This is a genomic window from Klebsiella ornithinolytica (genome assembly GCF_030505655.1).
Classification (GTDB): Bacteria; Pseudomonadota; Gammaproteobacteria; order Enterobacterales; family Enterobacteriaceae; genus Klebsiella; species Klebsiella ornithinolytica.
Genome location: NZ_CP130153.1, coordinates 1,541,456 through 1,656,798 on the forward strand (window position 1 = coordinate 1,541,456; position 115,343 = coordinate 1,656,798).

The 115,343-nt window shown below is 56.5% G+C and carries 93 protein-coding genes, 1 tRNA gene and 1 pseudogene (2 of these 95 running past the window's edge); 52 read left to right on the top strand and 43 right to left on the bottom strand.

All coding sequences use genetic code 11. The annotated features are described in order from the left end of the window. The 6 genes from Q1L34_RS07335 to yfaU form a co-directional block, all read left to right on the top strand. Nucleotides 1-261, top strand: the 3' portion of a protein-coding gene (locus Q1L34_RS07335; RefSeq protein ID WP_015583809.1) for a YfaZ family outer membrane protein. Its footprint begins 282 nt before the window's first position; the window shows 261 of its 543 coding nt (coding positions 283-543); its start codon lies off the left edge, out of view; it ends in the stop codon at nucleotides 259-261. A gap of 103 nt (nucleotides 262-364) precedes the next feature. Further along, on the top strand, nucleotides 365-1,561 hold the full coding sequence (locus tag Q1L34_RS07340; protein WP_015583810.1) for a nicotinamide mononucleotide deamidase-related protein YfaY: 1,197 nt from the start codon (nucleotides 365-367) through the stop codon (nucleotides 1,559-1,561). Between the two features lie 204 nt (nucleotides 1,562-1,765). After that, a complete protein-coding gene (locus Q1L34_RS07345; RefSeq protein WP_015583811.1) occupies nucleotides 1,766-2,548 on the top strand; it encodes an IclR family transcriptional regulator in 783 nt (260 codons plus the stop codon). A gap of 13 nt (nucleotides 2,549-2,561) precedes the next feature. After that, a complete protein-coding gene (gene rhmD / locus Q1L34_RS07350; RefSeq protein ID WP_015583812.1) occupies nucleotides 2,562-3,767 on the top strand; it encodes an L-rhamnonate dehydratase in 1,206 nt (401 codons plus the stop codon). Nucleotides 3,768-3,819: 52 nt separating this feature from the next. Continuing rightward, nucleotides 3,820-5,109: an MFS transporter gene (locus Q1L34_RS07355; RefSeq protein WP_015583813.1), complete on the top strand. Its 1,290-nt coding sequence runs from the start codon at nucleotides 3,820-3,822 to the stop codon at nucleotides 5,107-5,109. A gap of 14 nt (nucleotides 5,110-5,123) precedes the next feature. After that, the gene (yfaU, locus tag Q1L34_RS07360; RefSeq protein WP_015583814.1) at nucleotides 5,124-5,927 is read left to right on the top strand and encodes a 2-keto-3-deoxy-L-rhamnonate aldolase; all 804 of its coding nucleotides are present in this window, start codon (nucleotides 5,124-5,126) and stop codon (nucleotides 5,925-5,927) included. A gap of 240 nt (nucleotides 5,928-6,167) precedes the next feature. On the opposite strand, the gene glpC is transcribed toward yfaU, so the two are convergent. Genes glpC through glpA form a run of 3 tightly spaced genes read right to left on the bottom strand, consistent with a single transcriptional unit; the run spans nucleotide 6,168 to nucleotide 10,214 of the window. Next, nucleotides 6,168-7,346: an anaerobic glycerol-3-phosphate dehydrogenase subunit GlpC gene (gene glpC, locus Q1L34_RS07365; protein WP_015583815.1), complete on the bottom strand. Its 1,179-nt coding sequence runs from the start codon at nucleotides 7,344-7,346 to the stop codon at nucleotides 6,168-6,170. Continuing rightward, complete coding sequence (gene glpB / locus Q1L34_RS07370) at nucleotides 7,343-8,602, bottom strand: glycerol-3-phosphate dehydrogenase subunit GlpB (RefSeq protein ID WP_015583816.1); 1,260 nt, start codon at nucleotides 8,600-8,602, stop codon at nucleotides 7,343-7,345. The genes glpC and glpB overlap by 4 nt, the downstream gene beginning before the upstream one ends. Further along, on the bottom strand, nucleotides 8,592-10,214 hold the full coding sequence (gene glpA / locus Q1L34_RS07375; RefSeq protein WP_327204428.1) for an anaerobic glycerol-3-phosphate dehydrogenase subunit A: 1,623 nt from the start codon (nucleotides 10,212-10,214) through the stop codon (nucleotides 8,592-8,594). The genes glpB and glpA overlap by 11 nt, the downstream gene beginning before the upstream one ends. A 270-nt stretch (nucleotides 10,215-10,484) precedes the next feature. Here glpA and glpT point away from each other — a divergent pair, with 270 nt between their 5' ends. Both glpT and glpQ read left to right on the top strand, forming a co-directional pair. Beyond that, nucleotides 10,485-11,831 carry a glycerol-3-phosphate transporter gene (gene glpT, locus Q1L34_RS07380; protein ID WP_004864901.1) on the top strand — a complete coding sequence of 449 codons (1,347 nt, stop codon included), beginning with the start codon at nucleotides 10,485-10,487 and terminating at the stop codon, nucleotides 11,829-11,831. 9 nt (nucleotides 11,832-11,840) lie between these two features. Next, on the top strand, nucleotides 11,841-12,911 hold the full coding sequence (gene glpQ / locus Q1L34_RS07385; protein WP_219173507.1) for a glycerophosphodiester phosphodiesterase: 1,071 nt from the start codon (nucleotides 11,841-11,843) through the stop codon (nucleotides 12,909-12,911). Nucleotides 12,912-12,988: 77 nt separating this feature from the next. On the opposite strand, the gene yfaE is transcribed toward glpQ, so the two are convergent. The 4 genes from yfaE to ubiG form a co-directional block, all read right to left on the bottom strand. Continuing rightward, nucleotides 12,989-13,243 carry a class I ribonucleotide reductase maintenance protein YfaE gene (gene yfaE / locus Q1L34_RS07390; RefSeq protein ID WP_004201692.1) on the bottom strand — a complete coding sequence of 85 codons (255 nt, stop codon included), beginning with the start codon at nucleotides 13,241-13,243 and terminating at the stop codon, nucleotides 12,989-12,991. Next, nucleotides 13,243-14,373 (bottom strand): class Ia ribonucleoside-diphosphate reductase subunit beta, encoded by a 1,131-nt coding sequence (gene nrdB, locus Q1L34_RS07395; RefSeq protein WP_015583818.1) that lies wholly within the window; start codon nucleotides 14,371-14,373, stop codon nucleotides 13,243-13,245. Before nrdB ends, yfaE begins: the two co-directional genes overlap by 1 nt. A gap of 103 nt (nucleotides 14,374-14,476) precedes the next feature. Beyond that, a complete protein-coding gene (gene nrdA / locus Q1L34_RS07400) occupies nucleotides 14,477-16,762 on the bottom strand; it encodes a class 1a ribonucleoside-diphosphate reductase subunit alpha (protein ID WP_004864894.1) in 2,286 nt (761 codons plus the stop codon). Nucleotides 16,763-17,118: 356 nt separating this feature from the next. Further along, nucleotides 17,119-17,847 (bottom strand): bifunctional 2-polyprenyl-6-hydroxyphenol methylase/3-demethylubiquinol 3-O-methyltransferase UbiG, encoded by a 729-nt coding sequence (ubiG, locus tag Q1L34_RS07405; protein WP_327204429.1) that lies wholly within the window; start codon nucleotides 17,845-17,847, stop codon nucleotides 17,119-17,121. A 234-nt stretch (nucleotides 17,848-18,081) separates the two neighbouring features. Between ubiG and gyrA the strand changes: the two genes are divergently transcribed. Together gyrA and rcsC are read left to right on the top strand one after the other, a co-directional pair. Then, on the top strand, nucleotides 18,082-20,721 hold the full coding sequence (gene gyrA, locus Q1L34_RS07410) for a DNA topoisomerase (ATP-hydrolyzing) subunit A (protein WP_088911884.1): 2,640 nt from the start codon (nucleotides 18,082-18,084) through the stop codon (nucleotides 20,719-20,721). A gap of 167 nt (nucleotides 20,722-20,888) precedes the next feature. Then, nucleotides 20,889-23,744, top strand: a complete 2,856-nt coding sequence (rcsC, locus tag Q1L34_RS07415; RefSeq protein WP_182952288.1) for a two-component system sensor histidine kinase RcsC — start codon at nucleotides 20,889-20,891, stop codon at nucleotides 23,742-23,744. Nucleotides 23,745-23,807: 63 nt separating this feature from the next. On the opposite strand, the gene rcsB is transcribed toward rcsC, so the two are convergent. Together rcsB and rcsD are read right to left on the bottom strand one after the other, a co-directional pair. Further along, entirely contained in the window at nucleotides 23,808-24,458 is a 651-nt protein-coding gene (rcsB, locus tag Q1L34_RS07420) for a response regulator transcription factor RcsB (protein WP_002913007.1), read from the bottom strand. A 16-nt stretch (nucleotides 24,459-24,474) separates the two neighbouring features. Next, nucleotides 24,475-27,132: a phosphotransferase RcsD gene (rcsD, locus tag Q1L34_RS07425; RefSeq protein WP_327204430.1), complete on the bottom strand. Its 2,658-nt coding sequence runs from the start codon at nucleotides 27,130-27,132 to the stop codon at nucleotides 24,475-24,477. Between the two features lie 774 nt (nucleotides 27,133-27,906). Between rcsD and ompK36 the strand changes: the two genes are divergently transcribed. The 6 genes from ompK36 to mgtE all read left to right on the top strand — a co-directional run bounded on the left by ompK36 (nucleotide 27,907) and on the right by mgtE (nucleotide 35,237). After that, on the top strand, nucleotides 27,907-28,998 hold the full coding sequence (gene ompK36, locus Q1L34_RS07430; RefSeq protein ID WP_162660933.1) for a porin OmpK36: 1,092 nt from the start codon (nucleotides 27,907-27,909) through the stop codon (nucleotides 28,996-28,998). 102 nt (nucleotides 28,999-29,100) lie between these two features. Next, nucleotides 29,101-30,153 (top strand): FAD:protein FMN transferase ApbE, encoded by a 1,053-nt coding sequence (gene apbE / locus Q1L34_RS07435; RefSeq protein WP_015583821.1) that lies wholly within the window; start codon nucleotides 29,101-29,103, stop codon nucleotides 30,151-30,153. A 72-nt stretch (nucleotides 30,154-30,225) separates the two neighbouring features. Next, the gene (gene ada / locus Q1L34_RS07440; RefSeq protein WP_152308950.1) at nucleotides 30,226-31,290 is read left to right on the top strand and encodes a bifunctional DNA-binding transcriptional regulator/O6-methylguanine-DNA methyltransferase Ada; all 1,065 of its coding nucleotides are present in this window, start codon (nucleotides 30,226-30,228) and stop codon (nucleotides 31,288-31,290) included. After that, entirely contained in the window at nucleotides 31,290-31,946 is a 657-nt protein-coding gene (alkB, locus tag Q1L34_RS07445; RefSeq protein ID WP_015583823.1) for a DNA oxidative demethylase AlkB, read from the top strand. Before ada ends, alkB begins: the two co-directional genes overlap by 1 nt. A gap of 68 nt (nucleotides 31,947-32,014) precedes the next feature. Next, nucleotides 32,015-33,658: a multidrug ABC transporter permease/ATP-binding protein gene (locus Q1L34_RS07450; RefSeq protein ID WP_004864873.1), complete on the top strand. Its 1,644-nt coding sequence runs from the start codon at nucleotides 32,015-32,017 to the stop codon at nucleotides 33,656-33,658. Between the two features lie 142 nt (nucleotides 33,659-33,800). Further along, complete coding sequence (gene mgtE, locus Q1L34_RS07455) at nucleotides 33,801-35,237, top strand: magnesium transporter (RefSeq protein ID WP_004864871.1); 1,437 nt, start codon at nucleotides 33,801-33,803, stop codon at nucleotides 35,235-35,237. Here mgtE and Q1L34_RS07460 read toward each other — a convergent pair. After that, nucleotides 35,200-36,447: a SulP family inorganic anion transporter gene (locus Q1L34_RS07460; protein WP_327204431.1), complete on the bottom strand. Its 1,248-nt coding sequence runs from the start codon at nucleotides 36,445-36,447 to the stop codon at nucleotides 35,200-35,202. The genes mgtE and Q1L34_RS07460 overlap by 38 nt on opposite strands. A 274-nt stretch (nucleotides 36,448-36,721) precedes the next feature. Between Q1L34_RS07460 and mqo the strand changes: the two genes are divergently transcribed. Continuing rightward, nucleotides 36,722-38,353, top strand: a complete 1,632-nt coding sequence (gene mqo / locus Q1L34_RS07465) for a malate dehydrogenase (quinone) (RefSeq protein WP_015583824.1) — start codon at nucleotides 36,722-36,724, stop codon at nucleotides 38,351-38,353. A gap of 52 nt (nucleotides 38,354-38,405) precedes the next feature. On the opposite strand, the gene eco is transcribed toward mqo, so the two are convergent. The 5 genes from eco to Q1L34_RS07490 all read right to left on the bottom strand — a co-directional run bounded on the left by eco (nucleotide 38,406) and on the right by Q1L34_RS07490 (nucleotide 42,755). After that, nucleotides 38,406-38,897: a serine protease inhibitor ecotin gene (eco, locus tag Q1L34_RS07470; RefSeq protein WP_004864866.1), complete on the bottom strand. Its 492-nt coding sequence runs from the start codon at nucleotides 38,895-38,897 to the stop codon at nucleotides 38,406-38,408. Between the two features lie 354 nt (nucleotides 38,898-39,251). Continuing rightward, nucleotides 39,252-40,361 carry an AI-2E family transporter gene (locus Q1L34_RS07475; RefSeq protein WP_004864864.1) on the bottom strand — a complete coding sequence of 370 codons (1,110 nt, stop codon included), beginning with the start codon at nucleotides 40,359-40,361 and terminating at the stop codon, nucleotides 39,252-39,254. A 232-nt stretch (nucleotides 40,362-40,593) separates the two neighbouring features. Further along, nucleotides 40,594-40,670 (bottom strand) — tRNA-Pro (locus Q1L34_RS07480). 77 nt (nucleotides 40,671-40,747) lie between these two features. After that, nucleotides 40,748-42,508 carry an LPS biosynthesis-modulating metalloenzyme YejM gene (gene yejM, locus Q1L34_RS07485; RefSeq protein ID WP_137056001.1) on the bottom strand — a complete coding sequence of 587 codons (1,761 nt, stop codon included), beginning with the start codon at nucleotides 42,506-42,508 and terminating at the stop codon, nucleotides 40,748-40,750. Between the two features lie 19 nt (nucleotides 42,509-42,527). Then, entirely contained in the window at nucleotides 42,528-42,755 is a 228-nt protein-coding gene (locus tag Q1L34_RS07490) for a YejL family protein (protein WP_015583825.1), read from the bottom strand. Nucleotides 42,756-42,944: 189 nt separating this feature from the next. On the opposite strand from Q1L34_RS07490, the gene yejK reads away from it, so the two are divergent. Then, nucleotides 42,945-43,952, top strand: coding sequence for a nucleoid-associated protein YejK (gene yejK, locus Q1L34_RS07495; RefSeq protein WP_004864857.1), 1,008 nt, complete (start codon nucleotides 42,945-42,947; stop codon nucleotides 43,950-43,952). A 48-nt stretch (nucleotides 43,953-44,000) separates the two neighbouring features. Here the strand turns inward: yejK and Q1L34_RS07500 are convergent, their stop codons facing one another. Further along, on the bottom strand, nucleotides 44,001-44,765 hold the full coding sequence (locus tag Q1L34_RS07500; RefSeq protein ID WP_327204432.1) for a DeoR/GlpR family DNA-binding transcription regulator: 765 nt from the start codon (nucleotides 44,763-44,765) through the stop codon (nucleotides 44,001-44,003). Nucleotides 44,766-44,846: 81 nt separating this feature from the next. Between Q1L34_RS07500 and Q1L34_RS07505 the strand changes: the two genes are divergently transcribed. After that, complete coding sequence (locus Q1L34_RS07505) at nucleotides 44,847-45,467, top strand: NUDIX hydrolase (protein WP_327204433.1); 621 nt, start codon at nucleotides 44,847-44,849, stop codon at nucleotides 45,465-45,467. Here the strand turns inward: Q1L34_RS07505 and Q1L34_RS07510 are convergent. Continuing rightward, nucleotides 45,464-46,777 carry a serine hydrolase domain-containing protein gene (locus Q1L34_RS07510; protein WP_327204434.1) on the bottom strand — a complete coding sequence of 438 codons (1,314 nt, stop codon included), beginning with the start codon at nucleotides 46,775-46,777 and terminating at the stop codon, nucleotides 45,464-45,466. The genes Q1L34_RS07505 and Q1L34_RS07510 overlap by 4 nt on opposite strands. A 105-nt stretch (nucleotides 46,778-46,882) precedes the next feature. Between Q1L34_RS07510 and Q1L34_RS07515 the strand changes: the two genes are divergently transcribed. Then, nucleotides 46,883-47,773, top strand: a complete 891-nt coding sequence (locus Q1L34_RS07515; RefSeq protein WP_327204435.1) for a LysR family transcriptional regulator — start codon at nucleotides 46,883-46,885, stop codon at nucleotides 47,771-47,773. Between the two features lie 56 nt (nucleotides 47,774-47,829). Here Q1L34_RS07515 and rplY read toward each other — a convergent pair whose 3' ends face one another. Beyond that, complete coding sequence (rplY, locus tag Q1L34_RS07520; protein WP_004864846.1) at nucleotides 47,830-48,114, bottom strand: 50S ribosomal protein L25; 285 nt, start codon at nucleotides 48,112-48,114, stop codon at nucleotides 47,830-47,832. Between the two features lie 137 nt (nucleotides 48,115-48,251). Further along, on the bottom strand, nucleotides 48,252-50,009 hold the full coding sequence (radD, locus tag Q1L34_RS07525; RefSeq protein WP_032717968.1) for a DNA repair helicase RadD: 1,758 nt from the start codon (nucleotides 50,007-50,009) through the stop codon (nucleotides 48,252-48,254). A 147-nt stretch (nucleotides 50,010-50,156) separates the two neighbouring features. Between radD and rsuA the strand changes: the two genes are divergently transcribed. The 3 genes from rsuA (at nucleotide 50,157) to Q1L34_RS07540 (ending at nucleotide 52,747) form a co-directional block, all read left to right on the top strand. Continuing rightward, on the top strand, nucleotides 50,157-50,876 hold the full coding sequence (gene rsuA / locus Q1L34_RS07530) for a 16S rRNA pseudouridine(516) synthase RsuA (protein WP_004864842.1): 720 nt from the start codon (nucleotides 50,157-50,159) through the stop codon (nucleotides 50,874-50,876). Further along, nucleotides 50,873-52,069, top strand: a complete 1,197-nt coding sequence (locus tag Q1L34_RS07535; RefSeq protein WP_004864839.1) for a Bcr/CflA family multidrug efflux MFS transporter — start codon at nucleotides 50,873-50,875, stop codon at nucleotides 52,067-52,069. Before rsuA ends, Q1L34_RS07535 begins: the two co-directional genes overlap by 4 nt. 333 nt (nucleotides 52,070-52,402) lie before the next feature. Next, nucleotides 52,403-52,747 (top strand): YejG family protein, encoded by a 345-nt coding sequence (locus Q1L34_RS07540; protein WP_004864837.1) that lies wholly within the window; start codon nucleotides 52,403-52,405, stop codon nucleotides 52,745-52,747. 3 nt (nucleotides 52,748-52,750) lie between these two features. On the opposite strand, the gene yejF is transcribed toward Q1L34_RS07540, so the two are convergent. The 9 genes from yejF to Q1L34_RS07585 form a co-directional block, all read right to left on the bottom strand. Continuing rightward, entirely contained in the window at nucleotides 52,751-54,340 is a 1,590-nt protein-coding gene (yejF, locus tag Q1L34_RS07545; RefSeq protein WP_064359082.1) for a microcin C ABC transporter ATP-binding protein YejF, read from the bottom strand. A gap of 1 nt (nucleotide 54,341) precedes the next feature. Further along, nucleotides 54,342-55,367, bottom strand: a complete 1,026-nt coding sequence (locus tag Q1L34_RS07550) for a microcin C ABC transporter permease (protein ID WP_327204436.1) — start codon at nucleotides 55,365-55,367, stop codon at nucleotides 54,342-54,344. Continuing rightward, on the bottom strand, nucleotides 55,367-56,461 hold the full coding sequence (locus Q1L34_RS07555; protein WP_004864831.1) for a microcin C ABC transporter permease YejB: 1,095 nt from the start codon (nucleotides 56,459-56,461) through the stop codon (nucleotides 55,367-55,369). The genes Q1L34_RS07550 and Q1L34_RS07555 overlap by 1 nt, the downstream gene beginning before the upstream one ends. Before the next feature lie 9 nt (nucleotides 56,462-56,470). Next, on the bottom strand, nucleotides 56,471-58,282 hold the full coding sequence (locus Q1L34_RS07560) for an extracellular solute-binding protein (RefSeq protein WP_044349586.1): 1,812 nt from the start codon (nucleotides 58,280-58,282) through the stop codon (nucleotides 56,471-56,473). 43 nt (nucleotides 58,283-58,325) lie between these two features. Continuing rightward, nucleotides 58,326-59,888, bottom strand: coding sequence for a cyclic di-GMP phosphodiesterase (locus Q1L34_RS07565; protein ID WP_004864826.1), 1,563 nt, complete (start codon nucleotides 59,886-59,888; stop codon nucleotides 58,326-58,328). 187 nt (nucleotides 59,889-60,075) lie between these two features. Continuing rightward, entirely contained in the window at nucleotides 60,076-60,648 is a 573-nt protein-coding gene (mepS, locus tag Q1L34_RS07570; protein ID WP_004864824.1) for a bifunctional murein DD-endopeptidase/murein LD-carboxypeptidase, read from the bottom strand. 425 nt (nucleotides 60,649-61,073) lie between these two features. Beyond that, complete coding sequence (locus tag Q1L34_RS07575; RefSeq protein ID WP_004864822.1) at nucleotides 61,074-61,781, bottom strand: phosphatase PAP2 family protein; 708 nt, start codon at nucleotides 61,779-61,781, stop codon at nucleotides 61,074-61,076. Between the two features lie 42 nt (nucleotides 61,782-61,823). Next, nucleotides 61,824-62,801 carry a CobW family GTP-binding protein gene (locus Q1L34_RS07580; protein WP_015583833.1) on the bottom strand — a complete coding sequence of 326 codons (978 nt, stop codon included), beginning with the start codon at nucleotides 62,799-62,801 and terminating at the stop codon, nucleotides 61,824-61,826. 121 nt (nucleotides 62,802-62,922) lie between these two features. Continuing rightward, the gene (locus Q1L34_RS07585; RefSeq protein ID WP_004864819.1) at nucleotides 62,923-64,389 is read right to left on the bottom strand and encodes a mannitol dehydrogenase family protein; all 1,467 of its coding nucleotides are present in this window, start codon (nucleotides 64,387-64,389) and stop codon (nucleotides 62,923-62,925) included. A gap of 206 nt (nucleotides 64,390-64,595) precedes the next feature. Between Q1L34_RS07585 and uxuA the strand changes: the two genes are divergently transcribed. After that, nucleotides 64,596-65,786 carry a mannonate dehydratase gene (uxuA, locus tag Q1L34_RS07590; RefSeq protein ID WP_004864817.1) on the top strand — a complete coding sequence of 397 codons (1,191 nt, stop codon included), beginning with the start codon at nucleotides 64,596-64,598 and terminating at the stop codon, nucleotides 65,784-65,786. Nucleotides 65,787-66,330: 544 nt separating this feature from the next. On the opposite strand, the gene yeiP is transcribed toward uxuA, so the two are convergent. Beyond that, the gene (gene yeiP / locus Q1L34_RS07595) at nucleotides 66,331-66,903 is read right to left on the bottom strand and encodes an elongation factor P-like protein YeiP (RefSeq protein WP_004864815.1); all 573 of its coding nucleotides are present in this window, start codon (nucleotides 66,901-66,903) and stop codon (nucleotides 66,331-66,333) included. A gap of 149 nt (nucleotides 66,904-67,052) precedes the next feature. Here yeiP and Q1L34_RS07600 point away from each other — a divergent pair, with 149 nt between their 5' ends. After that, nucleotides 67,053-67,307 (top strand): YkgJ family cysteine cluster protein, encoded by a 255-nt coding sequence (locus tag Q1L34_RS07600; protein WP_015583834.1) that lies wholly within the window; start codon nucleotides 67,053-67,055, stop codon nucleotides 67,305-67,307. Here the strand turns inward: Q1L34_RS07600 and setB are convergent. Then, a complete protein-coding gene (gene setB / locus Q1L34_RS07605; RefSeq protein ID WP_327204437.1) occupies nucleotides 67,304-68,485 on the bottom strand; it encodes a sugar efflux transporter SetB in 1,182 nt (393 codons plus the stop codon). The genes Q1L34_RS07600 and setB overlap by 4 nt on opposite strands. Before the next feature lie 331 nt (nucleotides 68,486-68,816). Here setB and fruB point away from each other — a divergent pair, with 331 nt between their 5' ends. The 3 genes from fruB to fruA are packed head-to-tail and all read left to right on the top strand — an operon-like array spanning nucleotide 68,817 to nucleotide 72,594. Beyond that, complete coding sequence (gene fruB, locus Q1L34_RS07610) at nucleotides 68,817-69,947, top strand: fused PTS fructose transporter subunit IIA/HPr protein (protein ID WP_015583837.1); 1,131 nt, start codon at nucleotides 68,817-68,819, stop codon at nucleotides 69,945-69,947. Then, nucleotides 69,948-70,886 carry a 1-phosphofructokinase gene (fruK, locus tag Q1L34_RS07615; RefSeq protein WP_004864796.1) on the top strand — a complete coding sequence of 313 codons (939 nt, stop codon included), beginning with the start codon at nucleotides 69,948-69,950 and terminating at the stop codon, nucleotides 70,884-70,886. Between the two features lie 16 nt (nucleotides 70,887-70,902). Continuing rightward, nucleotides 70,903-72,594 (top strand): PTS fructose transporter subunit IIBC, encoded by a 1,692-nt coding sequence (gene fruA, locus Q1L34_RS07620; RefSeq protein WP_004864795.1) that lies wholly within the window; start codon nucleotides 70,903-70,905, stop codon nucleotides 72,592-72,594. Between the two features lie 115 nt (nucleotides 72,595-72,709). Here fruA and nfo read toward each other — a convergent pair whose 3' ends face one another. Further along, the gene (gene nfo, locus Q1L34_RS07625) at nucleotides 72,710-73,567 is read right to left on the bottom strand and encodes a deoxyribonuclease IV (RefSeq protein ID WP_004864792.1); all 858 of its coding nucleotides are present in this window, start codon (nucleotides 73,565-73,567) and stop codon (nucleotides 72,710-72,712) included. A 93-nt stretch (nucleotides 73,568-73,660) separates the two neighbouring features. Beyond that, nucleotides 73,661-74,710, bottom strand: a complete 1,050-nt coding sequence (locus tag Q1L34_RS07630; RefSeq protein ID WP_004864791.1) for a YeiH family protein — start codon at nucleotides 74,708-74,710, stop codon at nucleotides 73,661-73,663. Between the two features lie 371 nt (nucleotides 74,711-75,081). Between Q1L34_RS07630 and yieE the strand changes: the two genes are divergently transcribed. From yieE to Q1L34_RS07655, 5 genes are all read left to right on the top strand, one after another. Continuing rightward, entirely contained in the window at nucleotides 75,082-75,948 is an 867-nt protein-coding gene (gene yieE / locus Q1L34_RS07635; RefSeq protein ID WP_004864789.1) for a DNA-binding transcriptional regulator YeiE, read from the top strand. 191 nt (nucleotides 75,949-76,139) lie between these two features. Next, nucleotides 76,140-77,609 carry an amino acid permease gene (locus Q1L34_RS07640; RefSeq protein WP_032686702.1) on the top strand — a complete coding sequence of 490 codons (1,470 nt, stop codon included), beginning with the start codon at nucleotides 76,140-76,142 and terminating at the stop codon, nucleotides 77,607-77,609. Nucleotides 77,610-77,667: 58 nt separating this feature from the next. After that, nucleotides 77,668-77,934 carry a hypothetical protein gene (locus Q1L34_RS07645; RefSeq protein WP_004864783.1) on the top strand — a complete coding sequence of 89 codons (267 nt, stop codon included), beginning with the start codon at nucleotides 77,668-77,670 and terminating at the stop codon, nucleotides 77,932-77,934. Next, nucleotides 77,922-79,895, top strand: coding sequence for a catecholate siderophore receptor CirA (gene cirA, locus Q1L34_RS07650; protein WP_015583841.1), 1,974 nt, complete (start codon nucleotides 77,922-77,924; stop codon nucleotides 79,893-79,895). The genes Q1L34_RS07645 and cirA overlap by 13 nt, the downstream gene beginning before the upstream one ends. Before the next feature lie 425 nt (nucleotides 79,896-80,320). Next, nucleotides 80,321-81,844 (top strand): EAL domain-containing protein, encoded by a 1,524-nt coding sequence (locus tag Q1L34_RS07655; RefSeq protein ID WP_004864779.1) that lies wholly within the window; start codon nucleotides 80,321-80,323, stop codon nucleotides 81,842-81,844. A 75-nt stretch (nucleotides 81,845-81,919) separates the two neighbouring features. Here the strand turns inward: Q1L34_RS07655 and fghA are convergent, their stop codons facing one another. Then, the gene (fghA, locus tag Q1L34_RS07660) at nucleotides 81,920-82,756 is read right to left on the bottom strand and encodes an S-formylglutathione hydrolase (RefSeq protein WP_327204438.1); all 837 of its coding nucleotides are present in this window, start codon (nucleotides 82,754-82,756) and stop codon (nucleotides 81,920-81,922) included. A 360-nt stretch (nucleotides 82,757-83,116) separates the two neighbouring features. On the opposite strand from fghA, the gene folE reads away from it, so the two are divergent. From folE to mglC, 6 genes are all read left to right on the top strand, one after another. Next, nucleotides 83,117-83,785, top strand: coding sequence for a GTP cyclohydrolase I FolE (gene folE, locus Q1L34_RS07665; protein WP_004864775.1), 669 nt, complete (start codon nucleotides 83,117-83,119; stop codon nucleotides 83,783-83,785). Nucleotides 83,786-83,802: 17 nt separating this feature from the next. Continuing rightward, complete coding sequence (gene yeiB, locus Q1L34_RS07670; RefSeq protein WP_004864773.1) at nucleotides 83,803-84,960, top strand: DUF418 domain-containing protein YeiB; 1,158 nt, start codon at nucleotides 83,803-83,805, stop codon at nucleotides 84,958-84,960. Between the two features lie 155 nt (nucleotides 84,961-85,115). Then, nucleotides 85,116-86,138: an HTH-type transcriptional regulator GalS gene (gene galS, locus Q1L34_RS07675; RefSeq protein ID WP_004864771.1), complete on the top strand. Its 1,023-nt coding sequence runs from the start codon at nucleotides 85,116-85,118 to the stop codon at nucleotides 86,136-86,138. A gap of 293 nt (nucleotides 86,139-86,431) precedes the next feature. Further along, nucleotides 86,432-87,430: a galactose/glucose ABC transporter substrate-binding protein MglB gene (mglB, locus tag Q1L34_RS07680; protein WP_032717956.1), complete on the top strand. Its 999-nt coding sequence runs from the start codon at nucleotides 86,432-86,434 to the stop codon at nucleotides 87,428-87,430. A 176-nt stretch (nucleotides 87,431-87,606) separates the two neighbouring features. Then, nucleotides 87,607-89,127: a galactose/methyl galactoside ABC transporter ATP-binding protein MglA gene (gene mglA, locus Q1L34_RS07685; protein ID WP_004864767.1), complete on the top strand. Its 1,521-nt coding sequence runs from the start codon at nucleotides 87,607-87,609 to the stop codon at nucleotides 89,125-89,127. A 15-nt stretch (nucleotides 89,128-89,142) separates the two neighbouring features. After that, nucleotides 89,143-90,153: a galactose/methyl galactoside ABC transporter permease MglC gene (gene mglC / locus Q1L34_RS07690; protein ID WP_004864765.1), complete on the top strand. Its 1,011-nt coding sequence runs from the start codon at nucleotides 89,143-89,145 to the stop codon at nucleotides 90,151-90,153. 239 nt (nucleotides 90,154-90,392) lie between these two features. Here the strand turns inward: mglC and sanA are convergent, their stop codons facing one another. From sanA to Q1L34_RS07710, 4 genes are all read right to left on the bottom strand, one after another. Next, nucleotides 90,393-91,106, bottom strand: a complete 714-nt coding sequence (gene sanA, locus Q1L34_RS07695) for an outer membrane permeability protein SanA (RefSeq protein WP_004864763.1) — start codon at nucleotides 91,104-91,106, stop codon at nucleotides 90,393-90,395. Between the two features lie 126 nt (nucleotides 91,107-91,232). Next, the gene (cdd, locus tag Q1L34_RS07700) at nucleotides 91,233-92,117 is read right to left on the bottom strand and encodes a cytidine deaminase (protein ID WP_327204439.1); all 885 of its coding nucleotides are present in this window, start codon (nucleotides 92,115-92,117) and stop codon (nucleotides 91,233-91,235) included. 127 nt (nucleotides 92,118-92,244) lie between these two features. Further along, a complete protein-coding gene (locus Q1L34_RS07705) occupies nucleotides 92,245-92,940 on the bottom strand; it encodes a CidB/LrgB family autolysis modulator (RefSeq protein ID WP_004864760.1) in 696 nt (231 codons plus the stop codon). Further along, on the bottom strand, nucleotides 92,930-93,337 hold the full coding sequence (locus Q1L34_RS07710; RefSeq protein ID WP_004864758.1) for a CidA/LrgA family protein: 408 nt from the start codon (nucleotides 93,335-93,337) through the stop codon (nucleotides 92,930-92,932). Before Q1L34_RS07710 ends, Q1L34_RS07705 begins: the two co-directional genes overlap by 11 nt. A gap of 370 nt (nucleotides 93,338-93,707) precedes the next feature. On the opposite strand from Q1L34_RS07710, the gene dusC reads away from it, so the two are divergent. From dusC to Q1L34_RS07735, 5 genes and pseudogenes are all read left to right on the top strand, one after another. Then, nucleotides 93,708-94,640: a tRNA dihydrouridine(16) synthase DusC gene (gene dusC / locus Q1L34_RS07715; RefSeq protein ID WP_004864755.1), complete on the top strand. Its 933-nt coding sequence runs from the start codon at nucleotides 93,708-93,710 to the stop codon at nucleotides 94,638-94,640. Nucleotides 94,641-94,992: 352 nt separating this feature from the next. Beyond that, the gene (locus tag Q1L34_RS07720; RefSeq protein ID WP_015583844.1) at nucleotides 94,993-96,357 is read left to right on the top strand and encodes a carbohydrate porin; all 1,365 of its coding nucleotides are present in this window, start codon (nucleotides 94,993-94,995) and stop codon (nucleotides 96,355-96,357) included. Between the two features lie 176 nt (nucleotides 96,358-96,533). Beyond that, nucleotides 96,534-97,367, top strand: coding sequence for a transcriptional antiterminator BglG (gene bglG, locus Q1L34_RS07725; protein WP_004864750.1), 834 nt, complete (start codon nucleotides 96,534-96,536; stop codon nucleotides 97,365-97,367). A 31-nt stretch (nucleotides 97,368-97,398) separates the two neighbouring features. Further along, nucleotides 97,399-99,368: pseudogene (gene bglF / locus Q1L34_RS07730) on the top strand (PTS beta-glucoside transporter subunit IIABC). Nucleotides 99,369-99,383: 15 nt separating this feature from the next. Continuing rightward, the gene (locus Q1L34_RS07735; RefSeq protein ID WP_004864744.1) at nucleotides 99,384-100,778 is read left to right on the top strand and encodes a glycoside hydrolase family 1 protein; all 1,395 of its coding nucleotides are present in this window, start codon (nucleotides 99,384-99,386) and stop codon (nucleotides 100,776-100,778) included. A 123-nt stretch (nucleotides 100,779-100,901) separates the two neighbouring features. Here Q1L34_RS07735 and Q1L34_RS07740 read toward each other — a convergent pair whose 3' ends face one another. Then, entirely contained in the window at nucleotides 100,902-101,636 is a 735-nt protein-coding gene (locus Q1L34_RS07740) for a class I SAM-dependent methyltransferase (RefSeq protein WP_032717953.1), read from the bottom strand. Nucleotides 101,637-101,759: 123 nt separating this feature from the next. On the opposite strand from Q1L34_RS07740, the gene mdtQ reads away from it, so the two are divergent. Beyond that, nucleotides 101,760-103,205 carry a multidrug resistance outer membrane protein MdtQ gene (mdtQ, locus tag Q1L34_RS07745; RefSeq protein WP_142631420.1) on the top strand — a complete coding sequence of 482 codons (1,446 nt, stop codon included), beginning with the start codon at nucleotides 101,760-101,762 and terminating at the stop codon, nucleotides 103,203-103,205. A 63-nt stretch (nucleotides 103,206-103,268) separates the two neighbouring features. Here mdtQ and Q1L34_RS07750 read toward each other — a convergent pair whose 3' ends face one another. Further along, nucleotides 103,269-103,838, bottom strand: coding sequence for a DedA family protein (locus Q1L34_RS07750; RefSeq protein ID WP_004864738.1), 570 nt, complete (start codon nucleotides 103,836-103,838; stop codon nucleotides 103,269-103,271). A gap of 405 nt (nucleotides 103,839-104,243) precedes the next feature. On the opposite strand from Q1L34_RS07750, the gene Q1L34_RS07755 reads away from it, so the two are divergent. Further along, on the top strand, nucleotides 104,244-104,831 hold the full coding sequence (locus Q1L34_RS07755) for a Yip1 family protein (RefSeq protein ID WP_004864735.1): 588 nt from the start codon (nucleotides 104,244-104,246) through the stop codon (nucleotides 104,829-104,831). 200 nt (nucleotides 104,832-105,031) lie between these two features. Then, a complete protein-coding gene (gene pbpG, locus Q1L34_RS07760) occupies nucleotides 105,032-105,979 on the top strand; it encodes a D-alanyl-D-alanine endopeptidase (protein ID WP_015583849.1) in 948 nt (315 codons plus the stop codon). Between the two features lie 39 nt (nucleotides 105,980-106,018). On the opposite strand, the gene Q1L34_RS07765 is transcribed toward pbpG, so the two are convergent. Beyond that, a complete protein-coding gene (locus Q1L34_RS07765) occupies nucleotides 106,019-106,573 on the bottom strand; it encodes a GNAT family N-acetyltransferase (RefSeq protein ID WP_434064498.1) in 555 nt (184 codons plus the stop codon). A gap of 85 nt (nucleotides 106,574-106,658) precedes the next feature. After that, entirely contained in the window at nucleotides 106,659-108,404 is a 1,746-nt protein-coding gene (dld, locus tag Q1L34_RS07770; protein ID WP_004864729.1) for a D-lactate dehydrogenase, read from the bottom strand. A gap of 194 nt (nucleotides 108,405-108,598) precedes the next feature. On the opposite strand from dld, the gene bglX reads away from it, so the two are divergent. The 5 genes from bglX (at nucleotide 108,599) to Q1L34_RS07795 (ending at nucleotide 114,841) form a co-directional block, all read left to right on the top strand. Further along, entirely contained in the window at nucleotides 108,599-110,896 is a 2,298-nt protein-coding gene (gene bglX, locus Q1L34_RS07775; protein WP_015583851.1) for a beta-glucosidase BglX, read from the top strand. 201 nt (nucleotides 110,897-111,097) lie between these two features. Next, nucleotides 111,098-112,015: a glycine betaine ABC transporter substrate-binding protein OsmF gene (osmF, locus tag Q1L34_RS07780; RefSeq protein ID WP_071359673.1), complete on the top strand. Its 918-nt coding sequence runs from the start codon at nucleotides 111,098-111,100 to the stop codon at nucleotides 112,013-112,015. Between the two features lie 7 nt (nucleotides 112,016-112,022). Then, nucleotides 112,023-113,180, top strand: coding sequence for an ABC transporter permease (locus Q1L34_RS07785; RefSeq protein ID WP_004864722.1), 1,158 nt, complete (start codon nucleotides 112,023-112,025; stop codon nucleotides 113,178-113,180). Beyond that, nucleotides 113,173-114,120 carry an ABC transporter ATP-binding protein gene (locus Q1L34_RS07790; protein WP_004864720.1) on the top strand — a complete coding sequence of 316 codons (948 nt, stop codon included), beginning with the start codon at nucleotides 113,173-113,175 and terminating at the stop codon, nucleotides 114,118-114,120. Before Q1L34_RS07785 ends, Q1L34_RS07790 begins: the two co-directional genes overlap by 8 nt. Further along, nucleotides 114,104-114,841: an ABC transporter permease gene (locus tag Q1L34_RS07795; protein ID WP_004864718.1), complete on the top strand. Its 738-nt coding sequence runs from the start codon at nucleotides 114,104-114,106 to the stop codon at nucleotides 114,839-114,841. The genes Q1L34_RS07790 and Q1L34_RS07795 overlap by 17 nt, the downstream gene beginning before the upstream one ends. Here Q1L34_RS07795 and Q1L34_RS07800 read toward each other — a convergent pair. Continuing rightward, complete coding sequence (locus Q1L34_RS07800; RefSeq protein WP_004103838.1) at nucleotides 114,816-114,929, bottom strand: protein YohO; 114 nt, start codon at nucleotides 114,927-114,929, stop codon at nucleotides 114,816-114,818. The two genes, Q1L34_RS07795 and Q1L34_RS07800, sit on opposite strands and share 26 nt — an antisense overlap. Before the next feature lie 59 nt (nucleotides 114,930-114,988). Continuing rightward, a protein-coding gene (locus tag Q1L34_RS07805) for a MerR family transcriptional regulator (RefSeq protein ID WP_004864715.1) crosses the window boundary here: on the bottom strand, nucleotides 114,989-115,343 show its 3' portion. It continues 377 nt past the right edge of the window; 355 of the gene's 732 nt are visible here — the last part of the coding sequence; the start codon falls outside the window, past its right edge; it ends in the stop codon at nucleotides 114,989-114,991.

Below are 115,343 nucleotides of genomic sequence, written 5' to 3' on the forward strand. Positions count from 1 at the left end.
TATGCGGCGGCCGTCGGCGGCGGCCTGCAGTGGAAAATTGGCGACAGCTTCCGTCTGTTCGGCGAATACTATTATTCCCCGGATTCTCTCTCCAGCGGCATTCAGAGCTATCAGGAAGCTAACGCCGGTGCGAGCTGGACGATTATGCGTCCTCTGAGCATCGAAGCCGGTTATCGCTATCTGAACCTCGAAGGGAAGGACGGCAACAAAGACAGCACGATTGCAGACGGTCCGTATCTCGGCGTCAGCGCCAGCTTCTAATCCCCCCAACGGCGCGAACGTTTCCCGCGCCGTATTCCTGTCTACTCCGCCTGCGCCTTGCGCTATAGTATTGCCACCTGGCAGGCAAGGAGTGAAGTGAATAATGATAAATGTGGAAATGCTGTCCACCGGCGATGAAGTGTTGCACGGGCAAATCGTCGATACCAATGCCGCGTGGCTGGCCGATTTCTTTTTCAATCAGGGATTACCGCTAACGCGCCGCAACACCGTGGGCGATGACCTTGACTCCCTGGTCACGGTGCTACGTGAGCGCAGTGAACAGGCGGATGTGCTGATCGTCAACGGTGGCCTGGGGCCAACCAGTGACGATCTGAGCGCGCTGGCCGCGGCGACCGCCAAGGGCGAAGGGCTGATTCTGCACGAAGAGTGGCTGGAAACGATGACCCGTTTCTTTGCCGAGCGCGGTCGCCCGATGGCCGCAAGTAACCGTAAGCAGGCGGAGATCCCCGCCAGCGCGGAGATGATCAACAATCCGGTGGGGACGGCCTGCGGTTTTGCCGTTCAGCTCAACCGCTGTCTGATGTTTTTCACCCCCGGCGTTCCGTCGGAATTCAAAATCATGGTCGAGCAGGAAATTTTACCCCGCCTGCGTGAGCGTTTCCCGCTCTCTGCCCCGCCGCTGTGTCTGCGTCTGACGACGTTTGGCCGTTCGGAAAGCGATCTGGCGCAAAGCCTCGATCCGCTGGCGCTGCCGCCGGGCGTCGTCATGGGCTACCGCTCTTCAATGCCGATTATTGAGCTGAAGCTCACCGGGCCGGCGGAGCAGCGCGAAGCGATGCTGGCGATATGGCCGGAAGTGAAAAAAGTGGCGGGAGAGAGCATGATTTTCGAGGGCACCGAAGGGCTGCCCGCGCAGATCGCGCGTTGTTTACAGGAGCGCCAGCTGAGTCTGACGCTGAGTGAACAGTTTACCGGCGGTTTGCTGGCGCTTCAGCTTTCGCGGGCAAATGCGCCGCTGCTGGCAAGTGAAATTGTCCCTTGCCAGGAGGAGTCGCTGGCGCAGTCCGCCCGCTGGGCCGCAGAACGGCGGGTCAATCATTTCGCCGGTCTGGCGCTGGCGGTGAGCGGCCAGGAAGCCGATCACCTGAATTTCGTCCTCTCGACGCCGGAAGGCACCCATGCGCTGCGGGTTAAATTCAGCGCCACGCGCTACAGCCTGGCAGTGCGTCAGGAAGTCTGTGCCATGATGGCGCTGAATATGCTGCGCCGTTGGTTGCACGGTCAGCCGGTCGCCGGTGAACACGGCTGGATTAACGTCGTCGAATCGCTCTCGGTTTAAACCAACCTCTGCGTCGGGAACCTCTCCCGACGCGCAATGAGTCCAACCTGTTGTACTTGCTTTTAAATATTCTGTGCGCCATCTCGCATTTTCCTCCCTCCGAATGTCCACCCGGCTGGAATAGCGTCGTCATTTGAAGTCGCTCACAATTTACCGCCCGGACAACCGCAACACTGATTCCAGTATTCAGGATTGGAGTCCAGCATGTTGGAATCAAGCAAAGTCCCGGCGCTGACCCGCGCCATCGACATTCTCAATTTAATCGCCCGTATCGGCCCCTGCAGCGCGGCGACCATTATTGACGAACTGGGTATTCCGAAAAGTACCGCCTATCTGCTGCTGGGAGAGCTGAGAAAACAGCGCTTCCTCAGCATGGATAATCAGGATAACTACTGCCTGTGGACCAAGCTGGTTGAGCTGGCCGGGCAGGCGCTGAGCAAAATGGACCTGCGCGAACTGGCGCGGCCGCGCCTGACGCAACTGATGGATCAGTGCGGTCTACTCTGCCACCTGGGCATTATCGACAGCGGCAACGCCTACTACATTCTGAAGATTGAATCCCCGGCGACCATCAGCGTGCGTTCGCACGAGGGTAAGAGCCTGTCGCTGTATCGTTCCGGTATTGGTAAATGCCTGCTGGCCTGGCAGCCCGAGCGGGTTCAGGAGTCGATTATCAGCGAGCTGCAGTGGGAGCGGGCGACGCCAACCACCATCACCAGCGCCCAGCAGCTTCGCGATGAGCTGGGGCGTATCCGCGCCCGCGGCTGGAGCTTCGATAACGGTGAAGATTATCCCGACGTTCGCTGCGTGGCCGCGCCGGTTTTTAACGCCAACAACGAGCTGACCGCCGCCATTTCCGTGGTGGGTACCCGTCTGCAAATCAATGAAGACAATCGCGATTACCTCGCCGGTAGGGCGATTGCCTGCGCTAAAGATATTTCCCGTCTGCTGGGGTGGAAGAGCCCCTTCGAACAACAGGCCTCATAATAAGGAGAAGATCATGACCCTACCGAAAATTAAACACGTCCGCGCCTGGTTTATCGGCGGAGCTACCGCAGAGAAAGGCGCTGGCGGCGGCGATTATCATGACCAGGGGGCAAACCACTGGATTGACGATCATATCGCCACGCCGATGAGCAAATATCCACAGTATGAACAGTCCCGTCAGTCGTTTGGCATCAACGTTCTCGGCACGCTGATTGTGGAAGTCGAAGCCGAAAACGGACAGACCGGCTTTGCGGTGTCGACCGCCGGTGAGATGGGCTGCTTTATCGTCGAAAAGCATCTGAGCCGCTTTATCGAAGGCAAGTGCGTCAGCGATATCAAACTGATCCATGACCAGATGCTCAACGCCACCCTGTACTACTCCGGCTCCGGCGGCCTGGTGATGAATACCCTCTCCTGTATCGACCTGGCGCTGTGGGATCTGTTTGGCAAAGTGGTTGGACTGCCGGTTTACAAACTGCTGGGTGGCGCGGTGCGCGATGAAATTCAGTTCTACGCCACCGGGGCACGTCCGGACCTGGCGAAAGAGATGGGCTTTATTGGCGGCAAAATGCCGACCCACTGGGGGCCGCACGATGGCGATGCGGGGATCCGCAAAGATGCCGCCATGGTGGCCGATATGCGTGAAAAATGCGGCCCGGACTTCTGGCTGATGCTGGATTGCTGGATGAGCCAGGATGTTAACTACGCCACTAAACTGGCCCACGCCTGCGCGCCCTATAACCTCAAGTGGATCGAAGAGTGCCTGCCGCCGCAGCAGTATGAAGGCTATCGCGAGCTTAAACGCAATGCGCCAGCCGGAATGATGGTCACCAGCGGCGAGCACCACGGCACGCTGCAATCCTTCCGCACGTTGTCGGAAACCGGCATCGATATTATGCAGCCTGACGTGGGCTGGTGCGGCGGCCTGACCACCCTGGTGGAGATTGCGGCGATCGCCAAATCGCGTGGCCAGCTGGTGGTTCCGCACGGCTCATCGGTCTATTCGCACCATGCGGTCATTACCTTTACCAACACGCCGTTCAGCGAGTTCCTGATGACCAGCCCGGACTGCTCAACGATGCGTCCGCAGTTTGATCCGATTCTGGTTGACGAGCCGGTACCTGTGAAAGGTCGCATTCATAAAACCGTGCTGGATAAACCGGGCTTCGGCGTCGAGCTGAACCGCGACTGCAACCTGAAACGCCCTTACAGCCACTGATCCCGTCGTGCCGCACCGCGCTGATGTGCGGCCCCATGTTGAGGATATTACGATGAGCAACACCTTGCTTGAGAGCGTGGTGAAGAAAAACCGCGCCCGTTTGATCCCCTTTATGCTGGCGCTGTATGTGCTGGCGTTTCTTGACCGCTCGAATATCGGCTTTGCCAAGGAGACCTACCAGCTGGATACCGGTCTCAGCAACGAAGCCTATGCGCTGGGGGCAGGGATTTTCTTTGTGGTGTATGCCTTTCTCGGGGTGCCGGCCAACCTGCTGATGCGCAAATTCGGCGCCAGAAAATGGATTGGCTGCACCACCTTGCTGTGGGGCATTCTTTCCGCGGCGATGGCATGGGCGGATACGGAAGCGAAATTTCTGCTGGTGCGCACTCTGCTTGGCGCCGCCGAAGCGGGCTTCTTCCCGGGGATGATCTACCTGACCTCTCAGTGGTTTCCCCAGCAGAACCGCGCCAGCATTATGGGGCTGTTTTATATGGGCGCGCCGCTGGCGCTGACCCTCGGTTCACCGCTATCCGGCGCCCTGCTGGAAATGCACGGTTTTATGGGACATCCCGGCTGGTTCTGGATGTTTATCATTGAAGGGCTGCTGGCCGTCGGCGCGGGATTCTTCACCTTCTTCTGGCTCGATGATACGCCGCAAAATGCGCGTTTCCTGACTTCTGTCGAAAAGCAGGCGTTAATTAGCGAGCTGGCCAGAGAAGAGCAGAAAAAGGTCACCTCTCGGTTGTCCGATGCGCTGCGCAACGGTCGCGTCTGGCAACTGGCCATTATCTACCTGACTATTCAGGTGGCGGTTTACGGTCTGATTTTCTTTCTGCCGACCCAGGTTGCCGCGCTGCTGGGCACCAAAGTCGGGTTCGTGGCCTCGGTGGTGACCGCCATCCCGTGGGTGGCGGCGCTGTTCGGGACCTGGCTGATTCCACGGTACTCCGATCGCACCGGCGAGCGGCGTAATATTGCGGCATTCACCCTGCTGGCGGCGGCCATTGGCATCGCGGTCTCCGGGCTGGTGTCGCCGGTGCTGGCCATTATCGCGCTGTGCGTCGCCGCCGTCGGCGTCATTGCCGTGCAGCCGGTCTTCTGGACCATGCCGACGCAGCTATTGTCCGGCACGGCGCTGGCCGCGGGCATTGGTTTCGTCAACCTGTTTGGCGCCATCGGTGGGTTTCTGGCCCCCATCATTCGGGTTCAGGCCGAAACGATGTTCGGCAATAATTCTGCCGGATTGTTGACGCTCGCCTGCGTGGCGATTGTCGGGGTGGTTATTATCTTTTCACTGCGCGTGAATCGCACGGTGCCACAGGCTGGCAGCGTACAGCATTAATGTAAGGGAGAACTATGAACGCAATTTTATCGAACCCATTTAAAGCGGGATTATTGCAAGGAGAAGCGCAGATTGGCCTGTGGCTGAGCTCGACCTCTTCGTATATGGCTGAGATTGCCGCCACCTCGGGTTACGACTGGCTGCTGATTGACGGCGAACATGCGCCCAATACCATCCAGGACCTTTATCATCAGCTGCAGGCCATCGCACCCTATGCCAGCCAGCCGGTGATTCGCCCGGTGGAGGGCAATCGCAGCCTGATTAAGCAGGTGCTGGATATTGGCGCCAGAACGCTGCTGATCCCGATGGTCGATACCGCCGAACAGGCGCGGGAGATAGTCTCGGCGACCCGCTATCCGCCGCTGGGCACCCGCGGCGTCGGGGCCGGGGTGGCGCGCGCCGCACGCTGGGGACGGGTGGAGAACTATATGGCGCTGGCCAACGATGAGCTGTGCCTGCTGATTCAGGTAGAGAGCAAAACCGCTCTCGACAACCTGGATGCCATCCTCGAAGTGGAGGGTATTGACGGCGTCTTTATCGGCCCGGCTGATTTATCGGCTTCGCTGGGCTACCCGGACAACGCCGGCCATCCGGAAGTGCAGCGCATCATTGAACAGAGTATCCGCCGCATTCGCGCGGCGGGGAAAGCCGCAGGTTTCCTCGCCGTTGACCCGGAAATGGCGCACAACGCGCTGGCGTGGGGGGCAAATTTTGTCGCCGTTGGCGTCGATACCAACCTCTATACCCGGGCTCTGGATACACGGCTGGCGATGTTCAGACCGGTCGCCGAACCGGCGGAAGGAAAGGGGAGCTATTAGTTAAGACTACTGACAAAACGCGCTCTTGAGGAATTGCCCGGTGGCGGCTGCGCCTTACCGGGCCTACGGGGTCTGTATGGGTATCAGGCTGGTAGTCAGCCGGGGCAATTCCCGTTCTGAATCCGCCAGCACCAGTAGGCCGGGTCAGGCGTTAGCCGCCACCCGGCACAAACCCGGGCTCCGTATTCAAACCCGGTTTGTCATCAGCCGCATTGGTTTTACTGGTTTCTGGCGTCGATGTCAGGCCAGCGCCTGCGCCAGCAGAGTGATGGGATGTTCACAGCGTTTGCTGGTGGACATCTCGATTTGCCATTTGCAGGTTTCGCAATCGGTGATCGCCAGGTCGGCGCCGCTCTCCTCAATTTGCCGGAACAGCGGTGCGCCGATGGCCTGCGAAGAGGGGTAGTTTTCCGATTTAAACCCGTAGGTACCGGCGATGCCGCAGCACTGTGAATCCAGCACTTCCAGCTGTAAACCCGGGATCAGCCGCAGCAGTTCGAGGGTATACAGCGACCAGCCCATCTTCTCCATATGACACGGCGTGTGATAAACCACCTTCAGCGGCAGCGGCCGAAGCGGCAGGGTACGCCCGGCATCAAGCTGGCGCCAGATCCAACGAGTTGCCAGTTCAATCCGGTCGCGAAGGTCCTGATTATCGACATCCAGCAGATGCGGGTATTCGTCGCGCAGGGTAAACGTGCAGGTTGATGAGGTGGCAATGACCGGCAGCGGAGTCTCTCGCATGGCGGCGACGTTGCTCTGCGCCTGGCGGCGGGCTTTGGCAAAAAAGCCGTTGGCGATAAGCGGCACGCCGCAGCATTTTTCTTTACTTAACAGCTGTACGCCGGTGCCCATCGCATTCAGCACGCGGATAAGGTCGTGGCCAAGCTGCGGATGGTTGTAGTTGACGTAACAGCCGTGAAAAAAAGCGACCTGTTCACTGAACTGCGCCTGGCGGTCCGCCTGCTGGCGGTAAGCGCGGCGAAAAGTGCCGAAACCATATTTCGGCAGCGTCCGGCGGTGGTCAATCTTTAGCGTCGCATCGAGCAGGCGGCGCACCGGTTTGAGCCCCGTTGCGGCGTTGACCAGCGGGGCAAACGGCGTGGAGAGGGTGCCCATCAGGTCGGTATGGCTGAGGATAGCATCGCGCAGCGTGGGTTTTTGCTGGCTGTACTGCGCCCGTGCCCTTTGGATAATATCGCCAATTTTTACATCAGAGGGACAGGCGACTTCACAGCGCTTGCAGTTAATACAATATTTTAAGGCTTCGTCGTACAGCGCCCCATCTTTCAGCCGCAGGCGCTCACCGTCGGGGCCCGCCTGTTTCGGGCCCGGATAGCGGGGATTAACTCGGCTGACCGGGCAGCTGGTCGTACAAACGGTACATTTAATGCAGCTCTCAAAGCGGGTATCGTTCATCGCGTGCCTCCGGCAAGGTCATGAATCTGTTTCGCGACGTGCAGCGCGGTGACCGCGCAAACGCCGCCGCCGCATCCAAGCTGGATGGCATCAAAACCGCCGAGTAGCGAACCGATGGCGAACAGGTTGCCCAGCGGCTGGCCGTCGAGCAGCGGGCGCAGCATCGTATCCGTTTTCAGGCCGAAGCGTTGCCAGGGTTGCGAAGCAAAGAAATCGCGCTGATACCAGTTCTCACGCGGAGTGGTCTGCTGAAGGTCGAGGCCGAGAATGGGTTCCCGAACGCGCGCTTTATCGGCGATCAATCCATTACTGAAGAAACTGCCGCTGGCCAGAACGGCAAAACGGGGACGCAGCGGAACATCGCCGTGCTGCCGGGTCCAGACTTCGTTGACTTTCCCCTCCTGATGGCCGATCCGCGTGACTTCATCGCCAGCCAGCCAGGTACCTCCGGTCCGAATAAAACGACGCTGAAGCTGGTTATGCAGGCGTATGCCGGGAACCGAAGGCGGCAGCGTCGGCAGCAGGCGCAGCGGGCAGGGTAGCTGTTCCTGTAGCCAGCGATACAGCCCGGCGTCATTCAGACCGAAACAGGCGGGCATGATCAGCAGGTCGTGCGCCAGCGCCAGCGGACGTAACGCGGCGAGGAGCGCGGGCCAATGACACTCTTCGTCGAGCATTCTGGCGATATTCACCGCGCGAAATTCGCTCGGGTTATCCCGCAGAACATCCAGTATCGGTAAGTCTATCTCGCTGGCCGTCGCCTTCACCCCCTGCCGGGTGAGCGAGGCGGCGGCCAGATGCGGCTGGAAGTCGGCGAAGCCGCCGATACCCACCACGCCAACGCTGCGTGCGGACAGTGGCGCCACGGGAACTTCCAGCGGCGAAAGCCATGTCGGGCGCAGGGTGCCCAGCGGCGTAACGCGTTCATGCGGCTGGCTGGCCGCGCCGCGCATCGCGATCCCGTTGATAGCCAGCAGCGCCTCGGTTTGCGCGGCGTACGCCATCACCCGTTCGGCGCCCAGCATCGCGTAGGGATGTTCGGGAAGCTGTTCTGCCAGGCGGTCTATCCCGTGAGCCACATCGCTGACGCGTTCCCCGTCGGGAAGGGCGCAGAGCAGATCCAGCGAAGCGGAGGAAAAGTGCAGCGCGCTTTGACCCCGACTGACGATGACGCAGCGCAGGCCGAACTGATTAAGCGTTAGCCCGCAGAGCAGACCCGCGAGGCCACCGCCGATAATCACGCTATCAAATTTCATCCTGAGACTCCTTTTGCAGCCCGCACAGTCCGAGGTAGACCCAGCGGGTGAATTCACTTTCCCTGAGCGCATCGCCCCAGGCAATGGGCTGCACGCCTTTCCAGCGTTCGTTTAAAAAATCAGAAAGCTGGGTCAGCGACTGGGCGGGAGTGGTGATGTTAAACCGTTGCAGAAGCCCGGCCGCCCGGCAGGCGCACAGCTCTCCCTGACAGGTGCCCATGCCGATGCGCGTGCGGCGGCGTAGATCGAGCAGGCTGTTAACCGCTAAGTTTTCCACCGCGTACTGCACTTCTCCGGCGGTCACCATCTCGCATTCACAAATCAAGCTGCGATGCTGGCGGGTATCGCCCAGCCAGGCAGGCGTGCGGTCGCCGTGGCGATAGAGGGCGGAACCGCGCAGCGGCGCGGGTAGCGAGATGATTTTTTTTACCGTGGCTTCGGGGGACTCCGTTGAGCCCGGGAGCGGAGTGTCGGCAGTAGAGCAGGGGACGCTGTTGCTCAACTTACGGCACACCGCATCCGTGGCCCACTCTGCCATCAAACGGTAGGTCATTAGCTTGCCGCCGGTAATGGTGATAAAGCCCTCCATGCCATCGCGTTTGGCGTGGTCGAGCAGAACGATACCGCGGCTGACGCTGCGTCCGCTGGGATCATCATCGCTGGCCACCAGTGGGCGCACGCCGGAATAGGCGCGCAGCACGCGAGTACGCCCAAGTACCGGAGCCAGCTTTTCTCCCTCCCGCAGCAGCGTGTCGACTTCGGCCGTTGTGACCCGGTTGTCATCAATTTCCTCGTAAGGGATATGTTCCGACGTCGTGCCAATCAGCGAAATGGTATCGCCGGGCACCAGAATATCGGCATCGGCAGGTTTACGGCAACGGTTGATGACCTGTCGGTTGATACGATGGTCGAGGATCAGCAGCGATCCCTTGGCCGGGAACATGGCGATGCGCAGATCGGCATATTCCGCGATCCGCTGTCCCCAGATCCCGGCAGCATTGACCACAACCCCGGCGTGTAGCGTACGTCTCTCCCGATGCTGATGATCATAAAACTCGACCCCGCAAACGCGTTCTCCACGGCGGATGAGCCCGGTCATTTCGCAACCGGTCAGAATGGTCGCGCCATGCTCCCGGGCGTCGAGCATATTGGCCGCCGTCAGGCGAAACGGATCGATGGTGCCATCGGGGACCTGTACGGCGCCAAGCAGGGCCGGATTGACGGTGGGTTCAAGGCGCAGCGCCTCTGCTGGCGACAGCGGCCGGGTTTCGATCCCCGCCTGCTGACAGGCGTTGATAAAGGTTCGTTGCCAGGCCAGATCGTCCTCGGGAAGAGTAATGAAGAGTCCACCGGTCGGTTCAACGCAGTGACGGGCGATGCGGCGCAGAATCCGGTTCTCAGTGATGCACTCGCGGGCCGATTCACTATCGGTGACGGCATAGCGGGCGCCGCTGTGCAGCAGACCGTGATTACGGCCGGTTGCTCCGGTGGCAATATCGTGACGTTCCAGCAGCGTTACCTGCAGCCCGCGGAGCGCGCAGTCCCGCGCAATCCCTGCGCCGGTGGCGCCGCCGCCGATGATAATAACATCGCATTCACGGGTTTCGGCCATCTTCCTGTCCCTCTGCTTTCGTTTTACGCCATTTAGCCATACAAACAGTACGTATTGTTTGATTTCGAGCATATTCGCGCGTTATTCGAGCGGTTTATGTGATTTCATGCTCATAATGGAATGTTTTGTCATATTTTTGTAACAAAGCGTGCGATGTTTCACAGTATCCAGGGCCAGCTTTGCCTACCATCCCGCCTCATCAGAAGTGGGTGATTAGATTAGATTTTTCTTATCGCTGTCAGTAGAGAAGAGATGGCCACGGAGGCTGCTATGTTAACTATTTTTAAACCTGCGCCACACAAAGCGCGTTTGCCCGCGGCGGAAATCGATCCGCTGTACCGTCGACTGCGCTGGCAAATTTTCATCGGTATTTTCTTTGGATACGCTGCTTACTATCTGGTGCGTAAGAACTTTGCTCTGGCTATGCCCTATCTGGTGGAGCAAGGTTTTTCCCGCGGCGATCTGGGTTTCGCCCTCTCCGGTATTTCGATTGCCTATGGATTTTCGAAATTCATCATGGGGTCGGTTTCGGATCGCTCGAATCCGCGCATTTTTCTGCCCGCGGGGCTGATCCTGGCTGCGCTGGTGATGCTGGTGATGGGGTTTGTGCCCTGGGCGACCTCCAGCATTATGGTGATGTTCGTGCTGCTGTTCCTCTGCGGCTGGTTCCAGGGGATGGGCTGGCCGCCGTGCGGGCGGACGATGGTGCACTGGTGGTCGCAGAAAGAACGTGGCGGCATTGTCTCGGTGTGGAACTGCGCGCATAACGTGGGAGGCGGGATCCCACCGCTGCTGTTCCTGCTGGGGATGGCCTGGTTTAACGACTGGCACGCGGCGCTGTATATGCCGGCATTCGGCGCGATTCTGCTGGCGGTGTTTGCCTTCGCGATGATGCGCGATACGCCACAGTCCTGCGGCCTGCCGCCAATTGAAGAGTATAAAAATGACTATCCTGATGATTACAGCGAAGAGCATGAACAGGAGCTGACCGCCAGCCAGATCTTTAAGCAGTATATCCTGCCGAACAAGCTGCTGTGGTATATCGCCGTGGCGAACGTCTTTGTCTATCTGCTGCGCTACGGCATTCTCGACTGGTCGCCAACCTACCTGAAAGAAGTGAAGCACTTTGCGCTGGATAAATCCTCCTGGGCCTACTTCTTATATGAGTATGCGGGGATTCCAGGCACGCTGATTTGCGGCTGGATGTCCGATAAGGTGTTTAGGGGTAATCGCGGAGCCACCGGCGTCTTCTTTATGACGCTGGTGACGATTGCGACCGTGGTCTACTGGCTCAACCCGCCGGGTAATCCGGGTATCGATATGACCTGTATGATTGTGATTGGCTTCCTGATCTATGGCCCGGTGATGCTGATTGGCCTGCATGCCCTGGAACTGGCGCCGAAAAAAGCGGCTGGCACTGCCGCCGGTTTTACCGGTTTGTTTGGCTACCTGGGCGGTTCCGTTGCCGCCAGCGCGATCGTAGGCTATACCGTTGACTTCTTCGGTTGGGACGGCGGTTTCATGGTGATGATCGGCGGCAGCGTGCTGGCGGTTCTGCTGCTGGTGGTGGTGATGATTGGCGAAAAACGCCATCACCAACAACTGAAACAGGCTTAAGGAATGCGCATGAAAACGGTAGCCACAACGTTAATGACGGCGATTTTACTGGCCGGTTCTACTCTGAGCTTCTCCGCCTCTACGGCGGATAAGCTGGTCATCGCCCACCGCGGCGCCAGCGGCTATCTGCCGGAGCATACGCTGCCGGCAAAAGCGATGGCCTACGCTCAGGGCGCCGATTATCTTGAGCAGGACCTGGTCATGACCAAAGACGATCGGCTGGTGGTGCTCCATGACCACTATCTCGATCGGGTGACCGACGTCGCGGAGCGTTTCCCGCAGCGCGCACGGCAGGATGGGCGCTTCTACGCCATCGACTTTACCCTCGCGGAGATAAAATCGCTGCGGTTCAGCGAAGGGTTTGAGCCGAAGGACGGCAAGAATATACAGACCTTCCCTGGCCGCTTCCCGATGGGGAAATCAGACTTCCGCATTCATACTTTTGAAGAGGAGATTGAGTTTGTTCAGGGGCTGAACCATTCAACGGGGAGAAATATCGGAATCTACCCGGAAATTAAGGCGCCGTGGTTCCACCATCAGGAAGGCAAGGATATCGCCGTCAGCGTCCTGCAGGTGCTGAAGAAATACGGGTACACCCGCAAGCAGGATAAGATCTATCTGCAGTGCTTTGATGCTAACGAGCTCAAGCGGATTAAGCATGAGCTGGAGCCGAAAATGGGGATGGACCTGAAGCTGGTGCAGCTGATCGCTTACACCGACTGGAATGAAACCCGGCAACGCCAGGCGGATGGCAAATGGGTTAACTACAGCTATGACTGGATGTTTAAGCCCGGCGCGATGACGCAGATTGCGCAATATGCCGACGGAATTGGTCCGGACTACCATATGCTGGTGGCGGCGAATGCCAGGCCGGGTCAGGTTGCGCTCAACGAGATGGTGAAAGAGGCGCATCGCCAGCGTCTGGTGGTGCACCCGTATACCGTCCGCGCTGACCAGCTACCGGATTATGTCACCGATGTGAATCAGCTGTTTGACCTGCTGTACCACCAGGCTGACGTCGACGGCTTGTTTACCGATTTCCCGGATAAAGCGGTGCAGTTTCTGAAAGCGAAGCACTAAAAAGCCGGGTGGCGCTGCGCCTTGCCCGGCCTGTGAACTGCGGTTTTGTCGGGTAAGCGCAGCGCCACCCGACAAAACTACATCTCGATTTCAATATCGCCTTTCGCCCGGCAGCAGCAGGGCAAAATCTCTCCCGGCTGGATGAACGCCAGCGGTTCGGTCAGCCAGTCAACCTGACCGGAAACCAGCCGCGTGCGGCAGGATCCGCAATAGCCGGCGCGGCACTGATACTCCACGTCGATATTATGTGATTCCAGGGCGGCCAACAGGGAAGGGTGTTCATCCTGACACTCAAGACGAGTGTCAGAGATTTTCAGAAAAATGCGTTTCATCAGAGCTGGAAGTTGCTCAGATCGTCGGCATCGACTTCGGCATCGATCTGGCCAACCAGGTAGGAGCTGACTTCCACTTCCTGCGGCGCAACCTGCACGTTATCGGACACCAGCCAGGTGTTGATCCACGGAATCGGGTTGGAGCGGGTCTGGAAGGGCAGGTCGAGACCCACCGCCTGCATGCGGATATTGGTGATGTATTCCACGTACTGGCAGAGAATATCTTTGTTCAGGCCGATCATTGAACCGTCACGGAACAGGTAGTCCGCCCACTCTTTCTCCTGCTGCGCCGCCAGCACGAACAGATCGTAGCACTCCTGCTTGCACTCTTCGGCAATTTCCGCCATTTCCGGGTCGTCGACGCCGGAGCGCAGCAGATTCAGCATGTGCTGGGTGCCGGTCAGATGCAGCGCTTCGTCACGGGCGATCAGGCGGATGATTTTGGCGTTGCCTTCCATCAGCTTGCGCTCGGCGAATGCGAACGAACAGGCGAAGCTGACGTAGAAGCGAATCGCTTCCAGCGCGTTGACGCTCATCAGGCACAGGTAGAGTTTCTTTTTCAGCTCGCGCAGGTTAACGGTGATGGTTTTCCCGTTGACGGTGTGCGTGCCTTCACCCAGCAGATGCCAGTAGCTGGTCAGCTCGATCAGCGTGTCGTAGTAGTGGGAGATACCTTCCGCGCGTTTCTGGATTTGCTCGTTGGTGACGATATCGTCGAAGACCATTGCCGGATCGTTCACGATATTACGGATGATATGGGTGTAGGAGCGCGAGTGAATCGTCTCTGAGAATGCCCAGGTTTCCACCCAGGTTTCCAGTTCCGGAATCGAAATCAGCGGCAGCAGGGCGACGTTCGGGCTACGGCCCTGGATAGAGTCCAGCAGCGTCTGATACTTCAGGTTGCTGATGAAGATATGTTTTTCGTGTTCCGGCAGCGCCTGGTAGTCGATACGGTCGCGGGAGACGTCAACTTCTTCCGGACGCCAGAAGAAGGAGAGCTGTTTTTCGATCAGCTTTTCGAAGATGTCATATTTTTGCTGATCGTAACGGGCGACGTTAACCGGTTGGCCAAAAAACATCGGCTCAAGCAGCTGGTTGTTTTTCGTCTGTGAAAAAGTGGTATATGCCATGAGTGGGGATCCTGTCCTGGAATTATACGCCGGGTGGCGCTTCGCAAACCCGGCCTACAATAGACCGTAAGCCCGGCAAGCAAGGCGCCGCCGGGCAATATTATCAAATCTTACATGCGCCGCTTTCGCAGCCGTCGTCCTGGATGGACGGCGCCAGATCGTCCTGGGCATCCTCCGCGCCATCACGGGTGTTGTGATAGTACAGAGTTTTTACGCCGAATTTATAGGCATTGAGCAAGTCTTTCAGCAACTGCTGCATCGGTACTTTACCCGACTGGAAACGCGTCGGGTCATAGTTGGTGTTGGCCGAAATCGACTGGTCGATAAACTTCTGCATGATACCAACCAGCTGCAGGTAGCCGTCATTGTTCGGCATTTCCCACAGCAGCTCGTAGCTGCCCTGCAGTTTTTCGTAGTCCGGTACCACCTGACGCAGAATGCCGTCTTTCGAGGCTTTAATGCTGACATGTCCGCGCGGCGGCTCAATACCGTTGGTGGCGTTGGAGATCTGCGAAGAGGTCTCTGACGGCATCAGCGCAGAGAGCGTAGAGTTACGCAGGCCGTGCTCTTTAATGGATTCGCGCAGCGCTTCCCAGTCGTAGTGCAGCGGCTCGTTGACGATGGCATCGAGATCTTTTTTATAGGTATCGATCGGCAGCACGCCCTGAGCATAGGTGGTCTCGTTGAACCACGGGCACGCGCCCTGTTCAATGGCCAGCTCGTTTGACGCTTTCAGCAGGTAGTACTGAATAGCTTCAAAGGTTTTATGCGTCAGGTTGTTGGCGCTGCCGTCAGAGTAGCGTTTACCGTGCTTCGCCAGGTAGTAGGCGAAGTTGATCACGCCAATACCCAGCGTACGACGGCCCATCGCGCCGCGTTTAGCCGCCAGAATCGGGTAGTCCTGATAATCCAGCAGCGCATCCAGCGCACGCACCGCCAGTACCGCCAGCTCTTCCAGCTCGTCAAGGCTTTCAATGGCGCCGAGGTTAAAGGCAGACAGAGTACAGAGCGCGATTTCACCGTTTTCGTCGTTGACGTCATCCAGCGGTTTGGTCGGCAGCGCGATTTCCAGGCACAGGTTGGACTGGCGAACCGGCGCCACCACCGGGTCAAACGGGCTGTGGGTGTTGCAGTGGTCAACGTTCTGGATGTAGATACGGCCGGTGGAGGCGCGTTCCTGCATCATCAGGGAGAACAGCTCAACCGCTTTGATGCGCTGCTTACGAATGCTGTCGTCTTTTTCGTACAGGGTGTACAGACGTTCGAATTCGTCCTGATCGGCGAAGAAGGCGTCGTACAGGCCCGGGACGTCGGACGGGCTGAACAGGGTAATGTCTTCACCTTTCAGCAGGCGGGTGTACATCAGTTTGTTGATCTGTACGCCGTAGTCCATGTGGCGAACGCGGTTGGCGTCGGTACCCCGGTTGTTTTTCAGCACCAGCAGACTTTCGACTTCCAGATGCCACATCGGGTAGAACAGCGTGGCGGCACCGCCGCGTACGCCGCCCTGCGAGCAGGACTTCACCGCGGTCTGGAAGTGCTTATAGAACGGGATACAGCCGGTGTGGAACGCTTCGCCGCCGCGGATCGGGCTGCCCAGCGCACGAATGCGACCGGCGTTAATACCGATACCTGCGCGCTGGGAAACATATTTCACGATGGCGCTGGAGGTGGCGTTGATGGAGTCGAGGCTATCGCCGCACTCGATCAGCACGCAGGAGCTGAACTGACGCGTTGGGGTACGCACGCCGGACATAATCGGCGTCGGCAGCGAGATTTTAAACGTGGAGACGGCATCATAGAAACGTTTGATGTAGTCCAGACGCGTCTCGCGCGGGTAGTTGGAGAACAGGCAGGCGGCAACCAGAATGTAGAGGAACTGGGCGCTCTCGTAAATTTCGCCGGTAACACGGTTCTGGACCAGATATTTGCCTTCCAGCTGCTTAACGGCAGCGTAGGAGAAGCTCATATCGCGATCGTGAACAATGAACGAATCCATCTGCTTGAACTCTTCTTCCGTGTAGTCTTCCAGCAGATGAGTATCGTATTTGCCTTTTTTAACCATCTTCGTGACGTGGTCATACAGCGCTGGCGGCTCAAACTGGCCGTAGGCTTTTTTACGCAGATGGAAGATCGCCAGGCGCGCGGCGAGATACTGGTAATCCGGCGCTTCGCGGGAGATCAGGTCCGCCGCTGCCTTAATGATGGTTTCGTGGATATCGGCAGTTTTGATGCCGTCGTAAAACTGAATGTGAGAGCGCAGTTCTACCTGAGAAATCGAAACGTTATTCAGTCCTTCTGCCGCCCAATCCAGTACACGATGGATTTTATCGAGATTAATGCGCTCGGTGCTACCGTCACGCTTTGTCACCAGCAGACTCTGATTCATGTGGATTATACCTGTCCGTGAGAGAAAATATCCCCCGCTTATCCACAGAACGCCGTTGTGACTAACTCTGTGGATAAATACTATATGTAGGGGGTTGTAGATAAAAGAAACGCTATATGGTGAGTATTTTAGTAAGGATTCTTTTGAGTACAAGGGTTGATTTTGGCGTTAATTTGAGGTTGCGGAAGCGTAATGATCGCTAAGTCCACGCCGCGTAAGGCCTGGCGGAGATGTCAATAAACTGGAAAATAAATATGAAAATTTGATCGAATGCTGATTTCTTCGACGGATGTAAAAATTACGCGGCTTGATGCCGCGCAATCATCAAATAATCATCATATGAAAAACTGCTGACGTTATGCGCTTTTCGCGGTTGTATGCAACATATAGTTAACATCTACCCCCGGTGCCAGCTTGAAGGTATTGGTCAGCGGATTGTAATGCAGGCCGATAATATGCTGCTCTTTCAGAGTAGTCTGATCAACCCAGCCAATCAGCTCCGCCGGCTTAATGAATTTTTTCACGTCATGAGTCCCTTTGGGCACCATTTTCATCACGTATTCAGCGCCGACTACCGCCATCAGCCACGCTTTACCATTGCGGTTAATGGTCGAGAAGAAGACCTGGCCGCCGGGCTTCACCAGCCGTGCACAGGCGTGAACCACCGAGCGCGGGTCCGGAACATGCTCCAGCATCTCCATGCAGGTCACCACATCGTACTGACCGGCGTGCTTCGCCGCGTGCTCTTCTACCGTCTCCTGGACATAGTCGACCTGAACGCCGCTTTCCAGCGCGTGCAGCTTCGCTACCTGCAGCGGTTCAAAGCCCATGTCGAGCCCGGTTACCGTTGCGCCTTCACGCGCCATGCTCTCGGCAAGGATGCCGCCGCCGCAGCCAACATCGAGTATCTTTTTACCAAACAGGCCGCCAGAACGCTCCGCAATATAGCCAAGACGCAGCGGGTTGATACGATGTAAGGGCTTGAACTCGCCCTCTAAGTCCCACCAGCGCGAGGCGACGGCTTCAAATTTAGCAATTTCATGATGATCAACGTTGTGGGCCACCGGCTGTTTTTCGGCATTCATGGGCGCTTCGACTCCTTTTCTGTTCAGACCGGCGAGTATATCAGGTGACCGACATGAATAAACCGTCTATCCCCATCGCCTTTTGCCGCGACCCGATGACGCGAATCGGAGCGCCTGCGTTTACCGCCACGATGCGGCGCGAAATTCATTGGGTATAGGTTTACCCGTATCACCGTGGCTGTGTTATAATTTGCGACCTTTGAATCCGGGATACAGTAGAGGGATAGCGGTTAGATGAGCGACCTTGCGAGAGAAATTACACCGGTCAACATTGAGGAAGAGCTTAAGAGCTCGTATCTGGATTATGCGATGTCGGTCATTGTTGGCCGTGCGCTGCCGGATGTCCGAGATGGCCTGAAACCGGTACACCGTCGCGTACTTTACGCCATGAACGTATTGGGCAATGACTGGAACAAAGCCTATAAAAAATCCGCCCGTGTCGTTGGTGACGTAATCGGTAAATACCACCCTCATGGTGATATCGCCGTTTATGACACCATTGTACGTATGGCACAGCCATTCTCCTTGCGTTATATGCTGGTCGATGGCCAGGGTAACTTCGGTTCTGTCGATGGCGACTCCGCCGCAGCGATGCGTTATACGGAAATCCGTATGTCGAAAATCGCCCACGAGCTGATGGCCGACCTGGAAAAAGAGACGGTTGATTTCGTTGATAACTATGACGGTACGGAACGTATTCCTGACGTCATGCCGACGAAAATCCCTAACCTGCTGGTGAACGGTTCGTCCGGTATCGCCGTCGGGATGGCAACCAATATTCCGCCGCACAACCTGACGGAAGTGATCAACGGCTGCCTGGCCTATATCGACGATGAAAATATCTCCGTCGAAGGGCTGATGGAGCACATCCCGGGTCCGGACTTCCCGACCGCCGCCATTATTAATGGTCGTCGTGGGATTGAGGAAGCTTACCGCACCGGTCGTGGCAAAATTTATATTCGCGCCCGCGCTGAGGTGGAAACCGATGCGAAGACCGGTCGTGAAACCATCATCGTGCACGAAATTCCGTATCAGGTGAACAAAGCGCGCCTGATCGAGAAAATTGCCGAGCTGGTGAAAGACAAACGCGTTGAAGGCATCAGCGCGCTGCGTGACGAGTCTGATAAAGACGGGATGCGCATCGTGATTGAAGTGAAACGCGATGCGGTGGGCGAAGTGGTGCTTAACAACCTCTACTCCCAGACGCAGCTGCAGGTCTCCTTCGGTATTAACATGGTTGCGCTGCACCATGGTCAGCCGAAGATCATGAACCTGAAAGATATTCTTTCAGCGTTCGTGCGCCACCGCCGCGAAGTGGTGACGCGTCGTACCATTTTCGAACTGCGTAAAGCCCGCGATCGTGCGCATATCCTTGAAGCGCTGGCGATTGCGCTGGCCAACATCGACCCGATCATCGAGCTTATCCGCCGTGCGCCAACGCCTGCGGAAGCGAAAGCTGGCCTGATCGCGCGTCCATGGGATCTGGGCAACGTGGCGGCGATGCTGGAACGTGCCGGTGATGATGCCGCGCGTCCGGAGTGGCTGGAGCCAGAATTCGGCGTGCGCGACGGTCAATACTATCTGACCGAACAGCAGGCCCAGGCGATCCTGGATCTGCGTCTGCAGAAACTGACCGGGCTTGAGCATGAAAAACTGCTCGATGAATACAAAGAGCTGCTGGAACAGATCGCTGAACTGCTGCATATCCTCGGCAGCGCCGACCGTCTGATGGAAGTGATTCGTGAAGAGCTGGAAGCCATGCGCGAACAGTTCGGCGACGCGCGTCGTACCGAAATCACCGCCAACACCGCGGATATCAACATCGAAGATCTGATCAACCAGGAAGATGTGGTGGTCACCCTGTCTCACCAGGGCTATGTGAAGTATCAGCCGCTAACCGACTATGAGGCGCAGCGTCGCGGTGGCAAAGGTAAATCGGCCGCACGTATTAAAGAAGAAGACTTTATCGACCGCCTGCTGGTGGCCAATACCCATGACACGATCCTCTGCTTCTCCAGCCGTGGCCGCCTGTACTGGATGAAGGTCTATCAGCTGCCGGAAGCCAGCCGTGGTGCGCGCGGGCGTCCAATCGTCAACCTGTTGCCGCTGGAAGCTAACGAACGCATTACCGCTATTCTGCCGGTACGCGAATACGAAGAAGGCGTGAACGTCTTTATGGCGACCGCCAGCGGTACCGTGAAGAAAACCGCGCTGACCGAGTTCAGCCGTCCACGTTCTGCCGGGATCATCGCGGTGAACCTGAACGAAGGCGACGAGCTGATTGGCGTTGACCTGACCAACGGTAATGATGAAGCGATGCTGTTCTCAGCCGCCGGTAAAGTGGTGCGCTTTAAAGAGAGCGCGGTCCGTGCCATGGGCCGTACCGCTACCGGCGTTCGCGGCATCAAGCTGGCGGGTGACGATAAAGTGGTTTCGCTGATCATTCCACGCGGCGAAGGCGCTATCCTGACCGTCACGCAGAATGGTTACGGTAAACGTACGGCGGCGGCAGAGTATCCGACTAAGTCCCGTGCAACGCAGGGCGTGATCTCCATTAAGGTCACCGAGCGTAACGGTTCCGTGGTCGGCGCTGTGCAGGTCGATGATTGCGATCAGATCATGATGATCACCGATGCCGGCACCCTGGTGCGTACGCGCGTGTCGGAAGTCAGCATCGTCGGTCGTAACACGCAGGGCGTTATTCTGATCCGTACCGCGGAAGATGAAAACGTCGTAGGCCTGCAGCGCGTAGCCGAGCCGGTTGATGACGAAGAGCTGGATGCCATCGACGGCAGCGTAGCGGAAGGCGACGACGAGATCGCGCCGGAAACTGACGCTGACGCCGATGATGACGCTGTCGAAGATGAAGAATAATCTGCGCTAGTGATGCGAAAAGGGCCGGGAGAGACTCCGGCCCTTTTTATTTGTACGCTGCGCCTTTATCCGAGGCGAAATCCAGAGAGTATAACGTTGCGACGAAACGTGTTTACCGCTACCTTAACCCCATTCTGTTGAGTCCCTGACGGCCGAGTATCGCCCCATTGAAATATCTTGCCTCTTTTCATACCACGCTAAAGGTTTCACGCTACCTGTTCAGAGCGCTGGCGGTACTGCTCTGGATGCTGATCGCTTTCGTTTCCGTGTTCTATATCGTCAACGCCCTGCATGACAGAGAGTCGGAGATCCGCCAGGAATTTAACCTCAATGCCGATCAGGCGCAGCGCTATATTCAGCGAACCGCGGATGTGATTAAAGAGCTGAAATACGTGGCCGGCAACCGTCCGACCAGCGGTGACGAGGGCGGGGCGACTCCCGCTCCGGGCGGCAATATCGCCGTTCCTGATTTTGAACCGCTGTACCCTGATTCTGATTGCGGGACAATGGGCGCGACCTGGCGCAACTCCCTGCAGTCGCTGGCGTGGTTTATGCGCTACTGGCGCGATAACTTTTCCGCGGCCTATGACCTCAACCGCATCTTTCTCATTGGCAGCGATAATTTGTGTATGGCCAACTTTGGCCTGCGGGAGATGCCGCTGGAGCGCGATCAGGCGCTGAAAGTGCTGCACCAGCGTATTGAGCAGTACCGCGATGCGCCGCAAAACGAGCGCGGCAACAACCTGTTCTGGATAAGCCAGGGCGTGCGTCCGGGCGTGGGCTATTTTTACGCCCTGACGCCGGTTTATATGGCAAACCGCCTGCAGGCGTTGCTGGGTATTGAGCAGACCATTCGTATGGAGAGCTTCTTTACGCCGGGCAGTCTGCCAATGAGCGTCACGATTCTCGACGACAACGGACAGCCGCTTATTTCTCTTGCCGGGCAGGATAACAAAATCAAGAGCGAAGCCCGCTGGATGCAGGAGCGGATCTGGTTTGGCTACACCGCGGGTTTCCGCGAGCTGGCGCTGAAGAAGAGTCTGCCGCCGTCGTCGTTAAGCATCGTCTATTCCGTGTCGGTCGATCAGGTGCTCGAACGTATCCGGATGCTGATTATCAACGCGATTGTCCTGAATATCCTCACCGGGGTGATTCTGTTTGCCCTGGCGCGGATGTATGAGCGGCGGATCTTTATCCCGGCGGAGAATGATGCCCAGCGGCTGGAAGAGCATGAGCAGTTCAACCGTAAAATCGTCGCATCGGCGCCGGTGGGGATTTGTATTCTGCGCACCCTCGATGGCACCAATATTCTGAGCAACGAACTGGCGCACAACTACCTCAATATGCTGACCCATGAGGATCGGCAGCGGTTAACGCAGATTATTTGCGGCCAGCAGGTCAACTTTGTGGATGTGTTGACCAGCAACAACACCAACCTGCAGATTAGCTTCGTCCATTCGCGCTATCGCAATGAAAACGTCGCGATTTGCGTGCTGGTGGACGTCAGCGCCCGCGTCAAGATGGAAGAGTCGTTGCAGGAGATGGCGCAGGCTGCGGAGCAGGCCAGCCAGTCGAAATCGATGTTCCTCGCCACCGTCAGCCACGAGCTGCGAACGCCGCTGTACGGAATAATCGGTAACCTTGACCTGTTGCAAACCAAAGAGCTGCCGAAGGGCGTCGACAGGCTGGTCACGGCGATGAATAACTCCTCGAGCCTGCTGCTGAAAATCATCAGCGATATCCTCGATTTCTCGAAAATCGAATCCGAGCAGCTGAAAATCGAACCCGGTGAGTTTTCGCCGCGTGAGGTGATGAACCATATCTCGGCCAACTATTTACCGCTGGTGGTGCGTAAACAGCTGGGGCTCTACTGCTTTATCGAGCCTGACGTTCCGCAGCTGATGTCCGGCGACCCGATGCGTTTGCAGCAGGTCATCTCTAACCTGTTGAGCAACGCCATTAAGTTTACCGACACCGGCTGCATCGTCCTGCACGTGCAGTGCGCCGGGGATTACCTGCAAATTAGCGTGCGCGATACTGGCGAAGGGATCCCGGCAAAAGAGGTGGTGCGCCTGTTTGACCCGTTCTTCCAGGTGGGGACCGGCGTGCAGCGCAACTTCCAGGGGACCGGTCTGGGGCTGGCGATATGTGAAAAGCTCATCAGCATGATGGACGGCGATATTGCCGTCGAAACCGAACCGGGAATGGGCAGTCGCTTTACCATTCGTATTCCGCTGTACGGCGTGCAAAACCGCTCGCCGCTGGTGATTGATGGCCTGGCGGGTACGTGTTGCTGGCTGGCGATCCGCAACGCCTCCCTGGCGCTATTTGTCGAGTCGCTACTCATCTGTCACGGCCTTCACTGCCAAATCTATGACGGCCAACGGCCCGGCGCAGATGATATTTTGCTGACTGATGATGAGCCGGACGCGCGCTGGCAGGGGAGTGCGGCGGTGATTTTCTGTCGTCGTCATATCGGTATTCCGCTGGAACGCACGCCTGGCGAGTGGATACACAGCGTGACGACACCGCACGAACTGCTGCCGCTGCTGGGACGTATCTTGCGGATTGCGGTGACGACCACCGAACACGGCCCGGCGCTCGCCGCTCCGGAAACGCAGGTCGCCAGCAATGACGATATGATGATCCTGGTGGTGGACGATCATCCGATTAACCGCCGGCTGCTGGCCGACCAGCTTGGCTCGCTGGGCTATCAGTGCGTGACGGCAAACGATGGGGTCGATGCGCTGGGCGTGCTGAGCAAACAGCATATCGATATCGTGCTGAGCGATGTCAACATGCCGAATATGGATGGCTATCGCCTGACGCAACGTATCCGCGAGCTGGGAATGACCCTGCCGGTCATCGGGGTGACCGCCAACGCGCTGGCTGAGGAGAAACAGCGCTGCCTGGAGTCGGGTATGGATAACTGTCTGTCGAAACCGGTGACGCTCGATATTATCAAGCAGACGCTGGCGATCTACGCCGCGCGGGTGCGCAAAGAACGTCAGGAAAGGGAGTAGGGCAGGGAAGCGGTGGTGGACTTGCCCGGATAAGGCGCAGAGCCGTTATCCGGGCAGGCAGCGTTACTCTTTGTCGGTGGCGCTCAGAGAAACGGAAGACAGGTAGTTCAGCAGCGCGATATCGTTTTCCACGCCCAGCTTCATCATCGCCGATTTCTTCTGGCTGCTGATGGTTTTAATGCTGCGGTTCAGCTTTTTGGCAATCTCGGTCACGAGAAACCCTTCGGCGAACAGGCGTAGCACTTCGCTCTCTTTCGGCGACAGGCGCTTGTCGCCGTAACCGCTGGCGCTGATTTTTTCCAGCAGGCGCGAAACGCTTTCCGGGGTGAATTTTTTGCCTTTCTGCAGCGCCGCCAGCGCTTTAGGCAGATCGGTCGGGGCGCCTTGTTTCAGCACGATCCCTTCGATATCCAGATCCAGCACTGCGCTAAGGATCGCCGGGTTGTTGTTCATCGTCAGAACGATGATAGACAGATCCGGGAAATGGCGTTTGATGTATTTGATCAACGTGATCCCGTCGCCGTATTTATCGCCAGGCATCGACAGGTCGGTAATCAAAACGTGTGCGTCTAATTTAGGAAGATTATTGATAAGTGCCGTTGAATCTTCAAATTCGCCGACTACGTTGACCCATTCGATTTGCTCAAGGGATTTACGAATACCGAACAGTACGATCGGGTGGTCATCGGCAATAATTACGTTCATAGTGTTCATGTATTAGGCTACCTTGCTACAGCAAGCTCTTGACGTAAACGTCAATGTCGCTGATATATTTTTCTATGCCTTGCGCATCTTTCTCGCGAATCAGATGCTCAAGCGTTTCACATAACTGTTTGCCGGGTATCAGATTAAGCATAGCAAACGCCCCTTTGAGGCGGTGCGCTGTCTGCGCCAGCGCAGCTAAATCGCTCGTTGCCAGTTCAGTATACAGCCTCTTAACATCATCCGGAACTGTGTCGGCAAACAGTGCGTAATAGCCGCTGGCATGGAGTTCGGCGTTACTTTCGCTTCCCGCAGAGGGAGATTGCCCCTCTTCCTGCGCCAGCTGCTGTTCAATCAGTTGCAGAATCGCTTCCTGCATAGCCGTGCTGATATTAAAATTGACACGCAGCTGGCCTGGGCCAATTTTGCGTATCCCGACCTCATCATCGCTTAAAAGCAAGCCCGAAGCAGTAAGATTAGACGGATTATCCGTTAAAAAGAGATCGTATTCTTGACTTGCCAGCCTTTCATCCGGCGTGATGCAGGTTGCTCCCCAGCTTTCGAGCTGGCGCACCACAATCCGGCGGACCTCATTGGCGGTAATATCGAGCATCACCACGACATCATCCAGCAGATGTTCGCCGGAATCGCTCTCTTCTTCGCTGGCCGGCATTTTGAGATGGAGAGAATAGCGGGTTCCCAGCGACTCGCGCGCCTTGATGTTCATCTGACCGCCAAGCCTGCGCGTCAGGCGATCGCAGAGCCAGAAGGTGAGGGCGTTGGCTTTACCATACAGGTCGGACTGGGTCTCGTTCAGGAACGGGAAGTGCATATTGTCGATTTCATTGCCGGAAACGCCGTTGCCGGTATCCAGAATACGGAAGGTCAGCCGGTCGTCAGCGGACTCATCTTTACTCATTTCAAGCGTGATTTTGCCAATTTGCGTCGTGGTCACCGAGTATTGAATGAGTAACAGCAGCGTGCGGCGCAGCGCATCGCGATCGCCATAGCGTTGTTCATTGGCCGGCAGCGCATTGTTGATCAGCAGCTGCAGACCTTTGCGTTTAATGATCGGCAGCACCTCAGGCACCACTTCATCGATCAGCTCCTGAATGGAGAACAGCCCAGGATTACTTTTCCAGCTGTCGCTCTCCAGAAGATTCGCCAGCTGAATTTCATCGACCAGCTGTACCAGCTGGTCAGCATGCTGCGCAAGCTGAAGGCTTTGGGCAATCCCAATGGCAGCCGCTTCTTCGGCCAGGCTCTGCGCCGGCTGTTTTAAGGCGCTGCCGATATGCTGCATAAATGCAATGCGCCCCTGCTGGTTTTTCTCGTACAGGCGCTGGGCCTGTTTCAGTTTTTTATTGACCAGAACCTCCCGGTCCTGATCGCGAATAATGAAGATCTGCGTCCGCGGCGCGACCTGGCTGCGATACTGACGTATTTCATACAGCTCGTTATTGATTGTCGCCTGGATAACCCCCTGATGCTGATCGGCCATGTTGGTGATGTTTTGCAGATTGAGGTGCGGCAGGAGATGATCGGCAATCGGGTTACTGATAATTGTACGGTTGGCTTCCTGATCGTGAACCAGCAGCCCCAGCGGCAGCAGCGAGACGATCTCTTCGTTAATGGCGCGCAGGGTGCGCAATTCGCTATTGGCGGCGGGAGAGACGGCGGTACCGGTCTGACGGCCGCGGCCGTTGTAATGGCGAAACGTCGTAAAACCGAACAGCGTTAACGCCAGCAGGCCGATAATCAGCAGCAGCGGCAGGAGAACGTTCTGCAGTGACTCCAGCAGCAGCGACCCGAAGGGAACCACCCAGATCAGGCGCATACCGGTGGTGCTAATGCTGGTGATGATCTCAATTCGCGCCCCGTTAAAGTCGATATTAACGCTATCGGTGGCCTCTTTTTCCGGGTTGCTGACCGCGCTTTGCGCCGGGTCGGGTTCAATACGGAAATTATCCAGCGGCATGCCGGGCGGAATCAGGTCGTTAATCGGCAGGTCAAAGGCGACAACGGTTGCCAGGTGGCCCGGCTGGTTAAAGGTGGTGCGCAGGGTAAAATAGTGGCCATTCTGCCAGGAGAGGCGGCGCAGAGAGGAAAAGGTTTCCCTCTCGTCCAGGGTGTTCGCCTGCAGCAGCATTTCTGCGCGACGGGATTCAACCACGCTGGTAATCGTTGACTCTTTAAAGCTGGATGACAGATCTTTCAGCGGCAGCGTCGACACAAGGATCAGACTGTTATCCAGACCATTCAGATAGTACATCGACCAGGGGATGGTTTCCGCTCCCCACAAGATGTCGAGGTAGCTGGACATTTTCTGCGTCATCTCCAGGGTGGAGCTGTCGTGGGATCCAAAGATCAGCGCTTCGGTTTTCCGCCGCGGTTTTTCCAGGTAGTAAACATCCTGCTTCAACCGCGTTTCTTGCAGGCCATCGCTGACGGTGCTGGAAGGGGTGGCGGCGATATTGTCGTAAATCTGCCAGGTTGCGTAGCGCCAGGTATCGATGCGTTTATGCAGCGCGTGGCTGACATCAATGACCTGATAACTTTTATCTTTCAGCCAGGTATTGACCGCGCTTTGGATCATAACACCCATGGTCGCCAGCAGGACGATGACCATTAAGATGAAGAAGCGGGTGATGCTGCCTGGCATCAGGGAGAATTTTTTCTGGGTCATCGTGTGACGGAGCGACTCATCAAGGTTTGTAAGCAGGGCATCGCCCCAGGTAGCTGCTAGCAGAGTGAATACGCTAAGCAGTATAAAGGCTAATTTATCAAATCCATACTACAGATTGCGGTTCTGCAATTTTTTTTAATCGTAAGAATTATCTTAAAAAATCGCGCGCAATAAGATGTACACCAGGGCGAACCTTGTACAATTATTTACCCGTTTCTGGCAATAAATAGCACTAAATAACAAGAAATTATCTGGATAAGACTTTACTCACTTGCGAGGTGATTGATTAATAACCGTTATTTTTTTCCGTGGATATCGCCGGGTAATTAAAGTTATGTAAAGAAGGGTAAAAAAAAACCGAATGCGAGGCATCCGGTTGAAATAGGGGTAAACAGACATTCAGAACTGAATGACGGTAATAAATAAAGTTAATGATGATAGCGAGAGTTATTCTAGTCGCCGGGGTGGATTTTGTTTTGTCATTCAGTGCTATACATGAAACAACGTGTAACTGCATGAACTTCATTGAAAAAATTTATTTTCTTGATTATTGGTGCTTATTTTAGTGCTTTTTAGCGATGAAGAAAAGTTCCCCTGTGTTTACAACTTGAAACATCTTGTGCGCATTTTGAAACACCTTAGAAGTTTTCGTATCATATTCTTGTTGGATTATTCTGCATTTTACAGCACAATGAATATAGCCGACTGATTAGAAGGGTAATCAGTAAGCAGTGGCAATAATAAAAGGCATATAACAAACAGAGGGTTAATAACATGAAAGTTAAAGTACTGTCCCTCCTGGTACCGGCTCTGCTGGTAGCAGGCGCAGCGAATGCGGCTGAAATTTATAACAAAGACGGCAACAAATTAGACCTGTACGGTAAAATCGACGGTCTGCACTATTTCTCTGACGACAAGAGCGTTGACGGCGACCAGACCTACATGCGTGTAGGCGTTAAAGGCGAAACTCAGATCAATGACCAGCTGACCGGTTACGGCCAGTGGGAATACAACGTTCAGGCGAACAACACTGAAAGCTCAAGCGATCAGGCATGGACTCGTCTGGCGTTTGCTGGTCTGAAATTTGGCGACGCGGGCTCTTTCGACTACGGTCGTAACTACGGCGTTGTTTACGACGTAACTTCCTGGACCGACGTTCTGCCGGAATTCGGCGGCGACACCTACGGTTCTGACAACTTCCTGCAGTCCCGTGCTAACGGCGTTGCAACCTACCGTAACTCTGACTTCTTCGGTCTGGTTGACGGCCTGAACTTTGCTCTGCAGTACCAGGGTAAAAACGGCAGCGTTAGCGGCGAAGGCGCAACCAACAACGGTCGTGGCGCTCTGAAACAGAACGGCGACGGTTTCGGTACTTCCGTAACTTATGACATCTGGGACGGCATCAGCGCTGGTTTCGCTTACGCTAACTCCAAGCGTACCGACGATCAGAACGCACTGGTTCTGGGTGAAGGCGACCACGCTGAAACCTACACCGGCGGCCTGAAATACGACGCGAACAACGTTTACCTGGCAACTCAGTACACCCAGACCTACAACGCAACTCGCGCTGGCAACCTGGGCTTTGCTAACAAAGCACAGAACTTCGAAGTGGTTGCTCAGTACCAGTTCGACTTCGGTCTGCGTCCGTCCGTTGCTTACCTGCAGTCTAAAGGTAAGGATCTGGAAGGCTACGGCGACCAGGATATCCTGAAATATGTTGACGTAGGCGCGACCTACTACTTCAACAAAAACATGTCCACCTACGTTGACTACAAAATCAACCTGCTGGACGACAACAGCTTCACCCGTAACGCCGGTATCTCTACCGACGACGTGGTTGCTCTGGGCCTGGTTTACCAGTTCTAAGCACGCTGAAGTGACGAAAAAGGCGCCTCTGGCGCCTTTTTTTATGCCCGGTTTAACCTCGCTGGTGTAATCTTGCTGCCTTAGCAAGAGGAACCTGATTGTATGGATATCACTTTTTTCCGTAGCGCGCTGTTCAGCGTCTGCGTACTGCTTTCCGGCTGCGATTCAGCCACAACTCCCACTGCGCCAAAAAGTGCCGCGACCGTACTGGATGGTAAGACGATGGGCACATTCTGGCGGGTCAGCGTCATTGGCGTTGATGAAGCCAAAGCCGAGGCGCTGCGACAGAAGGTCCAGGCGCAGCTCGATGCCGACGATCGTCTGCTCTCCACCTGGAAGAACGATTCTGCGCTGATGCGCTTTAACCATGCCACCACGACCGAGCCGTGGCCGGTCAGCGAAGCGATGGCTGATATTGTCACTCTCTCGCTGCGCATCGGCGCCAAAACCGCGGGCGCCATGGATATTACGGTGGGGCCGCTGGTGAACCTCTGGGGGTTTGGCCCCGACAAGCAACCGGTTAAAACGCCGGATCCTCAGCAGATCGCCGCCGCGAAAGCGCGCACGGGGCTCCAGCATCTGACGGTCATTAACCACGCGGATCGGCAATATCTGCAAAAAGACATCCCGGATCTGTTTGTCGATCTCTCCACCGTTGGCGAAGGCTATGCCGCCGATCATCTGGCTCGCCTGATGGAGCAGGAGGGCATTTCCCGCTACCTGGTTTCGGTCGGCGGGGCGTTGGTCAGCCGGGGAATGAACGGCGACGGGCAGCCGTGGCGGGTGGCCATCCAGAAACCAACCGATCGCGAAAATGCCGTGCAGGCGATTGTTGATATCAACGGACATGGGATCAGCACCTCCGGCAGCTATCGCAACTACTATGAGCTGGACGGTAAACGTATTTCCCACGTTATCGATCCGCAAACCGGCCGGCCGATTGACCATAAGCTGGTCTCGGTCACGGTCATCGCCCCAACGGCGCTGGAAGCGGACGGCTGGGATACCGGCCTGATGGTGTTGGGGCCGGAAAGGGCGCAGGAAGTGGTGCGCCAGCAGGGGCTGGCGGTTTACATGATCGTCAAAGAGGGCGACGGGTTTACAACCTGGATGTCGCCGCAGTTCCGCACTTTCCTCGTCGGCGAAAAGAATTAAACAGCAAGATTTCGGGTTTTTTTCATCGGGCGCGGATTCAGACTGACGATACACTTAAAGCAGGAGCCCGTTATGAAACCGATAATTGCTGATACCGACGATCGCCGCTGGCAGGCGGTGTGCGATCGCGATGTGCGAGCCGATGGTCAGTTTGTCTTTGCCGTACTGACCACCGGTATCTGTTGCCGCCCGTCCTGCCGTTCGCGGCGAGCGCTGCGGGAGAATGTGCGCTTTTACCCCGCGGTTGAGGCGGCGATCGCCGCTGGCTTTCGTCCTTGTAAGCGCTGCCAGCCGGATAAACGCGATCCGCAGCAGCAGAAGGTGGACAAAGTCACCCGGGCCTGTCGCCTGCTGGAACAGGAATCGCCCGTGACCCTTGAGGCACTGGCGCAGGAACTGGCGGTCAGCCCCTTTCATTTTCATCGTTTATTCAAATCCGTCACCGGAATGACGCCGAAAGCCTGGCAACAGGCATGGCGTGCGCGACGTTTGCGCGAAGCGCTGGGGCAGGGGGAAAAAGTGACGCCCGCCGTGCTAGCGGCAGGCTTTCCCGGAGGCAGCAGTTATTATCGTCAGGCGGATGCCGCGCTTGGGATGACCGCCCGCCAGTTTCGCCGCGGCGGCGAGGATACCGACATTATCTATACTGTCGGCGACTGCGCGGTCGGCCGCTGCCTGGTTGCGGAAAGTGAACGGGGGGTGTGCGCCGTTTTACCAGGGGAAGAGAACGCAGCGCTGCTTGATGCGTTATCCCGTCTCTTCCCCCACGCCCGGCTTCTGCCGGGGGATGCGCATTTTTGCCAGCGGGTAGCCGAGGTTTTCGCCCATCTGGACGATCCTCGCAAGGCCGTTAATCTACCGCTGGATCTGCGCGGTACCGCGTTTCAGCTGCGCGTCTGGCAGGCGTTGCGCCAGATCCCGGCAGGAGAGACCCGCAGCTATCGTCAGGTCGCGCAGAGCATTGGCCAACCTCGTGCGGTGAGAGCCGTGGCAGGCGCCTGCGCGGCCAATAAACTCGCCATTGTTATCCCGTGCCATCGGGTGGTCCGCGAGGGCGGGGCGCTCTCAGGCTATCGCTGGGGAACGGCCCGTAAAGCGCAATTGCTGGCCCGGGAAGCGCAAACCGAGGAGAAGTGATGCTCGATTTATTCGCCGATACGCCTCCCTGGCAGGAGCCGCTGGCGCCGGGGGCCACCATTCTGCGGCGCTTCGCCCACCGGCGCGCGGCGGCGTTGCTGCAGGCGATAATGCAGGTCGCCAGCCGGTCGCCGTTTCGTCAAATGGTGACGCCGGGAGGCTATACCATGTCGGTGGCGATGACCAACTGCGGCAGAGTGGGCTGGACCACCGATATGCACGGCTACCTCTATGCTCCTGACGATCCGTTAACCGGTCAGCGCTGGCCGTCGATGCCGACGATCTTTCGTCAACTGGCTGCGGAGGCGGCGCTTGCCTGCGGCTATCCTGATTTTGCTCCCGATGCCTGTCTGATTAACCGCTATCAGCCCGGGGCAAAGCTGTCTCTGCATCAGGATAAAGATGAACGCGATCTGCGGGCGCCTATTGTGTCGGTGTCACTGGGGCTGCCCGCCGTGTTTCAGTTTGGCGGTCTGCGGCGCAGCGATCCGCTGCAGCGCGTGCTGCTGGAGCATGGCGATGTGGTGGTCTGGGGGGGAGAATCGCGCCTGTTTTACCACGGTATCCAGCCGCTGAAAGAGGGCGACCATCCGCAGACCGGCGCCTGTCGCTATAACCTCACCTTCCGTCTTGCCGGTGCGAGAGAACAAAAATAAGAATTATTCTTGATGTCATGGGCGAGCAGTTTAAACTGCTGGCTGTTTTGCTGCCCGGATTGTGAGTTATGGAACTTCTGCTGCTTGTCTGGCGCCAGTATCGCTGGCCATTTATCTCCGTCATTGCCCTGAGTCTGCTCAGTGCGGCGCTGGGAATCGGGCTTATTGCCTTTATTAATCTGCGTCTGATGACCGTGGTCGATACCTCGCTGGCGGTGCTGCCGGAATTTCTCGGTTTGTTGCTGCTGCTGATGGTCGTGACGCTGGGTTCCCAGCTGGCCCTGACCACCCTGGGCCACCATTTTGTCTTCCGCCTGCGCGGCGAATTTATCAAACGCATCCTTGATACCCAAATCGAAAAGGTCGAGAAGATCGGTAGCGCTTCGCTGCTTGCCGGTTTAACCAGCGACATTCGCAATATCACCATCGCTTTTGTGCGCCTGCCGGAGCTGGTGCAGGGGATTATCCTGACCTTTGGTTCCGCCGCCTATCTGGCGTGGCTGTCGGGCAAAATGATGATGGTGACCGCGCTGTGGATGGCGCTGACCATCTGGGGCGGGTTTGTGCTGGTGGCTCGCGTCTACAGGCATATGGCGACGCTGCGGGAAACGGAAGACAAGCTGTACCACGACTACCAGACGGTGCTGGAGGGGCGCAAAGAGTTAACCCTTAACCGGGAACGCGCGGAATACGTGTTTAATCAACTTTATCTGCCGGATGCCCGCGAATATCGTCACCATATTATCCGCGCCGATACGTTCCATCTCAGCGCGGTGAACTGGTCGAATATTATGATGCTGGGGGCCATCGGACTGGTGTTCTGGATGGCAAACAGCCTCGGCTGGGCGAATACCGCCGTGGCGGCGACCTACTCGCTGACTCTGCTGTTCCTGCGCACGCCGCTGCTCTCGGCGGTCGGAGCGCTGCCGACATTGCTCAGCGCCCAGGTGGCGTTCAACAAGCTGAATACCTTCTCGCTGGCACCGTATCGCGCCGACTTCCCGCAGCCGGAACCGCACCCGCACTGGCAGACTCTGGAGCTGCGCGACGTCTGCTTCCACTATCCGGATAACAGCTTTGCTGTCGGGCCGATTAACCTGACCCTGCAGCGCGGCGAGCTGGTGTTTTTAATTGGCGGCAACGGCAGCGGTAAATCGACGCTGGCGATGCTGCTGACCGGGCTGTATCAACCGGCTTCCGGGCAGATTCTGCTCGATGGCCAGCCCCTTGCGGCAGACAAGCCCGAAGATTACCGCAAGCTTTTTTCGGCGGTCTTTACCGATGTCTGGCTGTTCGATCGGCTGCTGGGGCCCGGCGGCAAAGCGGCGGACTCCGCGCTGGTTGACCAGTGGATGGCGTACCTGAAAATGACGCATAAACTGCAGCTGGATAACGGCAGGATTGTCGATTTGAAGCTGTCGAAAGGGCAGAAAAAACGCGTTGCGCTGCTGCTGGCGCTGGCGGAGGAGCGGGATATCATTCTGCTTGATGAGTGGGCGGCGGATCAGGACCCGCATTTCCGGCGCGAGTTTTACCAGCAGCTGCTGCCGCTGCTGCAGCAAATGGGGAAAACCGTTTTCGCCATTAGCCACGACGATCACTACTTCCAGCATGCCGACCGCCTGCTGGAGATGCGAAGCGGCCAGCTGACAGAACTGACGGGAGAAGAGCGCGAGCTGGCTACCCGGGATGCGGTGGCCCGCACCGCCTGATTGATCGCGTCGCCGGCTCGCCGGCGGCGCGGTTGTTGATTTTTCCGCCGCCTGAACGCGGCGACGGTTATTTTTTCTCCCTCCCCGCGCTATGCTTATGGCTCCTGGCCTGCCACATGTTCTCAAAAGGATTGCCTGACCGATGTCCGTTTCGCATAAAAAAAGTGCCAGATTACGTGATGAAGAGCGTGCCCGCCTTATCTGGCTGCTGACCACCGATAAAGCCGTCACCTCGGCGCTGCTGGGAAAGCTGACGCTTGCTGAACGCTATGACGACGGCACGCTGGCAGACGATCTGGCGGAGGTCGAGGTGCTGGTCTCTCACCTGCCGCCACCGGACCTTGCCGATGCCCTCGAAGCGCTGCCGTACGACGGGCGTAATGCGCTCTGGCAGCTGGTCAGCAACGACAAACGCGGCGAGGTGCTGCTCGAGGCATCGGAAAACGTCTGGGGCGATCTCATCGATAAGATGAGCGACCACGAGCTGCTCGACGCGCTGCAAACCCTGGATATCGACGAACAGGTCTATCTGGTTCAGCACCTGCCGCGTAACCTGACCGGTCGCTTACTGGCGACGATGCCGCCGGATAAGCGCGCGCGCGTCCGCCAGATTATGCGTTACGCCGACAATACCGTTGGGGCAATCATGGAGTTCGAAGTGATTGTCGTGCGTCCGGAAATGACGCTGGCGGCGGTACAGCGCTATCTGCGGCGGTTGGGCAAAATGCCGGCGAACACCGATAAGCTGTTTGTGACCACCCGCAATAAGCTTCTGCTGGGTGAGCTTCAGCTGCAAACGATTCTGCTCAATGCGGCGCAAAAACGGGTCGGCGACGTCATGGAAGGGGACCCGGTCACCTTCCAGCCGCACGAAGAGGCTGAAAAGGTGGCGCGTACCTTTGAACGTGACGACTTGATCAGCGCCGCGGTGATTGATGCAGAAGGGAAGCTGATGGGCCGTCTGACCATCGATGAGATTGTTGACGTCGTCTATGAAGAGACGGACAGCGATCTGCGCGGTATGGGCGGTCTGAGCAGCGAAGAGGATGTCTTTGCGCCGGTCAGCAAAGCGGTGAAGACCCGCTGGGCCTGGCTGGCGGTTAATCTGTGCACCGCCTTTATCGCCTCGCGGGTGATTGACGGGTTTGAACACACTATTTCACAGCTGGTGGCGCTTGCCTCACTGATGCCGATCGTCGCCGGGATCGGCGGCAACACCGGCAATCAGACGATCACCATGATCGTGCGCGCTATGGCATTACAGCACATTCAGCCCGGCAGCTTTTCGTTTCTGATTCTGCGCGAGATGGGCGTCGCGCTGATTAACGGCCTGGTATGGGGCGGGATCATGGGGGCGATCACCTGGTGGTTGTATCAGGACCCGCAGCTGGGCGGCGTGATGACGCTGGCGATGATGCTGAATCTGCTGATGGCCGCGATGATGGGGGTGATTATTCCGATGGTGATGGTCAAGCTGGGGCGCGATCCGGCGGTCGGCTCCAGCGTGATGATCACCGCGATCACCGACACCGGCGGCTTCTTTATTTTTCTCGGTCTGGCGACGATATTTCTGATGTAAGCGCCGGCCTGCTGCGCAGCCGGCGAGGAATCAGCGCCATCACTGCCAGTCCGGCCACAACGCCAATGGCCAGATTGCTGGTTCCGACCGTCGCGCCGACGGTCGCCAGCATAACCAGCGTTTCCGGCCACGGATGGCGCGCCACTTCCGCCGGCCGAATGCTGTGCCAGCTGAAGGTTTTTGCCGCCACAATCACCATCACTCCGGCCAGCACCACCATCGGAATTTTAGCCATTACTTCACTCAGCGCGGTGACCAGCAGCAGCAGTACAAGGCCTGCCGCAACGGTTGAGACGCGGCTTCGGCCCTTGCCCATTTCGACGTTAACGATGGTCTGCCCGATCATGGCGCAGCCGGCGATACCGCCGTAGAATCCGGCGAGAATATTGGCGATGCCCAGCCCGGTGCTCTCGCGCGCTTTGCTGGATGGCGTGTGGGTCAGATCATCCACGAGTTTAGCCGTCAGCAGCGACTCCAGCAGGCCAACGAAGGCGATACTCAACGCGCAGGGCCAGATAATGCTCAGCGTGTGCAGATCGAGCGGTACCCGCAGAGCGGTAAGTCCGGGCAGTCCACCGCTCATAGTGCCTTCATCACCGACGGTGGGCAGCAGCTGGCCGCTGGTGACGGTAAACAAGGTCAGCAGGATGATGGCGATCAGCGGCGAAGGGATGGCTTTGATATAGCGTGGCGCCCACAGCACAATCAGCAGCGTCAGCACGAACAGGCCGAGGATCAGCGGCCGTGTGCTCCAGAAATGTGGCAGCTGGGCAAAAAAGATCAGTATCCCCAGCGCATTCACAAATCCGGTCATCACCGATTGCGGAATAAATCGCATCAGTCGGGCCATACCGCACAACCCAAACAAAATTTGAATAATACCAGCCAAAATGACAGCGGGCAGGATATAGCCCACGCCGTGTTGATGCACCATAGGGCCAATGACCAGCGCCACCGACCCCGCCGCTGCGGTGACCATGGCCGGTCTGCCGCCAAGCACCGACATCGCCAGACAGAGCACAACGGACGCAATCAGGCTGACTTTCGGGTCAACCCCGGCAATCACAGAAAAGGAGATAACCTCTGGAATCAGGGCCAGCGCGGTGAGTACGCCAGCCAGCGCTTCGCGGGTCAGTAGCGACGGCGAGCGTAATACATGGCGAAGCGCGCCGTTCGAAGAGGGTGGTGTGGGGTTGGTGGCCTGATGCATAAGCGTTTCGCTGGTAGATAAAAGCCGGAACCACGAGCCGGAGCTTGTGTGCGGTCTGTCACAAAACAGGGGATGATAGCGCGTGGACGTGACATATACCAGTACAAAATATGATTTAGCGTACACATTTATTAAACATTTTTATAACAGATCTCAAAACTCAACTTAAATTTTAAACAATATTTAATTTTTTGATCTTCGGTGTTACCTTGATTCTCGATAATCGTTTCACCTGCGCTAAATCCAAAAGCGAGTAAAGTAAGGCTCAAATCCGATGAAGAAAAAGATGGCCGTACCCAGCTCACCGGCTGTTGGTTCAAATACACCTCGGACCAACACCCGCCATGAGCAAGAGACGGATGTATTGTTGATTGGCGGCGGCATCATGAGCGCCACGTTGGGAACCTGGCTTCAGGAACTTGAGCCGGACTGGTCTATTACCATGGTCGAGCAGATGTCCAGCGTGGCTGAAGAGAGCTCGAACGGTTGGAACAATGCGGGTACCGGTCATGCGGCTTTGATGGAGCTGAACTACACGCCACAAACCGCCAGTGGGATTAATATCGACAAAGCGGTCGATATCAACGAATCCTTCCACATCTCCCGGCAATTTTGGGCTCACCAGGTGACACGCGGCATACTCAGTAAGCCGAAATCGTTTATTAACAGCGTGCCGCACATGAGCTTTGTGTGGGGCGAAGACAATGTGAATTTCCTGCGCGCGCGTTACGCGGCGCTCCAGCAGAGTGAGCTGTTCCGCGGGATTCGCTATTCTGAAGATCATCAGCAGATCAAAGAGTGGGCGCCGCTGGTGATGGAAGGGCGCGATCCGCAGCAAAAAGTGGCCGCGACCCGCACCGAAGTCGGGACCGACGTCAACTACGGGGAAATCACCCGCCAGCTGATTGCCGGACTGCAGACCCATGATAACTTCTCTTTGCAGCTTGGTACCGTTGTGCGTCGCTTTAAGCGCAACGCGGACAAGAGCTGGACAGTGACCCTGGCCGATGCCGATAATCGTCGCCAGAAGCGCGTTATTAAAGCCAAATTTATCTTTATTGGCGCCGGCGGCGCCGCGCTGACGCTGCTTCAGGAAACCGGTATTCCTCAGGCGAAAGAGTACGCGGGCTTCCCGGTGGGGGGACAGTTCCTGGTGTGCGAAAACCCGGAGGTGGTGAACCATCATCTGGCGAAAGTCTATGGCCAGGCCGAAGTGGGCGCGCCGCCGATGTCGGTTCCGCATATCGATACGCGGATTATCGATGGCAAGCGGGTAGTACTGTTTGGACCGTTCGCAACTTTCTCGACCCGCTTCCTGAAAAACGGTTCGCTGTGGGATCTGCTGGCATCAACCAACACCTCGAATATTCTGCCGATGCTCAATGTCGGTCTGGATAACTTCGATCTGGTGAAATATCTGATTAGCCAGGTGATGCAGAAAGATAACGATCGTCACGAGGCGCTGCGCGAATACTATCCGGAAGCGAATAAAGAGGACTGGCGCTTGTGGCAGGCCGGCCAGCGCGTACAGATTATCAAACGCAACGGTAAGAAGGGCGTACTGCGTCTGGGCACGGAAGTGGTCAGCGATGACGAAGGTACCGTTGCAGCGCTGCTGGGAGCTTCTCCGGGAGCATCGACGGCGGCGCCTATCATGCTACAGCTGATGGAGAAGGTCTTTAAAGAGAAGGTGCAGTCGGCCGCCTGGCAGGCGAAACTGAAAGAGATCGTTCCCTCCTACGGTCTGCGTCTGGATGGTAACCCGGCGGCGATTGAACAGGCGCTGGCGTGGACCAGTGAAGTACTGCAGCTGCATTACGAGCCGGTAGCGGTGGTTGATCAGGTCCCGCTGGCGGAGCTGAAGCCGCTCTCCGGTGACAAACCTATGGCGGATATTGCGCTGTAGAACGACATCCGGCGGCTGATGCCGCCGGATAGTGACTGTTTATCGCTTCGCGTTAGCGTACAACGGCATTGCCGATGGTTTCGTCTGCTTTCCAGATTCGGTATTTCACTTCGACGTTATCTGGGGTGTAGACCACGATGGGCAGCTTGCTGTTGTAGCGCAGCATGGCATCATCACCCAAGCCTGCCAGCACAAATTTACGCTCTTTTTTGCCGTCCGGGCAGGCCATCATGGTTGAAACCGGTCCGGTCACTTTATCAAAAACGTAGTAATCGTAACCCCAGCCTTCCAGCGTTTTGCTTTCCAGTTGACCGCCGAGGCGATGGCGGTTGCAGTCAACCTCAAGGGTCTGGCCGATCATCAGCTCGACTTTAAATGCGGATTCGTCCTGCTGCTGCGGCAGCTGAATCACCTGACGCTTCATGCCTTTTTCCGCCTTCGGATAGGGGGCGACCTTTTCCAGAGGCTGTTCAGCGGCCAGCGCGCTGGTGGAAACACAGGCAACGGCCAGCAGAGAAACAGCAAGCGTAGAGATTTTCTTCACGATTCATCATCCTTTGTTATCGATCTTTAACGGCAAAAGACTAGCACTCTTTTGCGTAATGGTAAGAATAATTTACCATTATTTTCATATATTGTGGTCTGATTGACTGGCTTTATTGGCTGGTTTGCAAGTATTCACTACCCAAATTCACTCTCTGAGTGAAAGGTTCTTTGGGTATCCCTGACGGGATATTGCCGCCAACGGCAACCGGCAACCCGGCGTTAATAATTATCAGCAAGCGAAGACGTTTTCAGGTGCGATGATTCCAGTCCGACCGGCCAATACCCGCGAATAAGGGGCGCTATAACAGTAACAGAAGGGGAGACGGGGGAAGCGAAATGCTCCCCCCGATGCCTACTCATCGCGACTGACTTTTCCTTCCTCGATGAACTCTTCATCGATTTCGTCGGTGTTGCCCGCGTGCTCGCGCCCCGATAGCAGATTCCAGCAGGCAATAAACAGGGCGGCGATCAGCGGCCCGATGACAAAGCCATTAATCCCATAAATCTCCATGCCGCCTAGGGTGGCAATCAAAATCAGATAGTCCGGCATTTTGGTATCTTTGCCCACCAGCAGCGGGCGCAGAATATTATCCACCAGGCCTATCACAATCACGAAGAAGCCGACGATAAACGCCCCTTGCCATAGCTGATCGGTGGCAAACAGGAAGATGGCAGCCGGTACCCAGACTATGGCGGAACCGATCGCCGGAATCAGCGACAGAAACGCCATGATGGCGCCCCACAAAATGCTGCCGTCGAGGCCGGCGATAGAAAACGCGATGCCGCCAAGTATCCCCTGGGCGAGGGCGACGGCGGCGGTACCTTTTACGGTTGCCCGTGATACGGCGGCAAATTTGGCAAACAGATGCTGCTTAACGTAGTTAGACAGCGGCAGGGACTCAAGGATGAGCATGACCAGATAGGGGCCATCTTTGAGCAGGAAAAACAGCAGATACAGCATGATGCCGAAGCTAACGGTAAAGCCGAAAGTCCCTTTACCAATCAGGAACGCGCTGCCGGCCAGATATTGCCCGCCTTTCAGAGCGGCGTCAGAGAGCTGTTTCTGAATCTGCTCTGCGCTGTCAAGGTTATGTTCGGAGAGAAAGCTTCTGGCCCACTCAGGCAGATGGGCAAACAGATTGGCCACCACCACAGGAAACTGGGTGTCGTTATGCTGAAGCTGGGTGTAAACCAGGTTGAGCTCAATCGCCAGCGATGAAATGATGATCGCCAGCGGCGTGAAAACAATCAGGCAGATAATCACGACGGTCAACAACGAGGCCAGGCCATTGCGCTCCCCGAGGCGAGTACGCAACTTGTTCTTCACCGGGTTGAAGATGACCGACAGAATCGCGGCCCACAGTATGGCTGAATAATAGGGGGAAAGAACATTAAAAAAGGCGAGGCTGACCATCAGCAAAATCAGGATAAAAAATCCCTTCGTAAGTCCATTAACTCTCATATTAATTGTTCCGGTGTCAGGCAAGTACGACGAATAATAGAAGCTATTCTTCGATTTACAATCAGTAAGGTCGGAGTTTCTTCATCAGCAGTGCGGAAACGGGGATAGATTCGACCGCGGACCGCGACCGTGTCGGCGGGGTGATTCGGGCATTAAAAAACCCGCAGGCTCAGAGAGGATGCGGGTTCTTAAGGGGTTACCGGTTGTTAAGATAACTTACCGGTGAATGATTTGGTCGGCACGAGAGGATTTGAACCTCCGACCCCCGACACCCCATGACGGTGCGCTACCAGGCTGCGCTACGTGCCGACGTATGGAGGACAATATTACCCGTTCCCCGACCGAATGCAAGCCGGGGAACGGCTGATTGATTCATAATTAATCAATCAGTTAGCGATAAAGCGTTTTTCGTCAGTCAGGATCTGCAGCAGCAGGCTGAGTTGAGGTTTGCGGTTATCAATCTTTTTGCCGTCGCTGTTCCAGGTGCTGTAGGTGCCGTTGTGGTTCAGCACCACGGTCACCTCTGGCGACGTGACCGCCAGCGTATCGCCGTTGGCCGCCGTCACCCAGGCCCTACGACGCGCGGGGCTGAACAGGTCTTCACCCTGTGAGTATTCGTTGGCAGGCGTGGAGACGTGCAGCAGGCGCTGCATCAGCGTCGTCATCACATCTTTGTTGCTGGTCAGCGTCGCGATGTTCTGCGCCGGAATCCCTGGCCAGTGAATAACCAGCGGAATCTGCAGCTGCTCCCGGGACCAGTCAAACTTACCGCGCTGCGGATTCAACGGCATACCGTGCGCGGCGGTAATAATCACCACCGTATTATCCAGTTTTCCGGCATCGCTCAGGGCGCTCAGTACCCGGCTGATTTGGTTATCAACATCTCCCGCCGCACGGCTGTAGCGACGCGCGAAGTTTTGCTGCTGACTGTTATCCAGCGTGGTGCCGTTCAGCGAAATCCATGAGAACCAGCGGTTTTCATCCTGCGCATAGCGATTGAGCCAGCCAATCCACTGGTCCGCCGTTTGCTCATCGCTTTGCGTTTTCTCATTTGGCAGCGAGAAATCGGACAGCAGCGCCTGGCGATAGAGCGGACTGCTGAAACCATCGGAGGAGAACAGCCCCAGCTGATATCCCTGCTGGTTAAAGGCCGTAATCAACGCGGCCGGGATGCGGGCTGACAGGACGCCATCCATATAGCCCGGCGAAATCCCGTAGAACAGGCCAAACATCCCGCTATCGGTGGTATTGCCGGAGCTCATATGCTGGGTAAAGTTGACGTTCTCTTGCGAGAAACGGGCCAGTTCCGGCATATTTTTCTCAAACCGCGAATAGTTCAGGTTATCGACGGTAATGAGCAGAACGTTGTAGCCAGCCCCCAGATCGCGATAGCGCAGGGTGCTCAGCGGATACTCAACGGAGACGGCTTCCGGCGCCCCCTGTTCTACCAGACGACGCTGGTAATCCTGGGCGTCGAGCAGGCCATGTTTCTCAAGGAAACGGCGGGCCGTCATCGGATAGGAGAGCGGCAGATTCGCCCGTTGCATGGTGATCGGGCGATAAAAATTCGCATCCGCCCAGATATAAATCAGGTGGCTGCTGATAAAAGAGAGAAAGAAAAACCAGGCGACAGGCCGGGCGTAGTGGCGGCGACGCGTCAGGCTACGCAGCTTCTGCCAGCTCCAGGTCGCAAATAGCATTTCCAGCAGGAAGATAATCGGCACGCTGATAAACATCAGCTGCCAGTCGCGCGCCATCTCATTCTGGTCAGGGTTGATGACCAGTTCCCAGACAATAGGGTTAAGATGCAGGTGGAAACGGGTAAAGACTTCGCTATCGATCAGGAGGAGCGTCATGCCCGCGGTCGCCAGAATGACCGACAGGAAGCGCATCAATCGCTGCGATACGACGATAAAGGTCAGCGGGAAGAGAATCAGGACATAGCTGGTAAATACCAGAAAACTGAAGTGACCCACGAGGCTGACATACGAGAAAATACGTCCGCCCAGAGTCGTGGGCCAGTCGGCGACAAAAAGATAGCGGCTGCCGAGCACCATGGCCAACAACATGTTGAACAGGGCGAACCAGTGCCCCCAGCTGACCATCTGGGAGATTTTTTCTCGGTAGGGCTGACGAAGAGTCACCATATACAGTTGTTGGTTATCCTTAGTGCGCCGGATCGTCGTTGATTGAAGACTGCAGAGCCTGGGCAAAAGAACGGGCGATAGCCTGACGCTGCGCCGGCGCGACGCTACTATTGATCAGGTTAGTCACCATATTGCCTAGCACCATCAGTGAAAGGTCAACGGGGGCTTTGTGTGTTTCCAGCACGTTGGTCAGCTCGCTAAGCAGCTGTTCGACGTGTTCATCACTATAGCGGGATAATTGCGGCATAAACTCAAAATCTGTTTGTTCGTGAAAGGGCAACATATTACCGTAGCAGCAGCTTTTTTTCCGCATTTTTTCGCCACGGCGCAAAAGCGCGCACGATCGCGAGTCTCTGGTCGTCGAAGAGTCACGCGGCGGTTGCGTCGCCGTCCCGGCGGTGGTTGAATACCGGCCGGTCTAAAAGGAGAGTTTAACATGAGTCTGGATATCGACCAGATTGCCCTGCATCAGTTAATTAAACGTGATGAACAAAACCTCGAACTGGTGCTGCGCGATTCCTTACTGGAGCCGAATGCGACGGTCGTGGAAATGATGGCCGAGCTGCATCGTGTCTACAGCGCTAAAAACAAGGCCTACGGTCTGTTTAACGAAGAGAGCGAGCTGGCGCAGGCCCTTCGCCTGCAGCGCCAGGGCGAAGAAGAATTTCTCCCGTTCAGCCGGGCGGCAACCGGCCGTCTGCGTGATGAACTGGCGAAATATCCTTTCGCAGAAGGCGGTATCGTTCTGTTCTGTCAGTATCGTTATCTGGCGGTTGAGTATCTGCTGGTGGCGGTGCTGAACAACCTGAGCAGTATGCGCGTTAATGAAGATCTGGATATCAGCTCAACCCACTATCTGGATATCAATCATGCCGATATTGTGGCGCGCATTGACTTAACTGAATGGGAAACCAATCCGGAGTCGACCCGCTACCTGACCTTCCTCAAAGGCCGGGTCGGGCGTAAAGTGGCCGATTTCTTTATGGACTTCCTCGGCGCCAGCGAAGGGCTGAATGCCAAAGCGCAGAACCGCGGCCTGCTCCAGGCGGTCGATGATTTCGCCTCCGATGCTCAGCTCGATAAGTCCGAACGGCAGAACGTTCGTCAGCAGGTATATGCTTATTGCAACGAGCAGCTGCAGGCGGGAGAAGAGATTGAACTGGAATCTTTATCCAAAGAGCTGGCCGGCGTCAGCGAGAAGAGCTTCCAGCAATTTACCGCTGAACAGGGGTATGAGCTGGAAGAGAGCTTCCCGGCGGATCGCAGCACGCTGCGTCAGTTGACCAAGTTTGCCGGCAGCGGCGGCGGGTTAACGATCAACTTTGATGCCATGCTGCTGGGCGAGCGGGTGTTCTGGGATCCGGCAACGGATACGCTGACCATCAAAGGCACGCCGCCTAACCTGCGCGATCAGCTGCAGCGTCGGACTTCCGGCGGTAGCTGATTCTCCGCCAGCCCCGGTGAAGGCCGGGGCTGGCGGCCCGCGGCGTTGTTACTCAGCGTCGGCGCGGATCGTCTCGATCCCGTGCTGAGTCAGCTTCGCCTGCAGGGCCTCATCCAGCAAACCATCGATAATCAGGGTACTGGCAAGGCTTAGCTCGCCGATGGCAAACGCCGATGCCGAGTTCAGTTTTTCCTGCGACGCCATCACAATGGTTTCCGCTGCCCGCGCGGCGAGTGCCCGCTTGATAGCCGCCTCTTCATAATCGCCGGTAGTGAAACCCGCGCGGTCATGCACCCCGGTAACGCCCATAAAAAACAGATCGGCATTGATCCGCGCAATACCTTCCAGCGCGCTGGCGCCGACGGTGACCACCGAATGTTTAAACAGCCGCCCGCCGATCAGAATGACCTCAATCAACGGTCGCTCCACCAGCGCGACGGCAATACCTGGGCTGTGGGTTACGACGGTACAGGCCAAATCAGCCGGCAGACAGCGGACCATTTCTTCTGTCGTGGTCCCGCCATCGATAATCACCACCTGCCCCGGCTGGATCAGCGCCGCCGCCCGGCCGGCAATGGCCTGCTTTGAAGCGATTTGCACGTTTTTTCTTGTTTCGATCGGCGCGATGGCCGCCGAAACCGGCAGCGCGCCGCCGTGGACCCGCTGCAGCTTGCCTTCCCCCGCCAGCTCGCGTAAATCCCGGCGGATAGAGTCTTCAGAGACGTTAAACCGCTGGCTAAGCTCGCCGGACATCACCTGTTTTTCGACGGCGAGAATCTGCAGTATTTGCTGTTTTCGTTGGCTGGCAAACATATTCCTTCCTTCGCGTTTGATCTTGTTTGTGCATTATTTTGCATGTTATCGTGGTCGCTGTCATCTCATCAGGAGAAAAATATGTCCAGGGATACCTCCCGCGTTCGCCACGTGCGTGAAACGCTGCTGTCCGACAACTGGTATACGTTAAAAAAATACACTTTTGAATTGCTGCGCCGGGATGGCCGTTGGCAGGAACAGAGCCGTGAGGCCTACGATCGCGGCAACGGCGCGGTGATTCTGCTCTATAACCGGGTAAAGCAAACCGTTGTACTTATACGCCAGTTTCGTTTTCCGGTGTGGATTAATGGTCATGATGGTTTTTTGATCGAGGCGGCTGCCGGGCTGCTGGATAATGCGTCGCCGGAAGAGCGCATTATCGCCGAGGCGGAAGAAGAGACCGGCTTCCGCGTCACCGGCATTGAACCGGTTTTTACCGCCTACATGAGTCCGGGGTCGGTCACCGAAAAGCTCTATTTTTTCATTGCCGAATATTCGGCGGACGATCGCCGCGGCGAAGGCGGCGGGCTGGCGGCGGAAGGGGAGGATATCGAAGTGCTGGAGTGGCCACTGGCCCGGGGGTTACAAGCGATACGCGAGGGGGAAATTGTGGATGCCAAAACCATTATGCTACTGCAACACCTGGCTCTCACGATTTCGTCGCGCCTTGCCCCGGATGAAACAAGGCGCGATAACCCTTAGTGCAGTTTGCGGGCGATAGCGCTGTACATCAGCGCGGCTTCCAGCGGTTGGGCGTTAAACGAAGGTTCGGCCTGCGGCCAGGTTGACCACTGTACGATCACCAGATGTTCCGCGCGGTTGACCATAATCACCTGGCCGTAGATACCCAGCGCCCACAGCGAACCTTTCAGGCCCTGGCGGGCGCTGGGGTCGACATGCTGTGCGTTGGCCGGAATCGCGTTATTCCACCATTGATAGCCGTAAATGCCCTCCGGGTGTGCCGGGGAGACTGATTTCTGCGCCTGGGTCCAGGCGGAGGATTGGTCAAACCAGCCTTCAGGCACCAGCCGTTGGCCATCGGCCAGACGTCCATCCCGGGCGACAAACTCGCCGAAACGACCCCAGTCTTCCAGCGTAGCGTTAAAGCCGTGCGCCCCGACGTCATGCTTGCCCTGCTGATAAGCGTGCCAGACGCCGTCATGCGCCATTCCGGCGGGTTGCCACAGGGCCTGCTCCAGCCATGCGGCAAGCGGCATTCCGGTGGCCCGCTCCAGAACATCACCCAATAGCCAGGCGCCCCCTGACGAGTAGGACCACTGCTCGCCGGCGGGATGCGTGCGCTTCAGGGAGGCCACGATCTTGCGCACGCACGCGTAGGTACCTGGATGGGCTTCACACTGAGTCAGGCGGGCGAAATGGGATTGCGGGTTGGTGTAATCTTCATTCCACTCGACGCCGGAGGTGTGCTGAATCAGCTGTTTAAGGGTGACATCGTCCCAGGCGCTGCCTTTCAGGTCGGGCTCGTAATCGGTGATCCGATCATTAAGCGAATGGATTTTACCTTGCTGAATCGCTATACCGACCAGGGTGGAGACCACCGCTTTACCTACCGAGCGGGAGGTCCACAGCGTGGTGTCGGTATTGCCTGCGCCGAGATATTTGTAGGCAATCTTACCCTCTTTGAGTACCAGAAAACCGGTGACGTTCTGGCGCTTCAGGTAATCCTGCAGGTTCCATGTCTGGCCGTTTACCGTATAGCTGACGTCGGTCAGCGGCTTATCTGACGGCAACAGCGGCGTGGCGTTACCGTGATGGAAGATATCGCCGGCATAGTTACGGTAGTCGTTGCGAAAACCGATAACCCGGGCGGACCGATCCCAGTTGAGCATATCTTTTGTTGCAGGCAGAACGGGATCAAAAGGTGTCGGGCAGACATCCAGCATGACTCCGCCGCAGGCCTGCGGTGACGGGGCCTGCGCCATGCTGACGGTAGGGCAAAGCGCGAACAGCAACGCCAGGGCCAGCGGTGTGGTTTTTTTTATCTTTGTCATCAGAGATTCCTTATTAGCCATAACAACCAGGCCTGCAGTATATAAATCGCCTTCGGCAGGCTAAAATCAGCCGATGGGGGATTTTCCCCCAAAGGAAACCACAGGATGAAAACGCTGCATTACTCATTTGCCCAGATTGAGGCTTTTGCCATCATCGCGGAAACCGGGAGTCTTTCGCGGGCGGCGATTTGGCTCGGAAAAGATCGCACCACGCTGCGCGATCTGCTGGATTACCTGGAAGATGCGCTGGGATATGCGCTGTTCCTGCGCGAAGGGCGAAGCCTGGCGTTAACCGCCGAAGGGGAACAACTTTTTCGCCAGGCGCATTTACTGCTGCGCCAGGCCCAGGCCTTTGAGTCGTTTGCGCAGACGCTACCGCGCACCGCGGGGCAGGGGCTGCGGGTGGTGTACGATCCGTTTGTACCGCGATCCTTTCTCTGCGCACTGGCAGATCGCCTTGCCCGACGTCAGCTGCGAATGAGCTGCTGGAGCGCATCGCGCCGCGAGGCGGAGCAGGCGCTGGCCGACGGGCAGGCCGATCTGGCTATTTGCCAGGCCAATAACCGGACTCTCGGTAGCGAAATGGAGTGGCGCGCGTTGGGAACCGTCGATCTGCGCTTTTATGCGGCCGAGCGACTGTTTGCTGGCTGCGCGCGTCCGCTGACTCTGCTCAATCTGTCGTTGGTCCCGCAGCTGGTGATGCATCGCCGCGCAGACGAGCAAATTGCCCGCCGGGTGCAAATCTCGGGACATACGCTGTACATGAATGAAAAAGCGTTATTGCGCCATGCGCTGCAGCAGGGGCAGGGGTGGGGATTCTTACCTGACCATTTTCAGGCGGCCGGCTGGGAAGGCGTGGAGGAGATCGATACCGAAGTCGGTACCCAGGGGCTGAATGTCACGATGGTGATGCTGTGGCAGCCGGGAATGAACAAGCATCCGACGCTGGGAGAGGTGGTTGATTTTGCGCCTTTGCTATGGAAACAAGACGCATAACAAAACGCCCCGGACCTTGCGGGCCGGGGCGTTTGCCACTCAACTTGCTATCGCGATTAAGCGCGAACGAAGTCGATGTGAGTCAGTTTTGGCTTGAACGCGTGACGCTGAACAGCCTGAACTTTTACTTTTTCTTCTTTGCCATCGATAACGATGGTCAGAACTTCACCGTAGAACTCAGCTTTGCTCTGAATGTTCCACAGTTTGTCCTGGTCCAGCTCGATTGCTACCGGAGTAGCTTCACCGCCATAAATGATGGCCGGGAATTTGTTAGCTGCACGCAGGCGGCGGCTCGCACCCTTACCCTGCTCTTTACGTACTTCTGCGTTGATAGTAAACATTGATGTCTCTCTATATTTAAATCCTGCTACAGGCGACCCAGCAGCAGGCAGATGATCTGCTTTGCGAATGCAAAAGCGGGCGGCATTATATCCACCTATGGCGTTGACGGCAATGAAAACCTCAGGCGCGGCGGTGATTAACGCAGTTCATTTGCCCGGCGGAAGCGGCCTTGATAGTCGAAGACTTTTTCCCTGACCTGCCAGTACTGGCCCTTCATGCGCGCGACGACAAAGTCCGGATGCCGCAACAGCGGCTGCTGGGCAACAATGTCGGCAGGGGTTATCCAGCGCAGCGGCACGCCCGGCGTGCGGGTATGGGGACGGATAAACAGCTGCTCAAACGCGGTACGCTGGGCCGGCGTCTGCAGGCGGAAGCGCTCGCTGACATCGGCGCCGTCCTCATCGTAGTAGGTGATTTTCAGCCACGGACCTTTATCGTCGCCACCGTGCTGCAGGTCCATGCCGCTGCAGCGCAGCACCAGCGCGTCTTTGAGCTTCAGCGCGGCCTTCAGCATATCGTCCGGGTCGACCAGAATTGTGTCACACTCGCGGCAGCGGCGGGCGGCAATATCATTTTCCGCATTGCACTGCGGACAGTTTTTAAAGCGAAAACGAAAATCGCACTGTTCACGATGACCGTCGTCATCTTCAAACCAGCCCTGGCAGCGGCGGCCAAAGTGTTCAATCAGCGTACCGTCGGCGGTGGTCTTTCCCCAGAAGGTATTGGCAAAGCCGCAGGCCGGGCAGAATACCTGTACGGGGACGTTATCGCTCTTGCCCTTCGGCGAACCCACCTCCGGGGCGTAGAGATCGTGAGGATTTCCGGCATAGTCGAGAATCAGGCAGTCGGTTTTCCCCGGCGCCAGGCGCAGGCCGCGGCCGACAATTTGCTGATAAAGGCTGACCGACTCCGTGGGGCGCAGGATGGCGATCAGATCGACATGCGGGGCATCAAATCCGGTGGTGAGCACCGCCACGTTCACCAGATAACGATACTGCTGCGCTTTAAATGCTTCGATGATGCGATCGCGCTGCGGGCCGGGCGTTTCACCGGTAATCAGCTCCGCCTCGCCGGCGGGCAGCAGGCCGGTAATTTCCCGCGCGTGTTCTACCGTGGAGGCGAAAATCATCACGCCCTTACGCGTGCGGGCGAATTCGACGATCTGGCTGACGATATGCGGCGTAATGCGCCGCTGCTTTTTTAGCTCAAGGTTCAGGTCCGCTTCGCTAAACAGACCGTTGCTCTGCGGCTGAAGGCGGCTGAAATCGTACTGCACGACCGGCATATCCAGCCGTTCCGGAGGCGTCAGATACCCGTGCTTGATCATATAGCGCAGCGGCAGTTCGTAAATACAGTCGCGGAACAACGCCTTCTCATCACCGCGAACCATGCCGTGATAATGAAACTGGTAGATCCAGCCCTTGCCGAGGCGGAACGGCGTGGCGGTTAACCCGAGCAGGCGCAGCTGCGGGTTGACCTGCTGCAAATGGCTGATAATTTGCTGGTACTGGCTGTCATCATCGTCGCTGATGCGGTGGCATTCATCGACAATCAGCAGTGAAAACTCGGCCTGGAACTGTTCAAGGTTACGGGCTACCGATTGCACGCTGCCGAAGACCACCTTGCCGTGGCTCTCTTTACGCTTCAGCCCGGCGGCAAAAATATCCGCCTCCAGCCCAAGCGCACAATACTTGGCGTGGTTTTGCGCGACCAGCTCCTTGACGTGCGCCAGCACCAGAACGCGGCCGCGCGCCAGGCGTGCCAGCTCGGCGATGACCAGGCTTTTACCCGCGCCGGTTGGCAGGACGATTGCGGCAGGCTCATGATGGCGACGAAACCAGGCGAGCGTGGCGTCGACGGCCTCTTTTTGGTAGGGACGTAATGTAAAAGTCATGGCTATACTGGCGTTAATTAACTCGCAAATAGTATGCCACGAATCTTTTCCCTTGAGTGGCGTTAAGAGCCCGTTATACTAGCCAGCGAACTTCTTCTTTTTCGGGCGTTTGCCCGCTCCAGCATTATTACAGGCTAAAAAAATCTCATGCGACTTGATAAGTTTATCGCTCAGCAACTTGGCGTCAGTCGGGCTATTGCCGGGCGTGAAATCCGCAGCAGCCGCGTTCTCGTAGACGGCGAAATCGTCAAAGATGCGTCGTTTAAGCTCCAGCCGGAGCACGACGTGGAGTATGACGGCAATACGCTGACCCAGCAGAACGGCCCGCGCTACTTTATGCTCAACAAGCCGCAGGGGTACGTCTGCTCCACGGACGATCCGGATCATCCAACGATTCTCTATTTCCTGGATGTCCCGGTCGCGCATAAGCTGCACGCCGCAGGTCGACTGGATATCGACACCACCGGACTGGTGCTGATGACCGATGACGGGCAGTGGTCGCACCGCATCACTTCTCCGCGCCATCACTGCGAGAAAACTTATCTGGTGACTCTGGAAAACCCGGTGGATGAGCAAACGGCGGAACAGTTTGCTAAAGGCGTTCAGCTGCACAATGAAAAGGATCTGACGAAACCTGCGCGTCTGGAAGTGCTGACGCCAACAGAAGTTCGCTTAACGATAAGCGAAGGGCGCTACCATCAGGTGAAACGCATGTTCGCGGCGGTGGGTAACCACGTCGTCGGCCTGCATCGTGAACGTATTGGCGACATTATGCTGGATGAGTCTCTGGAGCCTGGCGAGTATCGCCCGCTGACGGAAGACGAGATCGCCAGCGTTGGCCTCCAGCATGCACGGAGTAAAACGTGACGGCAAAGCAGAATTCTTCACTGGGGATTGTGTTTATTCTTGGCCTGCTGGCCATGTTGATGCCACTGTCGATTGATATGTATCTCCCGGCGCTGCCGGTGATTTCGGCGCAGTTTAATGTGCCGGACGGCAGTGCGCAGATGACGCTCAGTACCTATATTCTGGGCTTTGCTTTCGGTCAGCTGCTGTATGGCCCGATGGCGGACAGCATCGGCCGTAAGCCGGTGATCCTCGGAGGAACGCTGATTTTTGCGGCGGCTGCGGTGGCCTGCGCGCTGTCGCAGACTATCGACATGCTGATTACCATGCGTTTCTTCCACGGTCTGGCGGCCGCGGCGGCGAGCGTGGTCATCAACGCCCTGATGCGCGATATCTATCCGAAAGAAGAGTTTTCGCGGATGATGTCGTTTGTCATGCTGGTCACCACTATCGCGCCGCTGGTTGCGCCGATGGTGGGGGGCGCCGTGCTGGTGTGGTTCAGCTGGCACGCGATCTTCTGGATTCTTGCGCTGGCGGCGCTGCTGGCCTCCGCGATGATCGCTTTTTTCATCAGCGAAACGCTGCCGGTTGAACGGCGGCAAAAATTTAGCCTGCGTACCACGCTGGGCAACTTTGCGACGTTGTTCCGTCATAAGCGGGTGTTGAGCTATATGCTGGCGAGCGGCTTCAGCTTTGCCGGGATGTTCTCCTTCCTGAGCGCCGGGCCGTTTGTCTACATCAATATCAACCACGTTTCGCCCCAGCACTTTGGTTACTATTTTGCGCTGAATATTGTCTTCTTGTTCATCATGACCATCATTAACAGCCGCTTTGTCCGACGGGTCGGGGCGCTGAATATGTTCCGCGCCGGGCTGTGGATTCAGTTTGTGATGGCGGTATGGATGGTGGTCTGCGCGCTGCTGGATGTCGGATTCTGGGCGCTGGTGGTCGGCGTTGCGGCGTTTGTTGGCTGCGTTTCAATGGTCTCCTCCAATGCGATGGCGGTCATTCTCGACGAGTTTCCGCATATGGCGGGCACCGCCTCATCGCTGGCGGGGACCTTCCGCTTTGGCATCGGGGCGATTATTGGCGCACTGCTCTCCATGGCCACCTTTACTACCGCCTGGCCGATGCTGATTTCGATCGCCTTTTGTGCCAGCAGCTCCATCCTTTTTTATCTCTACGCCAGCCGGCGGCGCAAAAACGCGCACTAAAATACCTTCCACAAGGGGCGATTTCCGCCCCTTTTTTGATGCACATCAACCGCGATGGGCTTCCCGGTTCTGTAATTTGTTTCTTTTATGTAAAATCAATTAGTGTAAAAAGTCGCATTGTTGCGATAAAAAAGTTGTTTTGGATCACAGAAACGGGTACATATAGCCCCGATCTGTTTCCGCAGAGAAACTATAAAGTTCTGGATTATAAGTCGTTAACCCTGGCGTGACGCGGGTGTAAACGTTTTCTATGCTGATGCAGGACTATTTGTCAACGATGTGTTAATATTGATGTAAATTTATTGTGAAGCATTTTGCTTCCGGGGAAACTAAGTGAATACACAGCAACTCTCTATCGTACACCGTCTGCCGCAGAGCTATCGCTGGCTGGCCGGTTTTGCGGGTTCAAGAGTTGAACCGATTCCGCAAAACGGCGCCGAAAGTGAAAACAGCCTCGTTGCGCTGAAGCTACTCAGCCCGGACGGGGAGAAAGCGTGGCCGGTGATGCATAAGCTCAGCCAGGCCCTCAGCGACATCGAAGTCGATTGCTCCATCGTTGAGTGTGAAGGGGAGCCGTGCCTGTTTGTCAATTTACAGGACGAGTTTGCGGCAACCTGTCGACTGAAAAATTTCGGCGTGGCGATTGCCGAACCGTTCTCAGGCCACAACCCATTCTGACCGTCAGCTCAGCGCCAGAAGCTGGCGGGTATATTCCTGCTGCGGAGCGGTAAAAACGCGTTCGCACTCTCCCTGCTCGACGACTTCTCCCTGCCGTAACACCATCACCTGATGACACAACGTCCGCACTACGCGTAAATCATGGCTGATAAAAATATAGGCCAGCCGATGTTTTTGCTGTAATGCTTTCAGCAACGCCAGAATTTGCGCCTGGACAGTCTTGTCCAGCGACGACGTGGGTTCATCCAGCACGATAAGCTGAGGCTTCACAATCAGCGCCCGGGCAATCGCAATACGTTGACGCTGGCCGCCGGAAAACTCAGCCGGATAGCGATGCCGCGTTTGCGGATCGAGCCCCACCTCTTGCATCACCTGTATCACCGCGTGTTCACGCGCGGCCGGCGTTAACCCTGGGCGGTGGACGCGCAGACCCTCTTCAATAATCTGTAGCACGTTCAACCGGGGATTCAGCGACGAGTTGGGATCCTGGAAAACTATCTGCATCTGGCGGCGCAGCGGCAGCATTTGCCGGCGGCTACGTCCCTGCAGCGCTTGCCCCTCAAAGGCGATCGTCCCTTCCGAGGCAATCAGGCGCAGCAGGGCCAGCCCGGTAGTGCTTTTCCCCGATCCCGACTCGCCCACCAGGCCCAGGGTTTCCCCGGCGCGCAGCTGGAAGTTCAGCGCGTTGACCACCCGGTTATGATCCACCACCCGGCGGAGGAGCCCTTTGCGCACCGGGAAGGCGACGCTCAGATCGACGGCCTTCAGCAGCAGCGGCGCATCGGCGGCCAGCGGTACCGGACTGCCGGAGGGTTCGCTGTCCAGCAGGCGACGGGTATAAGGATGTTCGGGGGCGGCAAAAAGCGCCCGACAGGCCTTTTGTTCGACGCAGCGGCCGTTTTGCATCACCGCCACGCGGTCAGCGAGCCGGCGAACAATGCTTAAGTTATGGGTAATAAACAGCAGTCCCATATTCAGTTCATTTTTCAGCTCGCGTAACAGCTGCAGGATTTGCGCTTGTACGGTCACGTCGAGGGCGGTCGTGGGTTCGTCGGCAATCAGCAGTTCTGGACGGGTGAGCAGCGCCATGGCAATCATGATCCGCTGGCGTTCGCCGCCGGAAAACTGATGCGGGTAGTCCGCCAGTCGGCGTACGGCATGACGGATACCGACTCGTTCCAGGCAGTTAAGGATCTCGCCACGCGCGGCCTCTTTACGCATACCGCGATGCAAAGACAGGACTTCATACAGCTGTTTTTCCAGCGTATGCAGGGGATTGAGCGAGACCATTGGTTCCTGAAAAATCATCGCGATACGGTTCCCGCGCACCTTACTTAGCGTGCGCTCATCGGCATGGAGCAGCGACTGACCGTGAAAGCGAATGTCTCCGCCGGGGTAGCAGACCGGCGGAGAGGGAAGCAGGCGCAGCACCGAGAGCGCGGAGACGCTTTTACCGGAGCCGGATTCTCCCACCAGCGCCAGGGTTTCCCCGGCGCCAATATCCAGGGAGAGCTCGCTGACGACGGTCTGCATTTTCCCCTGCTGGCGGAAGGCGATGGAGAGGTTGTCTATCTCTAACAAAGGCTGCGTCATGTTATACCGCCTTACCGGGGTCGAAGGCGTCGCGGACGGCTTCACCAATGAAAATTAACAGCGATAACAGCACCGCGACCGACAGGAAGGCGGCGATGCCCAGCCACGGCGCCTGCAGATTGTTTTTCCCCTGCAGCAGCAGCTCCCCCAGAGAGGGCGAACCTAACGGCAGGCCGAAGCCGAGAAAATCGAGTGAAGTCAGGGTGGTGATTGAACTGCACAGAATAAACGGCAAGAAGGTCAGGGTCGCGACCATGGCGTTAGGCAGCATGTGGCGGAAAATAATATGGCGATCGCTGACCCCCAGCGCCTGCGCCGCGCGAATATAGTCATAGTTACGGGTGCGCAGGAATTCCGCCCGCACGACGCCGACCAGCGCCATCCAGCCGAACAGTACCGTAATGACCAGCAGCCACCAGAAGCCCGGCTGGACGACACTTGAGAGCAAAATAATCAGGAACAGGGTTGGCATGCCTGACCACACCTCGATAAATCGCTGGCCCCACAGGTCAATCTTGCCACCGTAGTATCCCTGAATCGCACCCGCCAGTACCCCCAGCACGCTGGAGAAAAAGGTCAGCAGCAGGCCGAACAGAATCGATATTCGCGTGCCGTATAAAATACGAGCCAGCACATCGCCGCCGTTGGCATCGGTACCCAGCCAGTTTCTCGTCGAGGGAGGGGAAGGGAAGGGCGTCTGGGTGGCGAAGTCGATAGTGGTGGCACCAAATCGGATCGGCGCCCACAGTACCCAGCCGTTATCATCCAGCTGCTTTTGCAGCCACGGATCCTGGTAGTCGGCGGCGGTAGCAAACGGGCCGCCAAAGGTCGTCTCGCTATAATTTTTCAATGCCGGAACGTACAGGCTGCCGCGATACTGCACCAGCAGCGGGCGGTCGTTGGCAATCAGCTCGGCGCCCAGGCTGCACAGGAAAAGAAGCATAAATAGCCACAGCGACAGATAGCCGCGGCGATTGTGACGAAAACGCGCCCAGCGGGCCTGATTAACGGGACTCAGGAAAGACATCAGCGGCCCTCAAAATCAATACGCGGATCGACCAGCGTGTAGCAGATATCGCTGACAATATTCAGCAGCAGGCCGATCAGCGTAAAAATATACAACGTACCGAACATCACCGGGTAATCACGGGAAACGGTCGCCTCATAGCCCAGCAGTCCCAGGCCGTTGAGGGAAAACATCACCTCAATCAGCAGGGAACCGGTGAAAAACATGCTGATAAACATCGCCGGGAAACCGGCGATCACCAGCAGCATGGCATTGCGAAAAACATGGCCCCATAAAATTTGCTTTTCGCCTACCCCTTTGGCGCGAGCGGTCACGACATACTGCTTGCGGATCTCATCAAGAAAGCTGTTCTTGGTCAGCATGGTGAGCGCCGCAAAGCCGCCGATGACCGTCGCCAGCACCGGCAGCGTAATATGCCAGAGATAGTCGAGAACCTTCTGATACCACGTCAGGCTATCGAAATTAGCGGACACCAGCCCGCGCAGCGGAAACAGATCCAGATAGCTGCCCCCCGCGAAGAGCACGATCAGGATAATGGCGAACAGAAAGGCCGGGATGGCGTAGCCAATAATGATCAGCGTACTGCTCCAGATATCAAACTGGCTGCCGTTATGGACGGCTTTGCGGATGCCGAGCGGAATCGAGACCAGATAGATAATCAGCGTACTCCACAGCCCCAGGGTGATGGAGACCGGCATGCTGTTTTTGATCAGCTGCAAGACCGACGCGCTGCGAAAAAGGCTGTCGCCAAAATCGAAGCGCAGATAGTCGCCGAGCATTTTCAGGTAGCGTTCGTGCAGCGGTTTATCAAAGCCGTAGCGGTGGGTGATTTCGGCAATCACTTCCGGATCGAGCCCGCGGCCGCCGCGATAATGACCTTCGCTGATGTTGCCGACGCCGGTCCGGGCATGGCTGGCGGCCATACCGCTTTCTCCGGCGCCCGGTAAGCCGCCGCGGTTGCCAAACTCAATGGCGGCGATGGCCTGATCGACCGGGCCACCCGGGGCTATCTGGACAATGAAAAAGTTGATCGTAATGATCGCCCACAGCGTGGGGATTATCAGCAACAGCCGGCGGATCAGGTATGCGCCCATCGTTATTCCTTACCGTTTGTCCGCGGGCAGTTTTGCCGCTTTGTTCACGTCATACCACCAGGTGTCAAACCCGGATGAATAAACGGGACGGGTCTGCGGGAAGGAGAATTTATCCCAGTACGCCGTCCTGTCCTGCGCCATATACCACATCGGCAGCATGTAATAGTTCCAGGTCAGCACCCGGTCCAGCGCGCGACCCAGGGGCAGGAGCTTTTGCTTATTACCCTGCCAGCGGATGATCTGCGCAATCAGTTTGTCTACCACCGGACTCTGAACCCCGGGCGCATTGTAGCTGGAGTGAATATATGACGAATCCCAGGAGATTTGCAGGTCGGTTCCGGGCCAGGGCGTCGCGCGCCAGACGATGGGCATCATATCGTAGTCACGACTGCGTCGGCGGTTACTGTACTGCGAATTATCGACCTGGCGAATATCCATCGTAATACCGAGGCGCTGGAGATTATGCTGGAACGGCAGCACCCAGCGGTCGTTGCCCCCGGAAGGCAGCAGCAGTTCAAAGCGCAGCGGCTTACCGGTGACGGCGTTGATCCGGCGCTGGTTTTTCAGCACCCAGCCCGCCTGCTTAAGCAACGCATCGGCCTGCAGCAGATTGGTGCGATCGAACCCATCGCCGCGGGATCGCGGCGGCTGATAGACGGAGGTGAAGACCTCCGGCGGCAGATCGGCTTTCATTGGCATCAGCAGAGCGAGCTCTTCGGCATCGGGCGCCTGACGCGCCGCATACTCCGTATTCTGAAAGTAGCTGCTGGCCCGGCTGTAGGCGCCATAAAACAGCGCCTTGTTCATCCACTCGAAATCGAAGGCGAGGGTGATGGCTTCCCGGACCTGGCGGTCGTTGAACACCGGGCGCTGGATATTGAATGCCAGCCATTGGGTATCCTGTGCCGAGGTATTCGGGTACTCATCTTTAACGATATAGCCGTGGGTAAAATTGCGTCCGACATAACGGGTCGACCAGTTTTTGGCCATCGTCTCTGCTCGCCGGTCGACGGCGCCGGCCTTAAAGGCTTCAAAGGCGACATTATCATCGAGGTAGTAGTCGTAGCGTAGCGTGTCGAAGTTCCAGCGCCCGCGGTTCACCGGCAGGTCGGCCGCCCAGTAGTCCTTCACCCGGGAGTAGATGATGTACTGACCCATCCGCCAGTCGGTAATCCGATAGGGGCCGCTGGCCAGCGGCGGGGTAGAGAGCGGGTCGCTGAGCTTATGGTGACGCCAGAATGCCTCCGGCATCACCGGCAGGGAGAGCAGACTCAGCATGTTCTCCTTGCCGGGCTGCGCCAGGGTAATACGCACGGTGCGCGGCGCAATGGCCTCGACGCGGGTCCCCTTGTAGAACAAGCGGAACTGCGGCACCCCTTCGGTCATAAATTTGTGGAACGTGAAGGCGACATCGCCGGCGGTAATCGGGCTGCCATCATGAAAACGGGCGCGCGGATTGAGGGTTATCTCCATCCACGAGAAATCATCGGCGTAGCGCGTGTCCGCGGCAATGAGGGGATAATAGCTGCCCGGTTCATCATCGGACGTAGTGAACAGCGTGTCGTACAGCGCGTCGGTACGTACTCCCGGGTTGCCGCGCAGCGCATAGCGGTTGAAGTTGTCGAAGGTGCCAATGGTGGCGTTGACCAGGGTTCCCCCTTTCGGGGCATGGGGATTAGCATAATCAAAATGGTCAAAGCCGGCGGCGTATTTCGGTTCGCCAATGATGGCAAAAGTGCTGCCCTCTTTTATGGTTATGGTTTGCGCCTGACTATTCAGGCTGAACAGGGTCAGTAATATCAGGCAGACACGCGCAAACATAGCCAGATTAATATCCTCTGTGGGCAGACATCATAAAGGGCCGTTACCGGGCGGCAAAATATTTAGCCGGTTCATCATGTGCCGCGATCAGCTCTTCCAGCGGCAGCGGACGGCTCAGCCAATAGCCCTGCAGGAAGTTTACGCCATGTTTGCGTAACCACTCCGCTTGCTCCGGCGTTTCGACCCCTTCCGCAACGGTCATGAGCTGCAGGCGGCGGCTTAGCGTCAGTACCGCATCCAGCACCGGGGAGGTGACGGTCTCGGTTCCGATAGCCTGCACGAAGCCGCGATCGATTTTCAGATAGTCAAATTTATAACGCTCGAGGTAGATAAGCGCACTATGCCCGGTACCAAAATCGTCAATCGCAATCTCAAATCCCTGCTCATGCAGCCAGTCAAAGATGGCCAGCGACTTGTTTTTATCGATCATCGCACGTTCGGTAATTTCGAGAACCACATTGAAGTGGTTGGCTGGCATGGAAGCAGCGAACTGCCGAAGATCATCCTGAAACTCGTCGGCGTGCAGATGGGACGGTGAAATATTCAGCCCCAGCTTGCTGCCGGCGGGCAGAACTTTTTGCAGGGCCGGCGCGTCGCGAGCGATCAGCGCTAATAAATGATGCGTGAGCGGCACAATCACTTGCTGCGTTTCAGCCAGGTTAATAAACACGTCGGGCGGAATTTCCCCGGCTACCGGATGGCGCCAGCGCATCAGTACTTCAATACCGCTAATGCGCAGGGTATCGGCTTTGACTACCGGTTGATAAACAACATAGAACTGATTGTTTTTTATCCCCAGCAGAATGGCTTTACGCGGATCGGATTTCAGCGTCAGCACGTAGTAACTCACCAGGCCTGCCAGCAGACCGCACATGACGCCGAGCAGCAGCGAGAATTGTGTATTTTCCGAGAGCCAGCTGTTGGCATAGAGATAGACCTTCAGCGGCACCCCTTTGATTTGTATCTGGCGAATGGGCTCTGCGTGCAGGCTTTGCGGGTCAATAAGGCGGTTGGTCAGGGTGGAAAGGGCGGTATCGTTGACAACCAGCGCGATGCTGCTGAAATCGTTCTGTCGGGCGGAGTAAAGAATATAGGGTGTCAGGTTGGTATTGATTGAGACGAAAACGCCATCGTTACCGCCGTGCGGGTTGCGTACCCACATCGCCAGGGCGGCATTACCAGGCATCATCGGCGTCCCCGGCAGGAGCAGCATATCGACCGCTTTATGGGTATCGAGATGTGGAATGAGCTGTACCAGAGGGGTGTTCATGGGGCCGGTGGCGGAGGAGCAAAAGGCGACGCCATCTTTCACCAGCAAAAACGCGCGCACGTTTGGGCTAAAGGCTGCTCGTGCGGTCAGGCCTGACGCAATATTTTCACATTTTTGATCGACCAGCGGCTGCAGGTCGGCCATGGTCTTCTCGAGCTGGCTAAAGTAATCGGTCAGGTAGACGTTGACGTTGTCGATGATACTGTCAAAACGTTCAGACCGGCTATGGTAAATCACCATAACCTGAATGCTACCGGCCAGCAGGGCGACGATCACTCCGATGAGTATGCTGGTCAGCCAGATATTACGCCGGGGTGACAGGTAACGGGTAAGCATAGGCTGTATAGTCGGTCCGTGTTAATGAGTTGCGCCAATGGGTTGATAGAAAACGTTTTCTCTATCGCCACTAAAAGGGATAGCTTATATTGCGGCATTCATATGTAAACAGGCAAAAAAAAACACCGCCTCAGCAGTGTTTTTTTGTTCTGAACGTCAGCCAAGGGATAACTGACGACAGAAAGGATTACGAGCGGCTCAGAACTCGTCGCGCTTCGTTATAGCGCTTCTTCCAGTACGGTTCGTTCATGCTGGAGATGGTCACACCGCTGCTGGTGGAAGCATGGACGAACTGATCGTTGCCGATATAGATACCGACGTGGCGACCGGTGGAACCCGCCCGGAACAGAACTAAATCGCCAGTACGCAGTTGAGAGCGTGAAATGGACTTGCCGGAATCCTGCTGCTCTGAAGTGGAGCGCGGCAGTTCCAGACCAAATTGTTCACGGAAAGTACGCTGCACGAAAGCAGAGCAATCAATGCCTTTCCGGGTGCTGCCGCCGAGGCGGTAACGCACGCCTTTCCAGCTGGCATACTGGTCCATCAAACGGGACTTAACGTCCAGATTGCTGACCATCTTTTCAAATTCATCCTGAGAGGCTTGCAGTGATGATAAATCGCCACTACCCACAGCATGCGTCTCAGAATGCATATTCTTTGCGGTACTACTTGTCGAACTACAGGCAGAGAGCAAAACTGCCACTGCTATCGCGGGCACTACCCGCAAGATATATCTCAAAATCGGCTGAGATTTGACCATGTGGTTTGTTTTCCCTTGTTGTCCTTAACGACAATGTCGTTATAAAAAATGCCAAACGTGTTAGAGCCTAAATACCTGCCAGCAATGAGACAATTCCTTAAACCTAAATTTGTGGGATACCGCACAAATTTATTTTTGAGCCGGATTGAGGTTACTGGAAAGGCAAAACGAGATTGAGATTACCCTATCAAACGTGGGATGGCGAGCGGTTTTGCGAGATTTCTTATAAGAATTTGTGCATCTAAAAGTGAATCGTCGGGAAAGCGCAAAATAGCGGCAATTGTGGGTAAAAAATATGCAATTGCTTCATTTGTAAGACGATTAATGTGACAGGAAGATGACGTTGGCGATAAAAACACGGGCAAATAAAAAAGGGACCGAGAACGATCCCTTATGGATATAGTTAATAATATGTAAGGAAGAGATTAATTTTTACCCACTCCGCCGGGAAGCGAACGGTTAAACCAGGCGATCAATATGTCGCTTAACGGTGTCATCAGAACCCAGGGAATGCCAATGAGGACGGCGGTCAATGAGCCAACGGCAATATCGGTAAACCAGTGGGCGCCGATCATGACCCGCGGAAAAGCGAAAACAACAAAAATAGTCAGGGCAATAGCAAACGCCCGACGGCCAAAATAGCGCCACATGAAGGTGGCGAAGATCAGCAGCATCATGCCGTGATCGCCGGGAAAACTGTCTTTCGACGCATCTTTGGTCGGGAAGGCGACAACATCACTCACTTTTACAATATCGCTGAACGCGAGCGACGGGCTGGCGCGTTTAACCGGCATCAGATGCTGCGCCAGCTGATTAATGACTACCGCGAACAGCAGCATGACCAGGCCGATAATGACGATCCGACGGCGACCGGCGCTTTGCTCCTTCAACCAGAAGCTCAGCATCAGGGCGCCCATCGCCAGCAAAGAGCAGGCGTCGAAAGCCCGGTTATTGATGATAGCCAGCAGCCAGGCATAGGCCTGACTCTTTCCTACACCCTGGTTAAAGAAGTGGAAAATGGCGGAATCCAGCGGCAACCAGAAACCATGATTCGCGGGCAAATACCACGAAAAAAAGAGAGCAAAGCCCGCAGCGTTAAGCAGCAGGATCAGGGGAATTCGGTTTTTAATCATAACAGTTGCGAGTTGTGTAAGACGGCGGGAAACATACCCGCCTTAACCTAAACGAAGTTTCAACAAAGAGGCTTGTAACGCATTCCAGTCCGCCTCGGATTCGGTAATCAGCTCAATACGGCTGTCCGGGGGCGCAACGTTTTGGGTTTCAATATGCAGATCAAGTCCCTGACGGTTAATACGTACCAGGCCTTCGGCAATACGCATCACGCCTTTGACGCGGGCAACCGGCGCCAGACGAGCCCACTCAAGCAGGCCAATCGTATCAAAGGTCGTATCGGCATCAAAGATCCAGCCGCAGGCCTGGTAGCCCTGACCGCTGTTGAGGCTCCGTCGCCAGCGTTGGTGGGCCGGCAGGCTGAGCGCGGCCAGACCTTTTTTCTGCCCGTGACTGTGCGCATGTTCGGCACTTTCCGGCAGCGGTGTCAGATTCCGGCGCGGTAAATCCAGCAGCTTCGGGTCGATATTGCCGTGGGTGGCGCCAATATGCAGTCGCTCGCCCGCGTGTTCCTGCCACCAGGCGTCAAAGGCCTGTTCGCTTTCCGCCGTCATCCGGTCCGTTTTATTGCTGATAATGACATCGGCCGCCGCCAGCTGATCGCGGAAGTTGTCGTTCGCCATGACTTTACTGTCCAGCAGCTGGCGGGGATCCAGCACGCACAGGGTGGCGCGAAGATCGATCCACGGCTCGTAGACGGCGGCGGTCAGAATATCGAGAATTTGTTTGGGATGGCCGAGCCCGGTAGGCTCAATCAGCAGACGATCCGGTTTCCCCTGGCGCAGCAGGGTATTCAACCCCACCTGCATCGGCAGGCCGTTGACGCAGCACATACAGCCGCCGGGAATTTCTTTGAGCAGGGCGCCGCTATCGGCCAGCAAAGCGCCATCGATACCCACTTCGCCAAACTCATTAACCAGCACGGCCCATTTTTCATCTGCAGGCTTGTGGGCCAGCAGATGAAGAATCGAGGTCGTTTTACCGCTGCCGAGAAACCCCGTGATCAAGTTGGTTTTGGTCACATTTTCTCCAGGATACAAATGTAATGTTGTAACAGTTGAGACTATCCTGACGAAAAAAAGGGGAAAAGAGAAGGGCTACGGCGGACAGAAAAGAATTCTGTCCGCAAAAGAGCAGCAATTGTTAAATCCCGGGCACGTTGGCGATAGCCTGGCGGGCACCGACGGTACAAAGCTGATGCCAGGCGGCGGTGATGTTGTCTACAAACTGCGTATTGCCCGGCAGGTCGCGACCGAAGATTTCTTCCAGGGATAGCAGGGCGCTGACGCGTTCCTCGTTGCGGCTGCCGGCAACCAGAGCCTGAATCTTCTCGCTCAGCGGGTCGCGAATATCGATAGCCTGACCGGCATCATCTATACCGCTGACGTAGCGCATCCAGCCCGCCACGCCGAGCGCCAGCAACGGCCAGCGGCTACCGCGCTGCAGGTGAACGCGAATACCGTCAAGCATACGCTGTGGAAGCTTCTGACTGCCGTCCATCGCTATCTGCCAGGTGCGATGTTTAAGCGCTGGATTGCTGAAGCGCGCGATCAGACTGTCGGCATAGTGCGTCAGATTGACGCCTTCGATAGCCAGCGTCGGGGCCTGTTCGTCAAGCATCAGTCGGCGAGCGGCGCTGCGCAGCACCGCATCCTGCATGCAGTCACTGATATGCGCATGGCCGGCAAGGTAGCCGAGCCAGGCAAGGAAGGAGTGGCTGCCGTTGAGCATCCGCAGTTTCATCTGTTCCCACGGCAGCACGTTATCGGTCATCTGGGCGCCGGCAATTTCCCACGCCGGGCGGCCCGCCACGAAGTTATCCTCAATCACCCACTGAATAAATGGCTCACAGCTGATGGCGCATGGGTCTTCTACGCCGAGTGCGGCGCTGATTTCAGCCAGCGACTCATCGGTGGCGGCGGGCACAATACGGTCAACCATGGTGCCGGGAAAACTGACGTGTTCAGCGATCCACTGCGCCAGTTCGGGGGCGCGCTTCTCCGCCATGCCCAGAACCGCATTTTTAACCACGTGGCCGTTATCAGGAATATTATCGCAGGAGAGTACCGTAAACGGCGGCAGGCCTCGTTCGCGGCGGCGGGACAAGGCTTCGACCAGAATCCCCGGCACCGACTGCGGCAGCGTGGGATTGTCCAGATCGTGAATAATGCGCGGCTGCGTCAGGTCCAGCGTGCCGCTGGCGGGATCGATACAGTAGCCTTTCTCTGTAATGGTGAGCGAGACAATGGCCACCTGCGGTTCGCAGAATTTTTCAATGATAGCGGGCAGAGAGTCCAGCTTTGCATTCAGACATTCGTGAACGGCGCCCACGACAATCGGCTGGTTGCCGTGCGCGCCTTTTTCCAGCACGGTGAACAGGTGGTCCTGCTGACGGAGCTGGCTCATCAGCCGGTCGCCGCTGAACAGGCTAATTTCGCAGATCCCCCAGTCTCCGCCGCTGGCGTTCAGCACCCGATCGGTAAGCAGGGCCTGATGAGCGCGATGAAACGCCCCGAAGCCAAAGTGCACAATGCGCGAGCGCAGCTGGCTGCGATCGTACTGAGGAAGCTGCACGCTTTCTGGCAGCGTAGCGGTAGCAATAGTTGTCATTCTTTACACACCTGATTAACCAATGATTAACAATGTCAGTGTAAAGTTATATGACAACAAATTAAATTGGTGAGCCGTGTTTATACGCTTAGTGTGAGCTGGATCAATCAATTTAGCGGGATAAATTGATCCCCGGCGAGAAGCCTGTATGGTAGTCATCATTGATGTTGGTGTTATTGGTATAACAACTTTGAGAGGGCATAGCGATGGAACAAACCTGGCGTTGGTATGGACCGAACGATCCGGTGTCGCTTGATGATGTACGGCAGGCTGGCGCGACGGGTGTGGTCACCGCACTGCACCATATTCCTAATGGTCAAGTCTGGCCGGTTGACGAAATTAAACAGCGTCAGGCGCTGCTGGCGGAAAAAGGGTTGACGTGGTCGGTCGTGGAAAGTATCCCGGTACACGAAGAGATCAAAACCCAAAGCGGGCAGTGTGCGACCTGGATCGCCAACTACCAGCAGAGCATTCGTAACCTGGCAGCCTGCGGGATTGATACCGTCTGCTATAACTTCATGCCAATTCTCGACTGGACGCGCACTGACCTTGAGTACCAGCTGCCGGACGGTTCGAAAGCATTGCGCTTTGACCAAATCGCGTTTGCCGCTTTTGAGTTACATATCCTTAAGCGCCCTGGCGCCGAGGCGGATTACAGTGAAGAGGAGCAGCGCCAGGCGCAGGCTCGTTTTGCGGCGATGAGCGAAGCAGATATTGAAAAGCTGACCCGCAATATTATTGCCGGTTTACCGGGCGCAGAAGAGGGCTATACCCTCGAACAGTTCCGCGCGCGGCTGGCGGAATATGACCATATCAATAAAGCGCAGCTGCGTGAGAACATGGCCGTCTTCCTGCGTGCTATCGTACCGGTATGCGAAGAGGTTGGCGTACGGTTGGCCGTACACCCGGACGATCCGCCGCGTCCGATCCTCGGTCTGCCGCGTATCGTTTCGACTATCGAAGACATGCAGTGGCTGAAAGAGACCGTGGACAGCATCAACAACGGCTTTACGATGTGCACCGGTTCTTACGGCGTGCGTGCCGATAACGATCTGGTGAAAATGGTCGAAACCTTCGGCGACAGGATCCACTTCACTCATCTGCGTTCGACCTGCCGTGAAGAGAACCCCAAAACGTTCCACGAAGCGGCGCATCTGACCGGTGACGTCAATATGGTGGCGGTGGTGGATGCGATTCTGAGCGAAGAGCTGCGTCGCAAGCACGCGGGCGATCTGCGTCCGATTCCGTTCCGTCCGGACCATGGCCACCAGATGCTGGACGATCTGCGTAAGAAAACCAACCCGGGCTATTCGGCGATTGGTCGTCTGAAGGGGATGGCGGAAGTACGCGGCGTTGAGCTGGCGCTGAAGATGACGAAGTATCCGGAACTGCTGTAATTCTGGCGGCGGGAAGGTAAGAAGTAGAAAGGACAGCCTCTGGATTGATGCCGATCGTTTACGGGTCGGCTGACCGATCCGGCGGAGGTGTAAGAATCCGTCATCTCAAAGAAATTGCCGGTTTTTTATGTGGCGCTGTCAGGTTTTCAACATTTCTGCAGGCGAGCCTGTCCTGGAGATTGTTGTTAAGCCGGGGATGTCGTTTTTATGGTGGTTTGCGTGAAAGGGGGCTTCGCACTCCGAGCATGTGTTCTGTGGGATATTCCGTTCACCTGCAGCGGGTGTGAGAACAGTGTCGGATGCATCGTGAACGGAACATGCCACAAAAGTGAACGGAATACTCCACGGCACCCACGCGACAGACCCCTTTCGTACCAACCACCGTTTACCGGCATCGCCCTGACCTGAGATAAAGCAAAAAAATGCGGGTCACCTTTAAGTGACCCGCATTAGCCTCTGGCCGTTCTTTTTTGTCTTACTGCCCGGCTCATGCGGCGGGCGGTCTGGACAGGGCGTTTCCGCCCTTATCCGCCACGACGCGATATTAGTCCGCGCGACCCATATAGCGGCTTTCTTCGATATGAATACGAATTTTCTCGCCGGTGGTCAGGTATTCCGGAACCTGAATCACCAGGCCGGTGCTCAGGGTCGCCGGTTTGGTGCGAGAGCTTGCCGAGGCGCCTTTAATGCCCGGTGCGGTTTCCACGATTTCCAGATCCACGGTCTGCGGCAGCTCCAGCGCCAGCAGCTGGCCATCCCAGGTCAGAACCTGCATATCAGGCATGCCGCCTTCCGGAATGAACAGCAGCTCTTCTTCAATCTGCTCTTTGGTGAAGGTGTACGGCGTGTAATCTTCTTTATCCATAAACACGTACTCGTTGCCGTCAACATAGGAGAAGTCAACGAAACGGCGGGTCAGGGTCACGGTGTCAACGATATCGTCGCCTTTAAAGCGCTCTTCCACTTTCAGACCGGTACGTACATCAGAGAAACGCATTTTGTACAGCGTTGCTGCGCCACGGGCGCTCGGTGACTGAATATCAATATTTTTTACAATCAGCAGCTTGCCATTGTAATTCAGCACCATACCTTTTTTAATTTCATTCGCTCTTGGCATTGCAGTAATCCTGTCACTTAACGGTTCAAAAAATATCGCGTAAAACTACTCGTGCCGGGGCTTTCAGGCAAGTGGAATTCGCGAGTTTTGCTATCTCTGGACAAAACGTTTAGGCTGGGCCGTGAACCGCAACATCAAGAGAGTCATTTATGGAATGTCGTATCGATTGCGGTGCCTGCTGTATCGCCCCCTCTATTTCATCCCCGATCCCCGGAATGCCTGACGGCAAGCCTGCTAACACGCGCTGCGTCCAGCTTTCGGAACAGAATCTGTGCAACATCTTCACGTCGCCGCTCAGACCGAAAGTCTGCGCCAGCCTGCAGCCTGTCTTTGAGATGTGTTCGACAAATCGCGAAGCGGCCATGACCTATCTTATCCAGCTGGAAGCGAGCACCGCACCTTAAACGTCTTTAATGCGCCACAGGCAAAGCAATGACACCGCGCCCATGCCGAGGGCAATCCAGAAAACAGCGTGATAGCTCCAGATTTCTGCCACCACGCCCGCCAGCGAACCGGCGATAATCCAGCCGACGCGGGTGGTATTGGTATACAGCGTGGTGGCAGCGCCGGCCTGGCCGGGCATCAGATCCTGGAAGTAGAGCATGCCAATACCGGCCAGAATACCGATGAATATCGCGTTCAGCGCCTGCAGAGCCAGCAGTAAAGCGGGCGTATACACCAGCAGCATCCCTACGTAAAACAGTATTCCGGCGGCCGCGGCGAGGCGCATCAAAAAGCGCTTACCAAAGCGCCGGGCATAATAGCCGGCAATCAGCATCGTCGGGATTTCCAACCCGGCGGCGGTCCCCATCATCAGCCCGGCCAGCTTCTCGGATAAATGCAGCTCATTAATGATATAGAGCGGCATATTAATAATGTACAGGCTGTTAATACCCCACATTAATGTGCAAACGCTGAACAGCAGCAGCGCATCGCGACGATGGGTACGCGGCGCTTCCAGATGACCGACTGCCGCCAGTTTCTCTTTGCGCATGCTGGGCAGAAAGAACCATACCATCGCTCCGCAGACCACAAAGGCGATCGCGGCGCAGAGATACATCACGGTAAAGCCGAACCCCATTGCCAGCGCGTAGGCCAGCGGCGGGCCGATCACCCACGCCAGCGAGACCTGGGCACGCAAAATGGAGCTGAACATCACCGCTTCGCGGCCGGTTTTATCGGCATGCTCGCGCGCCAGGGCGAACATCTGCGGGTTGGCGGTGGAGCCGAAGCTGCTGAGGAAGACCCCGACGAAGAGCAGAATAAAGTAGTTGCGGTTCCAGGCGAACAGCAGGCAGGCCAGGACCCCAAGCAGGCAGCAAAAGACAATCAGCTGCTTGCGATCGCCCTGGCGGTCCGAGCGTCCGGCGAGAAACTGGCTGACCAGAATACCGATCACCGCGCTACCGGTAAAAAAGAAGCCGACCATCGCCGGGCGCACATGCACTTCGTTGGTTAAAAACAGGCTCAGGGTCGGCGTTTGCAACGCGCCGGCAATGCCCGTCAGGAAGGCAACGATCAGGAAAGCAGAAGAGGTTAAATCGAACCCGCGTCGGGGGAGGGCGGCGCTACTGTTTTGCATGGGGGGTTATCTGTAATTGTCTGAGCAGCGGAGTTTACGCCGTCACTCAGAAAATGAACAGTAGTATGGTATGTAAAATTAAAAAGCAGTTTCAAATTAGTCATTTCAGCAAAAAGCTGAAGCCTGGCTGAATGCGAACGTCGGGCTTCAGCAAAAGTGTGCTGCACCTCTAATTTCCGTTATCAGGTTGATAACAGATCTTGCGCAGTGGATAAGAAAGGTACAGACTCATTGAAACGTTTCAGCGTCATCGGGAGTTTCTCCATCAGGAAGATGACGCCTTTTTTCGCAAAATAGCTGAAACGATTCAATACAGCAGGAGAGGAGAACCATGTTCCAGTTATCTGTGCAGGATATTCATCCCGGCCAGCAGGCCGGTAATAAAGAAGAGGCGATTCGTCAGGTTGCCGCAGCGCTGGTCAGCGCGGGCAACGTGGCGGAAGGCTACGTTAACGGGATGCTGGCTCGCGAGCAGCAAACCTCCACATTCCTTGGCAATGGCATTGCCATCCCGCACGGGACTACCGACACGCGTGACCAGGTGCTGAAAACCGGCGTTCAGGTCTATCAGTTTCCGCAGGGCGTAACCTGGGGAGAGGGGCAGACCGCGTACGTGGCAATCGGTATCGCCGCCAGCTCGGATGAACATCTGGGGCTTCTGCGTCAGCTGACCCACGTCCTGAGCGATGATTCAGTCGCTGAACAACTTAAATCAGCGACCACGGCGGAAGAGCTGCGGGCCCTGTTGATGGGTGAAAAGCAGAGCGAAGCGCTGAAACTGGATAATGACACGCTGAGCCTGGATATCGCTGCCAGCGACCTGATGACCTTACAGGCGCTGAACGCCGCGCGTCTGAAAGAGGCTGGCGCCGTTGACGCCTCTTTCGTCAGCCGCACCATCAATGATAAACCGCTTAATCTCGGGCAGGGCATCTGGCTGAACGACAGCGCGGAAGGAAACCTGCGCAGCGCGATTGCGGTCAGCCGTGCCGCCAGCACATTTACCGCCGATGAGCAGCCGGTCTCGCTGCTGATAACCGTCGCGATGGCAGATGAACAGCCTACCGCGGTACTGAATCGCCTGAGCAATCTGCTTATTGATAAAAAAGCTGACCGTCTGCTGAAGTCTGATGGCGCGACGTTGCTGGCGCTGCTGACCAGCGACGAGGCTATCGCCGACGACGTGCTGAGCGCCGAGTATGTGGTGCGCAATGAGCACGGGCTGCACGCCCGTCCGGGCACGATGCTGGTGAACACCATTAAACAATTTTCCAGCGACATTACCGTCACCAATCTGGACGGATCCGGCAAGCCGGCAAATGGCCGCAGCCTGATGAAAGTCGTGGCGCTGGGCGTGAAGAAAGGCCACCGTCTGCGCTTCACTGCGCAGGGTGAAGATGCGCAACAGGCGCTGGATGCGATTGGCGAAGCGATCGCCGCAGGCCTTGGGGAGGGCGCATAAATGAGCAGACGTGTAGCAACGATTACATTAAACCCGGCGTATGACCTGGTGGGTTTCACACCGGAAATTGAACGCGGGGAGGTCAACCTTGTGCGGACCACCGGTCTGCATGCCGCCGGGAAAGGTATCAACGTGGCGAAAGTGCTGAAAGATCTCGGCATTGACGTCACCGTTGGCGGATTTCTTGGTAAAGATAACCAGGATGGTTTTCAGCAGCTGTTCAGCGAGCTGGGGATTGCCAACCGTTTCCAGGTGGTTCAGGGGCGGACGCGCATCAACGTCAAGCTGACGGAAAAAGATGGTGAAGTGACCGATTTCAACTTCTCCGGTTTTGAAGTGACCCCGGCCGACTGGGAACGCTTTGTGAATGACTCCCTGAGCTGGCTGGGTCAGTTCGACATGGTGTGCGTCAGCGGCAGTCTGCCGTCAGGCGTTAGCCCGGAAGCCTTCACTGACTGGATGGTTCGCCTGCGCAGCCAGTGTCCGTGCATTATCTTTGACAGCAGCCGCGAAGCGCTGGTTGCCGGTCTGAAAGCCGCGCCGTGGCTGGTGAAGCCAAACCGTCGCGAGCTGGAAATTTGGGCGGGCCGTAAGCTGCCGGAAATGAAAGACGTGATTGATGCGGCGCATGCGCTGCGCGAGCAGGGCATTGCCCACGTGGTTATCTCCCTCGGCGAAGAGGGTGCGCTGTGGGTTAACGCCTCGGGCGAATGGATTGCGAAACCGCCTTCCGTCGAAGTGGTCAGCACCGTTGGTGCCGGGGATTCCATGGTTGGCGGTCTGATCTACGGCCTGCTGATGCGTGAATCCAGCGAGCATACGCTGCGTCTGGCCACTGCCGTTGCGGCGCTGGCGGTTAGCCAGAGCAATGTCGGTATTACCGATCGTACCCAGTTGGCCGCCATGATGGCGCGTGTCGACTTAAAACCCTTTAATTGACAGCAGGAGAGGCATAATGAAAACGCTGCTGATTATTGATGCCGGACTTGGACAGGCGCGCGCCTATATGGCGAAAACCCTGCTGGGTACCGCAGCGCATAAAGCGCATCTTGAACTGACCGATAACCCGAACGACGCTGAACTTGCGATCGTTCTCGGCACTGCCCTGCCGGCGGATAGCGCGCTGAGCGGTAAACAGGTGTTCCTCGGCGATATTAATCGCGCCGTTGCGCATCCGGAGCTGTTCCTGAGCGAAGCGAAAAGCCATGCGACGCCGTACGCTGCTCCGGCAGCTGCGTCACTGCCGGCCGCGACCGGTGGTGCAAAACGCATCGTGGCGATCACCGCTTGCCCTACCGGCGTTGCGCATACCTTTATGGCGGCAGAAGCCATTGAAACCGAAGCCAAAAAACGCGGCTGGTGGGTGAAGGTGGAAACTCGCGGCTCGGTCGGCGCAGGTAACGCCATCACGCCGGAAGAGGTGGCGCAGGCGGATCTGGTGATTGTGGCTGCCGATATTGAAGTCGACCTGGCAAAATTTGCCGGCAAACCGATGTATCGCACCACTACCGGTCTGGCGCTGAAGAAAACGGCCCAGGAACTGGATAAAGCCGTTGTTGAAGCGAAACCGTACCAGCCATCCGGTCAGAGCGGCAAGCAGGCTGATGCGGCGAAGAAAGAGGGCGGCGGTGCCTATCGTCACCTGCTGACCGGCGTCTCTTATATGCTGCCGATGGTCGTTGCCGGCGGTCTGTGTATTGCGCTCTCCTTTGCCTTTGGTATTAAAGCCTTTGAAGTGAAGGATACCCTTGCCGCCGCGCTGATGCAGATTGGCGGAGGTTCAGCCTTTGCGTTGATGGTTCCGGTGCTGGCGGGCTTTATCGCCTTCTCCATTGCCGACCGTCCGGGCCTGACGCCGGGTCTTATCGGCGGGATGCTGGCCGTCAGCGGCGGCTCCGGCTTTATCGGCGGGATTATCGCCGGTTTCCTTGCCGGTTACGTTGCTAAACTGATCAGCACTAAATTGAAGCTGCCGCCGAGCATGGAAGCGCTGAAACCGATTCTGATCATTCCGCTGGTCTCCAGCCTGATCGTCGGCCTGGCGATGATCTACCTGATTGGCAAACCTGTTGCCGGTATTCTGGCAGGGCTGACCCACTGGCTGCAAACGATGGGAACGGCGAACGCCGTACTGTTGGGCGCAATTCTCGGCGCGATGATGTGTACCGACATGGGGGGCCCGGTGAACAAAGCAGCCTATGCCTTCGGCGTCGGTCTGCTGAGTACCCAAACCTACGCACCGATGGCGGCGATTATGGCGGCCGGTATGGTGCCACCGCTGGCAATGGGTATCGCCACGCTGGTTGCCCGCAATAAGTTTGATAAAGGGCAACGGGAAGGGGGGAAAGCGGCGCTGGTTCTGGGTCTGTGCTTTATCTCTGAAGGGGCCATTCCGTTTGCTGCCCGTGACCCGATGCGTGTCCTGCCATGCTGTATCGTAGGCGGCGCGGTGACTGGTGCTATCTCTATGGCTATCGGAGCGAAACTGATGGCGCCGCACGGCGGTCTGTTCGTCCTGCTGATTCCTGGCGCGATTACCCCAGTGGTTGGTTATCTGCTGGCGATTGTTGCCGGTACCCTGGTGGCCGGTCTCTCCTATGCGGTGCTGAAACGTCCGGAAGGACAGACCGCGGAAAAAGCGGCCTGAGTTATCCTCCGCGATAGAGCGTCGTAATAAAACAAAAGGGCCGAATATTCGGCCCTTTTTCTGTTCTACTTCTCTACGTAGCGATACGTTTCACACGGCCCGCACGCGGCTGGCGTCAGGCCGAGGCCTCTTCCGTTTGTTGCGCTCGCAGCCAGGCAATCTCTTCTGCCCAGATATCCGGGTTAATGGTTTCCAGAATCAACGGGATACCATCGAAGCGGCTGTCCTGCATGATCCAGCGGAAAGCGTCGTGGCCGATATTGCCTTCGCCCAGGCTGTGGTGGCGGTCAACGCGGCTGCCGAAGGCGCTTTTGGCATCGTTGAGGTGCATGCCGCGCAGATAGCGGAAACCGACAATACGTTCGAAGTCGGCGAAGGTTTTCTCACACGCTTCTGCGCTACGCAGGTCATAACCGGCGGCAAAGGCGTGGCAGGTATCAATGCAGACGCCGACGCGGGATTTGTCCTCCACGCCGTCAATAATGGCGGCCAGGTGTTCAAACTGGAAACCGAGGTTGCTGCCCTGGCCGGCGGTATTTTCAATGACGGCGGTCACGCCTTCGGTTTTAGCCAATGCAATATTAATGGACTCGGCAATACGCGCCAGGCACTCGTCCTCCGGTATCTGCTGCAGGTGGCTGCCGGGATGGAAATTGAGCAGCGTCAGTCCGAGCTGCTGGCAGCGGCTCAGTTCATCGATAAAGGCATCGCGAGATTTTTCCAGCGCCTCCTCAACCGGGTGGCCGAGGTTAATCAGGTAGCTGTCGTGCGGCAGGATTTGTCCGGGACCAAAGCGGTATTTTTCGCAGGCGGCTTTGAATTCAGCAATTGTTTCGTCGCTGAGCGGGGCAGCTCGCCATTGCCGCTGGTTTTTGGTAAACAGCGCGAAGGCGGTGGCGTCGATTTCGGCGGCGCGAATGGCGGCATTGGCCAGTCCGCCGGAGGCGCTGACGTGCGCTCCAATGTATTTCATAAAAAAGCTCCAGTTAAGCCGCTGGGTGGAGAGTAATGATAGCGGCTTAACTGCAGAGTTACATCAACGAATGCGTGCGTTCACGCGACCGGGTTATGCCATCAGGCTGTGAATCACCAGGTTGATGGCACCCCCGCCGACGATCAGCCAGACGAACAGTATCAAGGCCATCAGCAGCGGTTTAGCACCGGCTTTTTTCAGCGCGCTGACGTGAGTGGTCAGCCCCAGTGCCGCCATCGCCATCGCCAGCAGGACGGTATCGAGCGTCACCAGCATGTCGACGACCGGTTTTGGCAACAGGTGGAAAGAGTTAAACACCGCCACCAGAATGAACAGGATGGCAAACCACGGAATGGTGATTTTGCTTTTTTCTCCCTGGCCCTCTGGCGCCAGCTGTTTGACGCGAGCGGCCATAAACAGCAGGAACGGAGCCAGCATCATCACGCGCAGCATTTTCGCAATCACCGCGGCATTTTCCGCATCCGGGCTGATTGCATGTCCTGCGGCTACGACCTGCGCCACCTCATGCATCGTAGAGCCCATATAGATGCCATAGGCTTCCGGTGTGAACCAGTGCGCCAGCATCGGATACATCGCCGGATAGAGGAAGATAGCCAGGGTACCGAAAATGACTACCGTAGCCACCGCGACGGTCACTTTACTGGCTTCCGCCTTGACGACCGGCTCGGTAGCCAGAATTGCGGCGGCGCCGCAGATGCTGCTACCGGCGCCAATCAGCCAGCTGGTATGTTTGTCGAGGCCGAAGACCTTCTGCCCGAGGTAACAGGCGATAAAAAAGGTGCTGGTCAGCGTCAGTACGTCGATAGTGATACCGCTGACGCCGACATCGGCGATTTGGGCGAACGTCAGGCGAAAACCGTATAAAATAATGCCGAGTCGTAACAGATGTTGTTTGGCAAAGATCACGCCGCCATCACAGGATTGCCAGAGCTTAGGGTAAATCGTGTTACCGATGACCATACCGAATAAGATGGCCAGCGTCAGTGCGCTGAAGCCGGCGCCGGCGATAGCGGAAAAGCTACCAGCCCAAAGCGCAGCGCCGGTCAGAACGGCGGTCAGCGCAAGTCCCGGGATAAAATGCCATAGGGTGCGATGTTTAGTCGGTAAAGTGAGTGCTGTCATAACCTTCTCCTTTGTCTGTGTAAAGATTACGACGGACTGGTTTAAATATAAAATTGATTATATATTTATAATCAATCGGAATAAGTGGTATACCCGCCATACATCAAGGTGCTGTGCGTTGGCTGCGCTCACTTACCCCAGTCACATGTTTCAGTAAGTGCCTGGGGGACTTGCTCTCTGGCCGCATGATTCGGCCTATGGCCTGAACCCTTTGGGGCCAGCGTAAACGCTGTTCAGGACGGTTAACCGTCTTGTCCTGCAACTCGAATTATTCAGGGTATATGCGAATATTTTCGCGTCTGGAGTGGCATTCTCACGATCGACCGGTTGTCGGAGAGCCACGCTGTATATAAATGAAGGCAGGATGAGTTATGCATATCACGCTAAGGCAGCTGGAAGTATTTGCTGAGGTGCTAAAGAGCGGGTCAACGACCCAGGCGTCACAGATGCTGGCGCTTTCTCAATCGGCGGTCAGCGCGGCGCTGACCGATCTGGAGGGGCAGCTGGGCGTGCAGCTGTTTGACCGCGTCGGCAAGCGGCTGGTGGTAAACGAACATGGCCGGCTTCTCTACCCGCGGGCGCTGGCATTACTGGAGCGCGCGCTGGAGATTGAGCAGCTGTTTCGCGGTGACAATGGCGCGATCCGGGTTTATGCCAGCAGCACGATCGGCAACTATATCCTGCCGGAAATTATCGCCCACTATCGCCGAGATTTTCCCGACCTGCCGCTGGAGCTGAGCGTGGGCAATAGCCAGGACGTGATTAATGCGGTCGCCGATCTGCGGGTGGATATCGGGCTTATCGAAGGGCCATGTCATGCGGCAGACATTATCGCCGAGCCATGGCTGGAAGATGAGCTCGTGGTGTTCGCCGCACCGGATTCGCCGCTGCTGGAAGGGGAGGTGACGCTGCAACGGCTGGCGGAAGCGCCGTGGATCCTGCGTGAACATGGCTCCGGCACCCGCGAAATCGTTGACTACCTGTTGCTGTCGCATCTGCCGGCGTTTCATCTGGGCATGGAGCTCGGCAATTCGGAAGCTATCAAACACGCCGTGCGTCACGGCCTGGGCATCAGCTGCCTCTCCCGGCGGGTTATCGCCGAACAGCTGGAGGTGGGATCGCTGGTTGAACTGCCGGTCCCGCTGCCTAATCTGACCCGCACTCTGTGGCGGATTCACCATCGGCAAAAGCATATTTCCAAGGCATTACAACGTTTTCTGCGCTACTGTCAGGTATAAATCATCGGCGGCTAGCAAGGGTATTATCGTGAGAGATCAGCAGATTATGACTGGCATTTCCGGGGATTAGTGCTTTACTAATAATCCATTGTCGATCATGAAGCTCTCTTATAACTTCGCATTTGTACCGGATAGAACCCGGATCGTCTGCTACAATCGCGCCTCGTTTTTTGGATGGATAGCATTTTCACATGGTTTCGGATACTAAAACCACAGAAGCGCCCGGCCTACGCCGTGAACTGAAGGCGCGCCACTTGACCATGATCGCTATTGGCGGTTCCATCGGTACAGGTCTTTTCGTTGCATCTGGTGCAACTATTTCTCAGGCAGGCCCTGGCGGCGCACTGCTTTCCTATATTCTGATCGGTCTGATGGTCTATTTCCTGATGACCAGCCTGGGTGAACTGGCGGCGTATATGCCGGTATCTGGTTCCTTTGCGACTTACGGTCAGAACTATGTCGAAGAGGGCTTTGGCTTCGCGCTGGGCTGGAACTACTGGTATAACTGGGCGGTGACCATCGCCGTTGACCTCGTGGCGTCTCAGCTGGTAATGAGCTACTGGTTCCCGGATACGCCGGGTTGGATCTGGAGCGCCCTGTTCCTCGGTATTATGTTCCTGCTGAACTGGATCTCGGTTAAAGGCTTTGGCGAAGCGGAATACTGGTTCTCGCTGATCAAAGTGGCCACCGTGATTATCTTTATTGTTGTCGGCGTGATGATGATCGTCGGTATCTTTAAAGGCGCGCAGCCTGCGGGCTGGAGCAACTGGGCCATTGATGACGCGCCGTTTGCCGGTGGTTTCTCCGCGATGATAGGCGTGGCGATGATCGTCGGCTTCTCGTTCCAGGGCACCGAGCTTATTGGTATTGCCGCGGGCGAATCCGAAAATCCGGAAAAGAATATTCCGCGTGCGGTGCGCCAGGTGTTCTGGCGTATCCTGCTGTTCTATGTCTTCGCGATTTTGATTATCAGTCTGATCATTCCGTATACCGATCCAAGTCTGCTGCGTAACGACGTGAAAGACATTTCCGTCAGCCCGTTCACCCTGGTGTTCCAGCATGCGGGCCTGCTGTCTGCGGCGGCAATCATGAACGCGGTTATCCTGACGGCGGTGCTGTCGGCGGGTAACTCGGGAATGTATGCGTCAACGCGTATGCTCTATACCCTGGCCTGCGATGGCAAAGCTCCGCGCATCTTCTCGAAGCTGTCCCGTGGCGGCGTGCCGCGTAATGCGCTGTATGCCACGACGGTGATTGCCGCGCTGTGCTTCCTGAGCTCGATGTTTGGTAACCAGACCGTTTACCTGTGGTTGCTGAACACCTCCGGGATGACCGGTTTCATCGCCTGGCTGGGGATCGCCATCAGCCACTATCGTTTCCGTCGCGGCTACGTGCTGCAGGGCAACGATCTAAACAATCTGCCGTACCGTTCAGGGTTCTTCCCGCTGGGGCCGATCTTTGCCTTCGTGCTGTGCCTGATTATCACGCTGGGCCAGAACTATGAAGCGTTCCTGAAAGACACCATCGACTGGGGTGGCGTGGCCGCAACCTATATCGGTATCCCGCTGTTCCTGGTGATCTGGTTTGGTTATAAGCTGGCAAAAGGTACCCGTTTCGTCCGCTATAGCGAAATGAAGTTCCCACAGCGATTTAAAGGCTGACGGCCGAAGCTTATTGTAACCGTTCCCGCAAAACCCTCTTTTAAAGAGGGTTTTTTTTATGCTGTACGCCTTACAAATTGATACAGTTCTTCATAATTTTATTGATAATCGAAATCATTATCTTTATCATCCTCATCAAAATCAGGATGAAGCCAATCTCCCTGTCTTGCCGGTCATGAACAACCAGCAAGGGGCGACCAGCCACGTCAACTGTAAAAAAAGACCGCGCGTACCGCCAATGAGCGGTGCGCCGACAGTACGTGTTAATTGCACCTTTTGTTTGATTCGTTATAGACCTCATGGAGATATGGAATGTTCAGGTTAAACCCTTTTGTCCGGGCGGGATTGTGCGCATCCGTCGTATCGCTGGCGTTTCCGGCCGCAGCCGAAGTGAATGAAGAAACGCTGGTCGTCACCGCCGCGGCGACTGAACAGAGCGTCAAAGATGCGCCAGCCAGTATCAGCGTTATTACTCAGCAAGATCTGCAGCGCCGCCCGGTCCAGAACCTGAAGGATGTCCTGCGCGACGTGCCAGGTGTGCAGCTCACCAACGAAGGCGACAACCGCAAGGGCGTCAGCATTCGCGGCCTCGACAGCAGCTATACGCTGATTCTGGTCGACGGCAAACGCGTCAACTCGCGCAACGCGGTCTTCCGCCATAACGATTTCGATTTAAACTGGATCCCGGTCGATGCCATCGAGCGCATTGAAGTGGTCCGCGGGCCGATGTCCTCCCTCTATGGTTCCGACGCCCTCGGCGGCGTGGTGAACATCATCACCAAAAAAGTCGGCCAGAAGTGGACCGGAACCCTGAGTGCCGATACCACGATTCAGGAACATCGCGATCGCGGTGATACCTACAACGGTCAGTTCTTTACCAGCGGCCCGCTGATTGACGGCGTGCTGGGGATGAAAGCCTACGGCAACCTGGCAAAACGCGCGAAAGACGATCAGCAGCCCTCCAGCAATGCCGCCGGCGAAACGCCGCGTATTGAAGGTTTTACCAGCCGCGATGGCAACGTTGAGTTTGCCTGGACGCCGACCGATAACCAGGACATCACCGCCGGCTATGGCTTCGATCGCCAGGATCGCGATTCCGACTCCCTCGACCGCAACCGTCTGGAACGCCAGAACTACTCCCTGAGCCATAACGGCCGTTGGGACGTGGGCAATAGCGAACTGAAGTTTTATGGCGAAAAAGTCGATAACAAAAACCCAGGCCAGGACGGGACGATCACCTCTGAAAGCAATGCCGTTGACGGCAAGTACGTTCTGCCGCTGGGGATGATTAACCAGCTGCTGACCTTCGGTGGCGAATGGCGCCACGATAAACTGAAAGATCCGGTCAACCTGAGCAGCGGCGGAAAATCCACCTCTGCCAGCCAGTACGCGCTGTTTGTTGAGGATGAGTGGCGTATTTTCGAACCGCTGGCGCTGACCACCGGTATTCGTATGGACGACCATCAAACCTACGGCGATCACTGGAGTCCACGTGCTTACCTCGTCTACAACGCAACCGATACGGTCACCGTAAAAGGCGGCTGGGCCACGGCCTTTAAAGCGCCGTCGCTGCTGCAGCTGAACCCGGACTGGACCACCAACTCCTGCCGTGGCTCGTGCAGCATCATTGGTAACCCGGACCTGAAGCCGGAAACCAGCGAAAGCTTCGAACTTGGCCTCTACTACCGCGGCGAAGAGGGGCTGCTGGATGGCGTAGAAGGCAGCGTGACCACCTTCCAGAATAACGTCGACGATATGATCGATATTCTGCGAACCTCCAGCGCCAGCGAAGCGCCGGGCTACCCGAACTTTGTCGGCTGGAAAACGGTCAACGGCAAACGCGTACCGGTCTTCCGCTACTTCAACGTCAACAAAGCGCGTATTAAAGGGGTGGAAACCGAAGTCAAAGTGCCGTTCGGCGACGAGTGGAAGCTGACGGTGAACTACACCTATAACGATGGCCGCGATCTCAGCAACGGTGGCGACAAACCGCTGCAATCGCTGCCGTTCCACACCGCCAACGGGACGCTGGACTGGAAACCGCTGGATGACTGGTCCTTCTACGTCACCGCGAATTATACCGGCGAGCAGCGCGCTGTCAGCGCCACCTCGAAAACCCCGGGTGGCTACACCATGTTTGATATCGGTGCGGCCTGGCAGGTGACGAAGAGCGTGAAGCTGCGTTCAGGCGTGCTGAACGTGGGGGATAAAGATCTGAGCCGCGACGACTATAGCTATACCGAAGAAGGTCGTCGCTACTTTATGGCCGTGGACTACCGCTTCTGATCGAAGCGGAAAGAGGGCAGATGGCGACTGCTGTCTGCCCCTGGATAAACTTCTGGCCGGCTTTGCATCATGATGGCCTGACCTTACATCGCCGTCGGTGTTTCCACAATGCCGACGGTGAGTTGTTTTTGCAGATGTTTTTCAATGCGCTGGCGCCGTTATCACACAAACAGGCGCGGCGCGAAATGGCGTATACACTATAGGGAGAGACGCTCCCATTCTCTATCAGGATGGATGACTTCCTCCGGTTTGTTCAGAACTGAAATTCGACGGTGAGTGGTAATATCCGCCGGTTATTTCCGCTGGTGTCCAGAACACATTCAGAGGGCAGGGTTAAGATTGAGAACATGACTGACGTCATGGGGATCAATGGTGAGCATGTCGACGTTATTCATTAATCGCATCTCCATTGACAGAGAACAATAATGCGCAATGTCATACTCCCTGTTTTCGTTGCTGTATTTTTTATCCTCATCGGCGTGTCTATTTTGAATATACAGCTGTGGTACTCCGCCAGAATAAATAGCGCCAATGCCGCACATCATGCCGCGAAAAGAATTGATGCCATCCTTGAGGAGGCGCGCCAGGCGACAACAACCGCGCTGGAGGTGGCGAGCAGAGGCTGTACGCCGGAAGGCCAGTTTCAACTTGGGACGGAGGCGGCGCTTAAACCACACCTCAGAACGATTTTGATTATTAAGGACGATAAAATCTGGTGTTCTTCCCTGCCGGGAAATCGGGTTCTGCTGTTGAATTTCAACGATATGCCGGACACCCGGTTAATGCTGATTCCCGCGAGAAATACCGTGAACAGTCGGCCGATTCTCGCCTGGCAAACGCGTTTTCCGGCCGGAAAAGCCGTCATCAGCATCAGCGATGTGCATATTCGCGATGCGCTGAGCAGCAATATACAGAATACGCAATTTGCCTTAGTGGTGGGCGACCGGACTATCGGAACGGCAGGCGATGTCAGAAACACCGACTTAAGCCGCAGTACCACCGCATATTTCCGATCGGCCGAATTTATGTTTGCTATTGAATACAATCTCCCGGCGTTTTTTAGTGTTAAACGAATGATTAATCAGGGGGCTGGTTTGTTGATCTTTATTCTGTTCGTGGCATGCGCCCTGGCCTGGATCCTGCTGAAGTATGCGAACAAATACACGACCCCCGAGGATAACTTGCGTAAAGCCATTGAAAACGGGGAGATCGTTCCTTTTTACCAGCCGGTGGTTAATGGCCGCAGCGGGGCTATCTATGGCGTCGAGGTGTTGGCCAGATGGAAACATCCGCGACTGGGGCTTATTTCACCGGTGACATTTATCCCCCTCGCGGAACGAACGGGACTGATTATTCCCTTAACCCAAAGCCTGATGGCGCAGGTGGTGGTGCAGATGAACAAAATCACCAGCAAGCTGCCCGATGGTTTTCATATTGGTATCAACTTCAGCGCTTCACATATCAGTTCGCCTCAGTTTATGGATGACTGTCTGAAATACCGCGACGGTTTCCAGAACAAGAATTTAACGCTGGTGCTTGAAGTCACCGAACGTGAACCGCTCCACGTCGATGAGCAGCTGATCGCGAATCTGAACACCCTGCACGCCCGCGGTTTTACAATTGCGCTGGATGATTTTGGCACCGGGTATTCAGGGCTGTCTTATCTTCATGATTTGAACATTGACTACATAAAGATCGATAAAAGCTTTGTCGGTCGGGTGAACGGCCTCGATGAATCGACGAAGCTGCTGGACTGCGTGCTTGAAATGGCGCGCAAGCTCTCATTGCGTATTGTGGCTGAGGGCGTTGAAACCGTAGAGCAGCTGAATTATCTCAACCGGAAAAATATCACGCTGTTACAAGGTTATTATTTTTTTAAACCGGTTTCTTATATTGAGCTGATAAAGATCCTGCTGTCGAAGAATAAAGAAACGGTGATTGTTGAATGACGCATGCCATTGCGCGGCGGTCGGGCCAGCGGGAAACGGTGCGCCGCGACGAGGCTGCGGCACACCGGCAGGCAATCAGGCCAGCAGATAGCGGGCATGAAAACGCAGATGATCTTCGATAAATGAAGCAATGAAATAGTAGCTGTGATCGTAGCCGGGCTGAATTCTCAGGGTTAACGGCCACGCCTTCTGCCGCGCGCACTCTGCCAGCACCGCCGGCTGCAGCTGTCGCGCGAGGAATGTGTCGTTATCGCCCTGGTCTATCAGCGTCGGAATGGCATCGCCGGGCTGGCTGGCCTGCATTAATGCGCAGCTGTCCCACGCCTGCCAGGTCGATTCATCGGCCCCCAGATAGGCGGTGAAGGCTTTTTGCCCCCAGGGAACCTGCGTAGGGTTAACGATGGGCGCGAAAGCGGAAACGCTGGTAAAGCGACCCGGGTTTTTCAGCGCCATGATCAGTGCGCCGTGCCCGCCCATCGAGTGACCGCTGATTGCGCAGCGCTCGCTGACGTGAAACTGCGAACGGATGAGCTGCGGCAGTTCGTCACGCAGGTAGTCGTACATCTGGAAATGCGCAGACCACGGCGCCTGGCTGGCATTCAGGTAAAAACCTGCGCCTTTGCCCAGATCCCAACCGCTATCGTCGGCGACATCATCGCCGCGAGGGCTGGTATCCGGCATCACCAGCACAAGACCAAGTTCGGCAGCGATACGCTGGGCGCCCGCTTTGGTGGTGAAGTTTTCATCATTGCAGGTCAGCCCCGACAGCCAGTAGAGCACCGGCGGCGGCGTCTCATCACGCAGGGGAGGTAAAAAAATACTGAACGTCATTGCACAGTTCAGGGTACTGGAGTCGTGCCGCCAGCGTTGCTGCCGACCTTCATAACAGCGATGCTCTTCAAGCAATTCCATGCAGGGCTCCTCAGGAAGGTAAATGCGGGTGTCAGGTCATAATACAGATATTTCATCTACCCGTGAGTAACTTTCACTTCCTCCTTTGAGGAACATATTGCATCATTAATGCAACTTTTAGCCAACATGCCCGCCCGCCGGAAACGGTGCCATACCGCGTGGCGCTAAGTGGCTGAGTGAAAGGCGAGTAGGGCAAGTTTAATTAGCGGCAGGCAGGGCCCGTCGCGAGGGATCAATAGCTCACGCAAATTTCAATAATTATCGTTTCGGCTACTGGATTATGTGCGCCACCTCACGCACAATGAATGCAAACTTTGCCCGCAGAAGAGCAAAGAGCGCCACACCTGCAGGAGAACCTAAATGTCAGCACTGAGTAAAGAAGCCATACTCGTTCATGAAGCGCTGGTCGCTCGTGGGCTGGAGACGCCGCTGCGTCCGCCAGTACAAGAAATTGATAATGAAACTCGCAAGAGCTTGATTGCCGGACACATGACCGAGATTATGCAACTGCTGAATCTTGATCTAACTGATGACAGCCTGATGGAAACGCCACGACGCATCGCCAAGATGTACGTCGATGAGATTTTTTCCGGGCTGGATTATGCCAGGTTCCCAAAAATCACCGTTATCGAAAACAAAATGCAGGTCGATGAAATGGTCACCGTGCGTGACATTACCTTGACCAGCACCTGTGAACACCACTTTGTCACTATTGATGGTAAAGCGACGGTAGCCTATATCCCGAAAGATTCGGTCATCGGCCTGTCGAAAATTAACCGTATCGTGCAGTTCTTCTCTCAGCGCCCGCAGGTGCAGGAGCGACTGACTCAGCAGATTTTAACGGCGCTGCAGACGCTGCTGGGCACCAGCAACGTTGCGGTATCCATTGATGCGGTGCATTACTGCGTCAAAGCGCGCGGCATCCGTGATGCCACCAGTGCCACGACGACGACCTCTCTGGGCGGCCTGTTTAAATCCAGCCAGAATACTCGCCAGGAGTTCCTGCGCGCCGTACGTCACCACAACTAAAATACGGAGCAGGGCAGATGGAGCGAAATGTCACGCTGGACTTTGTGCGCGGCGTCGCCATCCTTGGGATCCTGCTTCTCAATATCAGCGCCTTCGGCTTGCCGAAGGCCGCCTACCTCAACCCGGCGTGGTCCGGGAGCATTTCCCTCAGCGATGCCTGGACCTGGGCAATTCTCGATCTGTTTGCGCAGGTCAAATTTCTGACGCTGTTTGCCTTGCTGTTTGGCGCCGGACTACAGATGCTGCTGCCTCGCGGCAAGCGCTGGATCCAGTCGCGCCTGACGCTCCTGGCGCTGCTGGGTTTTATCCACGGTCTGTTGTTCTGGGATGGCGATATCCTGCTGGCCTATGCGCTGGTGGGGCTGGTGGCGTGGCGCATGGTGCGCGATGCGCATCACATCAAATCGCTGTTTAACACCGGCGTCGTGCTCTACGTCATCGGTGTTGCGGTGCTCGTGCTGCTCGGCGTGATTTCCGGCGGCGCGCCGAACCGTTCATGGGTGCCCGATGCGGCCAATTTACAGTATGAGCAATACTGGAAGCTGAACGGCGGGCTGGAGGCGGTCAGCAACCGTGCCGATATGCTCTCCGATAACCTGCTGGCGCTGGGGGCGCAGTACGGCTGGCAGCTGGCGGGGATGATGCTAATGGGAGCGGCGCTGATGCGCAGCGGCTGGTTAAAAGGGCAGTTTAGCCTTAGCCACTATCGCCGCACCGGCGCCCTGCTGATTGTCGCCGGCATGGCCGTCAATCTGCCGGCTATTTTTGCCCAGTGGCATCTGGGGTGGAATCCTCGCTGGTGTGCGTTCCTGTTACAGGCTCCTCGCGAACTGGGCGCCCCGCTGCAGACCATAGGCTATGCCGCGCTGGCATGGGGCTTCTGGCCGCAGCTGTGCAGGCTGCGGCTGGTGGGGGCTATCGCCTGCGTCGGGCGGATGGCGCTTACCAACTATCTGCTGCAAACGCTGGTCTGCACCACTATTTTTTACCGTTTTGGCCTGTTTATGAAGTTTGACCGTCTGCAGTTGCTGGCTTTCGTGGTGCCGGTCTGGGCGGTAAATATCACCTTCTCTCTCTTTTGGCTACGTCATTTCCGTCAGGGGCCGGTGGAATGGCTGTGGCGTCAGTTAACCCTGCGTGCGTCGGGGACATCACTAAAAAACACATCCAGATAACGATCTCGATCACAATCATTAACAAAACGGATGTAACCGTTTCCAGGCTTGTGACATCTCTCACGTAGCGTGCAGCACGTCGCTGCCAGAATAGCCACCTTGCTGAACACAGGAGGTGGGTGTGACGTATTGCAATTCTCTTAAGGGCGGTAAGCATGATCACCATTCGTGATGTCGCCCGTCAGGCGGGCGTTTCCGTGGCGACCGTCTCGCGCGTGCTGAACAACAGCGCGCTGGTGAGCCCGGATACGCGGGAAAATGTAATGAAAGCGGTAACGCAGCTGGGCTACCGGCCGAACGCCAACGCCCAGGCGCTGGCGACGCAGGTCAGCGACACCATTGGCGTGGTGGTGATGGATGTGTCGGATGCCTTTTTCGGCGCGCTGGTCAAAGCGGTGGATACGGTCGCTCAGCAGCACCAGAAATATGTGTTGATCGGCAATAGCTACCATGAGGCGGAAAAAGAGCGTCATGCCATCGAGGTGCTGATTCGCCAGCGCTGTTCCGCGCTGATCGTCCATTCCAAAGCCCTCAGCGATGAAGAGCTTGGCGACTTTATGGAGCATATTCCGGGGATGGTGCTGATTAACCGCATTGTGCCCGGCTACGCGCACCGCTGCGTGGGGCTGGATAACGTCAGCGGGGCGCTGATGGCCACGCGGATGCTGCTGAACCACGGCCATCAGCGCATAGGCTACCTCTCCTCAAACCACGGCATTGAAGATGACGATATGCGCCGGGAAGGGTGGTGTAAGGCGTTACAGGAACAAAATATTATTGCGCCAGACAGCTGGATCGGCTCGGGCACGCCGGATATGCAGGGTGGAGAAGCGGCTATGGTTGAGCTGCTGGGGCGCAATTTAGGCCTCACCGCGGTCTTTGCCTACAATGACAGCATGGCGGCCGGGGCGCTGACGACGCTCAAAGATAACGGCATTGCGGTACCGCAGCATTTGTCGTTGATCGGCTTTGACGACATCCCTATTTCTCGTTACACCGACCCACAGCTGACGACCGTGCGCTATCCTGTTATGTCAATGGCAAAGCTGGCAACGGAGCTGGCGCTGCTGGGGGCGGCAGGTAAACTGGATCATGAAGCGCGTCATTGCTTTATGCCAACGCTGGTACGCCGTCATTCGGTGATGCCGCGACAAATTGCGGGGCCGATCACTAACTGATGATGTGCCTTATGTAACCGCTTTCAATCTGTGAGTAAATTCACAGTATATTAACATTCAACTGATTATGATGGCCTCGTTTACCAGTCTGAACCACTATGTCACGGTGATTAATCACTTTTACCGTAGCAATAAGGCGCTAAACGCTTAATTAAGTCCTATTTCTGGAGCGTTACCCTACACGGAAGACAGAATTTACAGTCGTGAATGTTGTTGTGCGGTAACACTAATGTAACAAGTCCCCGCCGGCTATTTTCACACCAACGACCCTGCATAATAAAACCGGAGATTCCATGAATAAGAAGGTGTTAACCCTGTCTGCTGTTATGGCTAGCATGTTATTTGGTGCCTCGGCACACGCAGCGGATACCCGCATCGGCGTAACCATTTATAAATATGACGACAACTTTATGTCGGTCGTGCGCAAGGCGATTGAGAAAGACGGCAAATCAGCGCCAGACGTTCAGCTGCTGATGAATGACTCGCAGAATGACCAGTCCAAACAGAACGATCAGATTGACGTCCTGCTGGCAAAAGGGGTGAAGGCGCTGGCGATTAACCTGGTGGACCCGGCAGCGGCTGGCACCGTTATCGAAAAAGCGCGCGGCCAGAACGTACCGGTGGTGTTCTTTAACAAAGAGCCGTCTCGCAAAGCGCTGGACAGCTATGACAAAGCCTTCTACGTCGGTACTGACTCCAAAGAGTCCGGGATTATTCAGGGCGACCTGATTGCCAAGCACTGGAAAGCCAATCCGAACTGGGATCTGAACAAAGATGGTCAGATTCAGTATGTCCTGCTGAAAGGCGAGCCGGGCCACCCGGATGCTGAAGCGCGTACCACTTACGTGGTTAAAGAGCTGAATGACAAAGGTCTGAAGACTCAGCAGCTGCAGATGGACACCGCGATGTGGGATACCGCTCAGGCGAAAGATAAGATGGATGCCTGGCTGTCAGGTCCGAACGCGAACAAAATCGAAGTGGTTATCGCCAACAACGATGCGATGGCAATGGGCGCGGTTGAAGCGCTGAAGGCTCACAATAAGAGCAGCATTCCGGTATTCGGCGTCGATGCCCTGCCTGAAGCACTGGCGCTGGTAAAATCTGGCGCGATGGCCGGTACCGTGCTGAACGATGCTAACAACCAGGCGAAAGCGACCTTCGATCTGGCGAAAAACCTGGCCGATGGTAAAGAAGCGGCAGCGGGTACTAACTGGAAGATTGAGAATAAGATCGTCCGCGTACCTTATGTTGGCGTAGATAAAGACAATCTGAGCCAGTTTATCGGTAAATAATTATTGAGTTACGGGCGTGAGCGCTCCCGGAACAGCTCCGCTTGCCGAACAGCGAATGCTGCGGCAAGCGGAAATACCCGGATATTCACGCCCGATTATTCCTGATACAGAACCCGACCCTGATAGCGACGCGTCTGCGTCGGTTGGGGTGTGCATGAACGCAGCCAGGTATAACTATGGTCAGCAATAATAGCGAACGGTCAGGCGAATTCTTGTTGGAAATGAGCAATATCAACAAATCGTTTCCTGGCGTCAAGGCACTCGATAATGTCAATCTGAAAGTCCGTCCTCATTCTATTCATGCATTAATGGGAGAGAACGGTGCGGGTAAGTCGACATTATTAAAATGCCTTTTTGGAATCTATCAAAAAGATTCCGGTAGTATTCTTTTTCAGGGAAAAGAGATCGATTTCCATTCCGCGAAAGAAGCGTTGGAAAACGGTATTTCAATGGTTCACCAGGAGTTAAACCTGGTATTGCAACGTTCGGTGATGGACAACATGTGGCTGGGGCGTTATCCCACCAAAGGCGTGTTTGTCGATCAGGAAAAAATGTATCGCGATACCAAGGGAATATTTGATGAACTGGATATTGATATCGATCCGCGCGCTCGCGTCGGCACGTTATCAGTATCGCAGATGCAGATGATTGAAATCGCCAAGGCATTTTCTTATGACGCCAAAATTGTCATTATGGATGAGCCTACGTCATCATTGACGGAGAAAGAAGTTAATCACCTGTTTAAGATTATCCGTAAGCTGAAAGAACGCGGCTGCGGTATTGTCTATATTTCTCACAAGATGGAAGAGATCTTCCAGCTATGCGATGAAATCACGATTCTGCGTGATGGTCAGTGGATTGCCACCCAGCCGCTGGAAGGCCTGGATATGGATAAGATCATCGCCATGATGGTCGGGCGCTCGTTAACCCAGCGCTTCCCGGAGAAGCACAACACGCCCGGTGAAACCATTCTGGAAGTGCGCAACCTGACCTCGCTGCGTCAGCCGTCGATTCGCGATGTCTCCTTCGATCTGCGAAAAGGGGAGATCCTCGGTATCGCCGGGCTGGTGGGAGCGAAGCGTACCGATATTGTCGAAACCCTTTTCGGCATCCGCGAAAAATCAGGCGGCACGATTACGCTGCACGGCAAGAAGATCAATAACCATAGCGCGAATGAAGCCATTAACCACGGTTTTGCGTTAGTCACCGAAGAACGCCGTTCCACCGGTATTTATGCTTATCTGGATATCGGCTTTAACTCGCTGATCTCCAATATTAAGAAATATAAAAACAAGGTGGGTCTGCTGGACAATTCCCGCATGAAAAGCGATACCCAGTGGGTGATTGACTCGATGCGCGTGAAAACCCCCGGACAGCATACGCAAATTGGTTCGTTGTCCGGTGGTAACCAGCAAAAGGTTATTATTGGTCGCTGGCTTTTAACCCAGCCGGAAATTCTGATGCTTGATGAACCCACGCGCGGGATTGATGTTGGCGCGAAGTTCGAAATTTATCAGCTGATTGCTGAGCTGGCGAAGAAAAATAAAGGGATCATCATTATTTCCTCCGAGATGCCGGAGCTGCTGGGTATTACCGACCGTATTCTGGTTATGAGCAACGGTCTTGTTGCCGGAATTGTTGAGACAAAAACTACTACGCAGAACGAAATTTTACGTCTTGCGTCGTTGCATCTTTAAGAGCAGGGGCTTCTCATGAGTGCGTTAAATAAAAAAAGTTTTCTCACGTACCTGAAAGACGGTGGGATTTACGTTGTGCTGTTGGTTTTGCTGGCGATTATTATTTTCCAGGACCCCACGTTCTTAAGTTTGCTGAACTTGAGTAACATCCTGACTCAGTCTTCGGTGCGTATTATTATCGCGCTCGGCGTTGCCGGGCTGATTGTGACCCAGGGTACCGACCTCTCTGCCGGTCGTCAGGTCGGGCTGGCGGCGGTTATCGCCGCAACCATGCTCCAGGCGGTCGATAATGCCAACAAGGTGTTCCCGGAGATGGCGACTATGCCGATTCCGCTGGTGATCCTGCTGGTCTGCGCAATCGGTGCGGTTATCGGGTTGATTAACGGGATCATTATCGCTTACCTGAACGTGACGCCGTTTATCACCACCCTCGGTACGATGATCATCGTCTATGGCATCAACTCCCTGTACTACGATTTTGTCGGCGCATCGCCTATTTCCGGCTTTGACAGCCACTTCTCACACTTTGCCCAAGGGTTTATCGCGCTGGGGTCGTTCCGCCTGTCGTACATTACGTTCTACGCGGCGATTGCGGTCTTCTTCGTGTGGATCCTGTGGAATAAAACCCGTTTTGGTAAAAACATTTTTGCCATCGGCGGTAACCCGGAAGCGGCCAAAGTTTCCGGTGTTAACGTGGCGCTGAACCTGCTGATGATTTATGCCCTGTCCGGTGTGTTCTATGCTTTTGGCGGTCTGCTGGAGGCCGGGCGTATCGGTTCGGCGACCAACAACCTCGGCTTTATGTATGAGCTGGATGCGATCGCGGCCTGCGTCGTCGGCGGCGTGTCGTTCAGCGGCGGTGTGGGGACGGTGCTTGGTGTGGTGACCGGGGTGATCATCTTCACCGTTATCAACTACGGCCTGACCTATATCGGCGTAAACCCCTACTGGCAGTACATCATCAAAGGGGCGATCATTATCTTCGCCGTGGCGCTGGATTCGTTGAAATACGCGCGCAAAAAATAACCGTCCGTTGTTATCCCGCCCGTGCATTTGCGCGGGCTTTTTTTCGTCTGTTTACCACGGCCAGGGTGAAAGCGGGAGGGGGTGTCGCGGTCTCTGCCTGGTTACTGGCGGGCCGCTGTAGAGCGCACTTAGCGCAACGCTTCGCCCGAACACCCGTTTACCTGAACCAGACCACGATAAATAGCTGACCGCGCAAGGCGGAGTGGGCCGGCGGAAAGCATACCGCCATCAACGACCCGTCATTTACTCTTTTGCAGTTCCAGCAGCTGTTCTGGCGTTACGGCAGGATAGGACTGCGCTCCCTCCGGCACTTCCTGCAAAGTTGGTATCGGTATCAGCGGCCCTAAAAAGCGGGGTTCGCGTTTGAACACGTACAAATCCGCCAGCGCGCCAAACCGGGCGCCAAACTCACGTAAACGCACGTTCCACATATCCTTCGGCGAAGGTACGGCGTAACACTGCGCCTGAATCCCCATATGCAGGGCGATAAACAGCGCCCGTTCGCAGTGGAAGCGTTGGGTAATGATAATAAAGTCGTTGGTATCGAAAACCTTGCGGGTGCGCACGATAGAGTCGAGGGTGCGGAACCCGGCGTAATCGAGCACGATATCGGCAGGGTCGACGCCGCCTTTGATTAAATCGCGGCGCATGGTCATCGGTTCGTTGTAGCTTTGCAGCGCATTATCGCCGCTCAGCAGCAGGTAGTTCACCTTGCCGCTATTGTAAGCGTTCAGCGCACCCTGAATACGATAGCGATAATACTGATTAATCACTCCGGTGCGATAGTACTTGGCGGTACCGAGCACCACCCCAACCTGGCGGTAGGGCAGATCCTGGAGTTCATCATAGATATAGGGAGCGGTTTTCCAGCTCATCCAACGGTCAAGACCCAGCACGGTCAACAGCAGCAGGCCGAACAGGACTAACAGGCTGTATAACACACGCTTTAACATTCACCTGACTCATGTGGACAATGGAGCTATCAGGCTACTTTACCCGCCGGGCAAGAGCAAGAAACCATCGTTTAATTGCGGGGATTTTCAACAATGCGGGCCAACAGGGCCCGCATGACGGGTCACTTAGCCGAGCAGGACGCGATCAATATTGTGGCAACCCAACGCTTTCAGCGTTGCTACGGTTGCATCCCACTGAATCAGCGCCGCATCGGCTTTCTCAGCCAGAATGGCGCGCTGAATATCCGGATAGTCATATCCGTTGAGGCTCAGCAGGTTGAGCGCTCCCTGCAGCGGCGGCAGCGTTGGGTTAAATGCCGCGTTTTCCGCATAGCTACCGGCGAAAATGGTGCCGTCTTTCAACTCCAGCGCCACGCCGGAAGGCGACTGGCTGTACGGCATATGGCAGCGGTTGGCTGCCTGAATGGCCGCCTGCGCCAGAGTGTCGCCGGTTAGCGGGAAACCATGATCCTGTTCATCCATCAGCAGCGTTTTAATCTCGAGATCTTTCGGACCGAAGGCATCCGGCAGATAGTGCTGTAGAGAATGCGCTTCGCGACCCGGCAGATGAATACGCAGAACCTGGCTGCTGTTCAGCTCATTCATAAACTGACGACAGTGGCCGCAGGGGGTGTAGTTGACGGTAATAGCATTGAGCGAGCGTTCGCCGCGCAGCCACGCGTGGCTAATGGCGCTTTGCTCGGCGTGCACGGTTTGCTGCATCGTGGCGCCGAGGAATTCCATGTTGCCGCCAAAATACCAGGTACCGCTAATACCGCTGGCGATGGCGCCAACGTTAAAATGGGACAGGTCGGCGCGCGCACAGGCCGCCGCGAGCGGCAGCAGCGCAAAGGCCAGCGCGTCTTCATCGAAGCCTGTTGCATTCCGCAGCGTGGCGACCTGACCGGCATCCAGCAAAGCCGGGAAGTGTGGGTCGATCAGCATCGGTGCGATGGCCGTTTGCAGGTCTGCCGCCAGGTGGGGAAGAGCAGCGTGAAAACGTGGGTGCATGGCGTTGCCTCATAACAATGTAATGGGAATCTAGTGTACGGGCGGGGGTAGCCCGTATATGTGATTAATATCTCATTGTTTATGCAACATGTTTATGTTGCACTGATAAATGTGACGTAAGTCACGATTATCCGACGATAGCCAGAATCAGCGGGAACAAAAAGGGGGCCACCAGCGAGGTGATAATCCCGCACAGCACCAGCGCCAGGGAGCTGAAAGCCCCTTCCTGATAATCCAGCTCCGCGCAGCGGGCGGTCCCGAGGGCATGCGATGCGGTCCCCATCGACAGGCCGCGCGAGGCTTTGGTGCGAATGCGCATCAGGTTAAGCAGGCTGTGGCCGAAAACCGCGCCGAGAATCCCCACGAAAATGACGCACACCGCGCTGATGGCCGGAATACCGCCAATGCTCCCGCTGACCGCCATCGCAATCGGCGTGGTGACCGACTTCGGCATAATCGACGCGGCGATTTGCGGTGTCGCGCCGAGCAGCAGCGCGACGGTAGTGCCGGTTACCATCGCCACGACGCTACCGATAAAGCAGATCGTAATGATCGATTTCCAGCGGGCGCGGATCTGATGCAGCTGCTCATACAACGGGAAGGCCAGCGCCACAACCGCAGGCTGAAGTAAATCGTTGAGAATTTTACTGCCCTGAAAATAGCGATCGTAGGAGATACCGCTGAGCAACAAAAAGGGGATGATCACCACCATCGCCACCAGCAGAGGATTCAGCAGCGGAAATTTAAACCGCGCGGCCAGCTTGCGGGCGAGGAAAAAGACGATCAGCGTCAGCGGCAAGGACCACCAGATTTCATGCATCATCTTTGACGTCCTCCGTTTGACCGACCACTTTACGTTCGCCGTGAACCAGATGTGAGCTCCAGCTCACCACCAGGAAGACCACTAATGTACTGATCGTGCAGGAGATTGCCACCGGGCCGAGCTGCGCACGCAGCAGATCCCAATATTGCATGACGCCAACGCCAATAGGCACGAACAGCAGCGCCATATAGCGAATCAATATGTTACAGCCGGGGTTGACCCACTTCGGCGGCATAATCTGTAGCGCCAGAAGAACGAACAAAATCAGCATGCCGATGATGCTGCCTGGAATGGTAATGGGCAGCAGGGAAGCAATAAAAATCCCGGCGTATAAACAAGCATAGATCAGGACAAAAGCCCGCAGGTACTGCCAGATAATATTCAGCGATTTACTCATGGTAATAACCCTTGATGAACCGTATTCATCATACAATTAAACCTTGAAATGTGCTACCGATCACATCATGAATTCCAGGCATAGATTTAATAGAGTAATGGAACCTTCGGGCATGCGGAATGCATGTTGATGAATCCTGCGATAAATAATAGTGAAAGCGCCGCGGGGAGAGCGGGGCGCTGCGCTTTTGTCCCGCCGCCCCGGCGCAACTCTGCTGTTCGCGGCGTGGCAAATTACGCGTGACGCGAAGGGCGGTATCCCTGCCTTATCGCACCTCTCGACCTGCCAGGCGCAGCCGAACCACATTGAGATCTTTCAACCGACGCACAGAGGCGCTACCATAGCGCCTCTTTTTTTTCCGGGTAACAATATGCGTGTATTACTGGCGCCGATGGAAGGCGTGCTCGATTCGCTGGTGCGCGAGCTGCTGACCGAGGTTAACGATTACGATCTGTGCATCACCGAGTTTCTGCGGGTGGTGGATCAGCTGCTGCCGGTAAAATCGTTCTATAAACTGTGCCCGGAACTCCATCATCAAAGCCGCACTCCTTCCGGCACCCGCGTTCGGGTGCAGCTGCTGGGGCAATATCCGCAGTGGCTGGCGGAAAATGCCGCGCGGGCGGTGGAGCTGGGCTCCTGGGGCGTTGACTTGAACTGCGGCTGTCCGTCAAAGCTGGTGAACGGCAGCGGCGGCGGGGCGACGCTGCTTAAAGACCCGGAGCTTATCTATCGCGGTGCAAAAGCAATGCGCGAAGCGGTACCGGATCATCTGCCGGTGACGGTCAAAATTCGCCTGGGCTGGGACAGCGGAGCGCGGCAGTTCGAAATTGCCGATGCGGTAGAGCAGGCCGGCGCGACGGAGCTCGTGGTTCACGGCCGCACGAAAGAAGACGCTTATAAAGCGGAGCGGATCAACTGGGCGGCGATTGGCGAAATCCGCCAGCGGCTGTCAATTCCGGTTGTCGCTAACGGCGAAATCTGGGACTGGCAAAGCGCACAGGCGTGTCTGGCGGTCACCGGTTGCGACTCGGTAATGATTGGTCGCGGCGCGCTAAACGTGCCAAATTTAAGTCGGGTCATCAAATATAACGAACCGCGCATGCCGTGGCCGCAGGTCGTGGAGCTACTGAAAAAATATACGCGTCTGGAAAAACAGGGCGATACCGGGCTGTATCATGTTGCGCGAATTAAACAGTGGCTCAGTTATTTACGCAAAGAATATGATGAGGCGCTGGTCGTGTTTAATGAAATACGCACGCTGAAAACCTCGGCGGACATTGCGCTAGCCATTGCCCGTTATTAGGGAAGATTGTTAAATCGCTCACACTTTATTACTCGGGAACCATCTGCTGATGGGCATTTCTGTCGCTGAGTGATATTGTGTAACTTATATATTCAGGGTTGCTACTGATACAGGCAAAACCTAAGCACTTCCGCCATTTGTGGCTGGAGTGCTTAGGTTTTTTTTTGCCTTTTATTTTTGAGGAATTAAATGTTCATTTAAAGCAATGACTTATGATCTGCCCAGGTGTATCAACAACGCCGTTGAATGGCTGACGGGCAGGTATTGAAAAAATAAATATAAAGACGAAAAACGGGCGGGTTTATTGCCTGGGGCCAGCTATTACCCTTATTCAGTCACAACGGATATCATTATGCACAACAAAAAAATAAATCCCCTCCTGTTGATAGTGACATTTTCGCTGTTAACGCCCGGCGCTTTTGCCGCGGAAACGGAAAAATGGAACGGTACGGTATTAGGTTTTGAGAACCCGCAAAAAGGGTTGCTCGGGGAGATGTCAGGGATTCGTCCAATCCTTGAAAATAACGGATTTCATTATAATCTCGGCTACCTCAATGAAATGGGTTACAACGCGGGCGGCGGATATAACCATGATAAACAGCTGGCTTATATCGATCAGGTCGCTCTGACCTTTACGCAGGACCTGGAGCGCTGGACCGGGATCCCGGATGCACGTATCGAAGGTAATATCGTTAACCGTAACCACGATGACAACCTGACCACCCAGCGGCTGCAGGATCCGCGGGTTAATTTTAACGATCTGGCGCAGGAGAGCTGGGGAGGCCAGTCTATTACCCGTCTTGGCTGGCTGACCTTTGCCCGTAGCTTCGATGACCGTCGTCTGACGTGGCGTATCGGGATGATGAATAAGGTGCAGACCTTCGATCAGATTATCCCCTGCGATTTCCAGCTGCTTTCACAGTGCGGCGGCAAGTCCGCTAACTCGATGACCTGGAACAACTGGAACGTCCATACCTGGGGAACGACCGTCGAATATAAGCTGACCCCGACGCTGACGCTGAAGGGCGGTGTCATGGAGCAAAACCCGGAAGCCTCTTCCCGTAGCCACGCGTGGAGCTGGTCGACAAAAGGCAGCAAAGGCATTCTGCTGCCGGTAGAGATTGAAGCGCGGCCGGTCATCAATGGTCTTTCCGGCGCGTATAACCTCGGTGTGCTCTACACCAACGCGCCGCAGAGCGATCTGTATAGCGGAAAATCCGGCGGCCCCGGGGCCACCGATCCGCAAGGATATGCGCAATACGATCGCACCTGGTTTCTGTATGCCGGGATGAACCAGCAGATAACCCGCCATGCCGACGACCCCGATCGCGGGATGAGCGTCTCGCTGAGCGGCAGCTATAGCGATCAGCGCAGCAACTACATCCATACCGCCGTAGCCGCATCAATGCGCTATCGTGGCCTGTTTGACGCCCGTCCGCAAGACTGGCTGGGCTTTGGCCTGACCTGGATGGATATGAGCAACCATTACGCGCGCAATCAGCAGTATATGAATGAGGTCAGCGGGGCCACGGACTACTACGCGGCGAACTATCAGCCGGTGGCCGGACATTCGGTGAATGCTGAACTGTACTACCGCCTGCGTCCGGTTTCGTGGCTTGAGCTGCAGCCAGGACTGCAGTACTGGCATCGTCCGGGCGGCGTCGCTCAGACTCAGGATGCCTGGGTCATCGAGTGGAAAACCGTGGTGACTTTCTGACGGTCTATACCGCGTCGAGTGATTAGTCGCGATCCGTATCACGTTTTTCGGCTTCGCAGGTTGAGCCGACGGAAGAAATTGCTACAGTGCGGGTGTTGGATTGCTACTGCTTCGGCAGGCAAAACCTGATTTCCCGGCTTTGTCGGGGGTCAGGTTTTTTTGTTTCTGGGGTTCATATGCAAATCGCCAAAGTTCTTAATAATAATGTGGTGGTTGTTTTAGATGAGCAGCGACGCGAACAGGTGGTGATGGGGCGAGGGCTAGCCTTTCAGAAACGCGTCGGTGACTCACTGGACGAAAGTAAAATTGAAAAGATCTTCGCGCTGCAGAGCGATGAACTGGTTGGCCGTTTAGGTGAATTACTCAGTCAGATACCGTTAGAAGTGATGACCACCTGCGATCGGATTATTGAACTGGCGCGCGGGCGGTTGGGTAAGTTGCAGGAGAGCCTGTATATCACCCTGACCGATCACTGCCATTTTGCCATTGAACGGCAAAAGAATGGGGTGACGATCCGCAACGTACTGCTGTGGGAAATTAAGCGGCTTTATCCGAAAGAGTTTGAGCTCGGGCAGGAGGCGCGGGCGATTATCGCCAGGCGGCTCGGCGTTGAGCTCGCCGAAGATGAGGCCGGATTTATTGCGCTGCACCTGGTCACCGCGCAGCTCAACAGCGAAATGCCGGAAGTGATGCATGTCACCCGGGTGATGCAGGAGATCCTGCAGCTGGTGAAGTATCAACTGCAGTTGAACTATGACGAAGAGTCGCTGAGCTACCAGCGCTTTGTCACTCATCTGAAGTTTTTTGCCCAGCGGATGCTGACGCGCACGGTGGTGGCAGATGATGACGTCACTTTGCACAGCGCGGTGAAAGATAACTACGCCAAAGCGTGGAAATGTGCCGAAACCGTCGCGATTCATCTACAGAAAAGCTATCAGCGGTCGCTGACGACGGAAGAAATTATGTTTCTCGCCATTCATATCGAGCGGGTGAGAAAAGAAGGGCGTTAATTCCCTTTACTGAAAACTGGATTGTTACTGCATAACGCAGGCAAAACCTGAGCGCGACGCCATCCGGCGTGGTTCTCGGGTTTTTTTTATTTTTACACTCAGTCACGGTTGCCTGCGGGCAGCGGAAGTAAGGAAAACAGCATGGAATATAAAGCACTCGCGCAGGATATTCTTAGCCGGGTTGGTGGCAAAGAGAATATCGTGAGTCTGGTTCACTGCGCCACACGGCTGCGCTTTAAGCTCAAAGAGAACAAGAAGGCGGACGCGGAAGGACTGAAGACCAACCCTGGCGTCATCATGGTGGTGGAAAGCGGTGGTCAGTTCCAGGTGGTGATTGGTAACCACGTCCACGATGTCTGGCAGGCGGTACGCACTGAAGCGGGTCTGACGGACGACAGCGAACCGGTGACCGGTTCCGCGGAAAAAACCTCGGTGCTTGGCCAGGTGATTGATGTGGTCTCCGGTATCTTTACGCCGTTTATCGGCGTGCTGGCGGCCTCGGGGATCCTGAAAGGGCTACTGGCGCTGGCGGTGGTTTGCGGCTGGCTGACTCCGCAGCAGGGGACCTATAAAATCTGGTTTGCCGCCAGCGACGCGCTGTTCTTTTTCTTCCCGCTGTTTCTGGGCTATACCGCCGGGAAAAAATTCGGCGGTAATCCGTTTATTACCATGGTGATCGGCGGGGCGTTGACCCATCCGATGATGATTCAGGCCTTTGACGCGGCCCAGCTTCCCGGTAGCGAGGCGGCGCACTTTCTCGGCATCCCGGTAACCTTTATCAACTACAGCTCCTCGGTGATCCCGATTATCCTCGCATCGTGGGTGAGCTGCTGGCTGGAGCGCAAAAGCAACGCGCTGCTACCTTCAGCAATGAAAAACTTCTTTACGCCGCTGTTTTGCATCGCCGTAGTGGTTCCGCTGACCTTCCTCGCGATCGGCCCGGTGGCCACCTGGCTCAGTCAGCTGTTGGCCCACGGTTACCAGATAATCTACACCGTCGCGCCGTGGCTGGCGGGCGCGGCGATGGGCGCGCTATGGCAGGTATGCGTTATTTTTGGCCTGCACTGGGGGCTGATCCCCTTGATGATTAATAACCTGACGGTGCTGGGACAGGACTCGATGCTGCCGATGCTGCTGCCGGCGGTGATGGGCCAGGTTGGGGCGGCGCTGGGGATCTTCCTGCGCACCCGCGATGCGCGGCAAAAAGTGCTGGCTGGATCTGCGGTATCCGCCGGGATCTTTGGTATCACCGAGCCGGCGATTTATGGTCTGACTCTGCCGCTGCGTCGCCCGTTTATCTTCGGCTGTGTGGCCGGCGCCATCGGTGGGGCCATCGTTGGGCTGAGCGACAGCCACGTCTACTCCTTTGGCTTTGCCAATATTTTCACTCTGGCGCAGATGATTCCGCCGCAAGGAATCGACAACACCGTATGGGGCGGGGTGATTGGCATCGTGGCTGCACTGGTTATCTCTTGCGCGCTGACCTTTATCGCCGGACTGCCGGTAAGCCGGGCGGAAGCATCGGACCTTCCGCTTGCTCCGGTATCGGAAAACGATATTCTTGCCCCGATGACTGGTACCGTACTGGCGCTGGATCAGGTCCCCGATAGCACCTTCGCCAGCGGTCTGTTGGGAAAAGGCGTGGCGATCATTCCCAGCGTCGGCAGAGTGATTGCGCCGTTCTCCGGAGAAGTGGCGTCACTCTTTCAGACCAAACATGCGATTGGTCTGCTCAGCGATAGCGGCATTGAGCTGTTAATCCATGTTGGTATTGACACCGTGAAACTCGATGGTGTGCCGTTTACCGCCCATGTTAAAGAAGGCGATAAGTTCAAAGCCGGTGATGTGCTGCTTGAATTTGACCGCCAGGCCATTCTGGACGCCGGTTATGACCTGGCGACCCCGATTATTATCAGCAACAGCGACGATTATCGTTCCGTAGACATCGAATCCACCAGCGTGGTTGATGCCGGCCAGCCGCTGTTGTCCGTCAGCCATTAATCAGAGGAGAGAAAGATGAAGAGATTCCCGCAGACCTTTTTATGGGGCGGCGCAACCGCGGCAAATCAGGTGGAAGGCGCGTATCTGGAAGATGGCAAAGGATTATCAACCTCAGATGTACAGCCGCATGGCGTCTTTGGCGACGTCGTTGAACGGGTGCCGGGCGACAGCGGCATCAAAGATATCGCGATCGATTTTTACCATCGTTACCCGCAAGATATCCGTCTGTTTGCGGAGATGGGCTTCAACTGCCTGCGGGTGTCGATTGCCTGGACGCGGATTTTTCCGGACGGCGACAATGCCGAACCAAATGAGGCCGGGCTGGCCTTTTACGACCGCCTGTTTGCTGAAATGGCTCAGCACAATATCACGCCGCTGGTGACGCTATCGCACTATGAAATGCCGTGGGCGCTGGTGAAAAACTACGGCGGCTGGGGCAGCCGCGAGGTGATTGGCTTCTTCGAACGCTACGCCAGAACGGTGTTTGCCCGCTATAAAGATAAGGTCAAGCTGTGGCTGACCTTTAACGAAATCAATATGTCTTTGCATGCCCCGATGACCGGCGTCGGCCTGCCGGAAGGGAGCAGTAAAGAGGCGGTCTATCAGGCTATTCACCATCAGCTGGTGGCGAGCGCCCTGGCGGTAAAAGCCTGTCATGAGATCGTGCCCGAGGGCAAAATCGGCAATATGCTGCTGGGCGGTTTAATGTACCCGCTAAGCTGTAAACCGGAAGATATCTTTGAAACCCTGCAACAGAATCGCAGCTGGCAGTTCTTCGGTGACGTGCAGTGTCGGGGCGAGTATCCGGGCTACATGCTGCGCTACTTCCGCGACCAGGGAATGACGATTACCATCACCGATGCCGACCGCGCGGCGCTGAAAGAGACCGTCGATTTTATCTCCTTCAGCTATTACATGACCGGCTGCGTCACCGCCGACGAGGAGCTGAACAAAAAGGCGCGTGGTAATATTCTCAGCATGGTGCCGAACCCGCATCTGGCGAGCTCCGAGTGGGGCTGGCAGATCGATCCGCTGGGTCTGCGGACGCTGCTTAACGTGCTGTGGGATCGCTATCAGAAGCCGCTGTTTATCGTTGAGAACGGGCTGGGGGCGAAAGATAAAGTTGAAGCTGACGGCAGCATTAACGATGACTACCGTATCAGCTACCTGAACGACCATCTGGTGCAGGCGCGAGAAGCCATTGAAGACGGCGTGGAGCTGCTGGGCTTTACCAGCTGGGGCCCCATCGACCTTGTCAGCGCGTCGAAAGCGGAGATGTCCAAACGTTACGGCTTTATCTACGTCGATCGCGATGACAGCGGCAACGGGACCCTGGCGCGCAGCAAGAAGAAAAGCTTCTACTGGTACAAAGAGGTGATTGCCAGCCGTGGCGGCAGCTTGAAAGAGTAATCGCCTGATGGCTTTGGTGGTCAGGGAAGGTATTAACCGCCCCCGACAGAGAGGCGATCACCGTCGCTAAAATCGCGTCGTCACCCCGTTCAAGGCCCGGAGATTCTCCGGGCCTTTTACTTATCATGCCGGTTTGCGGGCGCGCAGCAGAAAGATCATCGGCCGCTCTTTTTCCTCATCCAGCCCCGGCTGGGCGGCGATTTGCTCCGCCGTTGGCCCCCATTCATCGAGATGCTCAATGACAAAACCGGCGGCAACCAGCAGGTTTATCCAGCTGGCCAGCTTGCGGTGCTGTTTTTTCACCCCGTCGGCAAACCAGTTGCTGATTCGCTCTCCCTCTTGCTGATAGTGACTCACCGGCCAGATTTTCTGTCCGGCGTCATCGTTCTGCCAGCCCTGGCGGAGGGGGGCGGTGTAGACAGGGTGTTCTGCGGAAAAGAGCAGCGTGCCGCCGGGGGTCAGCGCCTGGTAAATCACGGCGAACAGCGGGGCGACATCGGGGAGATAGTGCAGGGCCAGCGAACTGTAGACCAGCTCGCATGAGTCGGCCGGCAGGGTCAGCGTCTGCAAATCTTCACAGCGGTAGTCAATATCGTCTCCCTGGCCCATTTCACGCGCGCGGTCGAGCATCCGGCTGGAAAGATCCACGCCGGTCACCTGGGCGGCGCCTTGTTCACGCGCCCAGCGGCAGAACCAGCCGTAGCCGCAGCCGAGATCGACGACGCGCAGGCCGCGTAAAGCCGGCAGCATACGTTGAATAGCCGGCCATTCCGGCGCGCCGTCGAGCCCTTTAACCGACCGGTCGAGAGTGGCATATCCTGCAAAAAAATCAGGATCATCGTAGATGTTCTGGCTCATTATCACTCCATGAATTATTTGTTTATTTTTAATTATCCAGGTGTTTAGTCACACACTTTACTAAACGGCTTAATTTTATTTAACTTAGTATAACCAACCTTGTTTAGTTACCTGACCTGTCTAATGAATCTTACTCTGAGAAAAAGCGTATTGGCTGGATTCCCCCTGGTCATCGCTCTGGCTGGCTGCGCGCCGTCCCATGATATTGGCGAGCCGCCGCCACAGCAGATACCTGCCTCCCATGTGTCAATGGATCTGCCCGCGGCGGTTAAAAATGGCTGGCCGCAAAGCAACTGGTGGCAGGATTACCACGACCCGCAGCTGAATAATTTGATCCAGCGCGCTCTGGCGAATGCCCCGGATATGCAGATTGCCGAACAGCGTATCAAGCTGGCGGAAGCTCAGGCTCGTATGTCGCAAGCCAGTCTTGGGCCGGAGATGGATTTCTCTGCCAATGTTGAACGGCAGAAAATGTCGGCGGAGGGGCTGATGGGGCCGTTTGCCACGGATACCGACGGCAATACCGGGCCCTGGTACACCAATGGCACCTTTGGTCTGACGGCGGGCTGGGATCTGGATCTGTGGGGGAAAAACCGGGCGCTGGTGAAAGCCCGCATCGGTGAACTTAAAGCACAAGTGGCGGAAGAGGCGCAAACCCGCGAACTGCTGGCCAGCAGCGTGGCGCGACTCTACTGGCAGTGGCAGACCGAAGCCGCGGTGAAAACCGTGCTCCAGCAGGTTAAAAGCGAACAGAATAATATTGTCAGCGTTGACCAGGCGCTGTATCAGCGCGGGATCACCAACTCGGCCGAAGGGGCTGAAAACGATATCAATGTCAGCAAAACCGACCAGCAGCTGGCGGACGTTGCGGGCAGTATGAAAGAGATCGAAGCGCGCCTGATGGCGCTGACCAACAGCCAGAGTCAGGCGCTGAATCTGCATCCGGCTAATCTTCCGCAGGTGAGCGCGCAGATGCCGACGGAGTTGGGGTATGAGCTGCTGGCGCGCCGCCCGGATCTGCAGGTGGCCCACTGGTATATTGAGGCCTCGCTGAGCGAGGTGGATGCGGCGAAAGCGGCGTTCTATCCGGACATCAACCTGATGGCCTTCCTGCAGCAGGATGCGCTGCACCTGAGCGATCTGTTCCGCCATTCCGCCCAGCAGATGGGGCTGTCCGCTGGGTTGACGCTGCCTGTCTTTGATAGCGGCAGACTGAATGCCAACCTCGATATTGCCAGCGCGCAGAATAATCTGTCGGTGGCAAAATATAACAAAGCGGTTGTGGACGCGGTGAACCAGGTGGCGAAGACCGCCAGCCAGGTTGAGACCCTGATGGAGAAGAATCAGCAGCAGCAGCAGGTTGAAAAAGATGCGCAGCGGACGGTGAATCTGGCGGAGGCTCGCATGAGCGCCGGGATTCTTCCGGGGTCACGTGTCAGTATGGCCAGGCTGCCTGCGCTTCAGGAGCGCATTACCGCGCTGCGTCTGCGCGGCCAGTGGCTGGATGCCAGCATTCAGCTGACCTCGGCGCTGGGCGGCGGCTACCACCAGACCACGAAGTCAGATTAACGCCTGGCAAGGCACCCTCTGCGCGGCCGGGCTTTCCGGTCGTCAGGCGGTGCCGGCTCGGCGCTACTCTTTCTTTTTCGCCTCGCGGCGTCGGAACCACCAGTGCGCGGCTACCACCAGCGCGACCACCAGAATCAGCCAGATCCAGTGCTTCAGATGCGCATCAAGATGATGCAGCCACGGTCCAATGGCTTCCCCGCCCAGATAGCCCAGCGTGGTGAATAACAGCGCCCACACCAGCGCGCCGAGAATATTCAGCGGCAGGAACACTTTTGGCGGCAGGCGGCTGGCGCCGATCAATAACGGCCCGATGACCCGGAAACCGTACATAAAACGGGTCCCAATCACAAACAGATAGGGGCGGCGCTGAATCATGCGCTGCGCTTTGCGTATCCGCGCCTGATGGCGGGAAAAACGCTTCAGCAGCTTGCCGCCGAAGCGTCGGCCCAGCAGATACAGCAGCTGATCGCCGATCATTCCCCCGAGGGCAACGGAGAGAACGACCAGGGGAAATTTTAATAACCCCTGATGCGCGACCACGCCGCCCAGCAGAGTGATGGTTTCACCTTCCGCCATGCTGCCAATGACCAGCGCAGCGTAGCCATACTGGGAAATCAGGTTATTGATATCCATACAAAAATAAACTCCCTTACCCCTTATGCTTCCGCGCATGTCTGGCGACCAGCGGGGCCGGTTGTGCAGCGCGAAGCATCAACGGGATCAATCATCAATGGGTTAATCATACACCCTGGGGCTTAAAACGAGGTTAAGCGTCTATCTCATCAGGACGCTTTTGCTGGTCATTTTGCCGCAGGGCAGGGATCTCAACGATTTATGGCGGCCTGCCAGGGGGAACCCGCCTGCACGTGCTACGCCTACGCGGCGCATTCTCCGCGCTGTCGGTGTTCAAACCGCCTGCGCCAAAAACGCCTGCCAGGACAGGCTCTGAGCGCATTTTTAGTGCTGTACATAAACGAATCGCGCAGGGTGAATTATACTTGGATCAGTGCTGTACGAGGCCGTGACAAGGGGGACGCTATGAACCATGTCTGGGGACTATTCTCTCATCCGAATCAAGAGATGAGCGTTATCAAGAGCGAAAACGAGACGATTTCGCACCACTATACGCACCATGTGCTGGTCATGGCAGCGGTTCCGGTTATCTGCGCCTTTATCGGCACCACGCAGCTTGGCTGGAACTTTGGCGATGGCACCGTGGTAAAACTTTCGCTGATGACCGGTCTGGCGCTGGCGGTGGTGTTCTACGCCGTGATGCTGGGCGGGGTCGCGGTGATGGGGAGGATTATCTGGTGGATGGCCAGAAACTATCCGCAGCGGCCATCGCTTAAGCGCTGCATGGTGTTTGCCGGGTATGTCGCTACGCCGCTGTTTCTCAGCGGGCTGGTCGCGCTTTATCCGCTGGTCTGGCTGTGCGCACTGGTGGGGACGATCGCGCTGTTTTACACCGGCTACCTGCTGTATCTCGGCATCCCGACCTTCCTGAGTATTAATAAAGAAGAGGGACTCAGCTTTGCCAGTTCCACCCTGGCCATCGGGGTGCTGGTGCTTGAAGTCCTGCTGGCGATAACCGTTATTCTCTGGGGATACGGCTACCGACTGTTTTAATTCTGTTGCTGAACCGTTTGATGAGTGAATCTATTGCTGGCATAAATGGATTTTTATGCCAGCAATGCAGCATTTGCTCACGATTCTTATTAGTCAGGTCGCGTTCTACCGGGGTATGATAGGGTCTGCCAGCGTTGCCTGTTGCCCGGCGACGCAGCGTACGTTAATAACGTGCAAGAATACTTTTCAGAATGCTCACGATGCCGAAATTTCGAGTTTCTTTGCTCAGCCTGACCTTGCTTCTGGCTGTGCCTTTTGCGCCCCAGGCGATAGCAAAAACCCCCGTGGCCGCCACGGCCCTGCAGCCGGAAATTGCTTCCGGCAGTGCGATGATCGTTGATCTTGCCAGCAAAAAGATTATTTACCAGAGCCAGCCGGATCTGGTTCGCCCCATCGCATCGATTACCAAAGTGATGACGGCGATGGTGGTTCTGGATGCGCATCTGCCGTTAGACGAGATGCTCACCGTAGATATCAGCCACACGCCGGAGATGAAAGGCATCTATTCACGCGTGCGGCTGAACAGCCAAATCAGCCGCCGCAATATGCTGCTGCTGGCGCTGATGTCCTCCGAAAACCGCGCTGCCGCGAGCCTGGCCCACCATTATCCTGGCGGCTATGACGCCTTTATTCGCGCCATGAACGCCAAGGCCCAGGCGCTGGGCATGACCCATACTCGCTACGTTGAGCCGACGGGCCTGTCGATTCACAACGTATCGACCGCGCGCGACCTGACGAAGCTGCTGATGGCCACCGAGCAGTATCCGCTGATCGGCCAGCTGAGCACCACCAAAGAAGATACCGCCACCTTCGCTCATCCGGCCTATACGCTGCCGTTCCGTAATACCAACCACCTGGTCTATCGGGATAACTGGAATATCCAGCTGACCAAAACCGGCTTTACTAATGCCGCGGGCCACTGCCTGGTCATGAGAACGGTGATTAATCAGCGCCCGGTGGCGCTGGTGGTGATGGATGCGTTCGGGAAATATACCCACTTTGCCGACGCCAGTCGTCTGCGTACCTGGGTTGAAACCGGGAAGGTGATGCCGGTTCCGGCCTCCGCGCTGAGCTATAAAAAACAGCGTGAGGCGCAGATGGCGGATGCGATGCTGAAAGGCGGCGCGCAGACCGCGCAAAACGATTAATGCCTCTCCCCCGACTCGCGCACGCGGGCGGGGGATTTTTTATTCCGGTATGGTTAAGTCGCCCTCGCCGAGCTGGCGCTGCATAATTAACGTATCCCGCCAGTCGCCCATCTTGTACCCGACGCTACGCAGTTGACCCGCCACGGTAAAACCAAATTTTTTGTGAATGGCGAGCGATCCGGCATTGTTATGCCCGTCGCCGATGATCGCCAGCATCTGCCGCCACGGGCCTTGTTCGCACTTTGCAATCAGCTGCGTGAGCAGGGCGCTGCCGATGCCGCGCCCGCCCATGCCGGACTCGACATAAATCGACTCTTCAAGCGTGTAGCGATAGGCGGGGCGAGGACGGTAAAACGTCGCGTAGCAGTAGCCGACGATGGTGCCGCGCCACAGCGCCACCAGCCAGGGCAGCCCATTGTCACGCACGATTTTGATGCGCTTGCGCATTTCATCGACGGTCGGGGGAATATCTTCAAAGGAGGCGCGTCCGTTCAGCACGTGCCAGACGTACAGCGCCGCGATGGCGTGCGCGTCATCGGGCAGGGCTTCGCGGATCTCTAATTCAGCGCCGTGTAACATATCCGCTTCGGACATGATGGGACTCCTTAACCAGGTTTGCCGGAGAGGCGTTTCTCCGGCGTGCAGCGTAATACAGAATCCCGTAACTCGTCACCCCTGATTAGTGCTCTTCAGCGCCGTGACTCCCGTCCGCCTGGCGCTCACCCCAGTACTTCTGCTTACTGGTTTTTCCGAGCCCCGGGTTCATGCTGTTGGTCGGGTCATTCTGGCGGTAGAACTGTTTTAAGCTCTCCGGCGCTTCATAGAGATGGCCGACGTTATGCTCGGCGGGGTATTGCGCCCCGCGCGCCTTCAGCAGCTCCAGCATCTTCTCTTTCAGTTCGTGGGCATCGACGCCTTTTTTGACGATGTAGTCCTGGTGGAAGACGTGGCACATAAAGTGACCGTAATAGAGCTTGTGTACCAGCTGACTGTCGATCTCCGGCGGCAGATGCTCAAACCACTCGGTATCGTTACGGCGCAGGGCGATATCCAGCGCCAGAATATCTTCCACTTCGTCGGCATGTACCGCCTGGTAACGGATGGCGGCTCCTGCGGCGGCGAAGCGGTGAAGAAACGCTTTGCTGCCTTCTTCCGGCGTGCAGGCAAAGAAATCGCCCTCGGCCTCGCGGAAGTATGCCGTCAGCCAGGTCTGGGCTTCTTCGATGCCATCGCCCGCCATTTTCAGCAGCAGGTGATGTTCATATTTATCGCGCCAGCTTTTCATCCGCTCCGGGAGATGCGCCGGGAAGACGTGTCCGAGCTTCTGCATGAAGCGGTCGGTAAAGTGGGGCTTAAACAGCGACACTTTCTCCAGCATGGCGTCGGTGCGGCCTTTCATCGTGAAGAAGAACGGCATTTTGTCGGTGCCGAGCTTATCGATCATCAGGAAGGTGTCTTTCCCGTAGCGCTCGGCGATATCGTAGATATCGCGATGCATATACTCACCCGCCACCGGCAGGTGCTGAAACTCGGCGAGAATATGGCGACGGATCTCCGTCAGCACCGCCGGGTTATTGCTACCGATGTAAAAGACCTGCTGGCGTTTTTCCGCCGGAAAGGTATCGAGGCGCGCGGCGAATACCGCCAGCTTGCCGGCGCAGCCGGAGGATTCAAACAGGCGATCCGGGTCGGCATTGTAGCGCGCCGGGGTATCGGCATTGACGTCGCGCACGCGGGTGACGTAATCGTGGTCATGGGCGTGGCGGCCATCGTGCTGAATATCATCTTCTTTGATACGGTCGTCGTCGAGGCGGCTGAGGATCTGTTCCGGCGTGGCGCCGAGGTCAATCCCGAGGTGGTTCACCAGCCGCAGCTTGCCGTTTTCGTCAATCTGCGCAAATAACGACATCTCGGTGTAGGCCGGGCCGCGTTGTACCAGCGAACCGCCGGAGTTGTTGCAGATCCCGCCGATCACCGAGGCGCCGATGCAGGAAGAACCGATCACCGAATGCGGCTCGCGACCCAGCGGCTTCAGCGCTTTTTCCAGCGAGTAGAGCGTGGTGCCCGGGAACGCCAGCACCTGTTCGCCTTTATCCAGCAGGTGCAGCTTATCGAGGCGCAGGGTGCTGATGATGACGATCTCGCGGTCGTAGTCGTTGCCGCTTGGGGTTGAACCTTCGGTCAGCCCGGTGTTCGCCGCCTGCATCAAAATGATTTTATCGGCGTCGACACAGGCGCTCAGCACGCGCCACAGTTCCAGCAGGGTTCCCGGGAAGACCACCGCCAGCGCGTCGCCCTGGCCGGAGCGGAAACCTTTACGGTAGCGCTGGGTTTTTGCCGGATCGGTTAACAGATGGGAGGAGCCAACCAGTCTTGCCAGTTCCGCCAGAAAACCAGAATTATTCGATGTTGTTGCCGATGACATGATCCACTCCTTGTGGTGGTACCGAAAATATCGGAATTAAGCATAGCGCTTTGTATGACAATTTTGTGCACCAATGTGTCGAAAAATCAGAGAAGAACCTTAGCATTGTGCAGGCGTCTTGTTTATATATATGGCAAACTGCGGTTTTTATTATGTTTTGCCGTAACCCCGGCCTGAGAGAAAGAGAGATAAAAATGAAATGGCTCTGCACTATAGGCGTCGCCGTCAGTCTGGCGCTGCAACCCGCGCTGGCGGATGAACTGTTCGGCAATCACCCTCTGACGCCGCAGGCCCGCGATGCGTTCGTGAGTGAACTGCTCAAGAAGATGACCGTCGATGAAAAAATTGGCCAGCTAAGGCTGATCAGCGTCGGGCCGGATAACCCGAAAGAGGCGATCCGCGAGATGATCAAAGATGGCCAGGTCGGGGCCATTTTCAATACCGTGACCCGCCCGGATATCCGCGCGATGCAGGACCAGGTCATGCAGCTCAGCCGGTTGAAAATCCCGCTGTTTTTCGCCTATGACGTGATTCACGGTCAGCGCACCGTGTTCCCGATAAGCCTTGGTCTGGCCTCTTCCTTTAACCTGGACGCGGTAAAGACGGTGGGGCGTATTTCGGCGTATGAAGCCGCCGACGACGGTCTCAACATGACCTGGGCGCCGATGGTCGACGTCTCCCGCGATCCGCGCTGGGGCCGCGCTTCGGAAGGTTTCGGCGAAGATACCTATCTGACCACCGAAATGGGACGGGCGATGGTTGAGTCGATGCAGGGCAAAAGCCCGGCGGATCGCTACTCGGTGATGACCAGCGTGAAGCACTTCGCCGCCTATGGCGCGGTGGAGGGGGGCAAAGAGTACAACACCGTCGATATGAGCCCGCAGCGCCTGTTCAACGACTATATGCCGCCGTATAAAGCGGGGCTGGATGCCGGGAGCGGCGCGGTGATGGTGGCGCTCAACTCGCTGAACGGCACGCCGGCGACCTCCGATGCCTGGCTGCTGAAAGAGGTGCTGCGCGATGACTGGGGCTTTAAAGGCATCACCGTTTCCGATCACGGCGCGATCAAAGAGCTGATCAAGCACGGCGTTGCTGCCGATCCGGAAGATGCCGTGCGGGTAGCGCTGAAGTCGGGCATCAACATGAGTATGAGCGACGAGTACTACAGCAAATACCTGCCGGGGCTGGTTAAATCCGGCAAGGTGACGATGGCGGAGCTGGATGACGCCACCCGCCACGTGCTCAACGTTAAATATGATATGGGGCTGTTTAACGATCCGTACAGCCATCTCGGTCCGCAGGGATCCGATCCGCAGGATACCAACGCCGAAAGCCGCCTGCATCGCCAGGAGGCGCGCGAAGTCGCCCGGCAAAGCCTGGTGCTGCTGAAGAACCGTCTGGAGACGCTGCCGCTGAAAAAATCGGGAACCGTTGCGGTTATCGGGCCGCTGGCTGACAGCAAACGTGACATGATGGGCAGCTGGTCGGCGGCAGGGGTGGCGGATCAGTCGGTGACGGTGCTGACCGGCATCAAAGAGGCGCTGGGCGACAAAGGCAAGGTTATCTATGCCCGCGGCGCTAACGTCACCAACGATAAAGGTATTGTCGATTTCCTCAACCTGTATGAGAAAGCGGTGCAGGTCGATCCGCGCTCGCCGCAGGCGATGATCGATGAAGCGGTGGCGGCGGCGAAACAGTCCGACGTGGTGGTGGCCGTGGTGGGCGAGGCGCAGGGTATGGCCCATGAAGCCTCCAGCCGTACCGACATCACCTTGCCACAGAGCCAGCGCGATTTGATTAGCGCCCTGAAAGCCACCGGTAAGCCGCTGGTACTGGTGCTGATGAACGGTCGTCCGCTGGCGCTGGTGAAAGAAGATCAGCAGGCTGACGCTATCCTCGAAACCTGGTTCGCCGGGACCGAGGGGGGCCATGCCATTGCCGATGTGCTGTTCGGCGATGCCAACCCGTCCGGTAAACTGCCGATGTCGTTCCCGCGCTCGGTGGGGCAGATTCCGGTGTACTACAGCCATCTTAATACCGGCCGTCCGTACAATGCCGATAAACCGAACAAATACACCTCCCGCTACTTTGATGAAGCGAATGGCCCGCTGTACCCGTTCGGCTACGGCCTGAGCTACACCACCTTTAGCGTTTCCGACGTCAAAATGTCGGCGCCGACCCTGCAGCGCGACGGTAGCGTCACCGCCAGCGTACAGGTGACCAACACCGGCAAGCGCGAAGGCGCAACGGTGATTCAGCTCTATCTGCAGGATGTGACCGCCTCGATGAGCCGTCCGGTGAAAATGCTGCGCGGCTTTAAGCGCGTGACCCTCAAGCCGGGAGAGACGCAAACCGTCGCCTTCCCGATTGAAATTGACGCCCTGAAGTTCTGGAATCAGAAAATGAAATACGATGCCGAGCCGGGCAAATTCAACGTCTTTATTGGCGTCGACTCCGCCCGCGTGAAGCAGAGTGAATTCGAGCTGCTGTAAGCGAGGAAACGGCGGGTTTCGCCGGCCGGGCCAGGCGCCAGCCGCCTCCCGGCAGAAACGCGGGCGCCCTGTTTAAAACAGCGTTGTCATCCTTCTCAAAGGCCGAATATTCGGCCTTTTCTTTTTCCGGATGCACTAAATGAACTACGCTTTTCTCTTAAGCTCCTGTTAATGGAGCGCAAATTAAAGAGGGACGCGGGGATGATAAAGGCACGTATCTGGTCAGGCGCGCTGGCGCTGGTCGCGCTGGTCAGCCTGCCGCTTCAGGCGGCGGAGCCGGTCAAAGTTGGCTCAAAAATCGACACCGAAGGGGCGCTGCTGGGCAATATTATTTTGCAGGTTCTGGAAAGTCATGGCGTGAAAACCGTGAATAAGATCCAGCTGGGAACCACCCCGGTGGTACGCGGGGCGATTACGGCGGGGGAATTAGACATTTATCCGGAATACACCGGCAACGGCGCCTTCTTCTTTAAAGACGAAAACGACCCGGCGTGGAAGAACGCGCAGCAGGGTTATGAGAAGGTCAAAACCCTCGACGCGCAGAAGAATAAGCTTATCTGGCTGACGCCTGCGCCGGCCAATAACACCTGGACCATTGCCGTGCGTCAGGATCTGGCGGAAAAAAATCATCTGACCTCGCTGGCCGATCTCAGCGTCTGGCTGCAAAAAGGGGGCGACTTTAAGCTCGCCGCCTCCGCCGAATTTATCGAACGTCCGGATGCGCTCCCGGCCTTTGAAAAAGCCTATGGCTTCAAGCTCAAGCAAAGTCAGCTGCTGTCGTTGGCGGGGGGCGATACGGCGGTGACCATCAAAGCGGCGGCCCAGCAGACTTCCGGGGTGAATGCGGCAATGGCCTACGGAACCGACGGGCCGGTGGCGGCGCTGGGGCTGCAAACGCTCAGCGATCCGCAGGGCGTACAGCCGATTTATGCCCCGACGCCCGTGGTGCGCGAAGCGGTGCTGAAAGCCTATCCGCAGATCGCGCAATGGCTCCAGCCGGTCTTTGCCAGCCTTGACGAGAAAACGCTGCAACAGCTCAATGCCAGTATTGCCGTGGAAGGGCTGGACGCGAAAAAAGTTGCCGCAGATTATCTGCAGCAAAAAGGGCTGCTGAAGTAGATTATTGGTGGCTATTCGCTGTTATAACCGCGTATCGCTGCTGCTGGCCTGTCTGCTGCTGCTGGTGGTGGCTCTGCCGTTCGTCAACTATGCGCCTAACCGTCTGCTCTCCGGGGAGGGACGCTGGCTTTGGCAACTCGCGCCGTGGCTGACGGCGGTGCAGGTCTGCGGCGCGCTGCTGCTGATTCTGCTCTGCTGGCTACCGGGACGCAGGCCGCTGCTGCTGAGCTTGCTGATGCTGGATGCGCTGCTGGCGCTGCTGTTCTGGGGGGCGGGGCAGACGGCGGTACAGCTGGCGCACAGCGGCTCCTCGCTGGCCCGCACCTCGCCGGGAAGCGGCCTGTGGCTGGCGCTGGCGCTGTGCTTACTGCTGGCCAGCGAGACAATCCGGCGTCTGACCACGCGGGCGCACTGGCGCTGGCTGCTCAATGTGCAAATCTGGTTGATTCCCTGCGTACTGCTCGGCAGCGGAGCGCTGAATCAGCTCTCGCTACTGAAAGAGTATGCCAACCGTCAGGAGGTGTTTGATGACGCGCTGCGTCAACATTTGACCCTGCTGTTTGGCACGCTGTTGCCGGGGCTGCTGATCGGGCTGCCGGTAGGCATCGGCCTCTGGCGCCGGCCGCGGTGGCAGGCCCCGGTGTTTACCTTTCTCAATGTTATTCAAACGATTCCCTCCGTGGCGCTGTTTGGTCTGCTGATCGCGCCGCTGGCCGGCCTCGCCCGCCATTTCCCCGGTCTGGCGGAGCGCGGCATTTCCGGCACCGGGATGACGCCAGCGCTGATTGCGCTGGTGCTGTATGCCTTGCTGCCGCTGGTTCGCGGGGTGGTGACCGGTTTACAGCAGGTACCGCGCGATGTGCTTGAGAGCGCCGCGGCGATGGGGATGAGCGGCGCGCAGCGCTTCTGGCACGTGCAGCTGCCGCTGGCGCTGCCGGTTTTGCTGCGCAGTCTGCGGGTGGTGAGCGTGCAAACCGTCGGAATGGCGGTGGTCGCCGCCCTGATCGGCGCCGGTGGGTTTGGTGCGCTGGTCTTCCAGGGGCTGTTGAGCAGCGCCCTGGATCTGGTACTGCTGGGAGTGATGCCGACGATTGCGCTGGCGGTGGTGGTCGACGCGCTGTTTGCGCTGTGGGGGGCATTATTGAAAGGAGAGGCGGGTGATTGAATTTAACGGGGTCAACAAATCCTTCGCCGGGCTGCCGGCGGTGAAAAACCTGAACCTGCACCTGCGCGAAGGCGCATTCTCGGTCCTGATCGGAACCTCTGGCTCGGGGAAATCAACCACCCTGAAAATGATTAACCGGCTGGTCGAACATGACAGCGGCACCATCCGTTTTGCCGGGCAGGATATTCGCCAGCAGCCGGTGCTGGCGCTACGTCGACGCATGGGCTATGCCATTCAGTCTATCGGCCTGTTTCCGCACTGGACGGTGGCGCAGAACATCGCCACCGTCCCGCAGCTGCAAAAATGGCCGCAGCGCAAAATCGCGGCGCGCATTGACGAATTAATGGCGCTGCTGGGGCTGGAGCCGACGCTGCGGGAGCGCTATCCGCATCAGCTCTCCGGCGGTCAGCAGCAGCGCGTTGGCGTGGCGCGGGCGCTGGCGGCCAATCCTGAAGTCCTGCTGATGGACGAACCGTTTGGCGCGCTGGATCCGGTCACCCGGGAAGCGCTCCAGCAGGAGATGATCCGCATCCATCGGCTGCTCGGGCGGACGATTGTGCTGGTGACCCACGATATTGATGAAGCCCTGCGGCTGGCGGATCACCTGGTGCTGATGGACGGTGGCGAAGTGATCCAGCAAGGGGCGCCGCTGCAGATGCTGCTCGAGCCTGAAAATACCTTCGTCGAGACTTTTTTTGGCCGCAGCGAACTGGGCGTCCGGCTGTTGTCGCTGCGCGGGGTGGGCGACTATCTGCGGCGTAATGAACGGCTTGCCGGCGATACGCTCAACGTCGCGATGACGCTGCGCGAAGCGCTGTCGCAGTTTATTGCCCATCGCTGCGACGTCCTGCCGGTAGTGGATGAACAGGGGGAGGCGTGCGGAACGCTGCATTTTGCCGATCTGCTCGGCGAGGAGGTGCGGCATGCGCGTACTTCGTGATCCGCTGCTGTGGCTGCTGGCGCTGTTTATCGCCATTTTGCTGCTGCTGCCTTATAGCACGCCGCTATTCAGCGCGCTGTTCCCCGAGCTGCCGCGCCCGGTGTATCAGCAGGAGAGTTTTGTCGCCCTGACTTTCGCCCACTGCTGGCTGGTGGTGCTTTCCAGCCTGGCGGCGACGGTGGTGGGCGTCGGGGCCGGGGTGGCGGTGACGCGTCCCGCAGGCCGCGAGTTTCGTCCATTGGTGGAGACCATCGCCGCGATGGGACAAACGTTTCCGCCGGTGGCGGTGCTGGCGATTGCCGTTCCGGTACTGGGGTTTGGCTGGCAGCCTGCGCTGATTGCGCTGGCGCTGTATGGCATATTACCGGTCCTGCAGGGGACCCTGGCCGGGCTGAGCGCCGTGCCGTCGGGGGTCGTGAGTATCGCCAAAGGGATGGGCATGACGGGCTGGCAGAGACTTATTCGCGTGGAGCTGCCGCTGGCTGCGCCGGTGATGCTGGCCGGTATCCGGACATCGACCATCGTCAATATCGGAACGGCGACCATTGCGTCAACGGTCGGGGCGAATACGCTCGGCACGCCGATCGTTATCGGCCTGAGCGGATTCAATACGGCTTATGTCATTCAGGGGGCGCTGCTGGTCGCGCTGGCGGCGATTATCGTCGACCGCGGCTTTGAACGATTGAACCGGCGAATCAGCCGACACCACCGCGCACAATAAACGAGTAACCGGCCAGCATGACGCCGCCGATGCCGCTGATGGCCATGAATAAGAAGAGGGTGATAACCGCAATTTTCGCTGGCTTCATAATAGGCTCCTGATGTTAACGGAGGGATTATACGGTGAAGCACAGGTGTTAATGAAACATTAATTGCTATTTAGCCAGATAACGTGCCCCTGCTGCTGCCAGGCCTGGAGCTGATCCTGCTGCGCCAGGGTCGGGGTTTCGCCGCACCATACCAGGAGCGTGCTGTCAGGAAACAGATCGGGACGGATCTGGGTCAGAGAGTGGGGGAGGACATCGACCCGCCAGCCTTGTTCGCAGGCGATCCAGCCCTCCAGCCACAGCCGCGTGGTGTCGTTGACATTCCAGCCGAGCACCAGCGCATGGCTGCCCGGACGTTTCCAGGCGCTGGCGAGGCTGTGCGCGACATGGTTGATGAGAATCCCGTCGAGGATGCTGCGCAGCGCGGTAAGCGTCGGCTGCGGGCTGAGCAGGCGG

What these genes read in the sequence shown, in the direction of transcription:
- Q1L34_RS07340 (WP_015583810.1), top strand. Translation starts at nt 365, where the DNA reads ATGATAAATGTGGAAATGCTGTCCACCGGCGATGAAGTGTTGCACGGG.
- Q1L34_RS07345 (WP_015583811.1), top strand. Translation starts at nt 1,766, where the DNA reads ATGTTGGAATCAAGCAAAGTCCCGGCGCTGACCCGCGCCATCGACATT.
- rhmD (WP_015583812.1), top strand. Translation starts at nt 2,562, where the DNA reads ATGACCCTACCGAAAATTAAACACGTCCGCGCCTGGTTTATCGGCGGA.
- Q1L34_RS07355 (WP_015583813.1), top strand. Translation starts at nt 3,820, where the DNA reads ATGAGCAACACCTTGCTTGAGAGCGTGGTGAAGAAAAACCGCGCCCGT.
- yfaU (WP_015583814.1), top strand. Translation starts at nt 5,124, where the DNA reads ATGAACGCAATTTTATCGAACCCATTTAAAGCGGGATTATTGCAAGGA.
- glpC (WP_015583815.1), bottom strand. Translation starts at nt 7,346, where the DNA reads ATGAACGATACCCGCTTTGAGAGCTGCATTAAATGTACCGTTTGTACG.
- glpB (WP_015583816.1), bottom strand. Translation starts at nt 8,602, where the DNA reads ATGAAATTTGATAGCGTGATTATCGGCGGTGGCCTCGCGGGTCTGCTC.
- glpA (WP_327204428.1), bottom strand. Translation starts at nt 10,214, where the DNA reads ATGGCCGAAACCCGTGAATGCGATGTTATTATCATCGGCGGCGGCGCC.
- glpT (WP_004864901.1), top strand. Translation starts at nt 10,485, where the DNA reads ATGTTAACTATTTTTAAACCTGCGCCACACAAAGCGCGTTTGCCCGCG.
- glpQ (WP_219173507.1), top strand. Translation starts at nt 11,841, where the DNA reads ATGAAAACGGTAGCCACAACGTTAATGACGGCGATTTTACTGGCCGGT.
- yfaE (WP_004201692.1), bottom strand. Translation starts at nt 13,243, where the DNA reads ATGAAACGCATTTTTCTGAAAATCTCTGACACTCGTCTTGAGTGTCAG.
- nrdB (WP_015583818.1), bottom strand. Translation starts at nt 14,373, where the DNA reads ATGGCATATACCACTTTTTCACAGACGAAAAACAACCAGCTGCTTGAG.
- nrdA (WP_004864894.1), bottom strand. Translation starts at nt 16,762, where the DNA reads ATGAATCAGAGTCTGCTGGTGACAAAGCGTGACGGTAGCACCGAGCGC.
- ubiG (WP_327204429.1), bottom strand. Translation starts at nt 17,847, where the DNA reads ATGAATGCCGAAAAACAGCCGGTGGCCCACAACGTTGATCATCATGAA.
- gyrA (WP_088911884.1), top strand. Translation starts at nt 18,082, where the DNA reads ATGAGCGACCTTGCGAGAGAAATTACACCGGTCAACATTGAGGAAGAG.
- rcsB (WP_002913007.1), bottom strand. Translation starts at nt 24,458, where the DNA reads ATGAACACTATGAACGTAATTATTGCCGATGACCACCCGATCGTACTG.
- rcsD (WP_327204430.1), bottom strand. Translation starts at nt 27,132, where the DNA reads ATGACCCAGAAAAAATTCTCCCTGATGCCAGGCAGCATCACCCGCTTC.
- ompK36 (WP_162660933.1), top strand. Translation starts at nt 27,907, where the DNA reads ATGAAAGTTAAAGTACTGTCCCTCCTGGTACCGGCTCTGCTGGTAGCA.
- apbE (WP_015583821.1), top strand. Translation starts at nt 29,101, where the DNA reads ATGGATATCACTTTTTTCCGTAGCGCGCTGTTCAGCGTCTGCGTACTG.
- ada (WP_152308950.1), top strand. Translation starts at nt 30,226, where the DNA reads ATGAAACCGATAATTGCTGATACCGACGATCGCCGCTGGCAGGCGGTG.
- alkB (WP_015583823.1), top strand. Translation starts at nt 31,290, where the DNA reads ATGCTCGATTTATTCGCCGATACGCCTCCCTGGCAGGAGCCGCTGGCG.
- Q1L34_RS07450 (WP_004864873.1), top strand. Translation starts at nt 32,015, where the DNA reads ATGGAACTTCTGCTGCTTGTCTGGCGCCAGTATCGCTGGCCATTTATC.
- mgtE (WP_004864871.1), top strand. Translation starts at nt 33,801, where the DNA reads ATGTCCGTTTCGCATAAAAAAAGTGCCAGATTACGTGATGAAGAGCGT.
- Q1L34_RS07460 (WP_327204431.1), bottom strand. Translation starts at nt 36,447, where the DNA reads ATGCATCAGGCCACCAACCCCACACCACCCTCTTCGAACGGCGCGCTT.
- mqo (WP_015583824.1), top strand. Translation starts at nt 36,722, where the DNA reads ATGAAGAAAAAGATGGCCGTACCCAGCTCACCGGCTGTTGGTTCAAAT.
- Q1L34_RS07475 (WP_004864864.1), bottom strand. Translation starts at nt 40,361, where the DNA reads ATGAGAGTTAATGGACTTACGAAGGGATTTTTTATCCTGATTTTGCTG.
- yejM (WP_137056001.1), bottom strand. Translation starts at nt 42,508, where the DNA reads ATGGTGACTCTTCGTCAGCCCTACCGAGAAAAAATCTCCCAGATGGTC.
- Q1L34_RS07490 (WP_015583825.1), bottom strand. Translation starts at nt 42,755, where the DNA reads ATGCCGCAATTATCCCGCTATAGTGATGAACACGTCGAACAGCTGCTT.
- yejK (WP_004864857.1), top strand. Translation starts at nt 42,945, where the DNA reads ATGAGTCTGGATATCGACCAGATTGCCCTGCATCAGTTAATTAAACGT.
- Q1L34_RS07500 (WP_327204432.1), bottom strand. Translation starts at nt 44,765, where the DNA reads ATGTTTGCCAGCCAACGAAAACAGCAAATACTGCAGATTCTCGCCGTC.
- Q1L34_RS07505 (WP_327204433.1), top strand. Translation starts at nt 44,847, where the DNA reads ATGTCCAGGGATACCTCCCGCGTTCGCCACGTGCGTGAAACGCTGCTG.
- Q1L34_RS07510 (WP_327204434.1), bottom strand. Translation starts at nt 46,777, where the DNA reads ATGACAAAGATAAAAAAAACCACACCGCTGGCCCTGGCGTTGCTGTTC.
- Q1L34_RS07515 (WP_327204435.1), top strand. Translation starts at nt 46,883, where the DNA reads ATGAAAACGCTGCATTACTCATTTGCCCAGATTGAGGCTTTTGCCATC.
- rplY (WP_004864846.1), bottom strand. Translation starts at nt 48,114, where the DNA reads ATGTTTACTATCAACGCAGAAGTACGTAAAGAGCAGGGTAAGGGTGCG.
- radD (WP_032717968.1), bottom strand. Translation starts at nt 50,009, where the DNA reads ATGACTTTTACATTACGTCCCTACCAAAAAGAGGCCGTCGACGCCACG.
- rsuA (WP_004864842.1), top strand. Translation starts at nt 50,157, where the DNA reads ATGCGACTTGATAAGTTTATCGCTCAGCAACTTGGCGTCAGTCGGGCT.
- yejF (WP_064359082.1), bottom strand. Translation starts at nt 54,340, where the DNA reads ATGACGCAGCCTTTGTTAGAGATAGACAACCTCTCCATCGCCTTCCGC.
- Q1L34_RS07550 (WP_327204436.1), bottom strand. Translation starts at nt 55,367, where the DNA reads ATGTCTTTCCTGAGTCCCGTTAATCAGGCCCGCTGGGCGCGTTTTCGT.
- Q1L34_RS07555 (WP_004864831.1), bottom strand. Translation starts at nt 56,461, where the DNA reads ATGGGCGCATACCTGATCCGCCGGCTGTTGCTGATAATCCCCACGCTG.
- Q1L34_RS07560 (WP_044349586.1), bottom strand. Translation starts at nt 58,282, where the DNA reads ATGTTTGCGCGTGTCTGCCTGATATTACTGACCCTGTTCAGCCTGAAT.
- Q1L34_RS07565 (WP_004864826.1), bottom strand. Translation starts at nt 59,888, where the DNA reads ATGCTTACCCGTTACCTGTCACCCCGGCGTAATATCTGGCTGACCAGC.
- mepS (WP_004864824.1), bottom strand. Translation starts at nt 60,648, where the DNA reads ATGGTCAAATCTCAGCCGATTTTGAGATATATCTTGCGGGTAGTGCCC.
- Q1L34_RS07575 (WP_004864822.1), bottom strand. Translation starts at nt 61,781, where the DNA reads ATGATTAAAAACCGAATTCCCCTGATCCTGCTGCTTAACGCTGCGGGC.
- Q1L34_RS07585 (WP_004864819.1), bottom strand. Translation starts at nt 64,389, where the DNA reads ATGACAACTATTGCTACCGCTACGCTGCCAGAAAGCGTGCAGCTTCCT.
- uxuA (WP_004864817.1), top strand. Translation starts at nt 64,596, where the DNA reads ATGGAACAAACCTGGCGTTGGTATGGACCGAACGATCCGGTGTCGCTT.
- yeiP (WP_004864815.1), bottom strand. Translation starts at nt 66,903, where the DNA reads ATGCCAAGAGCGAATGAAATTAAAAAAGGTATGGTGCTGAATTACAAT.
- Q1L34_RS07600 (WP_015583834.1), top strand. Translation starts at nt 67,053, where the DNA reads ATGGAATGTCGTATCGATTGCGGTGCCTGCTGTATCGCCCCCTCTATT.
- setB (WP_327204437.1), bottom strand. Translation starts at nt 68,485, where the DNA reads ATGCAAAACAGTAGCGCCGCCCTCCCCCGACGCGGGTTCGATTTAACC.
- fruB (WP_015583837.1), top strand. Translation starts at nt 68,817, where the DNA reads ATGTTCCAGTTATCTGTGCAGGATATTCATCCCGGCCAGCAGGCCGGT.
- fruK (WP_004864796.1), top strand. Translation starts at nt 69,948, where the DNA reads ATGAGCAGACGTGTAGCAACGATTACATTAAACCCGGCGTATGACCTG.
- fruA (WP_004864795.1), top strand. Translation starts at nt 70,903, where the DNA reads ATGAAAACGCTGCTGATTATTGATGCCGGACTTGGACAGGCGCGCGCC.
- nfo (WP_004864792.1), bottom strand. Translation starts at nt 73,567, where the DNA reads ATGAAATACATTGGAGCGCACGTCAGCGCCTCCGGCGGACTGGCCAAT.
- Q1L34_RS07630 (WP_004864791.1), bottom strand. Translation starts at nt 74,710, where the DNA reads ATGACAGCACTCACTTTACCGACTAAACATCGCACCCTATGGCATTTT.
- yieE (WP_004864789.1), top strand. Translation starts at nt 75,082, where the DNA reads ATGCATATCACGCTAAGGCAGCTGGAAGTATTTGCTGAGGTGCTAAAG.
- Q1L34_RS07640 (WP_032686702.1), top strand. Translation starts at nt 76,140, where the DNA reads ATGGTTTCGGATACTAAAACCACAGAAGCGCCCGGCCTACGCCGTGAA.
- Q1L34_RS07645 (WP_004864783.1), top strand. Translation starts at nt 77,668, where the DNA reads ATGCTGTACGCCTTACAAATTGATACAGTTCTTCATAATTTTATTGAT.
- cirA (WP_015583841.1), top strand. Translation starts at nt 77,922, where the DNA reads ATGTTCAGGTTAAACCCTTTTGTCCGGGCGGGATTGTGCGCATCCGTC.
- Q1L34_RS07655 (WP_004864779.1), top strand. Translation starts at nt 80,321, where the DNA reads ATGCGCAATGTCATACTCCCTGTTTTCGTTGCTGTATTTTTTATCCTC.
- fghA (WP_327204438.1), bottom strand. Translation starts at nt 82,756, where the DNA reads ATGGAATTGCTTGAAGAGCATCGCTGTTATGAAGGTCGGCAGCAACGC.
- folE (WP_004864775.1), top strand. Translation starts at nt 83,117, where the DNA reads ATGTCAGCACTGAGTAAAGAAGCCATACTCGTTCATGAAGCGCTGGTC.
- yeiB (WP_004864773.1), top strand. Translation starts at nt 83,803, where the DNA reads ATGGAGCGAAATGTCACGCTGGACTTTGTGCGCGGCGTCGCCATCCTT.
- galS (WP_004864771.1), top strand. Translation starts at nt 85,116, where the DNA reads ATGATCACCATTCGTGATGTCGCCCGTCAGGCGGGCGTTTCCGTGGCG.
- mglB (WP_032717956.1), top strand. Translation starts at nt 86,432, where the DNA reads ATGAATAAGAAGGTGTTAACCCTGTCTGCTGTTATGGCTAGCATGTTA.
- mglA (WP_004864767.1), top strand. Translation starts at nt 87,607, where the DNA reads ATGGTCAGCAATAATAGCGAACGGTCAGGCGAATTCTTGTTGGAAATG.
- mglC (WP_004864765.1), top strand. Translation starts at nt 89,143, where the DNA reads ATGAGTGCGTTAAATAAAAAAAGTTTTCTCACGTACCTGAAAGACGGT.
- sanA (WP_004864763.1), bottom strand. Translation starts at nt 91,106, where the DNA reads ATGTTAAAGCGTGTGTTATACAGCCTGTTAGTCCTGTTCGGCCTGCTG.
- cdd (WP_327204439.1), bottom strand. Translation starts at nt 92,117, where the DNA reads ATGCACCCACGTTTTCACGCTGCTCTTCCCCACCTGGCGGCAGACCTG.
- Q1L34_RS07705 (WP_004864760.1), bottom strand. Translation starts at nt 92,940, where the DNA reads ATGATGCATGAAATCTGGTGGTCCTTGCCGCTGACGCTGATCGTCTTT.
- Q1L34_RS07710 (WP_004864758.1), bottom strand. Translation starts at nt 93,337, where the DNA reads ATGAGTAAATCGCTGAATATTATCTGGCAGTACCTGCGGGCTTTTGTC.
- dusC (WP_004864755.1), top strand. Translation starts at nt 93,708, where the DNA reads ATGCGTGTATTACTGGCGCCGATGGAAGGCGTGCTCGATTCGCTGGTG.
- Q1L34_RS07720 (WP_015583844.1), top strand. Translation starts at nt 94,993, where the DNA reads ATGCACAACAAAAAAATAAATCCCCTCCTGTTGATAGTGACATTTTCG.
- bglG (WP_004864750.1), top strand. Translation starts at nt 96,534, where the DNA reads ATGCAAATCGCCAAAGTTCTTAATAATAATGTGGTGGTTGTTTTAGAT.
- Q1L34_RS07735 (WP_004864744.1), top strand. Translation starts at nt 99,384, where the DNA reads ATGAAGAGATTCCCGCAGACCTTTTTATGGGGCGGCGCAACCGCGGCA.
- Q1L34_RS07740 (WP_032717953.1), bottom strand. Translation starts at nt 101,636, where the DNA reads ATGAGCCAGAACATCTACGATGATCCTGATTTTTTTGCAGGATATGCC.
- mdtQ (WP_142631420.1), top strand. Translation starts at nt 101,760, where the DNA reads ATGAATCTTACTCTGAGAAAAAGCGTATTGGCTGGATTCCCCCTGGTC.
- Q1L34_RS07750 (WP_004864738.1), bottom strand. Translation starts at nt 103,838, where the DNA reads ATGGATATCAATAACCTGATTTCCCAGTATGGCTACGCTGCGCTGGTC.
- Q1L34_RS07755 (WP_004864735.1), top strand. Translation starts at nt 104,244, where the DNA reads ATGAACCATGTCTGGGGACTATTCTCTCATCCGAATCAAGAGATGAGC.
- pbpG (WP_015583849.1), top strand. Translation starts at nt 105,032, where the DNA reads ATGCCGAAATTTCGAGTTTCTTTGCTCAGCCTGACCTTGCTTCTGGCT.
- Q1L34_RS07765 (WP_434064498.1), bottom strand. Translation starts at nt 106,573, where the DNA reads ATGTCCGAAGCGGATATGTTACACGGCGCTGAATTAGAGATCCGCGAA.
- dld (WP_004864729.1), bottom strand. Translation starts at nt 108,404, where the DNA reads ATGTCATCGGCAACAACATCGAATAATTCTGGTTTTCTGGCGGAACTG.
- bglX (WP_015583851.1), top strand. Translation starts at nt 108,599, where the DNA reads ATGAAATGGCTCTGCACTATAGGCGTCGCCGTCAGTCTGGCGCTGCAA.
- osmF (WP_071359673.1), top strand. Translation starts at nt 111,098, where the DNA reads ATGATAAAGGCACGTATCTGGTCAGGCGCGCTGGCGCTGGTCGCGCTG.
- Q1L34_RS07795 (WP_004864718.1), top strand. Translation starts at nt 114,104, where the DNA reads ATGCGCGTACTTCGTGATCCGCTGCTGTGGCTGCTGGCGCTGTTTATC.
- Q1L34_RS07800 (WP_004103838.1), bottom strand. Translation starts at nt 114,929, where the DNA reads ATGAAGCCAGCGAAAATTGCGGTTATCACCCTCTTCTTATTCATGGCC.